67 protein-coding genes, 1 tRNA gene and 1 other RNA gene are annotated in these 80,789 nt (G+C 67.4%); 49 read left to right on the plus strand and 20 right to left on the minus strand.

The genetic code is table 11. The features are described 5' to 3' along the window. Nucleotides 1-89: 89 nt before the first annotated feature. Complete coding sequence (locus ABU113_RS11375; protein ID WP_454559624.1) at nt 90-1,853, minus strand: RNA-binding domain-containing protein; 1,764 nt, start codon at nt 1,851-1,853, stop codon at nt 90-92. 166 nt (nt 1,854-2,019) lie between these two features. On the opposite strand from ABU113_RS11375, the gene istA reads away from it, so the two are divergent. After that, complete coding sequence (istA, locus tag ABU113_RS11380) at nt 2,020-3,534, plus strand: IS21 family transposase (RefSeq protein WP_066843861.1); 1,515 nt, start codon at nt 2,020-2,022, stop codon at nt 3,532-3,534. Beyond that, nucleotides 3,521-4,249, plus strand: coding sequence for an IS21-like element helper ATPase IstB (gene istB / locus ABU113_RS11385; RefSeq protein WP_066842213.1), 729 nt, complete (start codon nt 3,521-3,523; stop codon nt 4,247-4,249). The genes istA and istB overlap by 14 nt, the downstream gene beginning before the upstream one ends. A 242-nt stretch (nt 4,250-4,491) precedes the next feature. Here istB and ABU113_RS11390 read toward each other — a convergent pair whose 3' ends face one another. From ABU113_RS11390 to mnmA, 4 genes are all read right to left on the minus strand, one after another. After that, entirely contained in the window at nt 4,492-5,088 is a 597-nt protein-coding gene (locus ABU113_RS11390; protein ID WP_454559625.1) for a hypothetical protein, read from the minus strand. A gap of 291 nt (nt 5,089-5,379) precedes the next feature. Then, nucleotides 5,380-7,827 carry a TonB-dependent receptor gene (locus ABU113_RS11395; RefSeq protein WP_454559626.1) on the minus strand — a complete coding sequence of 816 codons (2,448 nt, stop codon included), beginning with the start codon at nt 7,825-7,827 and terminating at the stop codon, nt 5,380-5,382. A 785-nt stretch (nt 7,828-8,612) separates the two neighbouring features. Further along, a tRNA-Met gene (locus tag ABU113_RS11400) sits at nt 8,613-8,689 on the minus strand. A 54-nt stretch (nt 8,690-8,743) separates the two neighbouring features. Next, nucleotides 8,744-9,883 (minus strand): tRNA 2-thiouridine(34) synthase MnmA, encoded by a 1,140-nt coding sequence (mnmA, locus tag ABU113_RS11405; RefSeq protein WP_454559627.1) that lies wholly within the window; start codon nt 9,881-9,883, stop codon nt 8,744-8,746. Between the two features lie 219 nt (nt 9,884-10,102). Here mnmA and ABU113_RS11410 point away from each other — a divergent pair, with 219 nt between their 5' ends. The 14 genes from ABU113_RS11410 to ABU113_RS11475 all read left to right on the plus strand — a co-directional run bounded on the left by ABU113_RS11410 (nt 10,103) and on the right by ABU113_RS11475 (nt 26,689). Continuing rightward, on the plus strand, nt 10,103-11,815 hold the full coding sequence (locus tag ABU113_RS11410; RefSeq protein ID WP_454559628.1) for a flagellar hook-length control protein FliK: 1,713 nt from the start codon (nt 10,103-10,105) through the stop codon (nt 11,813-11,815). Between the two features lie 7 nt (nt 11,816-11,822). Beyond that, nucleotides 11,823-12,533, plus strand: coding sequence for a flagellar hook assembly protein FlgD (locus ABU113_RS11415; RefSeq protein ID WP_454559629.1), 711 nt, complete (start codon nt 11,823-11,825; stop codon nt 12,531-12,533). Nucleotides 12,534-12,573: 40 nt separating this feature from the next. Beyond that, complete coding sequence (gene flgE / locus ABU113_RS11420) at nt 12,574-13,857, plus strand: flagellar hook protein FlgE (RefSeq protein WP_454559630.1); 1,284 nt, start codon at nt 12,574-12,576, stop codon at nt 13,855-13,857. A gap of 178 nt (nt 13,858-14,035) precedes the next feature. Next, complete coding sequence (sciP, locus tag ABU113_RS11425; protein ID WP_454559631.1) at nt 14,036-14,326, plus strand: CtrA inhibitor SciP; 291 nt, start codon at nt 14,036-14,038, stop codon at nt 14,324-14,326. Nucleotides 14,327-14,537: 211 nt separating this feature from the next. Beyond that, a complete protein-coding gene (gene fliF / locus ABU113_RS11430) occupies nt 14,538-16,232 on the plus strand; it encodes a flagellar basal-body MS-ring/collar protein FliF (protein ID WP_454559632.1) in 1,695 nt (564 codons plus the stop codon). Then, complete coding sequence (fliG, locus tag ABU113_RS11435; protein ID WP_454559633.1) at nt 16,232-17,266, plus strand: flagellar motor switch protein FliG; 1,035 nt, start codon at nt 16,232-16,234, stop codon at nt 17,264-17,266. The genes fliF and fliG overlap by 1 nt, the downstream gene beginning before the upstream one ends. 8 nt (nt 17,267-17,274) lie before the next feature. Then, nucleotides 17,275-17,907: a FliH/SctL family protein gene (locus ABU113_RS11440; RefSeq protein ID WP_454559634.1), complete on the plus strand. Its 633-nt coding sequence runs from the start codon at nt 17,275-17,277 to the stop codon at nt 17,905-17,907. A gap of 74 nt (nt 17,908-17,981) precedes the next feature. Then, nucleotides 17,982-18,269 carry a flagellar motor switch protein FliN gene (fliN, locus tag ABU113_RS11445; protein WP_454559686.1) on the plus strand — a complete coding sequence of 96 codons (288 nt, stop codon included), beginning with the start codon at nt 17,982-17,984 and terminating at the stop codon, nt 18,267-18,269. Further along, complete coding sequence (locus ABU113_RS11450) at nt 18,269-19,027, plus strand: motility protein A (protein ID WP_454559635.1); 759 nt, start codon at nt 18,269-18,271, stop codon at nt 19,025-19,027. Before fliN ends, ABU113_RS11450 begins: the two co-directional genes overlap by 1 nt. 46 nt (nt 19,028-19,073) lie before the next feature. Beyond that, nucleotides 19,074-20,444, plus strand: coding sequence for a sigma-54-dependent transcriptional regulator FlbD (gene flbD / locus ABU113_RS11455; RefSeq protein ID WP_454559636.1), 1,371 nt, complete (start codon nt 19,074-19,076; stop codon nt 20,442-20,444). A gap of 127 nt (nt 20,445-20,571) precedes the next feature. Next, nucleotides 20,572-22,671, plus strand: a complete 2,100-nt coding sequence (gene flhA / locus ABU113_RS11460; RefSeq protein WP_454559637.1) for a flagellar biosynthesis protein FlhA — start codon at nt 20,572-20,574, stop codon at nt 22,669-22,671. Between the two features lie 134 nt (nt 22,672-22,805). Then, nucleotides 22,806-23,810, plus strand: coding sequence for a hypothetical protein (locus ABU113_RS11465; RefSeq protein WP_454559638.1), 1,005 nt, complete (start codon nt 22,806-22,808; stop codon nt 23,808-23,810). Next, a complete protein-coding gene (locus ABU113_RS11470) occupies nt 23,807-24,607 on the plus strand; it encodes a nucleotide-binding protein (RefSeq protein ID WP_454559639.1) in 801 nt (266 codons plus the stop codon). Before ABU113_RS11465 ends, ABU113_RS11470 begins: the two co-directional genes overlap by 4 nt. A gap of 3 nt (nt 24,608-24,610) precedes the next feature. Continuing rightward, nucleotides 24,611-26,689 (plus strand): hypothetical protein, encoded by a 2,079-nt coding sequence (locus tag ABU113_RS11475; protein WP_454559640.1) that lies wholly within the window; start codon nt 24,611-24,613, stop codon nt 26,687-26,689. Between the two features lie 12 nt (nt 26,690-26,701). Here the strand turns inward: ABU113_RS11475 and ABU113_RS11480 are convergent, their stop codons facing one another. Next, nucleotides 26,702-28,069: a cytochrome P450 gene (locus ABU113_RS11480; protein WP_454559641.1), complete on the minus strand. Its 1,368-nt coding sequence runs from the start codon at nt 28,067-28,069 to the stop codon at nt 26,702-26,704. 160 nt (nt 28,070-28,229) lie between these two features. Next, nucleotides 28,230-28,949: a response regulator transcription factor CtrA gene (gene ctrA / locus ABU113_RS11485; RefSeq protein ID WP_454559642.1), complete on the minus strand. Its 720-nt coding sequence runs from the start codon at nt 28,947-28,949 to the stop codon at nt 28,230-28,232. Between the two features lie 248 nt (nt 28,950-29,197). Here ctrA and fliI point away from each other — a divergent pair, with 248 nt between their 5' ends. Together fliI and ABU113_RS11495 are read left to right on the plus strand one after the other, a co-directional pair. Further along, complete coding sequence (gene fliI / locus ABU113_RS11490; RefSeq protein WP_454559687.1) at nt 29,198-30,526, plus strand: flagellar protein export ATPase FliI; 1,329 nt, start codon at nt 29,198-29,200, stop codon at nt 30,524-30,526. A gap of 11 nt (nt 30,527-30,537) precedes the next feature. After that, on the plus strand, nt 30,538-30,960 hold the full coding sequence (locus tag ABU113_RS11495) for a flagellar export protein FliJ (RefSeq protein WP_454559643.1): 423 nt from the start codon (nt 30,538-30,540) through the stop codon (nt 30,958-30,960). 40 nt (nt 30,961-31,000) lie between these two features. On the opposite strand, the gene ABU113_RS11500 is transcribed toward ABU113_RS11495, so the two are convergent. Then, nucleotides 31,001-32,974, minus strand: a complete 1,974-nt coding sequence (locus ABU113_RS11500; protein WP_454559644.1) for a M56 family metallopeptidase — start codon at nt 32,972-32,974, stop codon at nt 31,001-31,003. Further along, on the minus strand, nt 32,971-33,369 hold the full coding sequence (locus tag ABU113_RS11505; protein WP_454559645.1) for a BlaI/MecI/CopY family transcriptional regulator: 399 nt from the start codon (nt 33,367-33,369) through the stop codon (nt 32,971-32,973). Before ABU113_RS11505 ends, ABU113_RS11500 begins: the two co-directional genes overlap by 4 nt. Nucleotides 33,370-33,496: 127 nt before the next feature. Between ABU113_RS11505 and ggt the strand changes: the two genes are divergently transcribed. Together ggt and ABU113_RS11515 are read left to right on the plus strand one after the other, a co-directional pair. Next, the gene (gene ggt / locus ABU113_RS11510; RefSeq protein ID WP_454559646.1) at nt 33,497-35,293 is read left to right on the plus strand and encodes a gamma-glutamyltransferase; all 1,797 of its coding nucleotides are present in this window, start codon (nt 33,497-33,499) and stop codon (nt 35,291-35,293) included. Between the two features lie 434 nt (nt 35,294-35,727). Continuing rightward, nucleotides 35,728-36,525, plus strand: a complete 798-nt coding sequence (locus tag ABU113_RS11515) for an EF-hand domain-containing protein (RefSeq protein ID WP_454559647.1) — start codon at nt 35,728-35,730, stop codon at nt 36,523-36,525. 90 nt (nt 36,526-36,615) lie between these two features. Here ABU113_RS11515 and ABU113_RS11520 read toward each other — a convergent pair whose 3' ends face one another. Together ABU113_RS11520 and ABU113_RS11525 are read right to left on the minus strand one after the other, a co-directional pair. After that, nucleotides 36,616-38,649: a M13 family metallopeptidase gene (locus ABU113_RS11520; RefSeq protein ID WP_454559648.1), complete on the minus strand. Its 2,034-nt coding sequence runs from the start codon at nt 38,647-38,649 to the stop codon at nt 36,616-36,618. Nucleotides 38,650-38,784: 135 nt separating this feature from the next. Next, nucleotides 38,785-39,600 carry an RluA family pseudouridine synthase gene (locus ABU113_RS11525; protein WP_454559649.1) on the minus strand — a complete coding sequence of 272 codons (816 nt, stop codon included), beginning with the start codon at nt 39,598-39,600 and terminating at the stop codon, nt 38,785-38,787. Here ABU113_RS11525 and rimO point away from each other — a divergent pair. From rimO to ABU113_RS11550, 5 genes are all read left to right on the plus strand, one after another. Next, on the plus strand, nt 39,599-40,933 hold the full coding sequence (gene rimO, locus ABU113_RS11530) for a 30S ribosomal protein S12 methylthiotransferase RimO (RefSeq protein WP_454559650.1): 1,335 nt from the start codon (nt 39,599-39,601) through the stop codon (nt 40,931-40,933). The genes ABU113_RS11525 and rimO overlap by 2 nt on opposite strands. 226 nt (nt 40,934-41,159) lie before the next feature. After that, complete coding sequence (locus ABU113_RS11535) at nt 41,160-41,831, plus strand: OmpW/AlkL family protein (RefSeq protein WP_454559651.1); 672 nt, start codon at nt 41,160-41,162, stop codon at nt 41,829-41,831. A gap of 118 nt (nt 41,832-41,949) precedes the next feature. Next, nucleotides 41,950-43,347, plus strand: coding sequence for a leucyl aminopeptidase family protein (locus ABU113_RS11540; protein WP_454559652.1), 1,398 nt, complete (start codon nt 41,950-41,952; stop codon nt 43,345-43,347). A gap of 131 nt (nt 43,348-43,478) precedes the next feature. After that, entirely contained in the window at nt 43,479-43,886 is a 408-nt protein-coding gene (locus tag ABU113_RS11545; RefSeq protein WP_454559653.1) for a MarR family winged helix-turn-helix transcriptional regulator, read from the plus strand. A 151-nt stretch (nt 43,887-44,037) separates the two neighbouring features. Further along, on the plus strand, nt 44,038-44,760 hold the full coding sequence (locus tag ABU113_RS11550; RefSeq protein WP_454559654.1) for a C40 family peptidase: 723 nt from the start codon (nt 44,038-44,040) through the stop codon (nt 44,758-44,760). 93 nt (nt 44,761-44,853) lie between these two features. Here ABU113_RS11550 and ABU113_RS11555 read toward each other — a convergent pair whose 3' ends face one another. Continuing rightward, the gene (locus ABU113_RS11555; protein WP_454559655.1) at nt 44,854-45,441 is read right to left on the minus strand and encodes a c-type cytochrome; all 588 of its coding nucleotides are present in this window, start codon (nt 45,439-45,441) and stop codon (nt 44,854-44,856) included. A gap of 220 nt (nt 45,442-45,661) precedes the next feature. Between ABU113_RS11555 and ABU113_RS11560 the strand changes: the two genes are divergently transcribed. After that, entirely contained in the window at nt 45,662-46,582 is a 921-nt protein-coding gene (locus ABU113_RS11560) for a prephenate dehydratase (RefSeq protein ID WP_454559656.1), read from the plus strand. A gap of 30 nt (nt 46,583-46,612) precedes the next feature. Here ABU113_RS11560 and nudC read toward each other — a convergent pair whose 3' ends face one another. Next, nucleotides 46,613-47,533, minus strand: coding sequence for an NAD(+) diphosphatase (gene nudC / locus ABU113_RS11565; protein ID WP_454559657.1), 921 nt, complete (start codon nt 47,531-47,533; stop codon nt 46,613-46,615). Nucleotides 47,534-47,643: 110 nt separating this feature from the next. On the opposite strand from nudC, the gene ffs reads away from it, so the two are divergent. From ffs to ABU113_RS11615, 10 genes are all read left to right on the plus strand, one after another. Then, nucleotides 47,644-47,738: signal recognition particle sRNA small type (ffs, locus tag ABU113_RS11570), an RNA gene on the plus strand. Between the two features lie 125 nt (nt 47,739-47,863). Then, nucleotides 47,864-49,615: a DNA polymerase III subunit gamma/tau gene (locus ABU113_RS11575; protein ID WP_454559658.1), complete on the plus strand. Its 1,752-nt coding sequence runs from the start codon at nt 47,864-47,866 to the stop codon at nt 49,613-49,615. Then, nucleotides 49,612-49,932 (plus strand): YbaB/EbfC family nucleoid-associated protein, encoded by a 321-nt coding sequence (locus ABU113_RS11580; RefSeq protein WP_454559659.1) that lies wholly within the window; start codon nt 49,612-49,614, stop codon nt 49,930-49,932. The genes ABU113_RS11575 and ABU113_RS11580 overlap by 4 nt, the downstream gene beginning before the upstream one ends. 100 nt (nt 49,933-50,032) lie before the next feature. Beyond that, entirely contained in the window at nt 50,033-51,289 is a 1,257-nt protein-coding gene (locus ABU113_RS11585) for an MFS transporter (protein WP_454559660.1), read from the plus strand. Between the two features lie 178 nt (nt 51,290-51,467). Continuing rightward, entirely contained in the window at nt 51,468-52,985 is a 1,518-nt protein-coding gene (locus ABU113_RS11590; RefSeq protein WP_454559661.1) for an efflux RND transporter periplasmic adaptor subunit, read from the plus strand. 3 nt (nt 52,986-52,988) lie between these two features. Beyond that, a complete protein-coding gene (locus ABU113_RS11595) occupies nt 52,989-53,708 on the plus strand; it encodes an ABC transporter ATP-binding protein (protein ID WP_454559662.1) in 720 nt (239 codons plus the stop codon). 9 nt (nt 53,709-53,717) lie between these two features. Beyond that, nucleotides 53,718-54,947: an ABC transporter permease gene (locus ABU113_RS11600; protein ID WP_454559663.1), complete on the plus strand. Its 1,230-nt coding sequence runs from the start codon at nt 53,718-53,720 to the stop codon at nt 54,945-54,947. Nucleotides 54,948-55,095: 148 nt separating this feature from the next. After that, complete coding sequence (locus ABU113_RS11605; protein ID WP_454559664.1) at nt 55,096-55,656, plus strand: hypothetical protein; 561 nt, start codon at nt 55,096-55,098, stop codon at nt 55,654-55,656. Nucleotides 55,657-55,703: 47 nt separating this feature from the next. Next, a complete protein-coding gene (locus ABU113_RS11610; protein ID WP_454559665.1) occupies nt 55,704-56,129 on the plus strand; it encodes a cupin domain-containing protein in 426 nt (141 codons plus the stop codon). Between the two features lie 265 nt (nt 56,130-56,394). After that, nucleotides 56,395-57,051, plus strand: coding sequence for an SIMPL domain-containing protein (locus ABU113_RS11615; RefSeq protein ID WP_454559688.1), 657 nt, complete (start codon nt 56,395-56,397; stop codon nt 57,049-57,051). Between the two features lie 429 nt (nt 57,052-57,480). Here the strand turns inward: ABU113_RS11615 and ABU113_RS11620 are convergent, their stop codons facing one another. Together ABU113_RS11620 and ABU113_RS11625 are read right to left on the minus strand one after the other, a co-directional pair. Beyond that, entirely contained in the window at nt 57,481-58,401 is a 921-nt protein-coding gene (locus ABU113_RS11620; RefSeq protein ID WP_454559666.1) for a hypothetical protein, read from the minus strand. Between the two features lie 163 nt (nt 58,402-58,564). Then, nucleotides 58,565-59,803 carry an MFS transporter gene (locus ABU113_RS11625; RefSeq protein ID WP_454559667.1) on the minus strand — a complete coding sequence of 413 codons (1,239 nt, stop codon included), beginning with the start codon at nt 59,801-59,803 and terminating at the stop codon, nt 58,565-58,567. Nucleotides 59,804-60,064: 261 nt separating this feature from the next. Here ABU113_RS11625 and ABU113_RS11630 point away from each other — a divergent pair, with 261 nt between their 5' ends. The 9 genes from ABU113_RS11630 (at nt 60,065) to ABU113_RS11670 (ending at nt 69,204) form a co-directional block, all read left to right on the plus strand. Next, nucleotides 60,065-61,336 carry a methyltransferase family protein gene (locus tag ABU113_RS11630; RefSeq protein WP_454559668.1) on the plus strand — a complete coding sequence of 424 codons (1,272 nt, stop codon included), beginning with the start codon at nt 60,065-60,067 and terminating at the stop codon, nt 61,334-61,336. A gap of 152 nt (nt 61,337-61,488) precedes the next feature. Continuing rightward, a complete protein-coding gene (locus ABU113_RS11635) occupies nt 61,489-62,625 on the plus strand; it encodes a homogentisate 1,2-dioxygenase (RefSeq protein WP_454559669.1) in 1,137 nt (378 codons plus the stop codon). Next, a complete protein-coding gene (locus ABU113_RS11640) occupies nt 62,622-63,632 on the plus strand; it encodes a fumarylacetoacetate hydrolase family protein (protein WP_454559670.1) in 1,011 nt (336 codons plus the stop codon). The genes ABU113_RS11635 and ABU113_RS11640 overlap by 4 nt, the downstream gene beginning before the upstream one ends. Nucleotides 63,633-63,760: 128 nt before the next feature. Further along, nucleotides 63,761-64,393, plus strand: coding sequence for a maleylacetoacetate isomerase (maiA, locus tag ABU113_RS11645; protein ID WP_454559671.1), 633 nt, complete (start codon nt 63,761-63,763; stop codon nt 64,391-64,393). A 172-nt stretch (nt 64,394-64,565) separates the two neighbouring features. After that, a complete protein-coding gene (locus ABU113_RS11650) occupies nt 64,566-65,288 on the plus strand; it encodes a PEP-CTERM sorting domain-containing protein (RefSeq protein WP_454559672.1) in 723 nt (240 codons plus the stop codon). Nucleotides 65,289-65,430: 142 nt separating this feature from the next. After that, entirely contained in the window at nt 65,431-66,450 is a 1,020-nt protein-coding gene (locus tag ABU113_RS11655) for a threonine aldolase family protein (RefSeq protein WP_454559673.1), read from the plus strand. Nucleotides 66,451-66,464: 14 nt separating this feature from the next. After that, nucleotides 66,465-67,337 (plus strand): DMT family transporter, encoded by an 873-nt coding sequence (locus tag ABU113_RS11660; protein WP_454559674.1) that lies wholly within the window; start codon nt 66,465-66,467, stop codon nt 67,335-67,337. Nucleotides 67,338-67,374: 37 nt separating this feature from the next. Further along, a complete protein-coding gene (gene pcaD / locus ABU113_RS11665; protein WP_454559675.1) occupies nt 67,375-68,157 on the plus strand; it encodes a 3-oxoadipate enol-lactonase in 783 nt (260 codons plus the stop codon). 189 nt (nt 68,158-68,346) lie between these two features. Then, the gene (locus ABU113_RS11670) at nt 68,347-69,204 is read left to right on the plus strand and encodes a THxN family PEP-CTERM protein (protein WP_454559676.1); all 858 of its coding nucleotides are present in this window, start codon (nt 68,347-68,349) and stop codon (nt 69,202-69,204) included. A 358-nt stretch (nt 69,205-69,562) separates the two neighbouring features. Here ABU113_RS11670 and ABU113_RS11675 read toward each other — a convergent pair whose 3' ends face one another. The 5 genes from ABU113_RS11675 to ABU113_RS11695 all read right to left on the minus strand — a co-directional run bounded on the left by ABU113_RS11675 (nt 69,563) and on the right by ABU113_RS11695 (nt 73,734). Then, complete coding sequence (locus ABU113_RS11675; RefSeq protein WP_454559677.1) at nt 69,563-70,498, minus strand: alpha/beta fold hydrolase; 936 nt, start codon at nt 70,496-70,498, stop codon at nt 69,563-69,565. A 79-nt stretch (nt 70,499-70,577) separates the two neighbouring features. After that, nucleotides 70,578-71,534, minus strand: coding sequence for a hypothetical protein (locus tag ABU113_RS11680; RefSeq protein WP_454559678.1), 957 nt, complete (start codon nt 71,532-71,534; stop codon nt 70,578-70,580). After that, entirely contained in the window at nt 71,531-72,403 is an 873-nt protein-coding gene (locus ABU113_RS11685; RefSeq protein ID WP_454559679.1) for an ABC transporter ATP-binding protein, read from the minus strand. Before ABU113_RS11685 ends, ABU113_RS11680 begins: the two co-directional genes overlap by 4 nt. After that, nucleotides 72,400-72,765 carry a GntR family transcriptional regulator gene (locus ABU113_RS11690; protein ID WP_454559680.1) on the minus strand — a complete coding sequence of 122 codons (366 nt, stop codon included), beginning with the start codon at nt 72,763-72,765 and terminating at the stop codon, nt 72,400-72,402. Before ABU113_RS11690 ends, ABU113_RS11685 begins: the two co-directional genes overlap by 4 nt. A gap of 66 nt (nt 72,766-72,831) precedes the next feature. Then, complete coding sequence (locus ABU113_RS11695; RefSeq protein ID WP_454559681.1) at nt 72,832-73,734, minus strand: DUF3667 domain-containing protein; 903 nt, start codon at nt 73,732-73,734, stop codon at nt 72,832-72,834. Between the two features lie 167 nt (nt 73,735-73,901). Between ABU113_RS11695 and ABU113_RS11700 the strand changes: the two genes are divergently transcribed. The 4 genes from ABU113_RS11700 to ABU113_RS11715 all read left to right on the plus strand — a co-directional run bounded on the left by ABU113_RS11700 (nt 73,902) and on the right by ABU113_RS11715 (nt 80,492). Next, nucleotides 73,902-74,441 (plus strand): hypothetical protein, encoded by a 540-nt coding sequence (locus tag ABU113_RS11700; protein WP_454559682.1) that lies wholly within the window; start codon nt 73,902-73,904, stop codon nt 74,439-74,441. 301 nt (nt 74,442-74,742) lie between these two features. Continuing rightward, on the plus strand, nt 74,743-76,188 hold the full coding sequence (locus ABU113_RS11705; protein WP_454559683.1) for an efflux transporter outer membrane subunit: 1,446 nt from the start codon (nt 74,743-74,745) through the stop codon (nt 76,186-76,188). A 3-nt stretch (nt 76,189-76,191) separates the two neighbouring features. Next, the gene (locus tag ABU113_RS11710; RefSeq protein ID WP_454559684.1) at nt 76,192-77,400 is read left to right on the plus strand and encodes an efflux RND transporter periplasmic adaptor subunit; all 1,209 of its coding nucleotides are present in this window, start codon (nt 76,192-76,194) and stop codon (nt 77,398-77,400) included. Beyond that, nucleotides 77,397-80,492: an efflux RND transporter permease subunit gene (locus tag ABU113_RS11715; RefSeq protein ID WP_454559685.1), complete on the plus strand. Its 3,096-nt coding sequence runs from the start codon at nt 77,397-77,399 to the stop codon at nt 80,490-80,492. Before ABU113_RS11710 ends, ABU113_RS11715 begins: the two co-directional genes overlap by 4 nt. Nucleotides 80,493-80,789: the final 297 nt, after the last annotated feature.

Genomic DNA, 80,789 nt, shown 5'->3' on the forward strand with positions numbered 1-80,789 from the left:
CCGGAGGTCTTCATCCCGGCATTCGCGCGGGCGGCCCTGCAACCCCAACCAGCGATGCCGCCCGCGCTGGCGCCACGACCATCATTGCACTAACAATCAAATTGGACCCGTCCGTGGGGGCCGATCATCTCGCCTTGCTGGTCATCGAAGTGAGGATGGACATAGGGCAGAAAAATTTCCCCGATCCGGTCCTTGATGAGATTGACGAGGTGCAGTCCCATCTTGTCTTCGTTCGGGAAACCATCGGCGCTGATCCCGAGAACCTCACCATCATCAGCAACCCCGATGAGTAATGTGCCGCCCTTGGCGTTCAGAAACCCTGCAATCGTCTTGAGCGCCGACAGATGCATCTTTTCGTCGGGCTGGCCCGTGTGTAAATTGATGCGGAGCGTTGATTTGAACTCCACGGCACCAGTTTCGCCGCCCACAATTAGCTCTGCGACTGAGGGCGGCGACACGGCCTCAATAGCTGCGTCACCGCGCAACCGCTCCCATGCGCGCCGGACGACCTGCGCCATGCGAAGGCGGCGCTCAACCAGAAACTGATCGTAGGGCAGTTCCCACCAGAGGTGCGGCAGGGCGTGCAGACCGTACACGCGCTCCCGTTCCGCAGCCGTCATCTGGGAATCAATCGCCGGGACATATTCCGCAGGAGGCTGCTTCCCGATCTTGATGTTGTCCGGCCATTCAACCGGCGCGAAATTGGCAATCTGATTGATCAGCTTCAGATCGGTGACGCCTTGGGCTTCGAGATAGGCACGCGGGAACAGGTGATGCTGCTCCAGCGATGCTTTCGATCCCTTGATCGCCGGATCAACCATGGCCGCAAGTTTGAGCGGGCTGAAAAGCGCAGGCGCATCCAACATGATGAGCGAAGCCTGATAGGCGAAAAGCGTCGGGCTGCGCGCCGCCGAAGTCGCGAGCTGGCTGGGCAGCGTGATTTCCCAGTAATCATTGGTCAGCGTTGTATCACAAATCTCGCGGAGTTTTGCGACGAACACTTCACCACTTGCCAGATCGCGGACCTGGCCAAGATCGGCTTCGAACCGGGTTTCGGGAGAACTTGTGTATCGCCCCGTCATCGATGCCATGAAGTAGAATTCGGCGATGGCCTGCCGCATCCGGGTGCGGTCGATACCGTAGTCCCGGATGCCGATGAGGTAGAGCACATAGCTGAAAATGATGGCCGCTTCCGAGCTGACCATCTTCTGCCCACGGTATCCCGCCAGCTTGAGCGCATCGAGAAAATGGTGCCAGTTGGCGAGGTTCAGAACCGCCGCCTGCGCTTCGCGCATTAGGGTGAACTGACCCTCGCGCTTGTCGGGATTGTCTACGCCGGTCGCCGCGTCCTTGCCGCGCAACGCGCTGTAGACATTGGCAAGCCTCGCCCGCTTCAGCGCCAGCCCTACGGTGGCGCGCAGCATCTGGTCGGGAGAAGGCTTGATGAAATGGTTGTATGGCGACGCCTGCCCTTCGCTCGGCACGGTGGCGTGGAGCGAGAAGTTCTCCAGTTCGACACGGCCATCTTCCCAGAACACCGACATCAGCGTCATGATGAAGTCGGCCTGGTTGAGCGCCTTGCCCTTGCCGTTGATGCGCACGAAGACTTCGGCAATGGTCTCCTCATCGACCGACGAAGCCAGTGTCAGTGCGACGAAATTGTAGTTCGGCAGATTGCGAAGATGGTCGATGGCATCTTCGATGGCCATTTCCTCCTCATCGGAAATCTCGCGGATTTCCTTGAGTTGAGAGAGAAACGCCTTGCGGAACGCGCCAGCCTTGAAGTCCGGCCTCCACAGCACCGAGATATCCGGGATGAAGGCCCGGTCTTTCTTGATGGCCGCATCGGCCACATCGAAGCGGCCAGAGAGCGGGTTGAACGCTATCTGGATACGCTCCTTCTTGAATGTGGACCGGCGTGCAAAAGGGACCCCGTTAGCGGGGTGATCGGCGTCTAAAAGGGACCCTTCATTCTGATGGTGTAGTTGACCGCCTGGTTTTCCAGGTGGTGAGATCGGGATGTTGGTGGTGGAGACGATTGTTCGGATTCGGCGGGAGCACGCGAGCGGGAAGGCGATCAAAGCGATTGCGCGCGATCTGCGGCTGTCTCGCAAGGTAGTGCGCAAGGCGATCCGGGCGCCGGAAGGCGCGTTCGATTATCGCCGCACGGTTCAACCGCTGCCCCGGCTTGGGCCGTTTCAGGAGCGGCTCGACACGCTGCTGGCGGAGAACGAGGCCCGGCACCGGCGTGATCGGCTGCGCATGACCCGGATCCATGATCTGCTGTGCCGTGAGGGGTTCGAGGGATCCTACGACGCGGTCCGGCGCTACGCCCGGCGCTGGACGGAAGCGAGGCGCAAGGATGCGGGTGATGGGGCGCCCGCGTTCATCCCGCTCATGTTCAAGCCCGGCGAGGCCTACCAGTTCGACTGGAGCCACGAGGATGTGGAGATCGCGGGCAAGCCGATGCGAGTGAAGGTGGCGCAGATGCGGCTGTGTGCGTCGCGGGCTGTCTACGTCCGGGCCTATCCGCGCGAGACGCAGGAGATGGTGTTCGACGCCCATGCCCGGGGCTTTGCCTTTTTTGGCGGCGTTCCCCTGCGCGGCATCTACGATAACATGAAGACCGCGGTCACCACCGTGTTCGTCGGCAAGGAGCGGGTGTTCAACCGCCGCTTTCTGGTCATGGCCGATCATTACATGGTCGAGCCGACCGCTTGCTCGCCGGCGGCGGGATGGGAGAAGGGTCAGGTCGAACATCAGGTCCAGACGATCCGGGGCCGGTTCTTCCAGCCTCGCCTGCGCTTTGCCAGCATCGAGGAGCTCAACGGGTGGCTGGAGGCCGAGTGCCTGCGCTGGGCCGCAACGCACGCGCATCCCGAGCAGAAGGAGCTGACCGTTGCCGAAGCGCTGGACCTCGAACGGTCTGCCTTGCAGCCGATGTTGGCGCCCTTCGACGGCTTCCACGAGACCGCCCATGCCGTGACCGGCACGTGCCTGATCAGCTTCGACCGCAACCGCTACTCAGTCATGGCCAAGGCTGCGCGGCGGGCCGTCCAGGTCCGCGCCTATGCCGACCGCATTGTCGTGCGCCTCGGCGACGAGGTAATCGCCGAGCATGCCCGGCACTTCGGCCGTGACCGGACGATCTATGATCCCTGGCATTACCTGCCCGTTCTGGCGAACAAGCCCGGCGCTTTGCGGAACGGCGCGCCCTTCCAGGGGTGGGACCTGCCACCGGCACTGACGCGGTTGCGGCGCAAGCTGGGCGGCGGTGATGAAGCCGACCGCCGCTTCGTGCGCGTACTGGCAGCCGTAATGACCGATGGTCTGGAAGCGGTCGAGGCCGCGATCCGGGAAGCGCTCGATAACGGGGCCGTCAGCGACGAGGTGATCCTCAACATCCTGGCCCGATACCGGGACCCGCCATCCGAGCGCACTCTGGACGTGGTCGTTGATCTCAAGCTCAGTCACCCGCCGATCGCGGACTGCGCGCGCTACGATACGGTGCGAGGCTTCAATGCAGCGGCATGAAATGATCGAGGCGATGCGCGCGCTCGGCCTCAAGGGCATGGCAGGAGCCTTCGACGAGGCGGTAACCACCGGGCTGCAGCGCAAGCGCACGACCAACGAGATCCTGACCGACCTGCTGCGGGCAGAAGCAGCGCATCGTCATGCTGCCTCGATCCGCTACCGCATGACCGCGGCCAAGCTGCCTGTAATCAAGGACCTCGATGCCTTCGTGTTCGAGGGCACCCCTATCAACGAAGGGCTGGTGCGTTCCCTGCACGCAGGTTCGTTCCTGCCCGGTCGCCGCAACATCGTGCTCATCGGCGGCACAGGGACGGGCAAGACCCATCTGGCCACCGCAATCACCGCCAGCGTCGTGCGTGTCGGTGCCCGTGGGCGCTACTTCAACACGGTCGATCTCGTCACCCGGCTCGAGGAAGAGGCGCGTATCGGCAAAGCCGGATCCATCGCCGCCCAGCTCAGCCGACTCGATCTCGTGGTGCTCGATGAACTGGGTTATCTGCCGTTCGCCCGATCCGGCGGGCAGCTCTTGTTCCACCTGATCAGCAAGCTCTACGAGCAGACCTCGGTCATCATCACCACCAACCTCGCCTTCGGCGAGTGGCCCACCGTGTTCGGCGACCCGAAGATGACCACCGCGCTGCTCGACCGCATCACCCACCATTGCGACATCGTCGAGACCGGCAACGACAGCTGGCGCTTCAAAAACCGCAGCTGACCCGATCAGAAAAACGCCTTCGCGCTGCTGACGCCTCCGGTCGGGCTACGCCCTTCCTACGCCGCCAGCAGCGCGAAACCCGCGCCCAACGTCGATCGATCTATGCAACGCTAACGGGGTCCCTTTTGCGCGCCGATAGGGGGTCCCGATTGAACGCCGATTGACACCCTAAAATTCCGATAGTGGGTATTAAAAGCAACCAAAAACGCCACTTCACTATCGCCCTCTGCCCGCGTGTCGTATCAATCAGGGATCAGGAAATCGGTATATAGACCGAACCCCGGCACCCTTTCGTTCAACGTATGCAGATAGACCGGATGCGTCACGCGATCGGCCAGTTGATATCGCTCTGCCGGCATGGTTACGGCGCGAAGCGGCAGCTTGTTTGCCTCCGCGACAGGCTCCTCACCGGGGCGGATGCGATAGACGGTAAAGATCGGCGCCTGAAACCCCATAGCGATGACCGGCGTGTATTCATCCAGGCTGTAAATCTGGGGGATGAAGCGTTCGAGATGATCGCCCGCCGCTGCCTTCAAGATTGCCAGCCCGGCCAGATTGTCACTCTTTATGTCTGTTATGATCTTCGGACCGGGGTTCCGGTCGAGCCAGCGGATAAGATCGTCGAGCGACATCGCGACCGGTTTGGAAAGGTCATGCTGAAGGACGAGAGTGTCCCCCTCTTGCGCGAAATCCAGCTCTATCAGTTTGAAACCGTTGGCTTTGGCCGCATCTAGTGACGCCTCATCATTGGCGTAGATGCCGCTCGGATACCCCCCCCCGCATGTGCCACAAGCAGTTCGCCCGGATCGGCGGGGCAATGAACACACCGCTGCGACCAAGCATAAGCTCCGACGACAATAGATGCAGATAATGCAACGGCAAGCAGGAGAGGGCGTGAAACCATGGCCCTTGATCCGACGAATCAGGCCGCAAGATCAACAGGGATGTTCAGAAAACACCGTGCGCCATGCCCACGGGCGAAGGAGCCACGCTCCGACAGATTCCGATGGCGGTAAGGTCAGGCACCCCATGCTCCCATTTGAGCGAGGGGCCGACAAGAGACGGAGAAAGTCCCCGGGGAGCCATGCAACAAAGCAATGGTCCCCGGGGACTAACTACCGATTACGCGATTACATCTTCCAGCTGAACGTCATGCCGTAAGTTGCCGGCATGCCGGTGTAGCGGAGCACCACGTCCTGCACGTGTTTAGCACCGTCCCAGTACCATTTGTTGAAGACGTTGCGACCCCAGATTTGCAGGGACCAGTTGTCTTTCTCGATACCGGCGCGGAGATCGACCAGCGTACGGGCCTTCTGCTCCAGAATATCCCCCGGCGGGTCAGCCTCGGGATCGGTGACGTAGAAGAAGCTGTTGGTCTTGTCCTGATAGTTGACAGTACCACCAACATAGCCTTCCAGATTACCCAGCGGGAAATTGTACTGAGCGTCGACGAAGCCACTCCATGGCGGAGCGCTCGGGAACGGCTGACCCTTGAAGTTGGCCAGACGTCCGAACGGGTCAAAGTCGAAATAATCCCCCTTCACCCGGCTCTTGGCGTAGCTGACACCACCGGAGAACTGCAAGGCAGGCGTCGGGCTCGCGACAACCGAAAGTTCGAAGCCCTTAACGTCCGATTTCGGCACGTTCACGAGAGCCGGCAACGCACCGAAGACCAGGTCGTTAAGCGCGCCGAGGATCTGCTTGTCCTTGTAGTCGTAGTAGAAAACCGCGCCGTTCAGTTGCAGCCTGCGATCAAACAGAGTGCTCTTGGCGCCGATTTCATAGGCGGTAAGCTGTTCCTGCCGCGCCGGTTCCAGCTGAACGAAGGAACTGGTCGCAACCGTCGGGAACACGCCTGCCTTATAGCCGCGGCTAACGTTGGCGTAGAGCAGCGTATCCTGAACCGGCCTGAAGTCGATACCCGCGCGGAACGATACGTTATCTTCGTTCAGCTCGTCCGGGAAACCGGCCGGAAGCGGATTATAGGTCGGTGCCGGCCCCGTCGTGGCGCAACCGAACGGCCCGACATCGACACCCGCGGGCGTATATCCATAGATATACGCCAAATAATCCTGGAGCAGCTTCGAAATCGCTGCCCAGGTACCGTCGCCGCCGTCGTAACCGCAACCGATATAGTCCTTCTTGACGGACGTATAGCGGAGGCCGCCATAGACGGTGATCTGATCGCTGAGCGGCACCTGCACGTTACCGAACACCGCATAAGTGTCAGTGGTCTGACGGTTCTGCGTCATCGTCGGGCCCATGTTGATGCCGAGCGCCGGGGTGGACGACGAACCACTAAAGGTCGCCAGGAAGCTATCGAACGTCTTGTCACGTTCATAGTTCGCGCCGACGATCCAGTTACCGCCGTTGCCGAACTCACCGCTGAGGCGAAGTTCTTGATACAGAACGTCGATGTAGCCTTCCGACTGCGTCTCATAGTTCTGATAGATGATGCCATCACCTTCAGCCGGCTGGTCGCGGTCAAAGCGCTCATACGAGCTCAGCGACGTCAACTTGATGTCCGGCGACAGTTCCAGCTCCATGCGCAACAAGAACTGATAGAAGGTGTTGTCGCGTGCGAGACTGGTACAATTTTCCGCCGTCGTCGGACGATCCGGCGAATATCCGAAGGGTTCCGGAATCTGGTTGAACGGCTCGTTGAAAATCGAGTTGTTGACGCACACGCTACGGTCGGCAGCGCGCGGATTATGCGGTGCCAGCGGATAGGCGATGATGCGCGGATCAACACCATTGGTGGGGTTGAGCGGCTCTACGCCAAAGAACTGGCCGACCGGCGTGTCGGATTTGTCCTTCCAGCCACCAATGCTCAACAGTGCGGAGAACGTTTCGGTCGGTTCGAACTCCAGCATCGCCCGGCCGATCCAGACGTCGCGCTGACCCGATGTCAGGGGCGTCGTATAGCCCTTCTGCCAATCGTCCATCGACTGACGACGAACCGCCACGCGGAAGCCGACGTTGTCGCTGATCGGTCCGGAAATGAAGCCTTCAGCATCCAGGCTGTCGAAACGGCCATAGCTGATCTTTGCGCCGACCGAGAAATCATCGGTAGGCTTGGCGGCGATGAAGTTGATCGCACCGCCCGTGGCGTTGTTACCGAACAGAATGCCCTGCGGACCCTTCAGAACTTCGACACGCTCAAGATCGAGCGAGGGGCCGGTCGCCAGGATGGAATAGGGCAGCGGTACTTCGTTGACATACAGGCTGACGGTCGGAGACCCGGCGAGCGAGGTGTCCAGGAAACCGATACCACGGATGGTGTAAATCGTGCCGTAAGCCGCCGTGAAACCGGGCGTGATCTTCGAAAGGTCTGCAGTATCGATGACGCCAAGCTTTGTCAGGTCGTCACTGCCGATCGCCTGGATCGACATACCGATGTCGTTAACACGTTCGGCACGTTTCTGCGCCGTAACGACGATCTCTTTGATTTCCCCTACTCTGGCCGAACTTTCAGCCTCCGGCGAATCCTGTGCAGCAGCGGCCAAAGCAGGCGACGTCATTGCAGCAGCGATCACCAACGCGGGCACACCAAGGTGTAGCGCGTTTCTCACTTTCATAAATCCTCTCCCATTACGATCTACTGTCGCGTCATGTCTGGGGCCCTGAATACATTGACCAAAGCTTCCCATCACAACGTCGGTGGAAACTAGCACCCCCGTGAATCTTTAGCTAGTCAGAAAACCATCTTGCGCACAGCCAATATAACCCAAACAATTCAACTATTAGCGCCCCTGACTGACGCGGTTATTAACCTTTTCGTCTCGTCTGCGAACGGATGTCAGTCGAAGGCTAATTCGCCGCGACCGGTCACCTCAGATGGTCGCGTCAACGTTCCGAAATCTGGAATTGGGTCGCGATCTAGTGGCGACCTTGCGCCTCAGACCCTTGGAACCGATGGTTTGGCAATGCCCGATTGCCGATGGAAATGCCTTCACGGAACGTTGATCGATACAATATCGGGAGGAGAGGTTGTAATCGAACGCCGTGGATATTTTGGCATCCATCGACGGTATTGATGCCTCGAACACGGCGGGGCGCCAATATGGGCTGCGGGAAGGTCGAGGAAGCGCAATCTCGCAACTTCAAGGGATTTGGTGGACGGGTCGGAAAGGGGAATCGCGCTGCCTGGACAGAACTCCATGAGCATCGAAATGGATGCTACCAATGCCCCCCCGCCGAAGTCCAGAATGCCTTGCGGGGCGGTTGTCATGTAGCGAGCCATTACTTCGACCTGGTAGCTGGCGAAGTAGTCGAGCGGCACCCCTCGGAACGAAACACTAGTCGCATGTTGTTAGACGAAGCCATCCAGCCATCAAGATGCTGACTTAATTTCAGAAAAGGATGGTAGCGGAGGAGGGACTCGAACCCCCGACACGCGGATTATGATTCCGCTGCTCTAACCACCTGAGCTACTCCGCCGCCCGGTCAGGCAAGGCGGACCCTATACGGGCAAGCACCGGGAGCCGTCAAGCGTCATGCGACATGGGTCGGCGATGGCGGTGCATAGGCGGGCGTGGTGCCGGCGATCCAGCCGCCACCCAGCATCCGCTCGCCGTCGTAGAACACGCAGGCCTGCCCCGGCGACACCCCGGCCTCGGGCGAAGAGAACACCACCACGGGCGCCGGCGCCAGCCACACCCGCGCCGGCACCGGCCGGGTGGCCGACCGCACCCGGACCATCACCGGCGCGCCATCCGGCCCGATCGGGCCGCCCAGCCAGTTGGGCTGGCGCAGCCGCAGGCTGGCGGTCAGCAACGCCTCGCGCGGCCCCACCACCACCTGGCGGCGGGCGGCGTCCAGCCGCACCACGTAGAGCGGCTCGGCGAGGCCACCGATATCCAGCCCCTTGCGCTGGCCGACGGTGAAATGGATCACGCCCTTGTGCCGGCCCAGCACCCGGCCATCGAGGTGGACGATGTCCCCCGGCTCGACGGCGCCGGGACGCAGCTTCTGCACCACGTCGACATAACGGCCCTGCGGCACGAAGCAGATGTCCTGGCTGTCCGGCTTGTCGGCGACCGCCAGCCCGAAGCGCGCCGCCAGGTCGCGCACCGCCGGCTTGTGCAGCCCGCCCAGCGGGAAGCGCAGGAAGTCGAGCTGGGCGGCGGTGGTCGCGAACAGGAAGTAGCTCTGGTCGCGCGCGGGATCGACGGCGCGATGCATCTCGGCGCCGTGTGTACCCATGAAGCGCTGCACATAATGCCCGGTGGCCAGGCAATCGGCGCCGAGGTCGCGCGCGGTCTCCAGCAGATCCTTGAACTTGACCTCGGCATTGCACTGGACGCAGGGGATCGGTGTCTCGCCGCGCAGATAGCTGTCGGCGAAATCCTCCATCACCGCGTCACGGAACCGGCTTTCATAGTCGAGCACATAATGCGGAATGCCCAGCCGCCCGGCGACCGTACGCGCGTCGTGAATGTCGGTGCCGGCGCAGCAGGCCCCCGAGCGCCCCACCGCCACGCCGTGGTCGTAAAGCTGCAGCGTGATGCCGACCACGTCATAGCCCTGGTCCTTCAGCAGGGCGGCGACCACCGACGAGTCGACGCCGCCCGACATCGCCACGACGACGCGGGTCTCGCTGCGGGGCCTGGCGATACCGAGATCAACATCCATGGCCGGCGAGGTAGCGCGCGCACCCCGTCATCACAAGGGCCGCCCCGGCAAATTTCTCCGCCCGCGCCCGGCGCACCTTGCCGGGTGAGCCCCTGGCAGACAACGACGGCGCGCCTGCCACCCTGATCAGACCAAGAAAAAACAAGGTGATAGCATGATCGCCAAACTTGGCCCGATGCTTGCGTAAGGTTCTGGCGATCCGCGTTTTCTGGAGCCAGCATGAGCCTGAACACCACCTCGTCCGCCATCAGCCCCGCCCTCGGCGGCACCCCCGGCACTGCCCGGCCGACCGCTGGCGGCACGGGCAGCGCCGGTGGCTTCGAGGCCCTGCTGGCCAGTCTGGCCGCCGGCGACACCGCCGCGGCGGGCACGGGCGGCGGCGCCAGCCCGGCTGAAACCGTCGCCGGCACCGGCGATGTCGCGTGGCCCACCACCCTGCTGGGTGTCGATGCCCGCAACCAGCCGATCATCATCAACAGCGCGCCCGAGGCCGCGCCGACAACGGCCGCAGCAAGTCCAGCCGACGCCGCGACCGGCAGCGTCGATGCCACCACGACGGCACCCGCGTCGCCTGATGTCGCGCCGGCTTCCGTCAGCACCGCCAAAGACCCCGCGAGCCAGGCGACAGAGCCTCCGGCCACGGCGTCCGTCGTCACCACCGCGAATGCCGGCATCGCGGCCGCGCCGCCCGCCGAGCCCGCGCCTGCCGGGAAGGCAGGCAAGCCGGCCCCCGATCATGGTGCGCCGGCGACCGCAGCCGAGACACGCACGCGGACGACCGACGCCATGGTCAGCACCGCGCCGGCAGAAATTGCCGCGACGCCGGCACGCGATGACACCACGAAAGCCGTCGAGGTCGCCATGGCCGACAAGGCGTCCGCCAAGGAGACGCTGAGCGACGGCGACGACACGTCAGCCGACACCGCCGCCCTGGCCGCACAGGTGCCAACGCCAACCCCGCCGCCGGAGCCCAAGGCATCCCCGGTGATTGCCTTCGCGCTGCCGCCCGCCATCGAAACGCCGGTGCAGGCCGAACCGAACAACACCGACATCGCCATCGACACCAGCCCGCGCCAGACCCCCGCCATCGGCGGCGACGCCGCACTCACCGCCGGCGACGCCGCGACCGGTACCAGCGACGTCGCGGCACCACCGGCCGAGCCGGGCAAGGCCCCGCCACCGGCACTCAAGGATTATGCCGCTGCCCGCGACGCAACCGATGACGACGCTGCCAGCAGCGCGTCGGCGCCCACGATGACCGGCAGCACCACCACGGATGCCAGCGCCGGCGGCCGGTCGTCGCTGGAAAGCCTGGCCTCCGGCCTGGAGCAGACCGCTGGCCAGAACCGCGGCCGCGAAACGACAGCCGTCGGCACTGACAGCGGCACCGGCAACGCCGCCGTCAGTCCGCCGGGCGCCGCCGCCACCGGCGCCGAGGCCGCGCGTGCCGCCCAGGCCTCCACCCAGGCCAGCACCACCCCGGAACACGCGGTGCGCGTGCATAACGACTCCAGTCTGTCGGACTCAGTGGGCGTGGCGATCTCCCGCCATGCCGCCGCCGGCAAGACCGAATTCACCCTGCGCCTCGACCCCGCCGAGCTGGGCCGGATCGAGGTCAAGCTGCATGTCTCCGAGAACGGCAAGGTCGAAGCCACCGTCTCCGCCGACAACGCCTCGACCTACGACCTGCTGCGGCGCGATGCCTCGACACTGGAGCGGGCGCTGACCGACGCCGGCCTCAAGACCGACAGCGGCTCGCTCAGCTTCAACCTGCGCCAGCAGGATGGACAGCCGAACCAGCAGCAGTCCGGCAGCCGCCAGACCGCCGCCGCGTCGGACTGGACCGGCCAGAACGCCGGTGAACCGCAGGTAGCCGCGACGCCGGCGCCCGCCCCCCGCAGCGCCACTGGCCTGCTCGACGTTTTCGCGTGAGGACATCATGACCGTTACAGCCACATCGACCTCGACGAGCGCAGCGACAACGGCCTCCGGCGCGTCGACCGCCAAGCTGGCCGAGAATTTCGACACCTTCCTGAAGCTGCTGACCACGCAGTTGCAGTATCAGGATCCGCTGTCGCCGATGGACACCAACCAGTTCACCCAGCAGCTGGTGCAGTTCACGTCGGTCGAGCAGAGCATCCAGACCAACAAGAACCTGGAATCGCTCATCAGCCTGTTCCAGTCATCGAACCTCTCCAATGCCACCAGCTACATCGGCAAGGAAGTGGTCGCGGCATCCGACTACGCCTCGCTCGATGATGACGGCGCCGCCTGGACCTACACGCTGGGCGCCGCCGCCGCCGAAACCAAGCTGACCATCTACAACGACAAGGGCACCAAGGTGTTTGAAACCACCGGCGACACGGAAGCCGGCCGGCACGACTTCGCCTGGGACGGCCGCGATGCCAATGGCAACGCCCTGCCCGACGGTGTCTACCAGCTCGCTGTCACTGCCACGACCGGCAGCGGCGGTGACATCGACACCGGCATCTATATCCGCGCCAAGGTCGATGGCGTCGGCGTCGACAGCGGCTCGGTGAGTCTGGTGGTCGACGGCCTGGCCATCGACCCAAGCCAGGTGGTCGCGGTCATGGACATGACCCAGACCGCCGCCGCAACCACCGACACCGACAGCGAAACCGCGAACTGATCCCTTCAATCCCGCACAGATTGCCCCCAGGAGAAACCCCATGAGCTTGTACGCAGCCCTCTATTCCGGCGTTTCCGGCCTCTCCGCCAACTCGACCGCGCTCGGCATCATTTCCGACAACATCACCAACGTGAACACGGTCGGCTACAAGGCCTCCGGCGTCGATTTCAAGACGCTGGTGACCGAAACCTCGTCGCTCAACGCCTATTCACCGGGCGGTGTCGCCGCCAAGCCGCGCAACATGATCGGCCAGCAGGGCCTGCTTCAGGCCTCCACCTCGTCCACCGACCTGTCGATCGATGGTGCCGGTTTCTTCGTCGTGCGCGCCGACCCGAACACTTCCGGTGACGTGATGTTCACCCGCGCGGGCTCGTTCCGTCCCGACGCGCTGGGCTTCCTGCAAAACACCGCCGGCCACTATCTGATGGGCTGGCAGCTCAACTCCGGCGGCACCTTCGTCAACAACGGCGACGTCGGCTCGCTGGTGCCGATCAACATCGCCGGCCTCACCGGTACCGCGGAAGCGACCTCCAGCGTCCGCGTCCGCGCCAACCTGCAATCAAGCCAGACCGCCTACACCGGCGCCTACGCCGCCGGCGACATGGCCGACGGCACCGTCACCCCGCACTTCACCCGCAACATCCAGGTGTTCGACGCCCAGGGCGGCGCCCACACCGTGACCATGAGCTTCCTGAAGTCGGCCAACGCCAACGAATGGAACGTCGAAGTCTACGGCGACCCCACGGACGTCAACGGCGGCCTGATCAGCAGCGGCACCATCACCTTCAACACCGACGGCAGCCTGAACAGCACCACCCTGCCCGATCCGGTGACCGTGGACTGGATCGGCGGCGCCGCCGACTCCGAGATTTCGTTCAACTTCGGCACCCCGGGCGAGGTTGACGGCCTCACCCAGTTCAACAGCGTCTCGACCATGATCTCCTCGAACGTCAACGGCGCGGTGTTCGGCAACGTCACCGGCGTCTCGATCGGCAAGGACGGCGTCGTGACCGCCCTGTTCGACAACGGTCTCACCCGCGCGGTGTACAAGCTGCCGATCGCGACCTTCCAGAACCCCGACGGCCTGCAACGAGCCCAGGGCAACGCCTATACGGTGTCGGACTACTCGGGCCAGTTCTCACTGGTGGAAGCCGGTACGGGCGGCGGCGGCGCGGTGGCACCCTCGACGCTGGAAGCCTCGACGGTCGACCTGGCCAGCGAGTTCACCCGCCTGATCACCACCCAGCGGGCCTTCTCGGCGGCCAGCAAGGTGATCACCACCGCCGACGAAATGCTGAACGAACTGAACCAGGTGAAACGCTAGGCCGGGTAGCCCGTGGCGGGCGTGGCCTGAAACATTAAGGCCACGCTAACCATGGGCGTTAGGGCAACGTTCAACTGCCTTGCCATTATCATTTACCGCGTCGCTTAGCCCTTCGTTAGGCCGGTTGCCTGTAGGCTTCGATCATCAGGGAGCTGGTGCGGAGTGGAGTAGAAAAAAGATGATGGAAAACCAGAAATTCCGTCCCCAAGCGGTAATCGGCCCTCTCGGCGAGCCGCTGAGTCTCGACAACCTGCCACCGGCAGACACCACCCGCTGGGTCGTGCGCCGCAAGGCCGAGGTCGTGGCAGCTGTGAAGGGCGGACTGTTGACCATCGAGGAAGCGTGCGGACGCTACAATCTCTCGGTCGAGGAATATCTGTCCTGGCAGCGTGCCGTCGAGAAGAACGGCATGCCGGGCCTGCGGGTTACCCGCGTCCAACATTACCGGACGGTCATCGGCCGATCCTGAGGCCGACGTTCATGACGGGACGGTCGCCGGGCGACCGTCCCGTTCTGACACAGACAACCCGGCAAAATTTTCCCGCCTGTTTACCACTTGTTCACCGCGTTGACCCTAGCCTGACCCCGTAATCGCCTGATGGTCCCAGTGGGCCATCCGAAGTCGCATCGCGGGGATGACGGTCTTGGACAGCCTACGCACGCTCCTGAACACCTTCGGCATGCGCCGCGCCGCGGCCATGGGTGTCATCTCGCTGGCGCTGATCGCCGGCCTGGTCGCGCTGTCGATGCGCGCGACCTCGCCGAACATGGGGCTGCTGTTTACCGACCTTGAGCCGGCCCAGGCCCAGGCCATCACCGACAAGCTCAAGGGCATGGATGTGCCCTTCCGGTTGACCCCCGACGGCACGGGCGTCATGGCCCCGGCGAGCCGGCTGGCCGAGTTGCGTATGAGCCTTGCCGCCGAGCAGATGACCGGCCAGATCGGCTATGAACTGCTCGACAAGCAGGACGCGCTGGGCACCACGGCCTTCCTCCAGAACGTCAATCACGTCCGCGCCATCGAGGGGGAGCTGTCCCGCTCCATCGCCAGCCTGAGCGCGGTGTCGAAGGCAAGGGTTCACCTCTCCATCCCACAGCGCCAGCTGTTCGATCGCGAACAGCGCAAGCCATCCGCCGCCATCACGCTGAAAACGCGCGGCCGGCTGACCGCGGCCCAGGTCGACGCCATCCGCAACCTCGTTGCCGCCTCGGTGGCTGATCTCGAACCCGGCCGCATCTCCATCGTCGACCAGACCGGCACCCTGCTTGCCCAATCCGGGAACGGCGATGTCGCGTCCGCCGCCTCGGGCCTGGAGGAGCGGCGCGTGGCGATGGAAGCGCGCCTGCGCTCGGACGTCGAGACCATGCTGGAGCGCATTGTCGGCCCCGGCAAGGTGCGCGCCGAGATTGCCGCCACCCTCGATATCGAGACCGTACGCCAGGAAGCGGAAGTCTTCGACCCCGACAGCCAGGTGGTCCTGCGCTCGACCACGGTGGAAAGCGGCCAGCAGAACAGCGACTCGGAGAATGGCGGCCCCGTGACCGTCGCCAACAACCTGCCCGAGACCCAGGCCGAGACCGATGCCGCGGGCGGCGCCCGTTCGACCTCGGCCGCCAACGAATCGTCGGAGCAGGTCGACTACCAGAACTCCCGCACCCGCACGACCACCGTGCGTGATGCCGGCGCCGTCAAGCGGCTGTCGGTGGCGGTGATGGTCGATGGCACCTACACCACGGGCGCGGACGGCAAGACAACCTACGCCCCGCGCTCGGCGCAGGAACTGGAGAAGATCACCCGCCTGGTACAGAACGCCATCGGCTACGACGCCGAACGTGGCGACAGCGTTGTCGTGGAAAATCTGCAGTTCGTCACCGACGACATGGCCGGCGCCGAGGCGGGCAGCAGTCTGCCGCTGGGGCTTGAGGTCAGCGATGTGATGACGGTGGCCCAGACCCTGGTCATCGGCCTGATCGGCCTGCTCGCCTTCTTCCTGATCGTCCGGCCGATGCTGCGCGCCGGCCGGGCAGGCGCCGTCGGCGACGACAACGGCGGCCAGATGGCGCCAGCTCTCGGGATGCCCGGCGGCATGCCCCAGCTCGGCAGCCCCGAGGAGCGCCTGGCGCTGGCACCGCCCGACAATGGCCAGCTGACCGCGGATCTGCTGGAGCGGGCCGCCGCTGGTGACGAAATCGCCCTGAAGCAGATCCAGGTGGTGCGCGAGACCAACAACGGTATCCTGCCGATCGAGGCCGAGATCGATGTCGCCCAGATCGAGGGCCGGGTGAAGTCCAACGCGCTCAAGAAAGTGGGCGAGGTTGTCCAGCGCAGCCCCGTTGAATCCGCAGCAATCGTTCGTCAGTGGATGTACTCGTAATGTCCAGCAACATGAATGCCGTCGATCTGGCCGAAATCAATCGCATGACCGGAATCGAGAAGGCCGCCACCTTCATGCTGGCGTTGGGCCAGGAATACGGCAAGCCGATCTGGGAACAGCTGACCGAAGACGAGGTGAAGGAACTCTCCGCCGCCATGTCGCTGCTCGGCAACGTCAAGGCGCAGCTTGTCGAGAAACTGTTCGTCCACTTCGCGTCGGAAGTTTCCGCGGTGGGCTCGCTCTATGGCTCCTACGAGAGCACCGAGCGGGTGCTGGCCGGCATCCTGCCGCGCGACCGCGTGCAGCAGATCATGGACGAAATCCGCGGCCCCGCCGGCCGCACCATGTGGGACAAGCTCGGCAACGTGAACGAGCAGGTGCTGGCCGCCTACCTGAAGAACGAATATCCCCAGACCGTCGCCGTGGTGCTCCAGAAGATCAAGCCGGAGCACGCCGCGCGGGTTCTGGGCGCGCTGCCGGAGGATTTCGCCATGGAAGTGGTGATGCGCATGCTGCGCATGGAGGCGGTGCAGAAGGACATTCTCGACAAGGTGGAGCAGACGCTGCGCGTCGAGTTCATGTCCAACCTCGCGCGCACCAGCCGCAAGGACAGCCACGAAACCATCGCCGACATCTTCAACTATCTCGACCGCTCGTCGGAAGATCGCTTCCTGACCGCGCTGGAGGAACGCAACCGCGACTCCGCGGAGAAGATCCGGGCGCTGATGTTCACCTTCGAGGATCTCGGTCGCCTCGACCCCGGCGGCGTGCAGACGCTGCTGCGCAATGTCGAGAAGGACAAGCTCGGCATGGCGCTCAAGGGCGCCTCGGACAAACTGCGCGACCTGTTCTTCTCCAACATGTCGGAACGCGCCGCCAAGATCCTGCGCGAGGACATGGAAGCCATGGGTCCGGTGCGCCTGCGCGATGTCGACGAGGCCCAGCAGTACATGGTCAACGCCGCCAAGAACCTGGCGGATTCGGGTGAAATCGTCCTTGCCGACAACAAGGGCGAGGACGAACTGGTGTATTGAGGCGTTCCGTGAAAGTTGTTCCCTTCACCTTCGACAAGGCCTTCGACGGCGGCGCCGGCGAAGCCGCGGCGCAGACCGAGGCGCGGCACCGCGACGAGCTGGCGGCCACTGCCGCCGCCGCGAGGGCGGAGGGGTTCGAGCAGGGTCGCGCCCAGGCGTTGCAGGAAATCGAGGCGGCGACGCTGGCCAGCCTCAACGCCATGGGCGGCAATTTCGCCGGCGTGTTCGAGCAGCTGGCCCAGGTCAAGCGCGAGCTGATCGCCGAGGCGACCGCGCTGACCCATGCCATGGCCACCGCGATTGCCGGCGTCACGCTGGAACGCAACCTCCATGCGGCACTCGATCAGCTGGTCTATACGGTGCTCAACGAGCACGCCAGCGAACCGCGCCTGGTCATCCGGGTCGCCGATGCCCTGCTGGATGCCACCCGCACGCGGGTGGAACAGATGGCAGCCTCATATGGCTTCCAGGGCCGCCTGATTTTCCTTGCCGATCCGGCGCTCAGCCCCGGCGATTGCCTGATCGAATGGCCTGATGGCGGCGTCGAGGCCCGCGTCGCTGACCGCGCCGCCCAGGTCCGCGCCCAGGTCGAGGCCTTCATCGCCGGCCTGCACCATGTTCCAGCCGAAGGACACGCATAATGGCCCATCCTGACGAACCCACGAACCCGGTGTCGCTTGATGACCTCACCAACGCGCCGATGCCCGAAGGCGGCATGAGCATGGCCGGCGCGCCGGACGAACAGGAAGTGCACACCGCCGCCGAGCTGGAATCGGTATTCGACGTCCCCGTCAAGGTGCAGGCGGTGCTCGGCAAGGCGTCAATGGAAGTCAGCCAGTTGCTCAAGCTGGCGCCGGGGGCCGTGGTCGAGCTCGACCGTCGGGTCGGCGAGGCCATCGACATCTACGTCAACAACCGGCTGGTGGCACGTGGCGAGGTAGTGTTGGTGGATGAGCATCTGGGCGTCACCATGACCGAGATCGTCAAGGCGGACCGCCTCTGATGCTGGGACTGGTGTTCCTGCTGGCCTCGGTTGCCCTTGTCGCTCTCAGCGTGGTGCTGGGGGGCGAGCCGGGTGCGTTCGTCAGCGGCGTTTCGGCGCTGCTGGTGATCCTCGGCACGCTGACCGTGACGGCGACCGGCGTGCGGCAGGGCGACTGGCGCGACATCGCGGACGGCCTGCGCGACCTCTTTCGCGACGTCAGCATCGACCAGCGGCGGGTCGCCCGGCAGTTGCTGGAGCTGGCCGGCCGTGTGCGTCGCGACGGCGTGGTCTGCCTGGAAAATGCCCGCCACGGTTTCCGGCAGCTGCCCTTCCTGCAACGGGCGCTCGGCCTGGTGCTCGACGGGCTGGCGCCGGACGTCATCGAGAAGCTGCTGCTGGCCGAGGCGGACGCCGCCGAACAGCGGCGCCTGCGCCTGGCGGCGGTGCTGCAGCGCGCGGCCGACGTCGCACCGGCAATGGGGCTGATCGGCACCATCATCGGCCTGGTGCAGATGCTGGGGCGCATGGCCGACCCGGCCCAGCTGGGCCCCAGCCTGGCGCTGGCCCTGCTCACCACTCTGTACGGCGCGATCCTGGCCCATGTCCTGCTGCTGCCGATGGCGGCGCGGGTGCAGGCACAGGCCGCGAGCGAACGCGGTTTTCATCTGCTGTGCGCCTCGGCGGCGGCGGCGCTTGGCCGGGGCGAACATCCGGTTCATCTGGAATCACAACTGAATGCACTGCTGCCCGAGACCGAACGGGTCCAGGCAGCCTGAAACACGCAGAAGGCGTGAAGCAGCGAGAAGCGAAGGAGCAAGACCCATGCGTTTGTTGATGGTTGGACATCTGGGCGGACAGCTGGCGACAGCCTCGAAGATGGCAATGGCCGCCGGCGCCAAGGTAACCCACGCCCCGGAAGCCGCCGCCGCGCTTGATATCGTGCGCACCAGGGGCGCCGATCTCATCATGATCGACGTGGCTTGTGACATCGCCAGCTTCATCGACCAGATCCGTTCGGAGCGCATCGCCACCGAGGTGGTCGCCTGCGGTATCGGCACCGACGCCCGTGCGGCGGTCACGGCCATTCGCGCCGGTGCCAAGGAATATGTCCCGCTGCCGCCCGATGCCGAACTGATCGCCGCCGTCATCCAGGCTGTCGCCGAGGACAGCCACCAGCTGATTTTCCGCGACCCCGCCATGGGCCGTGTCATCGGCCTGGTCGACCAGATCGCGCCGTCGGACGCCTCGATCCTGATCACCGGCGAGAGCGGCACCGGCAAGGAAATCATCGCCCGCTACATTCACAAGAAGTCGAACCGCGCCGACCGCCCGTTCGTGGCGGTCAACTGCGCCGCCATTCCGGAGAACCTGCTGGAATCCGAACTGTTCGGTCACGAAAAGGGCGCCTTCACCGGCGCCGTGGCACGCCGGGTCGGCAAGTTCGAGGAAGCCAATGGCGGCACGCTGCTGCTGGACGAAATCTCCGAGATGGACATCCGGCTGCAAGCCAAGCTGCTGCGCGCCATTCAGGAGCGCCAGATCGACCGGGTCGGCGGCGCCCACCCGGTGCCGGTCAACATCCGCATCCTCGCGACCTCGAACCGCAACCTTGCCGACGAGGTGAAAAAAGGCACGTTCCGCGAGGATCTGCTGTTCCGCCTCAACGTCGTCAACGTCAAGCTGCCGCCGCTGCGGGAACGTCCGGCAGACCTCAAGGTGCTGGCGGAGCATTTCGCCCAGAAATACGCCGAGAGCAACCGGATGCCGACGCGCCCGATTGACGAGACGGCCTTGCGGGCGCTGCTGACGCACGCCTGGCCCGGCAACGTGCGCGAGCTGGAGAACACCATGCACCGCGCCGTGCTGCTGGCGATGGGCGAGACGATCTCCGCCGACGCCATCGTGCTGCCTGACGGCAGCCGGCCGGCGGCCGCGCCCGTGATCGCCGCCAGCGACGACGCCGAGTCCAACGCCGATGGCACCGCGCCCACCGGCACGCTGGTGGGCCGGACCGTCGCCGACGTGGAGCGCGACCTCATCATCGACACGCTCAAGCACTGCCTCGGCAACCGGACGCATGCCGCCAACATCCTCGGCATCTCGATCCGGACGCTGCGCAACAAGCTCAACGAGTACACCGCCGCCGGCATGAACGTACCGGCGCCGGGCCTCAACGAACGGGCGGCGTATTGACATGCGGCCCCCGCTCCCGGCACTGGCGTGGTTAACGCCGCGCCTGCCGGACGCGGATCATCCGTTCACCGGCGACGCCTGATCGCGCCGTCGGCAGAACGACAGAGCACGGGAAGCCCCAACACCGATGGCTGACGCGACGCCCGCATCGACCCAGAGCCTGCAGAATCGCCTGCTGGGCGCCCTGCCCTCACAGGACGTGGCGCTGGCGCTGGGCGTGGTCGCCATCATCGGCATGCTCATCCTGCCGATGCCGAGCTGGCTGCTCGACTTCGGCCTGGCCATCTCGATCACGGTGTCCGTGCTGATCCTGATGACAACGCTGTTCATCGAGAAGCCGCTGCAGTTGTCGTCCTTCCCGACCATCCTGCTGATCGCGACCATGCTGCGGCTGGGCCTCAACATCGCAACCACCCGGCTGATCCTCGCGCACGGTCATGAGGGCACCCATGCCGCCGGCGGCATCATCCAGGCGTTCGGCACCTTCATCATGGGCGGCGATACCATCATCGGTATCACCATCTTCCTCATCCTCATCGTCATCAACTTCATCGTCATCACCAAGGGCGCCGGCCGTATCGCCGAGGTCGCCGCCCGCTTCAGCCTCGACGCCATGCCCGGCAAGCAGATGGCGATTGACGCCGACCTCTCGGCCGGCCTGATCGACGAGACGACCGCGAAGGCCCGCCGGCGGGAGCTGGAGGGCGAAAGCACCTTCTTCGGCGCCATGGACGGTGCCTCCAAGTTCGTGCGCGGCGATGCCGTGGCAGGCCTGCTGATCACCGCCATCAACATCATCGTCGGCCTCATCATCGGCGTCGGCGTGCAGGGCACCGACTTCGCGACCGCCTTCCACAGCTACACCGTGCTCACCGTCGGCGACGGCCTGGTCTCCCAGATTCCGGCGCTGATCGTCTCGACCGCCGCCGGTCTGCTGGTCACCAAGGGCGGCGTCGCCGGCAAGACCGACGAGGCACTCATCGGTCAGCTGACCCACTATCCCAAGGCGCTGGGCGTGGTCGCGGCCCTGATGGCCGGCCTCGCCATCACGCCGGGCCTGCCGTTCGTGCCATTCGCCGCGCTTGCCGCGGTGTCCGGCTATGGCGCCTGGACGCTTTCGCGGCGGCAGAAGGAAAAGGAAACACTGGAAAGGGAAGAGCAGGCGGCTGCCGACCTCGCCAAGGCGACCCCGGCGGAGGAGCCGATCTCGGCGGCGCTGGCGATGGACCAGATCCGCCTCGAACTGGGTTATGGCCTGCTCGGCATGGTCAATGACAACAGTGGCTACCGTCTGACCGACCAGATCAAGGCACTGCGGCGCCAGCTCGCCAGCGACTACGGCTTCATCATGCCGTCAGTGCGCATTCTCGACAACATGGCGCTGCAGGCCAACACCTATGTGCTCTACATCAAGGAGACCGAAATCGGTCGCGGCGACCTGCGCCCCAACATGCTGATGGTCATGCACCCCGCCGGCGAGCCTGTGGAGCTGCCGGGCGAGAACACCCGCGAGCCCGCTTTCGGCCTGCCCGCCATGTGGGTCGACCGGAGCCTGCGCGACGAGGCGAATTTCCGCGGCTATACCGTGGTCGATGCCGCCACCGTCGTCACCACCCACCTCACCGAGGCGATCAAGGAAAACATCCCCGAGCTGCTGTCCTACGTCGAAACACAGAAGCTGCTGGACGAACTGCCGAAGGAAAATCAGAAGCTCATTGCCGACCTCGTGCCCAACCGCATCCAGGTGTCCGGCGTGCAGCGGGTGTTGCAGAACCTGCTGGGCGAGCAGGTATCGATCCGCGATCTGCCGACCATCCTCGAAGGCATCGCCGAGGCGGTCGGCTACACCCAGAACCTGGTGCTGATCACCGAGCACGTCCGCACCCGGCTGGCCCGCCAGATCTCCAGCGCCAATGCCCGCAACGGCGTGGTGCCGCTGATCACCCTGTCGCCGGTCTGGGAGCAGCGTTTCGCCGAGGCGTTGATCGGCAACGGCGAGGAAAAGCAGCTCGCCATGGCACCCTCGGCGTTGCAGGAATTCATCGGCGCGGTACGCGACGCCTTCGAGACCCAGGCCAGCCGCGGTGAACTGCCCTGCCTGCTGACCTCGCCGGCGATCCGCCCCTATGTGCGCTCGATCATCGAGCGCTTCCGCCCGGCCACCGTGGTGCTGAGCCAGAACGAAATTCACGCCAAGGCCAAGATCCGCGCGCTGGGTCAGGTTTGATGCATGCCCCGCGCCCGGGTGCCCTGACAAACCTGCGGCGCTGCAAATCATAACGACGGGTTGCCGCCCATAGTTAACCGGTCGTTGGTAACTTTGCGCGACAGTGGTGCCACGTAGAGTCGAGGTTTGCCCACGTGCGCTTACGCATCTTCACAGCCAAGACCATCCAGCTGGCGATGGAAAAAGTCCGTGCCGAGCTGGGCGATGACGCGGTCATCGTCAATATCGACCACGGGGTGCGTGGCGGCCCGGTGCGAATCACCGCCGCCATCGAGGAACGCCCGGCGCCGGAGCCGATACAGGCACCGCCCCCGGTCACCACGCGGCCGTCGCAGCCGTTCGATGCCGGTCACCTGGCCGCCATCCTGCGCTACCACGGCCTGCCGGCACCGGTGTCGACACGACTGCAAACCAGCGCCGCCGCCCGTGCCGACAGCGATCTGATCGACGCCTTCACCCATGCGCTGGACGATCTGGTTGCCGCCCGCCCGATCGACATGCGAATGACCCGGCCGCTGCTGCTGCTGGGCGCGCCGGGTCAGGGCAAGACCCTGGCCGCGGCCCGGCTGGCGGCGGAAGCGCGCATGGCCGATCGCCTGGCGCGGGTCGTGACGCTGGATGCCGCCGCCGCCGGGGCGATGGAGCAGTTGCGCGCCTTTTGCGGCGCCGCCGACGTCGATGTCCTGGCCGCCAATGATCCGGCCCACCTCGAACAGGTGCTGCGCCCGGTCTATGACGGCTTCACCATCATCGATTCGATGGGCATCAACCCTTACGCGCTGGCCGACATCGAAACGCTGGCCCACGCGGTCAAGCGCTCGGGTGCCGAACCGATCTGGGTGATGGCCGCCGGTTCCGATGCGCTGGAAGCCGCCGAGATGGCGGAAATCTTCGCCTCGCTCGGTGTACGGCGTATGCTGGTGACCCGGCTGGATGCCAGCCGCCGGCTTGCCGCCACCGTCACGGCGCCGTTGCGGTCCGGCCTGGCACTGGCCGGCTTTTCCGCCAGTCCCTATCTCGCCGACTTCATCGAGCCCGCCAGCGCCGATCGCCTGGCCGCATTCCTGCTCGACAAGCCGGACCCCGCCCACATCGCGCGCATCGTGCAAGACAAGTCCCCAGAAAAGGCCGTATCATGACCGCCTCTGTTTCCGCCCTGCGCCCCGTCCCGAATCCGCTGGAAAAGCGGCTCATCACCATTGCCTCCGGCAAGGGGGGCGTCGGCAAGACCTGGCTGGCGATCAGCCTCGCTCACGCGCTGTCCCGTCGGGGCCGCGCCGTGCTGCTGTTCGATGGCGATCTGGGGCTTGCCAACGTCGACATCCAGCTCGGTCTGTCACCCACGACCGACCTCGCCGACGTCATGTCCGGCCGGGCGCAACTGGCCAATGCCGTCACGCGCTACGATGACGAGGCCGCCCGATCGGCCGGCTTCGACGTCATTGCCGGCCGCTCGGGCGCCGGATCGCTGATCGGTATGGGTCGCGATGCCCTGATCGGTCTGCGCCAGAACCTTGTCGCCAGCGCCGAGCGCTACGACGACGTACTGCTGGATCTTGGCGCCGGCATCGAGCAGCCGGTAGCGATACTTGCCCACCACGGCGGTCGTTGTCTGGTGGTGGTGACGCCGGAGCCAACCGCCATCACCGACGCCTACGCCTTCATCAAGCTGCGGCGGATGCGCGATGCCACCGCCGACATCCGCATTGTCGTCAACCAGGCCTCCACCCGGCGCGAGGGCGAACAGACCTACGAAACGCTGTCAAAGGCCTGCGCCAGCTTCCTCAAGTTCACACCAGCGCTGGCCGGCATCATCCGGCGGGACACCAAGGTCAAGGACGCCATTCGCGCCCAGACCTCGCTGCTGGTGCGCCACCCCGAATGCCCCGCCGCCCAGGATGTGGAGGCGCTGGCGGCCAATCTGATCAAGAACTGACCGATGGCGGAGACGGGCGGTATCGCGGGCGTCATAGCCCCCGCGCCGCCCGGCGCCCGCGATGGCGAGGCCGCGCGAACCCCATCCGCCGCCGGCTCACTCCCGCCAGCAGACGCCCCCGACGGCGCGCCGCACCGGCTGCTGGTGGACCCGGCCGTACAGCTGGCGGCCAGTCTGGCGGGCCTGACCCCCGGTCAGACTCTGGACGGCCACACCATCCGCCTGCCGGGCCTGGAACGGCTGCTGCTGCATACGCCCCAGGGTGATTTCGCCATCGACCCGACCGCGGCCCTGACCTCCGAAGGCCACGTCGCCGTCGTCATCACCCGTGCCGACCGCCAGATCGCCGGACTGCTGACCACCGTGGCCGGCGAGGCGCTGGAGCCACCGCTGCCGGTGGCACTGACCATGATCGGCGTGACCCGGCTGGCGCCGCACCAGCCCCTCCCCCGGGCCGGCAGCATCGCGGACGCGGCGGCCCCGGCCGTTCTCGACGCCAGCGACAGCGGCGAGACGGTGGCGATCCTGCTCGGTCAGGCCGTCAAAACCACCGCGAGCCCGTCCGGCGGCATCGCCATCGCCGCCCCGGCACGGGCATCACCGGGCGCGACGCCCCCGCCAACCGCGCCACTCACCCCGCCGCTGATGCCAGACGGCGCAGCCCCGACACCAACGGCGGCGGCCAATCACGCGGTTGACGTCCTGTTCGCGCCAGGCGCGCTTACCCTGCGCCCGGAGGCCGGGGCCAGCGAGGCAAGATCGCTGAACGTCAGCCTGATTGCCACCGCCGCCCCTGGCGAGCCGTCGGCGATCGCCGACCCGCCGCCGGCGACCCCGCTCGCCCGACTGATGGCGGCTGGTCGGCTAGCCACCGCCACCGTCCTGCCCGAGCGACCGACGGCCGGCGACCCCGACGCTGCCCGCCACGACAACCCATCGGCGATGCTGCGGCTCGACATCAATGGCCAGGTCTACCGCCTCGCCCTGCCCGGTCATGCCGCGCCCGGCGCCAGCGCGGTGACCGGCACGACCGCCGGCGCACCCGGTCAGTCAGCAGCGCCCGCGACTCCGGCCGCGACTCCGGCCGCGATGCCGGTGGCGACTCCGGCCGCGATGCCGGCGGCGACGGCGGGCACGATGCCGCCCCCCCTTCCCGCCGGCATTCTGCCGGTCGGTACCCGGCTGGTGTTCGTCGTCGACATGCCGGCCAGCACGCCGCCCGATGCCGTGCGTGCCCCCGCCCCCGCGCCCGCTGCCGCAAGTGCCCTGACAACGCCCCCGACCTCCACGCCGGCGACCGCCATCACGCCCCCCGTCGCATCGACCCCCGGGCCCGACGCCGCACCCCGGTCACGAGCGGATGCCGCCGATATGCCGGTCCGTGCGCCGCCACCGCCGACGGCATCGGCACCCGTGGCGCCCAAATCCGGCGCGCCCGCGTTCCCCCCCGCCGCCGCGTCGGTTGCCGATGCCGGCGAGGCCCCCGACCTCGTCGCCCCGCCAATGGTGACCGCCGCGCTGGCAGCCGCCGCCGGCGCCGGCCCGGCGCCTGCCATCGCGCCCATGACCGAAGGCATGCTGGCCCAGCCGGTGGTGCGCTTTCTGCTGCAAGCCTTGAAGCGCGCGGGCTTTGCCGCGGAACCCGCCGCCGGCGGCGATAACGCCGATGACGACAGCGCCACGCGCCTGCGCGCCGCCACCGCCGCGCTGATGGAGAAAGCCGCGCTGCCGCGCGAAGGCCTGCCTGAGGCGCCGGTCAGTCGCGTACCGCTGACGCTCGGCACGCCGACAGGGCCCGTGCCGCTGGTGATGAGCTTCTGGCCGGGTCGGGACGAAAAACAGCACGGCGAGCGGCAGGAAGAACAGGAGCAGGCCCACACCACCCGCTTCGCGATGGATATCGCCTTTGACCGACTGGGGCATGTCCGCCTCGACGGTGCGGTGACGGACAGTCATCTGGCGTTGCGCCTGGGCAGCGAAACGCCGCTGGGCGCGAGCCTGGAGGACAGCACCCGCGCGGCCTGCCTGGCGGCGCTGGAGGCCGGCGGCATGACCGGTGAGCTTCGCTTCGCCCGCCATTGACGGCCGCTGGGACTACAGGCCCTCAACGATTACCGGCATGCCGTCGCGCGGCTTGCACATCGGCCACAACTGCCACTCCGGCTGATAGCCCGCCGGCAACCGGACGCGATTGTGCACCAGCAGATGGCCGAGGAAGGCCTTGGCCTGCATGTAGGCGAAATGCAGCCCGAGGCACATATGACCACCACCGCCAAACGGCACCCAGGCGTATTTGTGCCGGCCAGCACTGTTGGCCGGGGTGAAGCGCCACGGGTCGAACGCCATCGGCTCCGGCCAGATCTCCGGCATGCGGTGGGTGAACAGCGGGCTGACCCCCACCATGGTTCCCGCCGGAATGTGGTAGCCCTTGAACTCGAAGTCGCGCAGCGCCCGGCGCGGGATCGACGGCACCGGCGCGTTGATGCGCAGCGCCTCCTTGAAGGCATACTCAGTGAGCTGGACGTCACCCAGCCGTTCATAGGCCAGGTTGCCGCCGTCATCGACCGCCGACGCCAGCTCCTCGCGCAGCCGCTGCTGCCATTCGGGATCACGGGCGAGAAAATACACCATCGAGGTCACAGAGGAGGTCAGCGTGTCGTGGGCCGCCATCATCAGGAAGATCATGTGGTCGATGATCTCCTGATCGGAGAACGTCCGTCCGTCGTCGTCGGTGGCATTGCAGAGCTGGGTGAAGATGTCGTCCCCCGAGGCGCCGCGCCGGGCTGGAATTTCGCGGGCGAAGAACGCGCTCATGAATTTGCGGCCACGCACGCCACGCGCCATCAGCGTGCCGGGCAGCGGCTTGCGGATGACGGCGATGGAGGCCGCCACCATGTCGACGAAGGCCTGGTTGATACGGTCCGCTTCCGGCCCCCAGGGAATGCCGAGAAAGGAGGTCGCGGCGAGATCCAGCGTCAGGGCCTTGATCGCCGGGTAGAAGAGGAACTCGCCGGTCTTGCGCCACAGGGCGATCCGGCGGGCGATGCCATCGTTGAGCGCGTCGAGATAGTGGCGCATCGGCTCGGTCTTGAACGCCACCGACAGCATCCGCCGATGCAGCCGGTGTTCATCGAAATCCATCAGCATCAGCCCGCGCGGGAACAGCAGATCAAGCACCGGCCCCCAGCCGTGACGCGACGAGAACAGCCGGTCACGGTCGAACAGCACCAGCTCGTTGCCGTCCGGACCCGCGAGCGCGACATTGTCCATGCCGAACGAGCGTGTGCGGTAGACTGGTCCGTACTTGTTGTAGAGATGCTGGCCGTAGCCGTGCGGATCAGCCAGCACCCGCAGCGTGGTGCCGATGACCGGCCAGCCCGTCTCGCCGGGAATATGCGCCAGCGCCCCGGTCGGCGGCGGTGGCAGAAAAGCCGGCGTGCTGATGGCGAGGCTCTGGTCCATGGCATTCACTCCCCTGCGTCGGACGTAGATCATCCGTTATCGCTTCAGTATAGATTGGAGTGCCACTCAAACAAGCGGCGCGATCCGAAATCCCGCGAAACGCAAAAGGCGCCACCTGTTCCGGTGACGCCCCTGCTGTCCGGCATTGCGGAAACGCGGGTTACTGACCGACGGCGACCTTGGCCGGCGCGGCCTCGCCCATGTCCTCGGGGTCACGCAGCACATAGCCGCGGCCCCAGACGGTCTCGATGTAGCTTTCACCACCGCAGGCAACCGCCAGCTTCTTGCGCAGCTTGCAGATGAACACATCGATGATCTTGAGTTCCGGTTCGTCCATGCCGCCGTAGAGGTGGTTGAGGAACATTTCCTTGGTCAGCGTCGTGCCCTTGCGCAGGCTGAGCAGCTCCAGCATGGCGTATTCCTTGCCGGTCAGGTGCACGCGCTGGCCATCCACCTCGACGGTCTTGGCGTCCAGGTTGACGGCGAGCTTGCCGGTGCGGATGACCGACTGGGAATGGCCCTTGGAACGGCGGACCACCGCGTGAATGCGGGCCACCAGCTCTTCCTTGTGGAACGGCTTGGTAACGTAGTCGTCCGCGCCGAAACCAAGACCCTTAACCTTGGTGTCCAGCTCGCTCATGCCCGAGAGGATGAGGATCGGCGTCGACACCTTCGCCATGCGCAGCTTCTTCAGGACATCATAACCGTGCATGTCCGGCAGGTGCAGGTCGAGCAGGATGATGTCGTAGTCGTAGAGTTTGCCGAGATCGAGGCCTTCCTCACCCAGATCGGTCGTGTAGACGTTGAAACCCTCGACAGTGAGCATCAGTTCGATGCTCTTGGCGGTCGCGGCATCATCTTCGATCAGCAGTACGCGCATAGTTTAGCCCTCTGTATCCCTATGCCCCGGATCGTTACGGGGGAATCGCCTTCGCTGTGTTCGGTAACGATTATTAAGACGAAAGGTTAACGCTTCGTTATCGATGTTAACGATAATGAACGAAGATCAACAAGGAAGAAAAAAATCCGGATTCGCGCCAAGGGCTTGGCGCCCACCGGCCGTCCGTTCACCCTTCCTTAAGCGTGTTTGGCGACCCTAGCTTAACATTTTTCAAGGGTGTCGGCACGGTGCATTTCGGCTCGCTTCAATCGGACATTCGCAACATCCCCCCCGGCCAGCACTACGGCCGTCTGTCGGCGGTACGCGGCCTGATGGTGGAGATCGGCGGCATCGGCCAGGCCGCGGCCGTCGGCTCCCGTATCGCGCTGGCCACCCGCGACGGCAGCCAGGTGGACGCCGAGGTCGTGGGCTTCAAGGATGGCCGGGCGCTGTGCCTGCCGTTCGGGCCGCTGGACGGCATCAGCGTCGGCTCCAAGGCCTATGCCGCAGCCTCCGATGCCAGTGTATCCCCGTCCGATGCCTGGCTGGGCCGGATCGTCAACGGACTCGGGCAGCCGGTGGACGGGCGCGGCCCGCTGCCCAAGGGACCGGTATCCCGCCTGGTGCGCGGCCGGCCGCCTTCCGCCCACGCCCGCGAGCGCGTCGGTGACAAGATCGACCTTGGCGTGCGCGCGCTCGACGTGTTCGCGCCGTGCTGCAAGGGCCAGCGGCTCGGCATCTTCGCCGGCTCCGGCGTCGGTAAATCGGTGCTGCTGTCGATGCTCGCCCGCTACACTGACTGCGACGTGGCGATCATCGGCCTGATCGGCGAGCGCGGTCGCGAGGTGCAGGAATTCATCGAGGACGATCTGGGACCGGAAGGCCTGAAACGCTCGATCGTCGTCGTCGCCACCTCCGACGAACCGGCGCTGATGCGCCGTCAGGCCGCCTATCTTACCTTCGCGCTGGCCGAACATTACCGCGACCAGGGCCTGCATGTGCTGTGCATGATGGACTCGGTGACCCGCTTCGCCATGGCCCAGCGCGAGATCGGCCTGGCCTGTGGCGAGCCGCCGGCCTCGAAAGGCTATACCCCCACCGTGTTCGCCGAGCTGCCCAAGCTGCTGGAACGCGCCGGCCCCGGCGCCGGCAACGGCGGCGCGATCACCGGCCTGTTCACCGTGCTGGTGGACGGCGACGACCACAACGAGCCGGTGGCGGATGCGGTGCGCGGTATTCTCGACGGCCATATCGTCATGCAGCGATCGATCGCCGAGCGCGGCCGCTATCCCGCCATCAACGTGCTGAAGTCGGTGTCGCGCACCCTGCCCGGCGCCCACACCGACGAGCAGAACGCGCTGTTGCGCGAGGCCAAGAAGCATCTCTCGATCTATGCCGACATGGAGGAGATGATTCGCCTCGGCGCCTACCGGCGCGGCTCCAACCCCGAGGTCGACCTGGCGCTCTATTATGCGCCGATGCTCGAACAGTTCCTCAACCAGCGCAAGGGCGACTGCATGCGCGCCACCGACAGCTTCTCGGTGCTGCAGCAGCTGCTGAGCAGCCCGCCCCAGTAAAGGTGTAGCCGATGAAGACGCCCTACGATTCGGGCCTGCGGGTCCGCAAGCAGGAGCTGGACGATCTGCGCCGGGAACTCGCCGGCCTCTACAGCCGGCAGGACGAGCTGGAGGCCGCGCTGATGGGCCTGGAGGCCGAAGTGCGGGCGGAGGCCGACGTCGCCACTGCCCAGCCGTTCGCCAATTTCGTGAGCTACATCGGCCGCCAGTCCGCCGCCAAATCGCAGGTGCGCGGCCAGATCGACACCGTGGTGAACGAGATCGAGCGGATGCAGGAGGTGATCGCCCAGGCGTTCGCCGACTTCAAGACGCTCGACATCGCCGCCGAACGCTTCATCGAGGCCGAGCGCGAGCGCCTGGCCAAGCTGGAACAGGCGCAGGCGGACGAGGCCGCCCTGATGGGCCATTATCGCAACAGCGACGAGGCCGCCTGAACCGCTCGCCAGCCCGTCCGCGATACGCCCCTCGCACGCGTCAGCGAGCTCCCGCCGCCCGCCGCTCCAGGTGATCGGCCGCGGCTTCCATCGACCGCGCCAGCACATCCCAATCCAGCTCGACCAACGCCGAGGCTTCCGCTTGCAGGCCGAGCTCGGCGGCCTTGAGCGCCGCGCGGACGTCGGCACCAGTCGCCCCCTGTCCGCCCTTGAGACTGCGCGCCGCCTCACGCAGCGACTGACTGGCCTCGCGCAACGCCTCGCTACGCTCCAGCAATGCCTCGCGTCGGGTCCGTTCCGCCTCACGCAACGCCTCGCGGCGCGCCTCCGCCGCTTCCCGCTGGGCCTCCCGGGCCTCGCGGCGGGCGTCCTCCAGTTCGCGGCGGGCATCCTGCAGATCGCGCTGGGCGTCCGCGCGGGCCTCGGCAAGGTCACGCCGCGCCTCCTCCAGCGCCCGTTGATTCTCGCGTAATGCCCGCGCCTTTTCGGCCTCAGAGAGGTTGGACTGGGTGATGCTCAGATGGGCCTTGCGGTGGGCGGCTTCCACCTGTTCGAGATGCCGCTGCGCCTCGGCCAGACGGGCGTGCGCCTCCCGCCGCAGCTGGGCGAAGCTGGTCTCGGCCCAGGCCATCCCGGCGCCGGCATCGGCAGCCGCGGGCGGCACCGGCGGGGTGGGCGCCACCGGCGGCACCGCCACGACATCGCCGGGCAGGACCAGCGCGCCCGGCCCCTGCGGCGCCGAGGGCGCAGACGGCGCGACAGGCGCAGACGGCGCCTTCGGCACGGCGGCCACGATCCGACGCTTGACGACGGTGTGCGACGGCGTTGCGGTGGGAACCGCCTTGCCGTCGGCCGCTTCGATGGCCGTTGCATCGGAATCGACCGCCGCGTGGGCCAGCGGCAGCACCAGCAGGCCCAGCGTCACCACACCGGCCAGCCCGGCGACCCGGGCCGGCGTCGACAGCGCGCTGCCCTGCTTCAGCCAGACCAGCCGCTGCCTGAGGCCGTGGCCGGCGGCGCCATCCATGCCAAGCGTGCCGGCCAGCGTCGGCGTCGCCGGCAGCCGGAAGGCCTTGAGGGCGGCGATCAGCCCGCGCCCGTAGTCGAGGGTGGAGATCATGCCGGCGGTGGCGGCACGCCCGTCGCAGCAGGATTCGCGGGCAACGTCGATGCGGCGTACCGCCATCCACACCAGCGGATGGAAGAAGAACAGGATCAGCAGCAGGCGCTCGACCCCGCGCCAGGCGACATCGAAGCCGCGCACATGGGCCATTTCATGGCCGATGACGGCGCTCAGCGCCGCCGCGTCGAGCCGGGCGACCAACCGGCGCGGCAGCACGATCACCGGCCGGAACAGGCCGGTGGTGAACGGCGCCGACACCTCGGGCGTCACCAGCAGCCGAACCGGCCGGCGCACCGCCAGCCGGTGGCGCCAAGCCTCCACCAGCGCGCTGGCCAACGCCTCGGCCGGCGACGGCCCGGCGGGTTCGGCCAGCAACACCAGCCGCCGCGCCTCGCGCCCGGCGCGGGCGAGCAGGATGGTCATGGCGGCAACGCCGCCGGCCCACAGCAGGGTCAGCACCAGCGGCCAGAACGGCACGACGGGAGCGGGAGCGCTGGCAGTAGCGGGCATGGCTGCCGTCGTCACCGGAATCCCGGAGGCCACCTGACGCACGGAATCGACGGTCGCCATCGGCGCGGCAAGAGCAGGCGTCGCCGCATGGGCCGGGCCGACCGGGTTGATGTGCGGCGCGCCGTCGGGCCACAGGGCGTGGGCCATCATCGTCTCGGCCGACGAGCGGATACTCCACGAGGTGGCGAAATCGGTGGGCAGCACCAGGCGGGCCAGCACCAGCCACCACAGCGCCAGATGCAGCAGCGGATGACGCGGCCGCACCACGGCGAGCACCGTCCACACCAGACCGGCCACCACGGCGGCATACAGCGACTGCACCAGCAGATAGTCGACCAGCCGCTCGGCGAGCCGGGCCGCGTCCATCAGACCATCGTTCATGACCGTTCCTTTCGTGCGGCGGCATCGGCATCGTCGGCCACCAGCCGCTCCAGCTCCGCCAGTTCCTCGGCACTCAACGACTCACTGTCGCGGAACAGGCCGAGCACCACGCTCAGGTCCCGCTCCACCACGCGATCGGCAAAAAAGCGCACGAACCGCGCCAGGCCCGCCGGGCGCGACACCAGCGGCCGGTAGACGAACACCCCATGAAAGCCTTCGCGCGCCAGCAGGCCCTTGGTGGCCATCCGGTCCATCACCGTCTTGGTGGTGGTGTAGGCCCAGCCGGTATCGGCCGTCAGTGCGTCGTGCACCTCCCGCACGCTGGCCTGGCCCGCGCGCCACAGCACACGCAGCACATCATACTCCGGCTTGGACAGGTCTGGCGATTCGCGCATGTCGACTCCCTATGGTGTCGCACGACTACTACATTGTAATAGATATGCGCAAGTGTCGTTGCGGCCGGTTGCGACGAATCGACGGCGGACGCTGACAGGCCGAAGCGGGGTTGCTAGGCTTGGCGCCATGCACACGCCCCGCCCCACGACCCTGACCGCCCGCGTCGCCCGCCTGGCGACGCTTGTCGCCCCCGCGCTCGCGCTGGCGCTGGCCACGGCCCTGCCCGGCCCGTCGCTGGCCGGCGACCGGCCCATCGGCCCGGCGTTCGCCGGGCGCTCGCCGGTCATCGCCGCCCATGGCGTTGCCGCCACCAGTCAGCCGCTGGCGACCCAGGTGGCGCTGGACATTCTGCGCCAGGGCGGCAGCGCGGTGGACGCGGCGATTGCCGCCAACGCCGCGCTCGGGCTGATGGAGCCCACCGGCGCCGGCATCGGCGGCGATCTGTTCGCGCTGGTGTGGGACCCGAAGACCGGCCAGGTGGTCGGCCTCAACGCCTCGGGGCCGGCAGCCCGGGGCCAGACGCTGCGGCAGCTGAAAGCGAAACTGGGGCCCCAGGCCAGCGTCATCCCGCCGGTCGGCGTTGCCCCGGTGACGGTGCCGGGCGCGGTGGCCGGCTGGTTCGCGCTGCACCAGCGTTTCGGCAAACTGCCGATGGACAAGGTGCTGGCGCCCGCCATCGCCTATGCCCGCGACGGCTTCCCGCTGTCGCCGGTGATCGCCGAGGGGTGGGCCATGAATTTCCGCCGCTTCGAGCAGCGCCGGGCGATGATCGAGGAGTTCGACAACGCCCGGGCGACCTACCTCATCGACGGCCAGCCGCCACGAGCCGGCCAGCTGTTCCGCAACCCCGACCTTGCCCGCACCTACGACCTGCTGGCGGCCCACGGCGCCGACGCCTTCTACAAGGGCGACATCGCCCGCGCCATGGACGCCTATTTCCGCCGCATCGGCGGGCCGCTGCGCTATGCCGATTTCGCCGCCTTCACGCCGGAGTGGGTCAGGCCCATCGCCACCAGCTATCGTGGCTATGACGTCTGGCAGATCCCGCCCAGCGGCCAGGGCATCGTCGCGCTGGAGATGCTGAACATTCTCGAAGCCTATGACCTCAAGGCGATGGGTTACGGCAGCGCCGACCACCTGCATGTGATGGCCGAGGCCAAGAAACTGGCCTTCGCCGACCGCGCCCGCTTCATCGCCGACCCGCGTCAGGCGATGGTGCCCACCGCCGGACTGCTGTCGAAGGACTATGCGGCGAGGCGGCGCGCGCTGATCGCCATGGACAAGGCGCTGCCGGCCAGCGTCGACCCCGGCGCGCCGATCTTCGCCCGCGCCGATACGGTCTATCTCACCGCCGCCGACCAGGACGGCATGATGGTGTCGCTGATCCAGTCCAACTATCGCGGCATGGGCTCGGGCCTGGTGGCCGACGGGCTCGGCTTCATGTTCCAGGATCGCGGCGCCCAGTTCAGCCTGGATGCCCGCCACGCCAACGCCTACGCGCCGGGCAAGCGGCCGTTCCACACCATCATCCCCGGCTTCGTCACCCGCGACGGCAAGCCGTTCCTCAGCTACGGCGTGATGGGCGGCGACATGCAGCCCCAGGGCCATGTGCAGGTGCTGACCAATATCATCGATTTCGGCATGGACGTGCAGGCCGCTGGCGACGCGCCGCGCTGGCGCCACATCGGCGGCCCCGACCCGGGCGACGGCGGCAGCCCGACCAGCGCGCTCTATCTGGAGCGCGGCATCGACCCGGCGGTGGTGGCCGAGCTGAAGCGCCGCGGCCACGAGGTGACCGGCGGGGCGGCGGGCGGCGGCTACGAGGACGTCGGCGGCTATCAGGCAATTCTGCGCGACCCCGCCACCGGGCTTTACTGGGCCGCCTCGGAAATGCGCAAGGACGGTCAGGCCGCCGGCTACTAGCCCGCGATCGCATCCGCGCGACGTCCCGCCCCGAGGCCCGACCCGCGCCCCACCCGGCGGCAACTTCTGCCCCTCCGGCACGGCGAACCGACCGGTGTTTCACGGCAAGCCCTGCCGGGCGCGGCCGGCCAACCGCCCACGGGCGGCGGCTCATCGTGCGCCGTACCAGCAAATTCAGCGCGTTACTCGGCTCATCGTTCGTGGCCCGGCGCTTGCGTCCCCCTACAGCGTCGCGGGGACGGTCGTCGGACCGTCGAGCCCCGCAGGCACGCCCGGCCCCGCAGGAAACCCCTGCGGCGATGACCGTTGCAAATCACAAAATATACCAATAAAAACAATAAGATAATGCACTTTTTCGCGAAGGATCGGCGGCCGCGGGACCGTTTCGGATTGTGGGGACAAAGGTGTCTCCACAGTCAGGAAAGGACCTCAACATGTCACTCTCAATCGGAGGCTACTCCAGCGGCGCCGCCCAGGCGAAGCTGGCGCAGCTCTTCACCAAGATGGACGCGGATCAGGACGGCAAGGTCAGTCGATCCGAGTTCGTCGGTGCCGCGCCGGAGGGCGTCAGCGGCACCGCCGCCGACGCGCTGTTCACGGCGCTCGACAGCGCCGACAGCGGCGCGCTGAGCGAAAGCGATTTCTCCAGCGCGTTCTCGCAGCTCGCCGGCGAAACCCGTGGCGCGCTGATCAGCCTGCAGCAGGCCGAGGGCGGTGCCGGTGGCCCACCGCCGCCCCCGCCGCCCGGTGGCGGCCGTGGCGGCCCCGACGCGTCGGAAATGTTCGCCTCGATGGACACCGATGGCGACGGCACCGTCACCCGCGAGGAAGCCGTGGCCGCGCGGCCGGACGATGTCAGCGAGGAACAGGCGACCGCCTTCTTCGATGCCATTGCCGGTGGCGCCGACTCGCTGACCGAAGACGCCTTCGCCGACGGCCTGAAGGCGATGGAAGGCAGCCGAGGTCCGGGTGGCCCGGGTGGCCCCGGCGGTCCGGGCGGTCCGCCGCCGGCCAGCGCGTCCGCCGACGAGGAGGAAGACACGCTGGCGGCCCTGCTGGATTCGGTCACCACCGACTCCGGCGCGACCGACACCACCACGGCCGATACGGAAGCCGCCAGCCGCCTGAAAGTGCTGCTGGAGACCATCGCCAGCGCGCTCAACAGTTATCAGAACAGCGCGACGGCGAGCACCGAGTCGAGCCTCGCCTCCACCTTGTCGCTGGCGGCATAGGCAGGGACCGTCGCAACAGGCGGATCGATACCGCCAGAAACAAATAACGACATCGGGGGCGCGCGACGGCGCCCCCGGGTCCGTGCGCGCCTACCAGATTTTCACCCGGTCCTCGGGCTTGAGGTACAGCGCGTCGCCCGGCTTGATGCCGTAGGCGGCGTACCACTCGTCGATGTTCCGCACGATGCCGTTGGTGCGGTACTGCGACGGGCTGTGCGGATCGGTGACCAGCCGCTTGCGCAGCTCCGGCTCGCGGTAGTTGCGCCGCCACACCTGCGCCCAGCCCTCGAAGAAACGCTGGTCGCCGGACTTGCCGTCGAGCACCGGTGACGGCTTGCCGCCCAGCGACAGCAGATAGGCCTCGTGCGCGACGGTGAGGCCGCCCAGGTCGCCGATGTTCTCGCCCAGCGTCAGCTTGCCCTTCACGCACGCCTTGTCGAACGGACAATAGGCGTCGTACTGCGCCGACAGCTTGTCGCCCAGCGCCTCGAACTTGGCCTTGTCCTCGGGCGTCCACCAGTCGGTCAGCAGGCCATCGCCATCGGATTTGGCGCCCTGGTCGTCGAAGCCGTGGCTGATCTCGTGCCCGATCACGGCGCCGATGCCGCCGTAATTGACGGCATCATCGGCATGCGGATCGAAGAACGGCGGCTGCAGGATCGCGGCCGGAAAGACGATCTCGTTCATCTGCGGATTATAATAGGCGTTGACGGTGAAGGGCGTCATGAACCACTCGCCGCGATCGATCGGCTGGCCCAGCTTGGCGATGTTGCGGTTGTGCTCGAACGTCGCCGCCCGCTCGGCGTTGCCCAGCGCGTCGCCGGCCATCACCTCCAGCCTGGCATAATCGCGCCACTTGTCGGGATAGCCGATTTTCGGCGTGAACTTGGCGAGCTTGGCATGCGCCCGCTTCTTGGTTTCCGGGCTCATCCAGGTCAGCCCGTCGATGCGCTTCTCGTAGGCCAGCAGGATGTTCTTCACCAGCTTGTCGGCGGCCGCCTTGGCCTCCGGCGGGAAATAGCGCTGGACGTAGATGCGCCCGACCGCCTCGCCCATCGCCATCTCGACGAAGTCGCCGCCGCGCTTCCAGCGCGGCTTCAGCTCCGGCGTGCCCGACAGCACACGGCCGTTGAAGTCGAAGTCCTCCTCGACCACCGCCCTGGGCAGGAAGTCGGCCGAACCGGAGAGATAATGGTAGGCCAGGTAATCCTTCACCACCGGCAACGGAGTCTTGGCCAGCACCGCGGCCATGCCGGTGAAGGCGCTGGGCTGCGAAACGATATAGGCGTTGGCCTTCTCAAGCCCGACGGCCTTCATGTAGGTCGGCCAGTCGACACCCGGTGCCTTGGCCTGGAAGTCCGCCAGCGTCCATTTGTTGTAGGTCTTGTTGCGGTCACGGCTTTCGATCTGGCTCCAGTGCGCCCTGGCCATCGCCTCTTCCAGCGCGTAGATGGCGGCCGCCTTTGCCTCGGCGTCCGTGGTGCTGACGCCGGTGAAGGCGAGCATCCTGGCGATATGCGCCTTGTACTTCTCGCGCGCCTCCTTGAAGGCCGGATTGTCCTCCAGATAATAGTCGCGGTCCGGCAGCCCCAGGCCGTACTGGACGAAGGTGGCGATATAGTCTTCCGGTTTCTTCTCGTCCTGCGCGACATAGAAGGGGAAGGGGTTGTTGCTGGACAGCACGGTCATCCGGCCCATCAGCGCGGCGATGTCCGCCGGCGTCGCGGCGGCCGCGATCCTGTCCAGCATTGGCTTCACCGGCGCCATGCCGGCCTTTTCGATCGCTGCCTCGTCCATGAAGGTTGCATAGAGCGTGCCGATCTTGCGGGCGTCGGCGTCGGTCGACGTACCGGCCGCCATTTCCTCGATGATCGCCCGCACCCGTTCCCGGCTCAGGTCATCGAGCACAGTGAACATGCCGTAGTTGGAGCGGTCGGCGGGAATGGCGGTGTTTTTCGCCCAGGTGCCGTTGGCATGGGCATAATAGTCGTTGCCCGGCCTGACGCTGGCATCCATGCCGGCGGTGTCAAAACCGTAGGTGCCGTAGGCGGGCTTGCCGTCGGCGTGGGCCGTGCCGGCCACGGCAAGCAGGCTCGCGGCGGCGAGCAGGGTGATGCGAAGCATGTGTCTTGTCCCCAATGTTGAGCGCCGAGGGCGCCCCGATGGGACCAGACGCTATCGGTTCGTCGCAAATTTGCAATGCGGCGCCATCGCGTGGACGCCACGGCTGGCCGCAGGCAGCCCCCTTCACGAACCGCCTCAGGCCTCCTGATCTTGCGCGAAGGTGGCAAGCGCGTCGGCCATCGGGGTCGGCGGCGGCGCGTCAACCTCGATGCGCCGGGTGTTCGGGCCAAGCTGGAACGCCAGGCGGCGAGCGTGCAGCAACAGGGCAGGACCGTCCGTGCCGTACAGGGCGTCGCCGACGATCGGGCAGCCCAGTGTCGCGCAATGGACGCGCAGCTGGTGCGTCCGGCCGGTCTCCGGCGTCAGTTCCAGCCAGCTCCGCCGGGCCGTACGGCCGAGCACCTTGTAGCGGGTCACCGCCGGCTCGCCATCGGCCGCCGCCACCATCCGCCAGCCCTCGGCGCGGGTCGAGATCTTGCGCAAGGGCGCCGCGATGCGGCCCTCCAGCGCCGGCGGGTGGCCCTCGACCACCGCCCAGTAGGTCTTCTCCACCGCCCGCTCGGCGAACAGCGCATTGAGCTGGCGCAACGCGCGCGGGCTGCGCCCCAGCGCCAGGCAGCCGGAGGTGTCGGTGTCCAGCCGGTGGCCGGGCTGGGGCAGCCGTTCGAACCCGAAGGTCAGCGCCGGCAGCCAGGCCTCAAGGCTGTAGCGGGCGCGCGGACCGCGGTGCACCGGCAGGCCGGCGGGCTTGTTGAGCACGATCACATGGGCATCGATGTACAGCACCGCCGCCTCGATGTCGGCGATCAGTGTCGGCAGCGGCTCGCCCGCGTCGTCGGTGACGCCCCGCTCTGGCGTTCGGCCGCGGGAATGCGTATATCGCCGGCCGTGTGGCGCGCCGCGGGTCGGCGCGCGTCGGGGCCCGCGGGGCCGTTTCGAGGCTGGTTTCATGTCTGTCAAATCCCTGGCCGTGCCGCCGAAGGTCGGCCTTGTCTCTCTAGGCTGTCCCAAGGCGCTGGTCGACTCCGAGCGTATCCTGACCAAACTGCGCGCCGACGGCTACCAGGTGTCGCCGACCTACGACGGCGCCGACGTGGTGCTGGTCAACACCTGCGGCTTCCTCGATTCCGCCAAGGCCGAGAGCCTGGAGGCGATCGGCGAGGCGATTGCCGAGAACGGCCGGGTCATCGTCACCGGCTGCCTCGGCACCGAGGCCGAGATGATCCGCGAACGTTTCCCCAACGTGCTCGCCGTCACCGGGCCGCAGCAGTATGAGGCGGTAGTCGGCGCGGTGCACGAGGCCGCGCCGCCGTCGCTGGGCCCCTATGTCGATCTGGTGCCGGAACAGGGCGTCAAGCTGACCCCGCGCCACTATGCCTATGTGAAGATTTCCGAGGGCTGCAACCACCGTTGCGCCTTCTGCATCATCCCGTCGATCCGCGGCGATCTGGTCAGCCGGCCGGTCAACGCCGTGCTGCGCGAGGCGGAAAAGCTGGTCGAGGCCGGCGCGAAAGAACTGCTGGTGATCAGCCAGGACACCTCGGCCTATGGCGTCGACATCCGCCATGCCGCCAGCCCGTGGAAGGGCCGCGAGGTGCGCGCCCACATGACCGATCTCGCCCGCGAACTGGGGACGCTGGGCGCCTGGGTGCGGCTGCACTACGTCTACCCCTACCCGCACGTCGACGACGTCATCCCGCTGATGGCCGAGGGGCATATCCTCCCCTATCTCGATATCCCGTTCCAGCATGCCTCGCCGGCGGTGCTCAAGGCGATGAAGCGCCCGGCCAACCAGGACAAGACGCTGGACCGCATCAAGCGCTGGCGCGACATCTGCCCTGACATCGTGCTGCGCTCGACCTTCATCGTCGGCTTCCCCGGCGAGACGGAGGAAGACGTCGACATCCTGCTCGACTGGCTGGACGAGGCCCGGCTCGATCGGGTCGGCTGCTTCAAGTACGAGGCAGTGGAGGGCGCCGCCGCCAACGCCCTGCCCGGCGCCGTGCCGGAAGAGGTCAAGGAGGAGCGCTGGCAGCGCTTCATGGAAAAGGCCCAGGCCATTTCGGCGGCCAAGCTGGAGGCCAGGGTCGGCACCACCATCGACGTCATCATCGACGAGGTCGACGAGGAAGGCGGCGCCACCGGCCGCTCCAAGGCCGACGCGCCGGAGATCGACGGCCGGGTACTGCTGCGCGACGCCGGCCACACCAAACCCGGCGATATCGTGCGGGTCGAGGTCGAGGACGCCGACGAATACGACCTCTATGGTGTGCCGCTGGCCTGATTCGCACGCCTCTCCAGTCGCCGGGAAGGCCAGCAACGACATCAGAAGTAATGCTAAAGTCGAAATCCGACCGCCTTTGTATTCTCAAAAGGCTATGATCATTGACTTAGATCATGACCCATTTGCCACAGGGCACAAAAGGTCGCAGTGCTTATTGCGCTACATCAAAGGCAGCGCCGCCAGTTCTGGCATGAAGTCCCCCGTGTACATGTTCATGGAGGAAATCATGACAATGAAGTTTGCGAAAATCGCGCTGGTCACTGCGGCCGCCATCGGAGCGATGGCTCCGGCCATGGCCAATGCCAAGGCCGGTGACTGGATCGTCCGTGCCCGTGCCATCATGATTGCCCCGACCGACGGCGGCAATAATGGCGACGTGACCGGTATCGCCGGTGCCACCGTCAATGTCGACAACGCGATCACCCCTGAAGTCGACTTCACCTACATGGCGACCGACAACATCGGTTTCGAGCTGATCGCCGCCACCGCCAAGCATCACGCCAAGGGCGCGGGCATTCTGGATGGCGCCGGCAATCTGGTGAACACCTGGGTTCTGCCGCCGACGCTCACCGCCCAGTGGCACTTCGCGCCGGAAGCCAAGGTCCGCCCCTACATCGGCGCCGGCATCAACTACACGATGTTCTACAACGAGAAGGCGACCAGCACGCTTGACGGTGCGCTGGGTGGCGACACCAAGGCCAAGCTGAAGAACGACTGGGGCTGGGCTGTCCAGGCCGGTGTGGACATCGATCTGACCGAGAAGTTCTTCCTGAACCTCGACGTCAAGTACATCGACATCAACACCAAGGCGACGCTGACCACCGGCAGCACCGTCCGCACGGTCAAGGTCGATCTCGACCCGATCGTCGCCGGCGTCGGCTTCGGCATGCGCTTCTGACCGACTTCGCGCCCCCTGCGACAGGGGCGCCACGATCTTCCCTGCACCTTGGCGCCGGAACACTTGTGTTCCGGCGTTCTTGTGTCTGTGCTAGGCCGGAGGGTGAAGGGAAGATCACATGTTTACACAGTACATCGAACTGGATAGCGGCCAGCCGGCCACGCCGTTGTGGCTGGTGGACGAGGATAGCCTGGCGCTGTGGCGTGACGGCCGCGAGGCCCGTCAGGTCGCCTGGGTGGCCGCCCAGGGGTTCAAGGGCAAGGCCGGTGACCTGCTGTTGCTGCCCGCCGCCGACGGCCAGTGCGCCGGCGTGCTGGCCGGCGTGCCGCGCGGCGATGCCCTGGGGCCCTGGGATCTGGCGCCGGCGGCTGGCAGACTGCCGGCCGGACGCTACCGGCTGCTGCCGGACGGCAAGCGCCAGCTCGGCGAGGGGCGGCTCGGCTGGCTGCTCGCCCATTATCGCTTTGACCGCTATCGCAGCGAGGCGGCGGCAACGGAGCCGCGCGTGCTGGTGGCCGGTGAGGACGCCACCGTCAACCTGGAAGCATGCCGGCAGGCCGCGGCGGTGGCGCTGGTACGCGACCTTGTCAACACACCGGCGGGCGACATGGGGCCTGCCGTGCTGGCCGACGCCGCCCGCCAGCTGGCGGCTCGCCATGGCGCCGAAATGCACGAGACCATTGGTGACGCGCTGCTGGCCGAGGGCTTCCCGACCATTCACATGGTCGGCCGAGCCGCCGCCGACGCACCGCGCCTGATCGACATTCGCTGGGGTGATCCCGACCACCCGAAGGTCACTCTGGTCGGCAAGGGGGTGTGCTTCGATTCCGGCGGCCTCGACCTCAAGCCGTCGTCGGCGATGCTGCTGATGAAGAAGGACATGGGCGGCGCCGCCCACGCCCTGGCACTGGCGCAGATGGTGATGGACGCGCGCCTGCCGGTGCGTCTGCGGGTGCTGGTGCCGGCGGTCGAGAACAGCGTCAGCGGCAACGCCTTCCGCCCCGGCGACGTGGTGCGCACCCGCAAGGGGATCACCGTCGAGATCGGCAACACCGATGCCGAGGGCCGACTGGTGCTGGCCGATGCACTGGCACTGGCCTGCGAGGAAACGCCCGATCTGCTGCTCGACTTCGCCACCCTCACCGGCGCCGCCCGCGTCGCGCTGGGGCCTGAGCTGCCAGCGCTGTTCACGCCCGACACGACCCTGGCCACTGAACTGGCGGCCCACGCCGACGCGGTGAGCGATCCGCTGTGGCGGCTGCCGCTGTGGGACGGCTACCGCGACATGCTGGCCTCCACGGTCGCCGACATCAACAATTCCAGCGAGAGCGGCTTCGCCGGCGCCATCACCGCCGCGCTGTTTCTGCAAAGATTCGTTGCATCCCCGGTCACCTGGGCGCACTTTGACCTCTACGCGTGGAACGGCTCGGCAAAGCCCGGACGTCCGAAGGGTGGCGAGGCGATGACATTGCGGGCGTGCTGGGCCTTGTTATCCGCCCGGTTTATCGCAAAATGATTGAGCATAGCCGCTGTTGTCCGGCTCTGAGTGGCACCAAGGGTGGCGACAATTCGTTCCGCTAACACTTTATTAAGGGGTGTTAACGGAATCTGTCGACGCGTTGAGGTGGTTCAACAAAGGAGACGCTCATGGCCCTCAACCTTGATCGCGACGACGCCCGAATGGCGCCGCTCAAGGATTGGCTGCGAACTCTGATCAGCTTCGTGCAGTCAGACCAGCCTGATTTAACCAATCGCCAGATGGCGATCCTGATGGTCGTGTACCTGATGGATGGCCCCCACACCGTGCGCGGTCTGGCCGCCCGGCTGAAAGTGTCGAAGCCCGTGGTGACGCGGGCATTGAATACGCTGGGGGCTCTGGGCTATGTCCGGCGTCAGAAGGACGAATCCGACCTGCGCAATATCTTCGTTGAGCGCACCGAGGCCGGCATGGCGTTTCTTGAGGATTTTGCCGACCGCGTAAGGACGCCGCACATTGACGCAGGCCATAGCAGCGACACCCAGCCCCGCTCCGTGTTCCGCGGCGCCTACGAGTAAGGCAACCGCCCTTCTGCATCCGTCGCTTCCGCTCGACCCGAGGCTGCATGCCTGGCGGCGGGATCTCGCCGACATCGCACTCTACGGCCGGGTATCGGCCCAGCATTTCGCGGCGCCCGTCCCCCTGAGGGGCGGGCGCGCCTCTGTTGGCGTGCGGGCCGCGCCGGCACCCACGGCCGAACAGGCGAGCGAGCTGTTGCTCGGCGAGACCTTCATGGCGCTGGAGCGCCGCGACGACTGGACCTGGGGCTACTGTGCCCACGATGGCTATGTCGGCTATGTGCCGTCGACCGCACTGGACGATACCGACCAGCCGGCGCCGACACATTGGGTGAGCGCACCGCAGGGCCTGGTGTTCGCGGCCGCCAGTATCAAGGCGCCGCTGCTTGTTGCCCCCCCACTGGGCAGCCGGCTGGCGCTCACCGAGTTCGACGACCGCTTCCTGGCGGCGACGGGTGGCGGTTTCATTCATCGTCGCCACGTCCGTCCGCTGGGCGACTGGACACAGGACCCGGTGGCGGTGGCGGAAAGCCTGCTGGGCACGCCCTATCTGTGGGGTGGGCGCAGCCGCGCCGGCATCGACTGCTCCGGCCTGGTGCAGACCAGTCTGATGGCCTGCGGGGCGGCCTGCCCGCGCGACAGCGACATGCAGCAGGAACTCGGCACGGCGGTGCCGGAAGACGCCTGGGATGGCGGCCTGCGGCGCGGCGACCTGGTGTTCTTCCCCGGCCATGTCGGCCTGATGGCGGATGCGACACGCCTCATCCACGCCAATGCCTACTGGATGACCACCGTCATCGAACCGCTGGCCGACGTGGTCGCCCGGCTGCGCCCCGACCACACGCATCCTGTTGTGGCCGTGCGCCGGCCGTAGGCCCTGACCGCTTCGGACCAGCCCCCTGACCTCCGGAAACGAAAAGGGCCGCCCCGAAGGGCGGCCCTGATCTGTCTTGCGACGCCGTGGCGCTTACTGGGCCGCCGGAGCGGCTTCGGCCGGTGCCGCGCCCTCGGCCGGAGCAGCTTCAGCCGGCGCCGCGCCCTCGGCGGGCGCCTCGGCGGTCTCCGCCTTCGGCTCGACCTTTGGCAACGGCAGCGGGCTGTCGCTGTTCTGATTGAGATAGGCCAGCAAGGCTGCGCGCTCTTCCGGCTTGGAAATGCCGGCGAACGACATCTTGTTACCCGGAATGGCTTCCTTCGGGCTCTTCAGCCAGGCGTCCAGTGCGTCCCAGCTCCAGGCCTCGCCGGACTTGCCCGCCAGCGCCGCGGAGTAGCCGAAGCCGGCCACGTGCGCGTGCTTGGCACCGACCACACCCCACAGGTTCGGGCCGGTCTTGGCGGCGCCGCCCTTCTCGATGGTATGGCAGGTCGCGCATTTCTTGAACACGCTGGCGCCCTTCTCGGCCGAGGCGGTGGCCAGCAGCTCGGCCAGCGACGGGCCTTCCGCCACCGCCGGACCGGCAGCGGCGCCGCCCTCTTCCTCGACGCCTTCAATGGCGTAGGCCTGCGCCTCAAGCGGCGCCACCCTGAACATTTCACCTGTCAGAATGATTGCCACCAGAATGGCGATCGCTGCCAACAGGCCCCCTGCTGCGAATTTATTCCACTCGAAACCGTCCACGCTTGTCCTCCAGCGGACCCCTGAAAATTGGCGCGCACCATAGGAGCGCGTTGCGTCGTGCGCAAGGAGCAAGTCGTCGCAACCCTTGACCGGAGCGCACGCCCCTCGCCATATGCGCTCCGACGACTGATTTCAGCCCAAGCAAGGCGAACCTCCCATGGAAACCTACCCCAAGCCGGCCCGGGACCTGGTGGCCCGGATGACCGCCGAGGCCGCCCAGCGCCCCGAGGACGCCATCGCCTTCCAGGGCGCGCCCGGCGCCTATTCCCATCTCGCCACCACCCAGGCCTTCCCGCTCGGGCTTGCCCTGCCCTGTTTCACCTTCGAGGATGCCTTCGAGGCGGTGGAAACCGGCCGCGCCGAGCTGGCGATGATTCCCATCGAGAACAGCCAGGCCGGCCGGGTGGCGGACATCCATTTCCTGCTGCCGGAGTCCAGCCTGCACATCGTCGGCGAGCACTTCCTGCGGGTGCGTCATTGCCTGCTCGGCCTCAAAGGCGTCTCCCTCGACGCGGTGCGCGAGGCGATCAGCCATCCCCAGGCGCTGGGCCAGACCCGCCACTGGTGCCGCGACCACAACATCCGCCAGGTTGGTTATGCCGATACCGCCGGCGCCGCCGCGCTGGTTGCCGAGCGCGGCGATCCGCAGGTGGCGGCGATCGCCTCCAAGCTGGCGGCACGCCTGTTCGACCTCGATGTGCTGGCGGAAGGGATCGAGGACGTCAGCCACAACACCACCCGCTTCGTCGTGCTGTCGCGCAAGCCGCTGCACCCCGACCCCAGGGACGGTCCGCTGATGACCTCGTTCCTGTTCGAGGTGCGCAACGTCCCGGCGGCGCTGTACAAGGCGCTGGGCGGCTTCGCCACCAACGGCGTCAACATGACCAAGCTGGAGAGCTACCAGAAGGAAGGCAGCTTCACCGCCACCATGTTCTTCGCCGACATCGACGGCTCGCCGGACGACGCCAACGTCGCGCTGGCGATGGAGGAACTGCGCTTCCACACCAAGAGCGTGCGCATTCTCGGCACCTACCCGCAGGCCCGCGTCCGCCGCCACCCGGAGGCGATGCCCGAATAGGGCCGGAGCGGGGCCGGTACGAGCCTGGCGCTAACCCAGCTCCGCCCATGCCTTGAGCAGATGGTGGGCAATGGCGATCGGCGGCGGGGCGGTGAACGGCCCCTCGCCGCGCAGCGCGCTGAGCACCTCGGCCCGGCTGTACCAGCGGGCCTCCTCCAGCTCCTCGGCGTCGACGGTGATGTCGGTGGACAATGCCTCGCCGAAGCAGCCGATCATCAGGCTGGAGGGGAAGGGCCAGGGCTGGCTGGCGACATAGCGCACCCGCCCCACCCGCACCCCGGCCTCCTCGGCGACTTCACGGCGTACCGCCTCCTCAAGGCTCTCGCCCGGCTCGACGAAGCCGGCCAGCGCCGAATAGAAGCCCGCCGGAAAGGCTGGCTGCCGGCCCAGCAGGCAGCGCTCGCCATCCACCACCAGCATGATGACCACCGGGTCGGTACGCGGGAAATGCTCGGCACCGCAGCCCGCGGCGGTACAGCGGCGACAATAGCCGCCCTTGATCGCCTCGGTCGGCGCGCCGCACACGGCACAGTGCCCGTGGGTGGCATGCCACGACAGCAGCGAGCGGGCCTGGGCGATGATACCCGAACGCGAATCACCCAGCTGGATCGCGGCACCCCGCGCGTCCAGTGGCCGGCCCGGCACGAAGCCGCCCGGCGCCACGCTGGCGGCAAAATGCGGCGCGTCACCCCGGAAACCCAGAAACACCCAGTCGGTGATCTCCGGCAGATCGTCGGGCGGCAGCCACAGCAGGTCGAGCACGCCGCCTTCGGTCGACATCACCGGCTTCAGGTCGACCAGCAGCAGCCAGCGCGAATCGCGGGCGCGGCGGAGCACGGCGAGCCGGGCGGCATCACGGCGGACCTCGTCGGCGCGGTCGAACGGATTACCGACGAAACCCATGTCGGCGCCGACGCCGACCAGCGGCGCGGTGAACGGATCAACGCTCATGTTTCCTCCCTCAGGCACGCGGCGCACCCTGCCCGGCCACGACGCCCGAATGCAAGTCCTCGTCACGCGATGACGGTTGCATGACGGGGCGTTTCGTGAAAAAGGGAGGCCGGGAGTCGGGGCGGGCAGGTCGCTCGCCAACCCGGTCAGGTCCGGAAGGAAGCAGCCGCAACGAATCCGGCTTGGGTCGTCCCGGCTCCCACCCGCCCGCACCAGACATTCCATGATTGCCGTCGCCCGCGCCGCCGGCCCGGTGCCTTGAGCCTGATACACGCCGTCGGGCAAGCCCATGCGCTTCCCTCCCAACCGATCAGGCTCTAGAACAGCGCCATGACTGATTCCGCATCCGCCGACGGCTACCGCGTTCTCGCGCGCAAGTACCGCCCGTCCACGTTCGAGGCCCTGATCGGCCAGGACGCGATGGTGCGCACGCTCGCCAACGCCATCCAGACCGGTCGCCTGGCCCACGCCTTCCTGCTGACCGGCGTGCGCGGGGTCGGCAAGACCTCGACCGCCCGCCTGATCGCCAAGGCCCTCAACTGCATCGGCCCGGACGGCACCGGCGGCCCGACCATCAGCCCGTGCGGCGTCTGCGAGCCGTGCCGGGCGATCAGCGAATCCCGCCATATCGACGTGGTGGAGATGGACGCCGCCTCGCGCACCGGCGTCGACGACGTGCGCGAGATCATCGATGCCGTGCGCTACGCCGCCGTCTCGGCGCGCTTCAAGGTGTACATCATCGACGAGGTCCACATGCTGTCGAAGGCGGCGTTCAACGCGCTGCTCAAGACGCTGGAGGAACCGCCGCCGCACGTGAAGTTCATCTTCGCCACCACCGAGATCCGCAAGGTGCCGGTGACGGTGCTGTCGCGCTGCCAGCGCTTCGACCTCAAGCGCATCCCCGCCGAGATGCTGGCCGAGCATTTCCGCGCCATCGTCGAGAAGGAAGGCGCCAGCGCCGAACCGGACGCGCTGGCGATGATCGCGCGGGCCGCCGAGGGCTCGGTGCGCGACGGCCTGTCGATTCTCGACCAGGCGATCTCCCACGGCAACGGCGCGGTCAGCGCGGCGGCTGTGCGCGACATGATCGGGCTGGCCGACCGGGCGCTGGTGCTCGACCTGATGGGCCACATCCTGACCGCCGAGCCGAAGCCGGCGCTGGCCAACCTGCGCCGCCAGTACGACGCCGGCGCCGACCCGGCGACGGTGCTGCAGGACCTGCTCGACCTCACCCACGCCATCACCCGGATCAAGCTGTCGCCGGACGACCCCACCGACGGCCTGACCGAGGGCGAGCGACCGCGGGCGCTGCAGTGGGCCGAGGGGCTGGGCTTCGCCGCCCTGCAACGGCTGTGGCAGCTGCTGCTCAAGGGCCTGGCGGAAGTGCAGAACGCGCCGGCGCCGATCCAGGCCGCCGAGATGGCGATCCTGCGGCTGATCCACGCCGCCGGCATGCCCGACCCGGCCGACCTGCTGAAGCGCCTGGAGAATGGTGGCAGCGTCGCCGTCGGCGGCGGCGCTCCGGCCCCGACGGCACCGGCGGGCGCCCCGGCGGTGTCGGCCACGCTGAACGAGGTGGCGGACCTGCCGGAGGTGGACAATCCGCCAGCGCCGCCGGCCGACTCGCCCGACCCCGTTGTCGTTCCCCACCCCGCCGCCCGCCCCGCGCCCGCCGTCGTGCCGGCGCCGGCGAGCTTCCCCGAACTGGTGCGGCTGTTCGAGAGCAACACCGAGGGCCTGATCGGCAAGGCGCTGCGGGACGACGCCCATCTGGTGTCCTACGCGCCGGGCCGCGTCGAACTGCGGGTGACAAGTCGCGCGCCGCGCGATCTGGCGCCGCGCATGATGCAGTGCCTGGAAACCTGGACCGGCAGCCGCTGGATGGTCAGCCTGTCGCAGGCGGAGGGCCAGCCGACCCTGCAGCAACAGGCCGCCGCCCAGGCGACCCGCGAGCGCGAGGCCGTACTGGCCGACCCGCTGGTGCGGGCGGCACTGGAAACATTCCCCGGCGCCACGCTGACCCGTATCATCGAGCGGGAAACCGGCGCGCGCGCCACCGACGTCAGGAGTGCACAGGCATGAACTTTCAGGAAATCATGAAGGCCGCCCAGACCATGCAGTCGAAGATGGCGGACGCCCAGGCCAAGCTCGATACCATCGAGGTCGAAGGCCAGTCGGGTGCCGGCATGGTCAAGGTGCGGATGACCGCCAAGGGCAAGGTGCTGCGCATCAGCGTCGACCCGTCGCTGATCGACCCGGCCGAGAAGGAAATGCTGGAGGATCTGCTGGTCGCCGCCATCAACGACACCCGCGCCAAGGCCGAGGCGACCGCCGCCGAGGAAATGGGCAAACTCACCCAGGGGCTGCCGCTGCCACCGGGCATGAAACTGCCGTTCTGACACCAGGGTAACGCCAGGCCCGCGCCAGAGGCCGACAGACGACCAACCAGGGGGGAATCACCATGCAGGCCAGCCAGCCCGCCCGACGGGCGAGACCGGCATGACCGGGACCGGGGACGCCAAGGCGTCGTTCCTGCTGCTGTTCCTGGTGCTGATGGTGGTGGCGGCCGGCAATAACGCGCTGAGTTCGGTGATGCCGGCCATCGGCCGCGAGATCGGCATGGCCGACCTGATGATCGCGATGGTGTTCTCGGTCTCGGCGGCGTTGTGGACCCTCACCGCGCCCTACTGGGGCCGCAAGTCGGATCAGCATGGCCGCAAGAAGCTGATCCGGCTGGGCCTGATCGGCTATGTGGTATCAACGACCGGTGCCGGCGTGGTGGTGCTGGCGGGCCTGAGTGGCTGGCTCACTCCGGTCCTGACCTTCCTGCTGTTCACCCTGCTGCGCTCGCTGTTCGGCCTGCTGGGTTCGGCCGCCAATCCCGCCGCGCAGGCCTATGTCGCCGCCCGCACCACCGGCGAGGCGCGCACCAACGCGCTGGCGACGCTGAGCTCCGCGTTCGGGCTGGGCACGGTGCTGGGGCCGGCGGTGGCGCCGTTCATGGTCGTGCCGATCCTCGGTCTCTCCGGGCCGCTGTTCGGTTTCGCGCTGCTGGCGGTCATCACCATGCTGGCGGTCAACCGCTATCTGCCCGACGACGCGCCCGGCAGCCTGGGCTGGCGCAAGGACGACACGCCCGCGTTGCCGCTGCGCTGGCGGGACCGGCGCATCGCGCCCTTTCTCGGCGTCGGCTTCGTGGCGGGCAGCGCCCAGGCGGCGATGACCCAGTGCACCGGCTTTCTCATCATCGACCATCTGGCGCTCTCGCCGGCCAAGGCCCAGTCCTTCATCGGCGTCGCGCTGATGGCCGGCGCCGGTGCCACCCTGGTTGCCCAGTGGGGCCTGATCCGCATGCTGCGCATGACGCCCAAGGCCTTGCTGCAATGGGGCACCGGCCTGTGCCTTGCCGGTGCCGCGATCATGGCGATGGCCGGCAGCTACGGCACCATTGTTACCGGATTCGCGATCATCAGCCTTGGCGCCGGTTTCGTCCGGCCGGGCTTCACCGCCGGCGCGTCGCTGGCGGTTCGGGTGGAGGAACAGGGCGCGGTGGCCGGCGCGGTCACCGCCATCAACGGGGCCTGCTTCATCATCTCCCCGGCCGTCGGCGTGGCGCTCTATCATGTCGCCCAGCCGCTGCCGTTCGCGCTCTCCGGCCTGCTGCTGGCCGGTACGCTTGCCTATGCCCTGACCAACGACACGGTGCGGCAGGCCGGACGGACGCCGGTCCCCGAGACACCGACACCCGAACAATAGCCCCGCGACCGCCGGACAGATGCGCAACCTACTGCCTTCATTGGCATTCCATGAAAAGTAACGAAGGAAACTGTCATCGACTGCCGTTATCAGGAGGCGCATGATCGTGACCCGGCCCCAGGTGCCATCTGTCAGGCCGGACCTTGAAACAACCCCTGGACTCAACTGGATACGCCCGATGATCTCCCGCCGCCTGGTTCTGATTGGCGCCACCGCCATCATCGTTGCCGCCGCGGGCGGCTTCTGGATGCTCCGGGATGGCGACAAGGCGGCCTTCCAGACCCAGGTGGTGGAAAAGGGCGACATCATCTCCACCATCTCCGCCTCTGGCAAACTGCAGGCGGTGGGCACGGTGGAGGTGGGCTCGCAGGTCTCCGGCCAGATTTCGGAGATTCTTGTCGATTTCAACTCGCCGGTGAAGAGGGGCCAGCTGCTGGCGCGCATCGACCCCAGCACCTTCGAGGCCAAGGTGTTGCAGGCACAAGCCAACCTCGCCACCGCCAACGCCACCCTTGCGCAGGCGAAGGCCAACCTGCTGGAAGCCCAGCGGGACTACGACACCAAAAAGGCACTGCTGGACTCCGGCTACTATTCGGTGCGCGCGATCCAGACCGCCGAGGCTACCTTGATGTCGGCCCGCGCCAGCGTCACCTCGGCCCAGGCCGCCATCCGCGAACGCGCCGCCAGCCTCAACCAGGCGCGCATCGACCTCACCCGCACCTACATCCGGGCGCCCGTTGATGGCGTGGTGATCGACCGCCAGGTCGATAGCGGCCAGACCGTTGCCGCCAGCCTGTCAGCGCCGACCCTGTTCGTCATCGCCGAGGATCTGTCACAGATGCAGGTGGAGGCCAATGTCGACGAGGCCGACATCGGCAACGTCAAGGCCGGCCAGCGGGTCGAGTTCACGGTCGACGCCTTTCCCGACGCCACCTTTGCCGGCGAGGTCAGGCAGGTGCGCATCGCCGGCGTCGAGACCTCCAACGTCATCTCCTACACCGTCATCATCACGGCCCCTAACCGGGATGGCCGGCTGCTGCCGATGATGACCGCCAACGCCACCATCTACCTCGGCGAGATCAAGAACGTCCTGAAGGTGCCGATGGCGGCGCTGCAGTTCAAGCCGCGCGATCCGGAAGCGGAAAAGGCGCAGGTCGCGGCCCAGTCCGGCAACCCGCTGGCCGCCACCATGGGACCACCGGGCATGCGCGGGCTGCGCGCCGCCGGCGGCACCCAGAACCAGAACGGCGGCCAGGGGGGTGCCAGTAGCCGTCGACCGGACCCGGCCAAGATGCTGGAAGACCTGACCGAGGATCTGACGCTCACCCGCGACCAGCAGAGCCGGGTCCGCGCCATCCTTGAGGAGTCGCTGGCTGGCCGGCCGGCGTTCAACGGCCCGCCCACCGACGCCCAGCGGGCGGAGATGCGCCAGCGCCGCGAGGCGATGCGCGAGAAGATCAAGGCCGTGCTGACGCCGCCGCAGGCCACGCTCTTCGACGAAATGCAGCCGGTGCGCGGCGCCAACGGCGAGAGCGGCAAGGCCGGCACCGTCTATGTGCTCGACGCCAGGGGCGAGGCGGACGAACGCAACATCCTGATCGGCGCCAGCGACGACGACTGGGCGGCGGTGATCGGCGGCCGGCTGAAGGCCGGCGACAAGGTCATCGTCGGCCAGTCCATGCCGGGCGAGGATTGAGGCGTGAGCGAACCGCTCATCCGCTGCCGTGACCTGACCAAGCACTTCCGCATGGGTTCGGAAGTGGTGCGCGCGCTCGACGGCGTGTCGCTGGACATCGCGCGCGGCGAGTTCGTTGCCATCATGGGGCCGTCCGGCTCCGGCAAATCGACACTGATGACGATGATCGGCGCGCTCGACACGCCGACCAGCGGTGACATCATCATCGATGGTACCGCGCTCGCCGAGGCCTCGCCAAGCGCGCTGGCCGACCTGCGCGGCCGGACCATCGGCTTCGTGTTCCAGCAGTTCAACCTGCTCTCCCGCCTGAGCGCGCTCGACAATGTGGCGATGCCGCAGATTTACCGCCGCGACGCGGTCGCCGACCTCCGGGGCAAGGCCATCGACTGCCTGAAGCGCGTCGGCCTGGGTGACCGCATGCACCACCTGCCGTCGGAAATGTCGGGCGGCCAGCAGCAACGCGTCGCCATCGCCCGCGCGCTGGTCAACGATCCGCTGATCCTGCTCGCCGACGAACCCACCGGCGCGCTCGACAGCCGCACCGGCGCGGAAGTGATCGCCCTGTTCCAGGCGCTCAACCGCGAGGGCATCACCATCATCCTCGTCACCCACGACGCGCAGGTCGCCCGCGCCGCCCGCCGCATCCTGCGCTTCCGCGACGGCCGCATCGTCGCCGACGACGTCAACACCGACGTCTGGACCCCCGCTCCCTCCGCCGCCTGAGGCCCCGCCATGCGCCCCCTCGCCGCCCTCCGCCTCGCCACCAGTTCGCTCAAGGCCCACAAGCTGCGCAGCGCGCTGACCATTCTCGGCATCATCATCGGCGTCGCCTCGGTGATCACCATGGTCGCCATCGGCCAGGGCGCGCGCCAACAGATCGAGGAGCAGGTGCGGGCGCTGGGCACCAACGTCGTCATGCTGCTGCCGGGCTTCAACCGCTCCGGTCCGGTGCGCTCCTCCAGTGGTGGCACGCCGCTGACCGACCGCGACGCCGCCGCCATCGCCAGGCGCGTCTCCGGCGTCGAGGTCGCCGCCCCGATCCGTCAGGGCAGCGCCCAGCTGATCTATGCCGGGCGCAACTGGTCGAGCACCGTGGTCGGCTCCACCGCCGATATCTTCGTCGCCCGCGACCTGACGCTGGCGGAGGGTCGCAAGTTCTCCGACCGCGAATCGCGCAGCCCGGCCAAGGTCGCCATCATCGGCCAGACCGTGGTCAAGGAGCTGTTTGCCGGCGCCTCGCCGCTGGGCCAGACCATCCGCGTCAACCGGGTGCCGATGAAGGTGGTCGGCGTGCTGGAGGCCAAGGGCCAGAACGCCATGGGCCAGGACCAGGACGACACCGTGCTGGTGCCGCTCAAGGCCGCCCAGTCGCGCCTGCTGGGCGGCCGGTCGCGCGGGGCCGGCGAGGTCAACATGATCGCCATCAAGGCCAGGCGCGCGAGCCTGGTGGGCCAGGTGCAGACCGAGGTCGACGCGCTGATGCGCGAACGCCAGCGCCTGCGTCCCGACCAGGAGGCCGGCTTCGCGGTGCGCAGCCTGTCGGAACTGATGGCGGTGCGCACCCAGACCACCAACACCATGACCGGCCTGCTCGGCGCCATCGCCTCGGTGGCGCTGGTGGTGGGCGGCATCGGCATCATGAACATCATGCTGGTCTCGGTCACCGAGCGCACCCGCGAGATCGGCCTGCGCATGGCGGTGGGCGCGCGGCCGGAGGACATCCTGCTGCAGTTTCTCACCGAGGCCGGCCTGCTGGCGCTGATCGGCGGCGTGATCGGCGTGCTGCTGGCGCTGGCGCTGTCGCTGGCCATCGCCCAGTTCGCCGGCTGGTCGGTGAGCATCGACCCCGCGATCGTGCTGGTCAGCCTGCTGTTCTCCGGCGGCGTCGGCGTGGTGTTCGGCTTCTACCCGGCGCGAAAGGCCGCCCGGCTCAACCCGATCGAGGCACTGCGCCACGACTGAGGCGGGAGCGACCAACGTCAACCGGCCCCGACGTCGTGCGTCGTTCCGCCACGCTTGTTGTCGGCGCCGGACGTCTGACCTATGAAGGGAGTGGCGGCGGTTCCGTCGCGAGTCATGGCGTTCCCATTCCAGCGGAGAGGAGACCATCATGAGCGACGCCGACAAATCCGGCACGATCCGGGAAGCCGTGGGCTATTTCCAGACATCCGACACCTTGCAGGCGGCCATCGACGAGCTTCTGCGATCGGGCTTCGACCGCGCGGAACTCAGCCTGCTGGCGGCGGCGCGCACGGTGGAGGAGCAGCTGGGTCACGCCTACCGCAAGGTCGCCGAGCTGGAAGACGACCCCCGGGCGGCGCGCTGCTGCTATGTATCGACGGAGTCGATCGGCGATGCCGAGGGCGCGCTGATTGGCGTGCCCCTCTATGTCGCCGGAACCGCCGCCGCAGGCATCATTCTGGCCACCGGCGGCACCATGGCGGCCGCCATTCTGGGCGCGGCGCTGGCAGGTGGCGCGGGCGGCGCCTTCGGCGGGCTGTTGGCCCGGCTTGTGGGGAACCATCAGGCCCGGCACGTCGAGGAACAGCTGGACCATGGCGGCCTGCTGCTGTGGGTGCGGACCTGGACGACCGACGACGAACAGCGGGCGAGCGCGATCATGAAGAGACATTCCGGCCGCGATGTGCATATTCACGCCATTCCCGCCTGAGCGGGCGGCGCACGCCGGCGTGACCGCGACCGCCTGACACGAACACAATGACCAACCGGACTGAAGAGGTGATCCAGATGAAGGGTTTTGTCGCCAATATCGAGGAACTGACCGAAGCGAACAATGACTTCCGGCGGGTGCTGTACACCGGCCACAATCTGCAGCTCGTGCTGATGGCGCTCCGGCCGGGCGAGGAGATCGGCGAGGAAATCCACGACGACCGCGACCAGTTCTTCCGCATCGAGACCGGCGAGGGCGAGATCTGGATCGATGGCGTGTGCCACCAGGTGAAGGCCGACGATGGCATCATCGTGCCGCAGGGCGCGCGCCACAACGTCATCGGCCGGGGCAGCGAACCGATGCGGCTGTATACCATCTACGGCCCGCCCGAGCATGTCGACGGCACCGTCCACAAGACCTGCGCCGAGGCCCAGGCGTCGCACGAGCATTTCGACGGCAAGACCACCGAGTAGGCCGCGCGGGGCTGGCATCGGCGCGCGGCGCGCGGGGCCGGCATCGGCGCGCGGCGCGCGGCTGCGAACACCCCGGAGAACGCCGGTTCATCGCCCATACAGGCGGGCACGCCCATATACACGGGCACGCCGATGGTGCCCGCAGCCTGCACGGAGACCCCCGATGACCCAGCCCCGCCCCGATGACCTGACCGCCGCCCCCCCGTTCCCGCGCGACGCCGCCAGTCGTCGCTGGCTCGCTGGCGCCGCCGTGCTGGCGGCCGGCATGGTCGCCGGAGGCTATCTGCTGGGTGACGGTCTGGTGCGGGCTCGCGAGGCCGACCGCTCGGTGACGGTGCGCGGCCTCGCCGAGCGTGAGGTGACCGCCGATCTTGCCACCTGGACGATCGCCTATTCCGCCACCGCGCCGGACCTCGCGACCGCCCAGGCCGACGTCGATGGCGATTCCGACGCGATCCGCGCCTTTTTCCGCGATCTCGGATTCCCCGCCGACGACCTCCAGCCCACCGGCGTCAATGTCTCGCAGTTCACCGACAACATGGGCGCCACCCGCTTCACCGTGCGCCAGCGCATGACCCTGCGCTCGACCGACATCGTCCGCGCCCAGTCGGCGGTGCGCCGCCAGTTCGAGCTGGTGCGGCGCGGCGTCGTGCTGGAGGAGGGCTCGGGCATGACCTACGCCTTCACCCGGCTGAACAGCGTCAAGCCGGCGATGGTCGCCGCCGCGACCCGGGACGCGCGTGCGGCGGCCGAACAGTTCGCCAAGGACAGCGGCACCTCGGTTGGCGCGATCAAGCAGGCGACCCAGGGCTATTTCGAAGTCACGGCCCGCGATGGCGATTCCGGCGGTGGCTGGGGGGTGTCGGACACGCCGTACAAGAAGGTCCGCGTCGTCACCACCGTGGTGTTCTATCTGCGCTGATCCCGGCCGCCGGCGTTGTCCCGCCACGCCTTCGCAGCCTCGCCGTGATGGCCGGGTGTGAGCAGAAGCCTCCCGCCCCGCGACCCTCGCTGTCAGGGCCGGGCGTGGCCGGGCCGGGACGGGGGGAAAGAATAGGTATACTGTCCCCCGATATGCATGCACCGATATGCAGGCAGCACCCCGCGACCCCACGGGATGGCGCAACCACGCCCTTCGACAGGCTCAGGACGAACGGTGAGGACGGCGCCTTGCGCCAACGGGCGGGTCGCGACGTCGAATTGCCGTTCGTCCTGAGCCTGTCGAAGGGCGGACGGCCGCATGAGCTGGACCGGCCCGCGTCCTCCCCACGGTCGTCAAGCCCGGCCATGACAGCGGCGAATGCGGGAAGATAAGCAGACGACCACCGGAAACACGGGGCGGGAAATATACTCAGCGCCCGATAACAGTTTCTATGACAACGTCGGACATCCCTTTGTCCGCCGCGATATTCTTTCCGGAATAATAAAATCCGCGCGGATACAGCGCCCCCGTGCCGTAGTGACGCCGCGGCGGTACAGCCATCACTGGCTGACCGGCATGCGCCATTTCATGTCGCACTTTCTCAGCAGCGGATCGGATCTCCAGCTCCCGTGCCGGATGGAGCAGGAAAGGCCTAATCAGGACGTTCATGCCATCGTCAATAAGAGCCTTCACGAAAGCCGCAGAGCCGAATGTTCTTGGGGTAAAATACCGCATGCGAAAAAAATGATCCGGCGTACCTTGTGTTTTCAGCACAAGATTTTTAATCTTTCCAAATTCGACTGGCGCGGCATCGGGAAATCTCCTGTCAGCTTCGCGGACGGCGTCCTCAAATTTGTCGTACTTTTCCATCCACGAAATCTCGCTGCGATCCGTATCGACCACATCGAGATGATGGTAGTCATCCATGATCCAGTAGCCCTGTTCGATGATGGCGCCGCCGCCGTACGAGTCCACCTGATCGGGGCGCTTCAGCTCCAGCCGGAGGGGGTAGAAGTCGACGTTCGGCACGGCGAAACGTTCGACCAGCGCCTTGAAGCGATCCGAGGCCACCCGGATGGCGGAATCGATCCGGAAATAATCCGGCAGTTCGGACGCGTCGGTGCAATGTTCCAGAGACCACAGAAGGTCCTCCGGCGGTGCGATCAACAGCGGCTCGTTGACACGCGCCTTGAGCCTCCGTCTTTGTCGTATGATAGGAATGTATTCGGGATAGGGCAGTTTGTAGGCATTGAGGTCGGTCGCCGGGACCGGCTTCGCGACAATCTCGAAAATGAAATCCAGCGGCGTCTCCAGGTCGACACCCTGTTCCTGGCTTTCGGTCGGCTTCATGAGATATCCTTCATCACTTCAGGCGAACATTGGCAGCACAGGATCACGCGCGGCCGATCACGGATGGCCGGGAACAGCTTAGAGTTGTCGACTCTGCATATCCAGTCCCCCCGCCCTCATGCCGCGCGCAGGACGTCTCGGGCCTGTTCGGGCAGGCGGGGTGCTACGGACGCGGCGCGTCGGTGACGGCGAAATCCGGGTATCGCCCGAGAAGCAGCAGCGACGATGCGCCGGCAAAGATGACCGCCGCGCCAATCAGCAATGCAGGCGCATGCCCGCCCGACGCCTCCACCAGCGAGGCAAAGACATAAGCGCCGGCCCCCGTCGCGATGGCGAAGCCCGCCCACAGCCAGGCGTAGATCCTGCCGTAACTGCGCATGCCGAAATAGCGGGCACACAGGAAAGCGATCAGATCAAACTCCGCGCCGGCAGCCAGGCCGATCATCACCGCCGCGAGCGCCGGCGCCTGACCCTGCCACAGCAGCAGACAGGCGAGGCCCGGCAACATCAGCAGGATGGCGGCGACCGCTGGCGCCCAGAAGCGGTCGATCAGCGCACCCGTGACGATGCGGCCGACCATGACCGACACGCCAAGCAGGCTGGAATACCACGCCACTTCGCGGACGCCGATCTTCTCAAGAATGGGGCCGACATTGGGGATGATGCCGCTGATGGTGAAATGGGTGGCGCCAACGGCGATGAGGAGCAGCCAGAACCGGTACCCCGCCAGCGCCTGGGCGAAACCGACACCGCTGGCGACGCCCGGCGCGGCGGGCGAGGTCACCGCGCGTGCCGCCGTCCGTGACCGGCCCCGGAAAAGCAGCCAGGTCAGCGGCACCCCGACACCGACAATGAGGCCGCCGAGGAAAAGATACCCCTCCCGCCAGCCGTGGCTGGCGATGATGGCATTGAGCACCGGCGGGGCAAGCGCCGCGGTGATGCCGCTGCCGGAAAGGGCGATACCCAGCGCCATGCCGCGCCCCTTGTCGAACCAGTCCATGATCCCCCGGGACCACGTCAGCGGGGAGGTGCCGATCGCCAGCACCGCCAGCAGCAGCCAGCTGATACGCCAGGTCACCAGATCACCCGGCTGGATGGCGAAGAGCAGGAAGGCGGCGGCAAGCCCCAGCTGACTGACCAGGGCCACCGGCCGGGCGCCGAAGCGGTCGGTCATCCACCCCGCCGCCCAGGCCACCAGTACCGTGCCCATCATCTGGAAGGCGAAGCCGGACTGGACCTCGGCCCGCGTCCACCCGAAATCCGCGGCGATGGGCTGGCTGAAAACCCCCAGAGTGTAGAACGGAAGCGCGGTAATGCCGAGCATCACCCCCAGCAGGGCCGCCAGCAGAACCCGCCAGCCGCCGCGCCGCGCTTCCGCCAGAAATCCGTCACGCTCAACCATGGTGTCCAATCTCGCCCATCACCGGAGTTTGAGTGAAGGTGGTCGAAAGGCGCACGCCCTTCCCGCCTAACTCGATGTTGTCCGCACAATGGATAGTCCAGCGGATGGTCGAGCCCTTTCCGTCGCGCACGCCGCCTCCTCTCATGCCGCTGTTCCGCCGGCCGGTTGCCGCCTATGCTTAGCGGCACGTTAGGGTTTCGCAGCTAGACGGGGGCCATGGCACGCGACGACACGAGAGGCGACGACAGAAGCGGCGACGGGATGACGGGCGACAGCGCGCAGGGCGTCGCCACCCACCGCTCCGGCCGGCCGGTGTCGGCGACGGCGCCGCTGACCGGGCTGGTCGGCTTCATCGCCGCCTGTCTGGCGGTCTGGCTGCTGCGCGACTGGACGGCGCTGCCCTACCAGCGGGCGCTGGCGGTGATGGCCGCCGTCGCCGCGCCGATGCTGCTGGTCGACCTGCTGGTGTTCCGCGTCCACCGCCGCGCCTCGACGGGTCTGGCGGGCACCGCCCTGCACCCGGTGGCGCCGGGCCGGCTGCTGCGCAAGCTGGTGGGGCTGGGCGTAACGCTGGGCGCCATCGCCGGGCTCTACTGGCTGTTCCCCGAGTATGCCGGCGACTTCTACCAGCCGGTGTGGGATGCGGTGGCGCTGCTGGCGCCGTGGCTGGCGGCCGTGACGCCGGTTTACGTGCTGATCGTCGACCGGCGCCAGCGCGCACCGGAAGATGCCTACGCCCAGCTCGGCGCGCTGGTGCTGGCCGGCCAGCGCCCGGCCGACTGGGGCGACATCGGCAACCACGCGCGCGGCTGGCTGATCAAGGGCTTTTTCCTGCCGCTGATGTTCGTCGGCCTGACCCGCGACATCAGCCACATCTCCGGCCTGCTGATGGGCGAGCGGCCGGCCGGCTTCCTGCCGCTGTATGATCTGGTCTATGGCGCCACCTTCCTGCTCGACCTGCTGTTCACCTGCATCGGCTACATGCTGACGCTGCGGCTGACCGACACCCATATCCGTTCGGCGGAGCCGACCATGTTCGGCTGGGCGGTGTGCCTGGTGTGCTACCAGCCTTTCTGGAGCCTGATCTCGGCCCAGTATCTCGCCTATGACGCCGATTCCACCGTCTGGGGGCCCTATTTCAGCGCGTGGCCGGCGGTGCAGGCCGCCTGGGGCGCGGCGATTCTGGCGTGTGTCGGCGTCTATGTCTGGGCGACCATCGCGTTCGGCTGCCGCTTCTCCAACCTCACCCACCGGGGCATCATCACCTCGGGCCCCTACCGCTGGATGAAGCACCCGGCCTATGTGGCGAAGAACCTGTCGTGGTGGCTGATCTCCATCCCCTTCCTCGGCGAGGGGCCAACCGAACTGGCGGTGCGCCAGTGCCTGCTGCTGCTGATGCTCAACGGCATCTACGCCCTGCGCGCGCTCACCGAGGAACGCCACCTGGCGCGCGACCCGGTGTATCGCGCCTACCAGGCGTGGATGCGCGAACATTCGCTGGTGGCCTACGGGCGCAGGTTGCTCGCCGGCTGAGCCGGCAACATGAAAGCGACCGGCTGAGCCGGCTAAATACAACGACCGGCTGAGCCGGCAAACGAGAGACAGCCGGCTGAGCCCGTTCCGACGCGTCGCGCTTGACCGAATTAGTTTCAGTTGATACTAAATAATCGACGAGGGAGAGCGCCATGGCACGCAATTATATTCCAACCGCCTGGGTCAAGGGCCAGGCGTCGCGGCAGGCCCACTGCGACCTGCCGGCCGGCACCTATGAACGGGAGATGTCGAAGGAGGGCTTTTTCGGCCCGGCCGCCTTCTTCCACCACCGCCACCCGCCCACCGGCTGGGTGGAGTTCGACGGGCCGATCGCGCCGCGCGCCTTCGATCTTGCCCGCCTGACCGAGGACAGCGCCTCGCCGTGGGCGGCGCCGGTGATCCTGCACAACAACGCCACCGAGCTGCGGTTGTGGCGGCTGGGCTCGGCGATGACCGATCTGGCCCGCAACGCCGACGGCGACCAGCTGCTGTTCGTCCATGCCGGCGGCGGCGACCTCTACTGCGACTTCGGCCATCTGGCGCTCAACGCCGGCGATTATGTGATGATCCCGCGCGGCACCATGTGGCGCATCGCGCCGGCCCGGCCGATGATGCTGCTGATGATCGAGGCGACCAATTCCAGCTACACGCTGCCGGAGAAGGGCCTGGTGGGCAACCACGCCATCTTCGACCCCGCCATCCTCGACACCCCTGAGCTGGACGAGGCCTTCCTCGCCCAGCAGTCGGGCAACGCGCGCACCCGCGTGCTGGTGAAGAAGCGCGGCATCGTCTCCACCATCACCTACCCGTTCAACCCGCTCGACGCGGTGGGCTGGCATGGCGACCTGTCGGTGGTGCGGCTCAACGTCAGGGACATCCGGCCGCTGCTGTCCGCCCGCTATCACCTGCCGCCTTCGGCGCACACCACGTTCCTCGCCGACCGCTTCGTCGTCTGCACCTTCGCGCCGCGCCCGTTCGAGACCGATCCCGGCGCGCTGAAGGTGCCGTTCTTCCACAACAACGACGATTATGACGAGGTGCTGTTCTACCACGCCGGCGACTTCTTCAGCCGCGACAACATCCACCCCGGCATGATGACCTTCCACCCCACCGGCTTCACCCACGGCCCGCACCCCAAGGCGCTGGCGCGGATGTTCGAGCAGCCCAAGCCGGCGACCGACGAATATGCGGTGATGATCGACACCCGCGACCCGCTTGACGTCGCCGACGCCGCGACGCAGGTGGAGTGGACCGACTACAGGAACAGCTGGAAGCCCAAAGCCCCATGAAACTCGCAACACTCAAAGCCGGCGGCCGTGACGGCGTGCTGGTGGTCGTCTCGCGCGATCTCAGCCGCTGCCTCGATGTGCCGCACGTCGCCAACACGCTGCAGGAGGCGCTGGACAACTGGGCCGGCGCCGCGCCGGAGCTGGCGGGCTATTACCACCAGCTCAACGCCGATGCCGCGCTGGGCGAGCCGTTCGACCAGGCCGCCTGCGCCAGCCCGCTGCCGCGCGCCTACCACTGGGTGGACGGCTCGGCCTACGTCAACCATGTCGAGCTGGTGCGCAAGGCCCGCGGCGCCGAGATGCCGCCGAGCTTCTGGACCGATCCGCTGGTCTATCAGGGCGGCTCGGACGACTTCACCCCGCCGCACGATCCGATCATCTGCCCCGACGAGTCCTGGGGCATCGACCTTGAGGGCGAGCTGGCGGTAATCACCGACGACGTGCCGATGGGCACCACGCCGGCGCGCGCCGCCGACCACATCAAGCTCATCATGCTGGTCAACGACGTCAGCCTGCGCAACCTGATCCCGGCGGAACTGGCCAAGGGCTTCGGCTTCTACCAGTCGAAGCCGGCCACCAGCTTCGCGCCGGTGGCGGTGACGCCTGACGAGCTGGGCGACGCCTGGGCCGACTGCAAGGTCCGCCGGCCGCTGGTCAGCCACATCAACGGCCAGCCGTTCGGCACCCCCGACGCCGGCACCGACATGACCTTCAGCTTCGCCGAGCTGATCGCCCACGTCACCAAGACCCGGCGGCTGGGCGCCGGCGCCATCGTCGGCTCCGGCACGGTCTCCAACAAGGGTGCCGACGGCGGCCCCGGCAAGCCGGTGGCGCAAGGCGGCGTCGGCTATTCCTGCCTCGCCGAGATCCGCACCATCGAGACCATCCTGCATGGCAAGCCGGTGACGCCATTCCTCAAACACGGCGACCGGGTGCGGCTGGAGATGTTCGACGCCGACGGCGGCTCGATCTTCGGCGCCATCGACCAGGTGGTGGCGAAAGACTGAGACGGCGGCACGCCCGCGGGCTGGCGCCGGGCCGGCATCGGCTCTAGAACCGGCGTGTTCCGGGCCACGACGGCCGATCCCGGTTGCCCAATTTCGGCCGTCCGATCCTGCGGGGGGAGAGACCACCGATGCTGACGCTGTATTCCTACTGGCGGTCCTCCGCCGCCTACCGGGTGCGCATCGCGCTCAACCTCAAGGGGCTGGAGCACGACATCGTGGCCGTGAACCTGGTCAAGGGCGAGCAGGCCGGCGACGATTATCGCGCGCTCAACCCGCAGGGGCTGGTGCCGCTGCTGGTGGACGGCGACACCCGGCTGTCGCAGTCGATGGCGATCATCGAGTATCTGGAAGAGGTCCACCCGCATCCCCGGCTGCTGCCCGCCGACCTCGCCGAACGGGCGCGGGTGCGGGCGATGGCCGGGCTGATCGCCGCCGACATCCACCCGCTCAACAACCTGCGCGTCCTGAAATATCTCAAGCGCGAGCTGGGCCAGACCGATGATGCCATCAACAGCTGGTATCGCCACTGGATCACCCAGGGCTTCACCGCGCTGGAACAGCTGGCCGATGCCACGGGGCCGTATCTGTGCGGCGACGTGGTGACGCTGGCGGATGTGTTCCTGGTGCCGCAGATGGCCAACGCCCGGCGCTACGACACCGACCTCACGCCCTTCCCCCGGCTGGTGGCCGCCGACGCCGCCGCCCGCGCGCTGGAGCCCTTCGCCGCCGCCGCCCCCGAACGCCAGCCCGACGCGGGGTAAGGGGGCCAGCAGGGAGGTCGCCAGACACCCCCCAGCTGTCGCGTTTCTTTACAAAGGCAGGCGAGGCGCGAGCGCGCCATGCCCCGGAAAGGCGCGGCAATACTGGCTTGTTACGAGGTTGGCACGGTCCCTGCTTTGCCGGCGCCGAACAGATAACAAAGGGGCCTTTGCCATGCGTCACTTCACCAAACTGCTTGCCGCCGGCGCCATGCTGCTGGGCGGCGCCACCAGCGCCAGCGCCGCCGCCACCCAGGTCTTCGCCTGGGAAGATTCCTTCGATGTGTGCGCGACCATGAATGGCTGCTCGGTGTCGACCAGCGGTAGCGGTCTGTATGAGAGCGTCGAAAATTATGCCGGCATCAGCGACGGCAACGGCAACAGCTTCTCCGGCACCTTCATGCGCTCGAGCGGCATGCTCACCGTCAGGCTATATGGTCTGGCGGCTCACGACACGCTGAGTCTGGAATTCCTGCTGGCCGTCATCGACTCCTGGGATGGCCTGAGCAACGACGGCGTGTCGCCGGATACCTTCACCATCACGCTCGATGGCGACACCGTGTTCTCCGGCGGCTTCGACACCTTCGATCCGGCCGACCAGTCCTACGCCGGGCTGACCCAGCTGTCCTACGGCAGCCAGCTGGGCTTCAGCAGCTGGGCCGACGCCGCCTATGACGGCGCCTTCACCCGCGCCCACAGCGCCGCCGATGCGACCATCATGTTCATTGCCGGCGGCGCCGGCTGGCAGGGCCGCGACATCACCGATGAATCCTTCGCCATCGAGGACCTCAAGGTGTCCATCGCCAGCCGCACCACCGATGTGCCGGAACCGGCCAGCCTCGGCCTGCTCGGCGCCGGCCTCGCCGGTCTGGCGCTGGCGCGCCGCCGTCGCCGCTGAGCGACCACGCAGCGTTACCCGTACAACGGGCGGCCCTGGCGGGCCGCTCGTTCGCGTTTCAGGGCGCTGGCCCGGTTTAGCGCCATCCCGTACAACGACCCTGCGATTGACGCCGCGCGGACGACCCTCTAGCGACAGGGCCATGCGCTTCATTTCCGACAATACCGCCACCGTGTCGCCCGAGATTCTCGCGGCGATCGCCGACGCCAACGCCGCCCCCACCGCCGCCTACGACGGCGACCCGTGGTCGGCGCGGATGAACACGGTGCTGGCCGACTTCTTCGGCACCGAGGTCGCCGCCTACACCGTCGCCACCGGCACCGCCGCCAACAGCCTGGCGCTGGCCTGCCTGACGCCGCCGTTCGGCGCCGTGGTCTGCCATCGGGAAGCCCATATCGCGGTCGACGAATGCGGCGCGCCGGAGTTCTACACCGGCGGCGCCAAGCTGCTGCTGGCCGACGGCGACCGCGCCAAGCTGACGCCGGCGACAGTGGCCGAGGCATTGAAGGACATGCGCAGCGACGTGCATCAGGTGCAGCCACGCGCGCTGTCGCTGACCCAGGCGACCGAACTGGGCTGTGCCTACACCCCCGACGAGGTGGCGGCACTCACAGCACTGGCGCGCGCACGCGGGCTGCGGGTGCACATGGACGGCGCCCGCTTCGCCAACGCGCTGGTGCATCTGGGCTGCCATCCCGGCGACGTGACCTGGCGCGCCGGCGTCGACGTGCTGAGCCTCGGCGTCACCAAGAACGGCGGCCTGTCGACGGAAGCCGTGGTGTTCTTCGACACCGCGCTCGCCGCCGAGTTCGGCCTGCGGCGCAAGCGCGGCGGCCACCTGCTGTCGAAGGGGCGCTATCTGTCGGCGCAGGTCGTCGCCTACATCGAGACCGGTCTGTGGGAACGCAACGCCCGGCGCGCCAACGGGCTCGCCCGGCGACTGGCGGCGGCCTGCGGCGACCGGCTGCTGGTGCCGGTGGAGGCCAACGAGCTGTTCGTCCGCGTCGGCGTCGCCGGCGCCGCCAGACTGCGCGAGGCGGGCTTCGTCTTCTACGACTGGGGCGCCGAAGGCTCGGGCGAGATCCGCCTGGTGGTGTCGTGGGACCAGCCGGAGACGGACGTCGCGGCGCTGGCCGACGCGCTGGCCGGCCTCGACTGCTGAGCGGGGCGCGCGCCGTGCCGCCCTGGCTGTCCTTCCTTGCCGTGGTGACGATCTGGGGCAGCACCTGGTTCGTCATCACCACCCAGCTTGCTGTCATCCCGGCCAACTGGGCGGTGGCCTACCGCTTCCTGCTGGCGGCGGCGGTGCTGTGGCTGGTGCTGCTGGTCCGTCGCGAGAGGCTCGCCCTGACCATGCGCCAGCACGCGCTGGTGGCGCTGTTCGGGCTGCTGCAGTTTTCACTCAACTACCTGCTGGTCTATGAGGCGGAGACGCACATCTCCTCGGGCCTGGTGGCGGTGGTTTTCGCGCTGATGGTGGTCACCAACCCGGCGATCGCCCGGCTGACCATCGGCCAGAAGATGTCGCCGGCGCTGTATCTGGGTGCCGCGCTGTCGGTGACCGGCATCGGCCTGCTGTACGCGCGCGAGGTCACCACGCTCGACTGGCACGACCGCGGCATCGTCGGCCTGGCGCTGTGCTTCGGCGGCGTGCTGGCGGCGTCCGCCGGCAACATCTTCCCGGCCGCGAAAAGCCTGCGCGGGGTGAGCATCAACGCGCTCAACGCCTGGGGCATGGTCTATGGTGCCATCGGCTCCTCGATTTACGCCGCCTTCACCGACGGCCCGGCGCCGTGGAGCCTGGAGCCGCGCTTCCTGCTCGGGCTGGGCTACCTGTCCATCCTCGGCTCGGTGGTCACCTTCACTCTTTACCTCCAGCTCATCCGCCAGTGGGGCGTGGCGCGCGCCGGCTACACCAGCGTGCTGATCCCGGTGGTGGCGCTGGCGATCTCGACGGTGCTGGAAGGCTACCAGTGGTCGACACTGGGGCTGATCGGCGCCGGACTGGCGCTGGCCGGCACGCTGGTGGCGGTGGCCAGCCGGCGTTAGGGTCGGTTCGGGCACGACAACGGGGAGAACCTCACCGATGATCCACACCATCACCACCAGCGACGGCTGCGACATCGCCTATCGCCTGAGCGGCCAGGCCGAGGCGCCGGTGCTGCTGCTGCTCCACTCGCTGGGCGCCTCGATGGACATGTGGGCGCCGCAGGTGGAGGTGCTGGGGGACCGCTTCCGCCTGCTGCGCCCGGACGCGCGCGGCCACGGCCGCTCCGACGCGCCGGCCGGCGACTACACCCTGCCCCGGCTGGGCGAGGACGTGCTGGAGCTGCTGACGGCGCTGGCGATTCCGCGCGCCCATGTCTGCGGGCTGTCGATGGGCGGCATGGTCGCCATGTGGCTGGCGGTGCATGCCGCCCGCCACGTCGACCGGCTGGTGCTGAGCAACACCGCCGCCTGGATGGGACCGCCGGCGGCCTGGGAGGAGCGCATGTCGCTGGTGCGCGCCCACGGCATGGCCGCCGTCACCGAGCCGACGCTGGCGCGCTGGTTCACGCCGGCCTTTCACGCCCGGGCGCCGGCGGCGATCGAGCCCGTCCGCCAAACCCTGCTGGCGACCGAGCCCGCCGGCTACCTCGGCTGCTGCGCGGCACTGCGCGACATGGACCAGCGGCCGACGCTGGCGACCATCACCGCCCCCACCCTGGTCATCGTCGGCGAGGCCGACCCCTCGACGCCGCCGGCACTGGGGGAGGCGATCCACGCCGCCATCGCCGGCAGCCGGCTGGTGTCGCTGCCGGCCGCCCACCTCGCCAATTTCGAGCAGGCCGGCACCTATAATGCCACCCTGGCGGCGTTTCTCCAGTAGCCCGGCGTTGCCCGCCCCTGGTGTCGGAATTCTATACAATTGCCGACAGACCGTTTGCCGGAAAACATATCAATCCATTGTTTTTATTCAATTATCGCAAGTTGGCATCAATCCTGCTTAGATATCCGTAACGAATGCACGGTCGTCAGCGAGACTTGGCACCGTCCGGTTAGAGGAAGGAACTGTAGCGTGAGCAAGAAGAACTGGATTGCCGCAGCTGTCGTCGGTCTGGCGACGTCGGTTGCCTCGTTGAGCGCCAACGCGGACATGATCACCGAATGGTCGGTGAGCGTGAACAGCGGCTGGCAGGATTCGACCTGGTCGAGCGCGGGCCCCGGCTCGTTCGACCCGGCCGCCCCCTATGTGGTGTCCGGCGCGCTGCCGAATGGCGCCGACTTCAACGGCGGGCTCGACTATGACATCGTCAAGTGGGGCACCCCCCGCACCGCCAATGGCCAGAGCTTTTTGGGCGTTGATGACCAGTATGATGTCGGCGGCCTGCTGACCAACGATGCCGCCGGCGTTGCCGGTGCCAGCGTTTTCCATGGCAACTTCGTCCAGGCTTCGAGCTCGCCGGCCAATCCGGCCGAGAAGTATCTCGACAACACGACGCTGATCGCCTCGATCAGCTTCACCCCGACCAATCCGGCCGGTCCGTCGCTGGGTCCGATCTCCGTCGATTTCGCCATCGACTTCTGGGAGACCTCGAACATCAGCGCGTTGGAAACCTGCCCCGGCGCGCCGTGGCCGGATGCCACCGTGACCTGCCCGGACCGCTTCATCGTCAGCCTGGAGAACGCCTCCTACTCGACGATCGTTGACGGCTACATCTACACCTTCACCCTGTCGTTCGATCCGCTGGCCTCCAGCTTCCTGCGCATCGACGACAATGGCGACGGCACCGTCACCATCTGGACCGCCGAAGGCCAGCTGAGCAAGCTTGCCACCATCATCCACGTGACCGCCCGCGTGCCGGAACCGGCCACGGTGGGTCTGCTGGGTGCCGGTCTGGCGCTGGCGGGTCTGGCGCGCCGCCGCCGGAAGTAACCAGCCAAACGCTTAACGCCTTCCAAGAGAGGGGCGCCATCCGGCGCCCCTTTTTTGTTGCGCCTCGGCGGCGGACCCGCGGATCAACCGCCGATGGTCCGAGCCGCCCGTGGTCCGACCGGGCCGAGGCGCCTCCCTGCTCCGTCGATGCCGGGCCGCCGGCCACCCGACGACATGCCAGCAAGGGCGCGGGCGGCGGCGGCGGACGGATCGTCACGTCCGCACAGCGACGACAAGGCGGTCATGGCACCAGCCAGCGTGCACCGTCAGCCGCCGTCGCGCCGCGCATAAGCCAGGCGGGAGGCTGTGCGGGTGCCGCCAACGCCCTTCAGACCAACGTCCTTCAGGCCAACGCCCTTCAGACCACCTGCGCTCCGGCGCTCTCGGCCAGCAGCTGGCGCAACGCGTCGCGCACCAGACCGGGCTGTTCCATCGGGAAGAAATGGGTGCCGCCCGGCACCACGCTCAGGTGAACGTGCGGCCCCAGCCGATCCCGCGATCGGACCGCCCGCCCCGCCGTCGAGCCATGCTCGGCGGCAAGAATCCGTACGGGCACGCCGATGCGCCGCAACGCCGCCAGTCGATCATCGCCATGGGCGGCATAGGTGGCCGCCTCCCACGCCGGATCGCAGGCCAGCCGCACCGAGCCGTCCGGCAACGTAATCAGCCCGCCGGCGACATAATCCTCAAGAAAACCTGGCTGCCAGGTACGAAATGCCCCCCGTCCGCGATAGCTGGCCGTCACCGCCTCCGCGTCGGGGAAGATCGCCCGCCGCCGGATCGCTGCCTGCGCCATCGGGTTGCCGCGTCGCATCAGCTGGCGCAGACCGGGCAGGCGGGTGCCCCAGCGCACGCTTTCGGGCATCAGCACCGGGTCCAGCAGCAGCAGCCCGCGCCCCAGCCGCGGCTGGGCGGCCAGCGCCTGCAGGGCGACCACGGCGCCCATGGAGTGGCCGGCGAACACCGGCGGCCGGCCCGCCGTCACCAGCGCGGCAGCGGCGGCCGCCACGTCGCGTGCATAGAGCAGCCAGTCGCGCAGCCGGTCGGGCCGCGTGGGCAGCCGCGTCCGGCCGTGACCGCGCATGTCGAGCGCCACGACATGATGCTCCTCGCCCAATGGCGCCAGCAGCTGGCTGTAGGTGGCGGCGTTGAAGCCGGTGGCATGGACGAACAGCAGGTCGACCGGCCGTGCCGGATCGCCGAAGGCAAGCGCGTGCATGTCACCATCGGGCAGCCGGCACGTCAGCGATCGCGGTGTCGGCGAGGCATCAGGGGCGATTTCGGACGCACTCATGCGCCATGTGTGGCGGGACGGCGGACAACTGGCAAGAGCTTCCCCCCGCCAGCCACCCGTCGGGGCATCCCGATCGGCCTCACACCGAACGGCGACGCCGGACTTCGCTGGCGGCCCACAGGAACAGCGCGGCGACGGCAAGACCGGCGACAAACCGCAGACTGATCGTGCTCGCCGCCATCTGGCCGACCTGCCCCTGCAGCAGTTCCGCCAGCGCCGCGCGCTCCAGCACCTGTTCGCCCAGCGCAAAGCCCAGCCCCAGCGACTCGAAGCCCAGCCTGCTGGCGATCTCCTGCCACAGATAGTCGCTGTGGAAGGTCAGTGCCTCGAAGATGGCCAGCGCCACCGGGGGAATGACGACATAGAGCAGGGCCGAGCGGGGCGCCCAGGCGGAGGCCAGCATGATCCAGCCGTATACCGGCGCCGCCCAGCCGACATAGAACACGCAGGCTGTCATCAGCGTGGCGAAGGTGCCGAGAAGGACAGGCAGGCTGGTGACCAGCTGCCACTCCGGCGAGGCGCGAAACGGCCCGCCCACGCTTGCCAGAGCCATGGCGATCAGGGTCACCGCGATCGAGATCGTCACGGCGATCAGCAGCGTGCCGAAGGTGGCGGCGACGAACTTGGCCAGCACCACCTTGAAGTCGGAGACCGGCATCGACTTCCAGAACAGGATCGACCGATCAACCCGCTCCGCGTTCATCGACGACAGCAGCATGAAGAAGCTGACGATGAGCGCAATCAGGGTTGCCGGCAGCAGATAGAAGTAAGCCGAACCGTAGGCCATCGCCTGCAGGATCGGCGCCGCCTTCGTCTCGCCCTTCTCGGCCCGGACCGCATCATAGATGTCGCCAACGGTACGGATCTGCACCCCGCCGCTGTCGTTCACCTCCAGACTGATGACCGCCGAACCATTGAGGAAGGTGCCGACCACCACCAGCAGCAGCAGCAGCGCGCCGACCACCATCGGTGTCCAGAACTGGCCGCCACGATGTTCGATGAACTCGGACCTGATCAGTGTGACGAACGCCTTCATGCGACCTCTCCCGACGCGGCCTGCGGCCCCGCGATGGCAACAAACAGATCAGCCAGCGGCACCCGGCGCGGCTCGCCCAGCAACGCCACCTGTCCGGCCGGCAGGGAATCAAACACATAGGTCGTCCGCCCGAAGCTCTTGCGGGCATAGACCGGATTGAGCGCCTGGGCCTCCGCCGCGCGCGCGTCGACAACATCGACGGCGGTGAAGCGCTCGACCAGCGCGTCAATGCTGGCGTCGAGCACGATCTCGCCGCGGTTGATCATCACCACGTGCGTCAGCACATGTTCGATCTCCTCCACCTGATGGGTGGTGACGACGATCGAGCGCGATTCATCGAAGAAGTCCGACAGGATCGCGTCGTAGAACGCGCGCCGGTTGATGAGATCGAGCCCCAGCGTCGGCTCGTCGAGCACCAGCAGACGGGCATCAATGGCCAGCACGATCGCCAGATGGACCTGCACGATCATGCCCTTGGACAGCTCGCGCACCCGCGCGGCCGGACGCACCGAGGTGCGCGCCAGCCGCGCCTCGGCCGCGGCACGATCGAACCGGGGATGAATACCGGCAACAATGTCCAGCAGATCCCTGACCCGGATCCAGCGCGGCAGCGTGGCGACATCGGCGATGAAACTCACCTCGCGCATCAGCGCGGCGCGATCCGTCAGTGGCTCGTGCCCCAGCACCTTGAGGTCGCCATCATAGTTGATCAGCCCCAGCATGGCGTTGATCAGTGTGCTCTTGCCGGCGCCGTTGGGACCGATGACGCCGACAATGCGGCCGGCGGGAATCGACAGCGAACACGGGCGCAGCGCCGGTACCTTGCCGTAAGATTTCGACAGGCCGCGTGCCTCGACGATCATGGTCATGCCCCCTCCGCTTCCATGCGCTGCAACAGTTCCTCCGCCGACAGGCCGAGCCGCCGGATGCGTGCGACGATATCCGGCCATTCCTTTTCGAGGAACTGCTCCTTTTCCGCCGACGACAGCCGCGACAGCGCGCCGGGGATGACGAACAGGCCAAGACCGCGCCGCGGCTCGGCGATACCCGCCTGCTGGAGTTCCTGATAAGCCTTGGAGACGGTCAGCGGATTGACCTGAAGGTCGACGGCGACGGCACGCACACTGGGCAGGGCCTCGCCTTCCTTCAGGCTGCCATCCAGGATTCCGGCAATGATCCGGTCCCGGATTTGCCGGTAGATGGGCTGGTCTTCGCGCCAAATCTGGGTCATGGTCGGACGGTATCCTACGTGATCGAGTGTATTAGTATGGTAATACACCTAGGCTGTCAAGCCGCTTCACGCCGCGGCCATTGAGCGCACCAGCAGAACCACGACCGTTACCAGTAACCCACTGAAATATAATCCCGTCACCAGGATCGACTTGACCGCGGTGGCCAGCCAGCCCTGGCCATAGACCCGCTTGAGCGCCAGCAGAAAATGAGCGCTGTAGGCCAACCACAACACACCCAGCAGCCAGCCGCCGGGGATCAGGCCGCGACTCACCCAGGCCACCAGCACCATCAGCGTCAGGCCGATGAAGAAGGCGGTGTGAACGTTCAGGGCGAACAGCAGATGCTCGACGAGATAGCGCCGGCGCTGCGCCAGCCACAGCAACAGCGCCATCAGTGGCACCGCCAGCAGCATGAACCGACTGAGCGACTTGCCCACCAGCGCGTTGGCCAGCCGCGGATCGCGGGCCAGCGCATTGATGCCGTCGACAAGGCGGGTGATACTGCGCTGACCGGCTGCGTCGCCGGAATCAGCGGCGGCATCGAGCGCCTGATCGAGATCCCGCCGGTCGATGACAGGCCCCGCCTTGTCGCCAGGCGGCGCAACCGTCAGGACATCGATTGCCACCGCTCCCGGTGTCACGTCGAAGGTCAGATGGCCCTCGCCGACGACCAGCGCCGCCGGCCGAGCCGCCGCCGGCTGATCCGCCAACGCCGGACCTGCCTCCATCCGGCCGGACAGCCGCACCAGGGCGACGTCGCTGATCGCCAGCAGAATGACCAGCAGCAGAGACGTGAAGATGAACAGCCGGATCGGCGGCACATAGCGCTGCTGCCGGCCGGCCAGCCAATCAACGGTCATGGCGCCCGGCCGGCAGGCGATGGAGCGCAGGGTCGTCGGCACACGGCCGTCGAAATGCACCACGGAATGCAGGAAATCTTCCGCCAGTTCCCAGATCGGCCGATGCATGTGCCCGGCCTTCTGACCACAGGCGGCACAATAGGGCCCTGACAATGCCATGCCGCAATTGTGGCATTGTCCGGCCGGCACTGACGAATGTTTGTCCATTGTCGCCCCCGACAGACTGCTCTAACCCTAGCGGCAATCAGGATGAAGACAAGAGAGCGGAGCGAACGATGAAGGCAGGCTGTTGGGTGATTCTGGCAACCGGCATCGGCACCCTTGTCGCCGTGTCCTCCCCGTCGATGGCGCAGGTGGAACCGTTTCGCGCCTGCGCCGGCGTGCTCGATGACGGCGCACGGCTGGCCTGCTACGACAAGGCGGTCGCCGCGCTCGGCACCGCCGACGCCGCCGCCATCGAGGCCCGCCGGGTCGCCGCGGCTGAAGCCGCCGCACGTGCCGCCGCCGAGGCCGCCGCACGCGAGGAACAAGCCAAACGCGAGGCCTTTGGTGCCGAGAATGTTCCCGCCATCCGCGCGACGCAAGTGGATGACCGGCTGCCCGAGTTGCGGGAAACCATCACCGAGGTATTTTCCAGCGGCAGCGGCCTCGTCATCGAACTGGCCAACGGCCAGGTCTGGCGGCAGTCGGAAGCCGCCGTCCTGCCGCCGATTCGCGCCGGCGACACGGTGATCATCAAGCGCGGCGTCATCGGTGGTTACCGCATGACCTTCCAGAAGCAGCGCCGGACCATTTCGGTAAAACGTTACCGCTGAGTCCGTCGGCCAATAAGTCCGCCGGTCGGTGAGGCCACCGGTCGCTGAGTCTGCCTGAATGAGGATTGCCGCCATCAGCTCGCCCGGCACGCGAGCGGCGGACAGTGACGCAATATTCAATCCCGCTGGCAGTCACTGCCGCACAGCGGGCAAATTCCGCCAGCCGCATTGCCACGCCCCGCCGTGAGCCCGCGCCATAGCGACGACACAAAATTGCGCGACCATCAGAATGACGCTTGACCGTGCAGTGGTGTTTTATATATCTAATACACCATATCAGCAGAACACCATCGGGGCATCAATGACACTCCTTTCCCTCAGGACCGCGCACGCAGGTCGTGCCTGCCGACGGATCACCGCCGGTGTGGCGGTACTGGCGCTGGCGGCCTGCGCGCCAGCCTTGCAGGCGCCACCACTCACCGCCGACGCCTCGCCGCCCGCCGGCTGGGTTGCGGCCACGCCAGAGACCCCCGCCGACGCCTACAGCTACGCCGACACCGACTGGGTGGCCGACTTCCGATCGGAAGCCCTGTCGGCGCTGATCGCCGAGGCGCTGGCCCACAACCGAGACCTGCGCGCGGCCGCTGCCCGTGTCGCCCAGGCGCGCGCTCGTGCCCGCGCCGCCGGCGCCGACCTGTGGCCACAACTGTCGCTGGGCGTCACCGGCAGCGGCAGCCGCGTCGGCCTGAAGGATGGCGGCACCACCACCGAAAGCTATGGCGTCGGCGCCGACATCAGCTGGGAGGTCGACCTGTGGGGCCGGCTGGCATCGAGTGCCCGCAGCGCCGCCCTGACCGCGGAGGCAACGGCCCGCGACGAAGCGGCGGCCCGGCTGTCGCTGGCCGGCCAGGTGGCCGATGGCTGGTTCGGCGCCATCGCCGCCCGCCAGCAGCGCGACCTCGCCCGCGAGACAGTGACCACCTACGAGCGCGCCGAACATCTGGTACGCGCCCGCACCCAGGCCGGACTGACCTCCGAGCTTGATCTCAAGCTGGCGATCTCCAACCTCGAGTCGGCGCGCGCGCTGGCTCGCCTGCGCGACCAGCAATTCGGCGAGGCCCGCCGGCGGCTGGAAGTGCTGCTTGGCCGCTATCCCGCCGCCAGCGTCGAGACAGCGGCGCAGCTGCCGGCACTGGCCGGCGTACCGGCCACCGGCGTGCCCGCCGACGTACTCGCCCGCCGCCCGGACCTGCAGGCGGGCTACACCCGGCTGATGGCCGCCGGCTATGGCGTTGCCTCGGCCCGGCGCGCCCTGCTGCCGCGCCTGACCCTGACCGGTTCGATCGGTGATGAGGGCGCCAGCCTCGCCGACGCCTTCGACTTCCACAAGATGGTGGCAACGCTGGTTGGCCAGCTGACGCAGCCGGTCTTCCAGGGCGGGCGGCTTCGGGCCAATGTCGATCTCGCCAAGGCAACGCGCGACGAGTCCGTGCAGACCTACGCCCAGTCGGTACTGGTGGCGTTCCGCGAGGTCGAGGACGCGCTGGGCGCCGAGGCTCAGCTGGGCGCCCGGGAAGCCGCCCTTGCCACGTCGGCGCAACAGGCGGCTGCCGCCGAGCGCCTGGCTGAGTTACAATACACCAACGGCCTGACCTCGATCCTGACGCTGCTGGACGCCCAGCGGCGCAACCTCGACGCCCAAAGCCAGCTGCTTGATGCACGACTGGCCCGCCTCACCAGTCGTGTTCGCTTGCATGTCGCGCTTGGCGGCTCGCTTCAACCCCCATCCAGCCAGACCCAGGGGTAACCCATGTTGACTGATTTCACCTCCAGGTTCCGCCAGCTTTCCCCGCGCACGCGCTGGCTCACGGTCGGCGTTGCCGGCATCGTCGTCGCCTCCGGCGTCGCCATGATGGCGAACTCCAGTGCCCCCGAACCCGGCGCCGGGGAGCCGGAGATCAGCAAGGGCGGTGACGCGCAGGGCGTGGTGCCGCGTGTCACCGTGATCGTGCCCGGCGCCAGCACCCGTGCCGCCCAGGTGACGGTGACCGGGACCATCGCCGCCCGTTATGACATGCCGGTGGGCGTGGAAGGCGAAAGCGGCCGCCTTGCCGCCGTGCTGGTGGAAGCCGGCGACCGTGTCGCCAAGGGGCAGCTGCTCGCCCGCCTGAACACCGACCTGCTCAAGCCGCAGGTCGCCCAGCTGGCCGCGGCGCTGGAGGAAGCCCGCGCCAACGCGCGCCTCGCCCGCGCCGACTATGAACGCGTCAAGGCGATCGCTGAATCCGGCGCCGTCGCCAAGGAAGAGATCGACCGCCGCAAGGCCACCGCGGAAACGGCGGCCGCCCGCGCCAAGGTGGTGGAGGCCCAGCTCAACGAAACGACAGCCCGCCTGCGCCGGGCGGAAATCCGCGCCCCCGAGGCCGGCGTTGTCCTGGAACGCATGGCCGAACTCGGCCAGACCGCCACCATGAGCACCCCGCTGTTCCGCCTGGCCAAGGATGGACAGGTCGAACTGCGCGGCGAGGTCGCCGAGCAGGACATGCCGAAACTGGCGGAAGGCCAGGCGGCGACCGTCACCATCACCGGCATCGACCGGACGTTCACCGGCAAGGTCTGGCTGGTGGGGGCGGTGATCGATCCCAAAACCCGCCTCGGCAGCGTCCGCGTCGCGCTGACGCCGGACCCGCAGCTGCGCCCCGGCGCCTTCGCCCGCGGTGTCGTCACCACCGGCGCGACCAGCAAGCCGGTGTTGCCGCAATCCGCGGTGCAGGCCGATGGCCAGGGCTCCTATGTCTACATCGTCGGCGACGACAACAGGACCGAGCGCCGCGACGTCAAGGTCACCGCCACGGTGGAGCAGGGCCTGGTGATCGGCGCCGGTCTGACCGGCGACGAGAAGGTGGTGGCCTCCGCCGGCGCCTTCCTGCGCACGGGCGAACTCATCATCCCCATCCTTGATGGCAAGCCGCTGACGCGGACCGCCACCAAGGCCGCCGACAAGGGAGGCAAGGCATGAGGAACATCTCCTCCTGGGCGATCCGCAACCCGGTACCGCCCATCGTCCTGTTCGCCGTGCTGAGCTTCCTTGGCCTGGTGGCGTTCCTGCGCATGCCGATCAACAACATGCCCGACATCGCGTTTCCGCTGGTGCAGGTGACGGTGTCGCAGCCCGGCGCGGCGCCCACCGAGATGGAAACCCAGATCACCCAGCGCATCGAGGGCGCCGTCGCCAGCGTCGGCAACGTGCGCAACATCCAGTCGCGCACCATCGAAGGCAACGCCTTCCTGTTCGTCGAGTTCCAGATCGGCACGCCGATCGACCGTGCCGTCAACGACGTGCGCGACGCCGTGTCGAAAGTGCGCGCCGACTTGCCGGAAGGCATCATGGAGCCGCTGATCCAGCGGGTCGATGTGGATGGCGGTGCCATCGTCTATTACGCGGTGTCCACCAGCGACATGACCCAGGAACAGCTGAGCTGGTTCGTCGACAACAGCATCACCAAGCGGCTGCTTGCCCTCAATGGTGTCGCGCAGGTCAGCCGCTCGGGCGGCGTCAGCCGGGAGATCCGCATCGACATCGACCCCGTCCGCCTGCAGGCGATGGGGCTGACCGCCGCCAGCGTCAACCAGCAACTGCGGCAGCTCAACATCGACGCGCCCGGCGGCCGCGCCGAAATCGGCGGCGCGGAACAGGCGGTCCGTGTGCTCGGCGGCGCCAAGACAGCGCAACAGCTGGCCGAAACCCACATCGCCACCGCCGACGGCCGCGTGGTCCGGCTCTCCGACATCGCCACGGTCAGCGACAGCGTCGCCGAACAGCGCAACCTGGCCCGCCTCAACGGTCGCATGGTGACCTCCTTCGGCGTCTTCAAGGCCAAGGGCTCCTCCGACGTGACCGTGATGGAGCTGGTTGAGAAGGAGCTGAAGCAGCTGCTGAAGGAGAACCCGAAGGTTCAGATCACCCAGATCTACACCACGGTGACCGACACCCAGAGCAACTATGACTCGGCCATCCACGCGCTGTGGGAGGGCTCGGTGCTGGCGGTGCTCGTGGTGTTCCTGTTCCTGCGCGACTGGCGCGCCACCCTGATCGCGGCCATCGCCATCCCGCTGTCCGCCATTCCGGCCTTCTGGCTGATGGAACTGATGGGCTTCACCCTCAACACCATCAGCCTGCTGGGCCTGTCCCTGGTGGCCGGCATCCTGGTCGACGACGCCATCGTCGAGGTGGAGAACATCGTCCGCCACATCCGCATGGGCAAGACGCCCTACCAGGCGGCGCTGGAGGCCGCCGACGAAATCGGCCTCGCGGTGGTGGCGACCACCATGGCGATCGTCGCCGTGTTCCTGCCGGTCAGCTTCATGGGCGGCATCTCGGGCCAGTTCTTCAAGCAGTTCGGCCTGACCGTCGCTGCCGCCGTGTTCATGTCGCTGCTGGTGGCGCGCCTGGTCACGCCGCTGGTCGCCGCCCACTTCCTGAAACCGCACGGAATCAAGGCGCATGCCGACGGGCCGCTGATGCACGCCTACCTCAAGACCCTGCGCTGGTCGCTGCAGCATCGCTGGCTGACCATCGGCGGCGGCGTCGCCTTCTTCATGCTCGGCGTGGCGTTGCTGATCACCCTGCCCAAGGCGTTCCAGCCGCCGTTCGACAACGGCTTCACCCAGGTCAACATCGAACTCGCCCCCGGCGCCCGGCTGGCCGACACCGCCGCGGTCTCGGCACAGGCATCGGCGCTCATCCGCGCGCATCCGCAAGTGCGCTCGGTATTCGAGTCCATCGGCACCGACGACTCCGGGGAGCCGCGCCGCGCGACACTGTTCGTCAACCTCACCGATCACAGCGAACGCGAGCAGACGCTGCAGGAGATCGAGGAAGAGATCAGCCCGAAGCTCAAGGACATCGCCGACGCCCGCGTCAGCTTCCAGAGCCAGAACAACGGCTATGGCCGCGACTTCACGATCATGATCGCCGGCGATGACCCCGTGCTGCTGCAGCAGACCGGGCAAAAGATCATCGACGCCATGCGCGGCGTGAAAGGCGTGCGCGACCCGCGCATCAATGGCGATTTGCAGCGGCCCGAGATCATCATCAAGCCGCGCTTCGATCTGGCGGCCGACCTTGGCGTCTCGGTGGCGTCGCTCAGCCAGACCGTCCGCATTGCCACCATCGGCGACATTCCGCAGAATCTCGCCAAGTTCTCGCTGTCGGACCGGCAGGTGCCGATCCGTGTCAGCCTGGTGGAAGCGGCCCGGCGCGATCTGGCGACGCTGGAAAACCTGCCGGTGCCGACGTCCGCCGGCGTCTCGGTCCCGCTGAAGGCCGTCGCCGATATCAGCTTTGGCCAGGGGCCTTCGACCATCCGCCGATATAACCAGTCACGGCGGCTGGTGCTGGAATGCGACATCGAGGGCGTGCCCCAGGGAGAGGCGGTCAAGGCCATCATGAACCTGCCGGAAGTCACCAACCTGCCGATGGGCGTGCGTCGTGTCGAGGTAGGCGACCAGGAGTTCCAGGCCGAGCTGGTGCAGAACTTCGCGCTGGCCGTGCTGTCGGGCACGCTGATGGTGTTCGCGGTGATGGTGCTGCTCTACAAGCGCGCCTTCCAGCCGATCACCAACCTCGGCGCGCTGCCGCTGGCGCTGGGCGGCGCCATGCTGGCGCTGCTGATCACCGGCTATGAAGTGTCGATGCCGGTGTTCATCGGCATCCTGATGCTGTTCGGCATCGTCGCCAAGAACTCGATCCTGCTGGTGGATTTCGCCATCGAGGAAATCCGGCTGGGCACCGACCGTCTGAGCGCACTGATGGAAGCCGGGCACAAGCGCGCCCAGCCGATCGTGATGACCACCGTCGCCATGATCGCCGGCATGTTGCCGGTCGCCCTGGGTGTCGGCGCCGACACCTCGTTCCGGGCACCGATGGCGATCGCGGTGATCGGCGGGCTGATCACCTCGACCGTGCTGACGCTGGTGATCGTGCCGGCCGGCTTCACGGTTGTCGACGACATCGAGAAATGGCTCGGTCCCAAATTCGCCCGGCTGCTGACGTCGCACCAGCCCCACCAGCCCGAAGCCGAGCACCCCGCCAAACAGCCCGCTGAGTAACGCCTGCCGCGCGCGGCCTGCCGGGACGGCAAAAGTTGCCGGCCCGGCAGGAATTGCCCGGCAGGAATTGCCGGCGCGCGCCCGCGATGCCCCGTGCCGCGGCCCCGGCAGCGCAGCCGGGAAAAAAATGCGCGCGGCATCAGCCCGTTACGTACTTAACGAATATTCATCACATTGCTGGCATGGTGGTTGCTGATTTGACGGTGCGGACAAAAAGTCCGTGGGCAAAACGCCCGACTTTCACCTTTAGAAAAAGGGAGCCAAGAAAATGGCTATGTCTGTCAATACCAATGCGGG

The sequence above is a fragment of the Parapedomonas caeni genome (genome assembly GCF_041060555.1).
Taxonomy (GTDB): domain Bacteria; phylum Pseudomonadota; class Alphaproteobacteria; order Sphingomonadales; family Sphingomonadaceae; genus CAUJIW01.

Bases quoted from the DNA above. Each gene is read 5' to 3' on its own strand.
- istA (WP_066843861.1), top strand. From the start codon at position 2,020: ATGTTGGTGGTGGAGACGATTGTTCGGATTCGGCGGGAGCACGCGAGC.
- istB (WP_066842213.1), top strand. From the start codon at position 3,521: ATGCAGCGGCATGAAATGATCGAGGCGATGCGCGCGCTCGGCCTCAAG.
- ABU113_RS11395 (WP_454559626.1), bottom strand. From the start codon at position 7,827: ATGAAAGTGAGAAACGCGCTACACCTTGGTGTGCCCGCGTTGGTGATC.
- mnmA (WP_454559627.1), bottom strand. From the start codon at position 9,883: ATGGATGTTGATCTCGGTATCGCCAGGCCCCGCAGCGAGACCCGCGTC.
- ABU113_RS11410 (WP_454559628.1), top strand. From the start codon at position 10,103: ATGAGCCTGAACACCACCTCGTCCGCCATCAGCCCCGCCCTCGGCGGC.
- ABU113_RS11415 (WP_454559629.1), top strand. From the start codon at position 11,823: ATGACCGTTACAGCCACATCGACCTCGACGAGCGCAGCGACAACGGCC.
- flgE (WP_454559630.1), top strand. From the start codon at position 12,574: ATGAGCTTGTACGCAGCCCTCTATTCCGGCGTTTCCGGCCTCTCCGCC.
- sciP (WP_454559631.1), top strand. From the start codon at position 14,036: ATGATGGAAAACCAGAAATTCCGTCCCCAAGCGGTAATCGGCCCTCTC.
- fliF (WP_454559632.1), top strand. From the start codon at position 14,538: ATGCGCCGCGCCGCGGCCATGGGTGTCATCTCGCTGGCGCTGATCGCC.
- fliG (WP_454559633.1), top strand. From the start codon at position 16,232: ATGTCCAGCAACATGAATGCCGTCGATCTGGCCGAAATCAATCGCATG.
- fliN (WP_454559686.1), top strand. From the start codon at position 17,982: ATGAGCATGGCCGGCGCGCCGGACGAACAGGAAGTGCACACCGCCGCC.
- ABU113_RS11450 (WP_454559635.1), top strand. From the start codon at position 18,269: ATGCTGGGACTGGTGTTCCTGCTGGCCTCGGTTGCCCTTGTCGCTCTC.
- flbD (WP_454559636.1), top strand. From the start codon at position 19,074: ATGCGTTTGTTGATGGTTGGACATCTGGGCGGACAGCTGGCGACAGCC.
- flhA (WP_454559637.1), top strand. From the start codon at position 20,572: ATGGCTGACGCGACGCCCGCATCGACCCAGAGCCTGCAGAATCGCCTG.
- ABU113_RS11470 (WP_454559639.1), top strand. From the start codon at position 23,807: ATGACCGCCTCTGTTTCCGCCCTGCGCCCCGTCCCGAATCCGCTGGAA.
- ABU113_RS11475 (WP_454559640.1), top strand. From the start codon at position 24,611: ATGGCGGAGACGGGCGGTATCGCGGGCGTCATAGCCCCCGCGCCGCCC.
- ABU113_RS11480 (WP_454559641.1), bottom strand. From the start codon at position 28,069: ATGGACCAGAGCCTCGCCATCAGCACGCCGGCTTTTCTGCCACCGCCG.
- ctrA (WP_454559642.1), bottom strand. From the start codon at position 28,949: ATGCGCGTACTGCTGATCGAAGATGATGCCGCGACCGCCAAGAGCATC.
- ABU113_RS11495 (WP_454559643.1), top strand. From the start codon at position 30,538: ATGAAGACGCCCTACGATTCGGGCCTGCGGGTCCGCAAGCAGGAGCTG.
- ABU113_RS11500 (WP_454559644.1), bottom strand. From the start codon at position 32,974: ATGAACGATGGTCTGATGGACGCGGCCCGGCTCGCCGAGCGGCTGGTC.
- ABU113_RS11505 (WP_454559645.1), bottom strand. From the start codon at position 33,369: ATGCGCGAATCGCCAGACCTGTCCAAGCCGGAGTATGATGTGCTGCGT.
- ggt (WP_454559646.1), top strand. From the start codon at position 33,497: ATGCACACGCCCCGCCCCACGACCCTGACCGCCCGCGTCGCCCGCCTG.
- ABU113_RS11515 (WP_454559647.1), top strand. From the start codon at position 35,728: ATGTCACTCTCAATCGGAGGCTACTCCAGCGGCGCCGCCCAGGCGAAG.
- ABU113_RS11520 (WP_454559648.1), bottom strand. From the start codon at position 38,649: ATGCTTCGCATCACCCTGCTCGCCGCCGCGAGCCTGCTTGCCGTGGCC.
- rimO (WP_454559650.1), top strand. From the start codon at position 39,599: ATGTCTGTCAAATCCCTGGCCGTGCCGCCGAAGGTCGGCCTTGTCTCT.
- ABU113_RS11525 (WP_454559649.1), bottom strand. From the start codon at position 39,600: ATGAAACCAGCCTCGAAACGGCCCCGCGGGCCCCGACGCGCGCCGACC.
- ABU113_RS11535 (WP_454559651.1), top strand. From the start codon at position 41,160: ATGACAATGAAGTTTGCGAAAATCGCGCTGGTCACTGCGGCCGCCATC.
- ABU113_RS11540 (WP_454559652.1), top strand. From the start codon at position 41,950: ATGTTTACACAGTACATCGAACTGGATAGCGGCCAGCCGGCCACGCCG.
- ABU113_RS11545 (WP_454559653.1), top strand. From the start codon at position 43,479: ATGGCCCTCAACCTTGATCGCGACGACGCCCGAATGGCGCCGCTCAAG.
- ABU113_RS11560 (WP_454559656.1), top strand. From the start codon at position 45,662: ATGGAAACCTACCCCAAGCCGGCCCGGGACCTGGTGGCCCGGATGACC.
- nudC (WP_454559657.1), bottom strand. From the start codon at position 47,533: ATGAGCGTTGATCCGTTCACCGCGCCGCTGGTCGGCGTCGGCGCCGAC.
- ABU113_RS11575 (WP_454559658.1), top strand. From the start codon at position 47,864: ATGACTGATTCCGCATCCGCCGACGGCTACCGCGTTCTCGCGCGCAAG.
- ABU113_RS11580 (WP_454559659.1), top strand. From the start codon at position 49,612: ATGAACTTTCAGGAAATCATGAAGGCCGCCCAGACCATGCAGTCGAAG.
- ABU113_RS11585 (WP_454559660.1), top strand. From the start codon at position 50,033: ATGACCGGGACCGGGGACGCCAAGGCGTCGTTCCTGCTGCTGTTCCTG.
- ABU113_RS11590 (WP_454559661.1), top strand. From the start codon at position 51,468: ATGATCTCCCGCCGCCTGGTTCTGATTGGCGCCACCGCCATCATCGTT.
- ABU113_RS11600 (WP_454559663.1), top strand. From the start codon at position 53,718: ATGCGCCCCCTCGCCGCCCTCCGCCTCGCCACCAGTTCGCTCAAGGCC.
- ABU113_RS11605 (WP_454559664.1), top strand. From the start codon at position 55,096: ATGAGCGACGCCGACAAATCCGGCACGATCCGGGAAGCCGTGGGCTAT.
- ABU113_RS11610 (WP_454559665.1), top strand. From the start codon at position 55,704: ATGACCAACCGGACTGAAGAGGTGATCCAGATGAAGGGTTTTGTCGCC.
- ABU113_RS11615 (WP_454559688.1), top strand. From the start codon at position 56,395: ATGGTCGCCGGAGGCTATCTGCTGGGTGACGGTCTGGTGCGGGCTCGC.
- ABU113_RS11620 (WP_454559666.1), bottom strand. From the start codon at position 58,401: ATGAAGCCGACCGAAAGCCAGGAACAGGGTGTCGACCTGGAGACGCCG.
- ABU113_RS11625 (WP_454559667.1), bottom strand. From the start codon at position 59,803: ATGGTTGAGCGTGACGGATTTCTGGCGGAAGCGCGGCGCGGCGGCTGG.
- ABU113_RS11630 (WP_454559668.1), top strand. From the start codon at position 60,065: ATGACGGGCGACAGCGCGCAGGGCGTCGCCACCCACCGCTCCGGCCGG.
- ABU113_RS11635 (WP_454559669.1), top strand. From the start codon at position 61,489: ATGGCACGCAATTATATTCCAACCGCCTGGGTCAAGGGCCAGGCGTCG.
- ABU113_RS11640 (WP_454559670.1), top strand. From the start codon at position 62,622: ATGAAACTCGCAACACTCAAAGCCGGCGGCCGTGACGGCGTGCTGGTG.
- maiA (WP_454559671.1), top strand. From the start codon at position 63,761: ATGCTGACGCTGTATTCCTACTGGCGGTCCTCCGCCGCCTACCGGGTG.
- ABU113_RS11650 (WP_454559672.1), top strand. From the start codon at position 64,566: ATGCGTCACTTCACCAAACTGCTTGCCGCCGGCGCCATGCTGCTGGGC.
- ABU113_RS11655 (WP_454559673.1), top strand. From the start codon at position 65,431: ATGCGCTTCATTTCCGACAATACCGCCACCGTGTCGCCCGAGATTCTC.
- pcaD (WP_454559675.1), top strand. From the start codon at position 67,375: ATGATCCACACCATCACCACCAGCGACGGCTGCGACATCGCCTATCGC.
- ABU113_RS11675 (WP_454559677.1), bottom strand. From the start codon at position 70,498: ATGAGTGCGTCCGAAATCGCCCCTGATGCCTCGCCGACACCGCGATCG.
- ABU113_RS11680 (WP_454559678.1), bottom strand. From the start codon at position 71,534: ATGAAGGCGTTCGTCACACTGATCAGGTCCGAGTTCATCGAACATCGT.
- ABU113_RS11685 (WP_454559679.1), bottom strand. From the start codon at position 72,403: ATGACCATGATCGTCGAGGCACGCGGCCTGTCGAAATCTTACGGCAAG.
- ABU113_RS11690 (WP_454559680.1), bottom strand. From the start codon at position 72,765: ATGACCCAGATTTGGCGCGAAGACCAGCCCATCTACCGGCAAATCCGG.
- ABU113_RS11695 (WP_454559681.1), bottom strand. From the start codon at position 73,734: ATGCATCGGCCGATCTGGGAACTGGCGGAAGATTTCCTGCATTCCGTG.
- ABU113_RS11700 (WP_454559682.1), top strand. From the start codon at position 73,902: ATGAAGGCAGGCTGTTGGGTGATTCTGGCAACCGGCATCGGCACCCTT.
- ABU113_RS11705 (WP_454559683.1), top strand. From the start codon at position 74,743: ATGACACTCCTTTCCCTCAGGACCGCGCACGCAGGTCGTGCCTGCCGA.
- ABU113_RS11710 (WP_454559684.1), top strand. From the start codon at position 76,192: ATGTTGACTGATTTCACCTCCAGGTTCCGCCAGCTTTCCCCGCGCACG.
- ABU113_RS11715 (WP_454559685.1), top strand. From the start codon at position 77,397: ATGAGGAACATCTCCTCCTGGGCGATCCGCAACCCGGTACCGCCCATC.